The 115,343-nt window shown below is 42.4% G+C and carries 92 protein-coding genes and 1 pseudogene (2 of these 93 only partly in view); 52 read left to right on the plus strand and 41 right to left on the minus strand.

From position 1 onward, the window contains the following. On the minus strand, positions 1-67 hold the 5' portion of the coding sequence (locus tag QE417_RS02420; protein ID WP_311947296.1) for a hypothetical protein. The gene continues 407 nt to the left of window position 1, outside the view; 67 of the gene's 474 nt are visible here — the first part of the coding sequence; the start codon lies at positions 65-67; its stop codon lies off the left edge, out of view. A gap of 96 nt (positions 68-163) precedes the next feature. On the opposite strand from QE417_RS02420, the gene QE417_RS02425 reads away from it, so the two are divergent. The 4 genes from QE417_RS02425 (at position 164) to QE417_RS02440 (ending at position 4,257) form a co-directional block, all read left to right on the plus strand. Next, positions 164-592: an OsmC family protein gene (locus tag QE417_RS02425; protein ID WP_311947297.1), complete on the plus strand. Its 429-nt coding sequence runs from the start codon at positions 164-166 to the stop codon at positions 590-592. A gap of 25 nt (positions 593-617) precedes the next feature. Next, positions 618-1,802, plus strand: coding sequence for a trans-sulfuration enzyme family protein (locus QE417_RS02430; RefSeq protein WP_311947299.1), 1,185 nt, complete (start codon positions 618-620; stop codon positions 1,800-1,802). 10 nt (positions 1,803-1,812) lie between these two features. Continuing rightward, a complete protein-coding gene (locus QE417_RS02435) occupies positions 1,813-2,655 on the plus strand; it encodes a maleylpyruvate isomerase N-terminal domain-containing protein (RefSeq protein ID WP_311947300.1) in 843 nt (280 codons plus the stop codon). Between the two features lie 267 nt (positions 2,656-2,922). Beyond that, positions 2,923-4,257, plus strand: coding sequence for an OmpA family protein (locus tag QE417_RS02440; protein ID WP_311947301.1), 1,335 nt, complete (start codon positions 2,923-2,925; stop codon positions 4,255-4,257). A gap of 190 nt (positions 4,258-4,447) precedes the next feature. Here the strand turns inward: QE417_RS02440 and QE417_RS02445 are convergent, their stop codons facing one another. Beyond that, positions 4,448-4,831 (minus strand): SRPBCC domain-containing protein, encoded by a 384-nt coding sequence (locus QE417_RS02445; protein WP_311947303.1) that lies wholly within the window; start codon positions 4,829-4,831, stop codon positions 4,448-4,450. A 26-nt stretch (positions 4,832-4,857) separates the two neighbouring features. Further along, positions 4,858-5,451, minus strand: a complete 594-nt coding sequence (locus QE417_RS02450) for an acetate uptake transporter (RefSeq protein ID WP_311947304.1) — start codon at positions 5,449-5,451, stop codon at positions 4,858-4,860. Between the two features lie 106 nt (positions 5,452-5,557). Here QE417_RS02450 and QE417_RS02455 point away from each other — a divergent pair, with 106 nt between their 5' ends. From QE417_RS02455 to QE417_RS02465, 3 genes are all read left to right on the plus strand, one after another. Further along, positions 5,558-5,977: a 2,3-bisphosphoglycerate-dependent phosphoglycerate mutase gene (locus QE417_RS02455; protein WP_311947305.1), complete on the plus strand. Its 420-nt coding sequence runs from the start codon at positions 5,558-5,560 to the stop codon at positions 5,975-5,977. Next, a complete protein-coding gene (locus QE417_RS02460) occupies positions 5,967-6,248 on the plus strand; it encodes a 2,3-bisphosphoglycerate-dependent phosphoglycerate mutase (protein WP_311947306.1) in 282 nt (93 codons plus the stop codon). The genes QE417_RS02455 and QE417_RS02460 overlap by 11 nt, the downstream gene beginning before the upstream one ends. A 337-nt stretch (positions 6,249-6,585) precedes the next feature. After that, the gene (locus QE417_RS02465; RefSeq protein WP_311954570.1) at positions 6,586-9,420 is read left to right on the plus strand and encodes a bifunctional fucokinase/fucose-1-phosphate guanylyltransferase; all 2,835 of its coding nucleotides are present in this window, start codon (positions 6,586-6,588) and stop codon (positions 9,418-9,420) included. Between the two features lie 207 nt (positions 9,421-9,627). On the opposite strand, the gene QE417_RS02470 is transcribed toward QE417_RS02465, so the two are convergent. From QE417_RS02470 to QE417_RS02480, 3 genes are all read right to left on the minus strand, one after another. Then, positions 9,628-10,641 (minus strand): mechanosensitive ion channel family protein, encoded by a 1,014-nt coding sequence (locus QE417_RS02470; RefSeq protein WP_311947307.1) that lies wholly within the window; start codon positions 10,639-10,641, stop codon positions 9,628-9,630. A 138-nt stretch (positions 10,642-10,779) separates the two neighbouring features. Next, on the minus strand, positions 10,780-11,418 hold the full coding sequence (locus QE417_RS02475) for a flavin reductase family protein (RefSeq protein WP_311947308.1): 639 nt from the start codon (positions 11,416-11,418) through the stop codon (positions 10,780-10,782). Then, positions 11,419-12,135, minus strand: coding sequence for an SDR family NAD(P)-dependent oxidoreductase (locus QE417_RS02480; RefSeq protein ID WP_311947309.1), 717 nt, complete (start codon positions 12,133-12,135; stop codon positions 11,419-11,421). It lies immediately after the preceding gene. A 442-nt stretch (positions 12,136-12,577) separates the two neighbouring features. On the opposite strand from QE417_RS02480, the gene QE417_RS02485 reads away from it, so the two are divergent. The 6 genes from QE417_RS02485 to QE417_RS02510 all read left to right on the plus strand — a co-directional run bounded on the left by QE417_RS02485 (position 12,578) and on the right by QE417_RS02510 (position 22,119). Beyond that, positions 12,578-13,714: a hypothetical protein gene (locus QE417_RS02485; protein ID WP_311947310.1), complete on the plus strand. Its 1,137-nt coding sequence runs from the start codon at positions 12,578-12,580 to the stop codon at positions 13,712-13,714. A 172-nt stretch (positions 13,715-13,886) separates the two neighbouring features. After that, positions 13,887-14,477 (plus strand): RNA polymerase sigma factor, encoded by a 591-nt coding sequence (locus QE417_RS02490; protein WP_311947312.1) that lies wholly within the window; start codon positions 13,887-13,889, stop codon positions 14,475-14,477. 82 nt (positions 14,478-14,559) lie between these two features. Further along, on the plus strand, positions 14,560-15,744 hold the full coding sequence (locus tag QE417_RS02495; protein ID WP_311947313.1) for a FecR family protein: 1,185 nt from the start codon (positions 14,560-14,562) through the stop codon (positions 15,742-15,744). Positions 15,745-15,960: 216 nt separating this feature from the next. Next, complete coding sequence (locus QE417_RS02500; RefSeq protein ID WP_311947314.1) at positions 15,961-19,326, plus strand: TonB-dependent receptor; 3,366 nt, start codon at positions 15,961-15,963, stop codon at positions 19,324-19,326. Positions 19,327-19,335: 9 nt separating this feature from the next. Further along, positions 19,336-20,838 (plus strand): RagB/SusD family nutrient uptake outer membrane protein, encoded by a 1,503-nt coding sequence (locus tag QE417_RS02505; RefSeq protein WP_311947315.1) that lies wholly within the window; start codon positions 19,336-19,338, stop codon positions 20,836-20,838. 21 nt (positions 20,839-20,859) lie between these two features. After that, a complete protein-coding gene (locus QE417_RS02510) occupies positions 20,860-22,119 on the plus strand; it encodes a M14 family metallopeptidase (protein WP_311947316.1) in 1,260 nt (419 codons plus the stop codon). An 82-nt stretch (positions 22,120-22,201) separates the two neighbouring features. Here the strand turns inward: QE417_RS02510 and pelA are convergent, their stop codons facing one another. From pelA to QE417_RS02530, 4 genes are all read right to left on the minus strand, one after another. Next, the gene (gene pelA / locus QE417_RS02515) at positions 22,202-23,230 is read right to left on the minus strand and encodes a pectate lyase (RefSeq protein ID WP_311947317.1); all 1,029 of its coding nucleotides are present in this window, start codon (positions 23,228-23,230) and stop codon (positions 22,202-22,204) included. A 132-nt stretch (positions 23,231-23,362) separates the two neighbouring features. Continuing rightward, complete coding sequence (locus QE417_RS02520) at positions 23,363-25,036, minus strand: hypothetical protein (RefSeq protein WP_311947319.1); 1,674 nt, start codon at positions 25,034-25,036, stop codon at positions 23,363-23,365. Between the two features lie 20 nt (positions 25,037-25,056). After that, positions 25,057-26,859, minus strand: coding sequence for a RagB/SusD family nutrient uptake outer membrane protein (locus tag QE417_RS02525; RefSeq protein WP_311947320.1), 1,803 nt, complete (start codon positions 26,857-26,859; stop codon positions 25,057-25,059). A 20-nt stretch (positions 26,860-26,879) separates the two neighbouring features. Then, entirely contained in the window at positions 26,880-30,125 is a 3,246-nt protein-coding gene (locus QE417_RS02530) for a SusC/RagA family TonB-linked outer membrane protein (protein ID WP_311947321.1), read from the minus strand. A 468-nt stretch (positions 30,126-30,593) separates the two neighbouring features. On the opposite strand from QE417_RS02530, the gene QE417_RS02535 reads away from it, so the two are divergent. From QE417_RS02535 to QE417_RS02545, 3 genes are all read left to right on the plus strand, one after another. Then, a complete protein-coding gene (locus QE417_RS02535; protein ID WP_311947322.1) occupies positions 30,594-31,787 on the plus strand; it encodes an anhydro-N-acetylmuramic acid kinase in 1,194 nt (397 codons plus the stop codon). A 39-nt stretch (positions 31,788-31,826) separates the two neighbouring features. Next, on the plus strand, positions 31,827-33,659 hold the full coding sequence (locus QE417_RS02540) for a SusC/RagA family TonB-linked outer membrane protein (protein ID WP_311947323.1): 1,833 nt from the start codon (positions 31,827-31,829) through the stop codon (positions 33,657-33,659). 101 nt (positions 33,660-33,760) lie between these two features. Further along, positions 33,761-34,003: a hypothetical protein gene (locus tag QE417_RS02545; protein ID WP_311947324.1), complete on the plus strand. Its 243-nt coding sequence runs from the start codon at positions 33,761-33,763 to the stop codon at positions 34,001-34,003. Positions 34,004-34,077: 74 nt separating this feature from the next. Here QE417_RS02545 and QE417_RS02550 read toward each other — a convergent pair whose 3' ends face one another. Both QE417_RS02550 and QE417_RS02555 read right to left on the minus strand, forming a co-directional pair. Continuing rightward, positions 34,078-34,209: a DUF2256 domain-containing protein gene (locus QE417_RS02550; protein ID WP_311947325.1), complete on the minus strand. Its 132-nt coding sequence runs from the start codon at positions 34,207-34,209 to the stop codon at positions 34,078-34,080. After that, the gene (locus QE417_RS02555; protein ID WP_311947326.1) at positions 34,196-34,633 is read right to left on the minus strand and encodes a DUF4385 domain-containing protein; all 438 of its coding nucleotides are present in this window, start codon (positions 34,631-34,633) and stop codon (positions 34,196-34,198) included. The genes QE417_RS02550 and QE417_RS02555 overlap by 14 nt, the downstream gene beginning before the upstream one ends. A gap of 353 nt (positions 34,634-34,986) precedes the next feature. Here QE417_RS02555 and QE417_RS02560 point away from each other — a divergent pair, with 353 nt between their 5' ends. Genes QE417_RS02560 through QE417_RS02575 form a run of 4 tightly spaced genes read left to right on the plus strand, consistent with a single transcriptional unit; the run spans position 34,987 to position 38,460 of the window. After that, positions 34,987-35,535 (plus strand): YciE/YciF ferroxidase family protein, encoded by a 549-nt coding sequence (locus QE417_RS02560; protein ID WP_311947328.1) that lies wholly within the window; start codon positions 34,987-34,989, stop codon positions 35,533-35,535. 3 nt (positions 35,536-35,538) lie between these two features. After that, complete coding sequence (locus QE417_RS02565; protein WP_311947329.1) at positions 35,539-37,752, plus strand: catalase; 2,214 nt, start codon at positions 35,539-35,541, stop codon at positions 37,750-37,752. 1 nt (position 37,753) lies between these two features. Then, positions 37,754-38,233, plus strand: coding sequence for an ankyrin repeat domain-containing protein (locus QE417_RS02570; RefSeq protein ID WP_311947330.1), 480 nt, complete (start codon positions 37,754-37,756; stop codon positions 38,231-38,233). 11 nt (positions 38,234-38,244) lie between these two features. Beyond that, a complete protein-coding gene (locus tag QE417_RS02575; protein ID WP_311947331.1) occupies positions 38,245-38,460 on the plus strand; it encodes a hypothetical protein in 216 nt (71 codons plus the stop codon). Between the two features lie 348 nt (positions 38,461-38,808). Here QE417_RS02575 and QE417_RS02580 read toward each other — a convergent pair whose 3' ends face one another. The 6 genes from QE417_RS02580 to QE417_RS02605 all read right to left on the minus strand — a co-directional run bounded on the left by QE417_RS02580 (position 38,809) and on the right by QE417_RS02605 (position 43,962). Further along, positions 38,809-39,849: an alpha/beta hydrolase family protein gene (locus tag QE417_RS02580; protein ID WP_311947333.1), complete on the minus strand. Its 1,041-nt coding sequence runs from the start codon at positions 39,847-39,849 to the stop codon at positions 38,809-38,811. A gap of 89 nt (positions 39,850-39,938) precedes the next feature. Beyond that, on the minus strand, positions 39,939-41,003 hold the full coding sequence (locus QE417_RS02585) for a serine hydrolase domain-containing protein (protein ID WP_311947334.1): 1,065 nt from the start codon (positions 41,001-41,003) through the stop codon (positions 39,939-39,941). 36 nt (positions 41,004-41,039) lie between these two features. Further along, a complete protein-coding gene (locus QE417_RS02590; protein ID WP_311947335.1) occupies positions 41,040-41,456 on the minus strand; it encodes a hypothetical protein in 417 nt (138 codons plus the stop codon). Between the two features lie 200 nt (positions 41,457-41,656). Beyond that, a complete protein-coding gene (locus QE417_RS02595) occupies positions 41,657-41,902 on the minus strand; it encodes a hypothetical protein (protein ID WP_311947336.1) in 246 nt (81 codons plus the stop codon). 274 nt (positions 41,903-42,176) lie between these two features. Continuing rightward, complete coding sequence (locus QE417_RS02600; protein WP_311947337.1) at positions 42,177-42,956, minus strand: LytR/AlgR family response regulator transcription factor; 780 nt, start codon at positions 42,954-42,956, stop codon at positions 42,177-42,179. Beyond that, the gene (locus QE417_RS02605) at positions 42,949-43,962 is read right to left on the minus strand and encodes a sensor histidine kinase (RefSeq protein WP_311947338.1); all 1,014 of its coding nucleotides are present in this window, start codon (positions 43,960-43,962) and stop codon (positions 42,949-42,951) included. Before QE417_RS02605 ends, QE417_RS02600 begins: the two co-directional genes overlap by 8 nt. 669 nt (positions 43,963-44,631) lie before the next feature. Between QE417_RS02605 and QE417_RS02610 the strand changes: the two genes are divergently transcribed. The 7 genes from QE417_RS02610 (at position 44,632) to QE417_RS02640 (ending at position 55,405) form a co-directional block, all read left to right on the plus strand. Continuing rightward, positions 44,632-45,855, plus strand: a complete 1,224-nt coding sequence (locus QE417_RS02610) for a glycoside hydrolase family 2 TIM barrel-domain containing protein (RefSeq protein WP_311947339.1) — start codon at positions 44,632-44,634, stop codon at positions 45,853-45,855. After that, positions 45,852-49,592 (plus strand): glycosyltransferase, encoded by a 3,741-nt coding sequence (locus QE417_RS02615; RefSeq protein WP_311947340.1) that lies wholly within the window; start codon positions 45,852-45,854, stop codon positions 49,590-49,592. The genes QE417_RS02610 and QE417_RS02615 overlap by 4 nt, the downstream gene beginning before the upstream one ends. Then, positions 49,589-51,295 carry a hypothetical protein gene (locus QE417_RS02620; RefSeq protein ID WP_311947342.1) on the plus strand — a complete coding sequence of 569 codons (1,707 nt, stop codon included), beginning with the start codon at positions 49,589-49,591 and terminating at the stop codon, positions 51,293-51,295. Before QE417_RS02615 ends, QE417_RS02620 begins: the two co-directional genes overlap by 4 nt. Before the next feature lie 172 nt (positions 51,296-51,467). After that, positions 51,468-51,665 (plus strand): hypothetical protein, encoded by a 198-nt coding sequence (locus tag QE417_RS02625; protein ID WP_311947343.1) that lies wholly within the window; start codon positions 51,468-51,470, stop codon positions 51,663-51,665. Between the two features lie 93 nt (positions 51,666-51,758). Next, entirely contained in the window at positions 51,759-53,060 is a 1,302-nt protein-coding gene (locus tag QE417_RS02630) for a glycoside hydrolase 5 family protein (RefSeq protein WP_311947344.1), read from the plus strand. A gap of 128 nt (positions 53,061-53,188) precedes the next feature. Further along, positions 53,189-53,542, plus strand: a complete 354-nt coding sequence (locus tag QE417_RS02635; RefSeq protein WP_311947345.1) for a hypothetical protein — start codon at positions 53,189-53,191, stop codon at positions 53,540-53,542. 72 nt (positions 53,543-53,614) lie between these two features. After that, positions 53,615-55,405, plus strand: coding sequence for a hypothetical protein (locus QE417_RS02640; protein WP_311947347.1), 1,791 nt, complete (start codon positions 53,615-53,617; stop codon positions 55,403-55,405). 107 nt (positions 55,406-55,512) lie between these two features. Here the strand turns inward: QE417_RS02640 and hemN are convergent, their stop codons facing one another. From hemN to QE417_RS02670, 6 genes are all read right to left on the minus strand, one after another. Continuing rightward, entirely contained in the window at positions 55,513-56,880 is a 1,368-nt protein-coding gene (hemN, locus tag QE417_RS02645; RefSeq protein WP_311947348.1) for an oxygen-independent coproporphyrinogen III oxidase, read from the minus strand. A 4-nt stretch (positions 56,881-56,884) separates the two neighbouring features. Then, complete coding sequence (locus tag QE417_RS02650; protein WP_311947349.1) at positions 56,885-57,349, minus strand: lactate dehydrogenase; 465 nt, start codon at positions 57,347-57,349, stop codon at positions 56,885-56,887. Between the two features lie 84 nt (positions 57,350-57,433). Beyond that, positions 57,434-58,483, minus strand: a complete 1,050-nt coding sequence (locus QE417_RS02655; RefSeq protein ID WP_311947350.1) for a response regulator — start codon at positions 58,481-58,483, stop codon at positions 57,434-57,436. 1 nt (position 58,484) lies between these two features. After that, positions 58,485-59,669, minus strand: coding sequence for a PAS domain-containing sensor histidine kinase (locus QE417_RS02660; protein ID WP_311947351.1), 1,185 nt, complete (start codon positions 59,667-59,669; stop codon positions 58,485-58,487). A 107-nt stretch (positions 59,670-59,776) separates the two neighbouring features. Continuing rightward, positions 59,777-60,817 (minus strand): arabinan endo-1,5-alpha-L-arabinosidase, encoded by a 1,041-nt coding sequence (locus QE417_RS02665; protein WP_311947352.1) that lies wholly within the window; start codon positions 60,815-60,817, stop codon positions 59,777-59,779. Between the two features lie 22 nt (positions 60,818-60,839). Then, the gene (locus QE417_RS02670; RefSeq protein ID WP_311947353.1) at positions 60,840-62,531 is read right to left on the minus strand and encodes a GH39 family glycosyl hydrolase; all 1,692 of its coding nucleotides are present in this window, start codon (positions 62,529-62,531) and stop codon (positions 60,840-60,842) included. A 209-nt stretch (positions 62,532-62,740) separates the two neighbouring features. Between QE417_RS02670 and QE417_RS02675 the strand changes: the two genes are divergently transcribed. Next, on the plus strand, positions 62,741-63,772 hold the full coding sequence (locus tag QE417_RS02675) for an aldo/keto reductase (RefSeq protein ID WP_311947354.1): 1,032 nt from the start codon (positions 62,741-62,743) through the stop codon (positions 63,770-63,772). Positions 63,773-63,797: 25 nt separating this feature from the next. Continuing rightward, positions 63,798-64,652: a fumarylacetoacetate hydrolase family protein gene (locus QE417_RS02680; protein WP_311947355.1), complete on the plus strand. Its 855-nt coding sequence runs from the start codon at positions 63,798-63,800 to the stop codon at positions 64,650-64,652. A gap of 70 nt (positions 64,653-64,722) precedes the next feature. Here the strand turns inward: QE417_RS02680 and QE417_RS02685 are convergent, their stop codons facing one another. Beyond that, the gene (locus QE417_RS02685; RefSeq protein ID WP_311947356.1) at positions 64,723-65,136 is read right to left on the minus strand and encodes an organic hydroperoxide resistance protein; all 414 of its coding nucleotides are present in this window, start codon (positions 65,134-65,136) and stop codon (positions 64,723-64,725) included. 98 nt (positions 65,137-65,234) lie between these two features. On the opposite strand from QE417_RS02685, the gene QE417_RS02690 reads away from it, so the two are divergent. The 5 genes from QE417_RS02690 to QE417_RS02710 all read left to right on the plus strand — a co-directional run bounded on the left by QE417_RS02690 (position 65,235) and on the right by QE417_RS02710 (position 70,912). Continuing rightward, positions 65,235-66,491 (plus strand): putative DNA modification/repair radical SAM protein, encoded by a 1,257-nt coding sequence (locus QE417_RS02690; RefSeq protein ID WP_311947357.1) that lies wholly within the window; start codon positions 65,235-65,237, stop codon positions 66,489-66,491. A gap of 359 nt (positions 66,492-66,850) precedes the next feature. Beyond that, positions 66,851-67,606 carry a TIGR03915 family putative DNA repair protein gene (locus QE417_RS02695; RefSeq protein WP_311947358.1) on the plus strand — a complete coding sequence of 252 codons (756 nt, stop codon included), beginning with the start codon at positions 66,851-66,853 and terminating at the stop codon, positions 67,604-67,606. A gap of 293 nt (positions 67,607-67,899) precedes the next feature. Continuing rightward, on the plus strand, positions 67,900-68,325 hold the full coding sequence (locus QE417_RS02700; RefSeq protein ID WP_311947359.1) for a hypothetical protein: 426 nt from the start codon (positions 67,900-67,902) through the stop codon (positions 68,323-68,325). 96 nt (positions 68,326-68,421) lie between these two features. After that, positions 68,422-69,711, plus strand: coding sequence for an AAA family ATPase (locus QE417_RS02705; protein WP_311947360.1), 1,290 nt, complete (start codon positions 68,422-68,424; stop codon positions 69,709-69,711). A 1-nt stretch (position 69,712) separates the two neighbouring features. Continuing rightward, positions 69,713-70,912 (plus strand): tetratricopeptide repeat protein, encoded by a 1,200-nt coding sequence (locus QE417_RS02710; protein ID WP_311947362.1) that lies wholly within the window; start codon positions 69,713-69,715, stop codon positions 70,910-70,912. 624 nt (positions 70,913-71,536) lie between these two features. Here QE417_RS02710 and QE417_RS02715 read toward each other — a convergent pair. Continuing rightward, positions 71,537-71,899 carry a ribonuclease E inhibitor RraB gene (locus QE417_RS02715; protein ID WP_311947363.1) on the minus strand — a complete coding sequence of 121 codons (363 nt, stop codon included), beginning with the start codon at positions 71,897-71,899 and terminating at the stop codon, positions 71,537-71,539. Between the two features lie 57 nt (positions 71,900-71,956). Here QE417_RS02715 and QE417_RS02720 point away from each other — a divergent pair, with 57 nt between their 5' ends. Then, a complete protein-coding gene (locus QE417_RS02720; protein ID WP_311947364.1) occupies positions 71,957-73,312 on the plus strand; it encodes a PhoH family protein in 1,356 nt (451 codons plus the stop codon). Here QE417_RS02720 and QE417_RS02725 read toward each other — a convergent pair. Next, positions 73,304-75,493, minus strand: a complete 2,190-nt coding sequence (locus QE417_RS02725) for an FUSC family membrane protein (RefSeq protein WP_311947365.1) — start codon at positions 75,491-75,493, stop codon at positions 73,304-73,306. The genes QE417_RS02720 and QE417_RS02725 overlap by 9 nt on opposite strands. A 190-nt stretch (positions 75,494-75,683) precedes the next feature. Here QE417_RS02725 and QE417_RS02730 point away from each other — a divergent pair, with 190 nt between their 5' ends. Both QE417_RS02730 and QE417_RS02735 read left to right on the plus strand, forming a co-directional pair. Continuing rightward, the gene (locus QE417_RS02730) at positions 75,684-78,281 is read left to right on the plus strand and encodes a phosphoenolpyruvate carboxylase (protein ID WP_311947366.1); all 2,598 of its coding nucleotides are present in this window, start codon (positions 75,684-75,686) and stop codon (positions 78,279-78,281) included. 106 nt (positions 78,282-78,387) lie between these two features. Beyond that, a complete protein-coding gene (locus tag QE417_RS02735) occupies positions 78,388-78,927 on the plus strand; it encodes a DUF4142 domain-containing protein (protein ID WP_311947367.1) in 540 nt (179 codons plus the stop codon). A gap of 131 nt (positions 78,928-79,058) precedes the next feature. Here the strand turns inward: QE417_RS02735 and QE417_RS02740 are convergent, their stop codons facing one another. From QE417_RS02740 to QE417_RS02770, 7 genes and pseudogenes are all read right to left on the minus strand, one after another. Next, entirely contained in the window at positions 79,059-80,315 is a 1,257-nt protein-coding gene (locus tag QE417_RS02740; protein ID WP_311947368.1) for a tetratricopeptide repeat protein, read from the minus strand. 13 nt (positions 80,316-80,328) lie between these two features. Further along, on the minus strand, positions 80,329-81,444 hold the full coding sequence (locus QE417_RS02745) for a tetratricopeptide repeat protein (RefSeq protein WP_311947369.1): 1,116 nt from the start codon (positions 81,442-81,444) through the stop codon (positions 80,329-80,331). A gap of 7 nt (positions 81,445-81,451) precedes the next feature. Further along, positions 81,452-84,025: a DNA gyrase subunit A gene (gyrA, locus tag QE417_RS02750; protein WP_311947370.1), complete on the minus strand. Its 2,574-nt coding sequence runs from the start codon at positions 84,023-84,025 to the stop codon at positions 81,452-81,454. Between the two features lie 297 nt (positions 84,026-84,322). Beyond that, positions 84,323-84,721 carry a hypothetical protein gene (locus tag QE417_RS02755; RefSeq protein ID WP_311947371.1) on the minus strand — a complete coding sequence of 133 codons (399 nt, stop codon included), beginning with the start codon at positions 84,719-84,721 and terminating at the stop codon, positions 84,323-84,325. 112 nt (positions 84,722-84,833) lie between these two features. Then, positions 84,834-85,746: pseudogene (hemF, locus tag QE417_RS02760) on the minus strand (oxygen-dependent coproporphyrinogen oxidase). A 29-nt stretch (positions 85,747-85,775) separates the two neighbouring features. Beyond that, positions 85,776-87,056, minus strand: coding sequence for an MFS transporter (locus tag QE417_RS02765; protein ID WP_311947372.1), 1,281 nt, complete (start codon positions 87,054-87,056; stop codon positions 85,776-85,778). A 111-nt stretch (positions 87,057-87,167) separates the two neighbouring features. Further along, a complete protein-coding gene (locus QE417_RS02770) occupies positions 87,168-87,365 on the minus strand; it encodes a cold-shock protein (RefSeq protein WP_311947373.1) in 198 nt (65 codons plus the stop codon). A 307-nt stretch (positions 87,366-87,672) separates the two neighbouring features. On the opposite strand from QE417_RS02770, the gene QE417_RS02775 reads away from it, so the two are divergent. The 7 genes from QE417_RS02775 to QE417_RS02805 all read left to right on the plus strand — a co-directional run bounded on the left by QE417_RS02775 (position 87,673) and on the right by QE417_RS02805 (position 100,562). Then, positions 87,673-89,451, plus strand: coding sequence for a glycoside hydrolase family 15 protein (locus QE417_RS02775; protein WP_311947374.1), 1,779 nt, complete (start codon positions 87,673-87,675; stop codon positions 89,449-89,451). 183 nt (positions 89,452-89,634) lie between these two features. Further along, positions 89,635-95,838, plus strand: coding sequence for an alpha-2-macroglobulin family protein (locus tag QE417_RS02780; RefSeq protein WP_311947375.1), 6,204 nt, complete (start codon positions 89,635-89,637; stop codon positions 95,836-95,838). Positions 95,839-96,016: 178 nt separating this feature from the next. Continuing rightward, positions 96,017-97,060 (plus strand): DNA polymerase Y family protein, encoded by a 1,044-nt coding sequence (locus QE417_RS02785; RefSeq protein WP_311947376.1) that lies wholly within the window; start codon positions 96,017-96,019, stop codon positions 97,058-97,060. A gap of 17 nt (positions 97,061-97,077) precedes the next feature. Further along, positions 97,078-97,305 carry a hypothetical protein gene (locus tag QE417_RS02790; protein WP_311947377.1) on the plus strand — a complete coding sequence of 76 codons (228 nt, stop codon included), beginning with the start codon at positions 97,078-97,080 and terminating at the stop codon, positions 97,303-97,305. Between the two features lie 105 nt (positions 97,306-97,410). After that, complete coding sequence (locus QE417_RS02795; protein WP_311947378.1) at positions 97,411-97,854, plus strand: hypothetical protein; 444 nt, start codon at positions 97,411-97,413, stop codon at positions 97,852-97,854. Beyond that, on the plus strand, positions 97,854-99,137 hold the full coding sequence (locus tag QE417_RS02800; RefSeq protein ID WP_311947379.1) for a hypothetical protein: 1,284 nt from the start codon (positions 97,854-97,856) through the stop codon (positions 99,135-99,137). The genes QE417_RS02795 and QE417_RS02800 overlap by 1 nt, the downstream gene beginning before the upstream one ends. 375 nt (positions 99,138-99,512) lie before the next feature. Further along, the gene (locus QE417_RS02805) at positions 99,513-100,562 is read left to right on the plus strand and encodes a glycoside hydrolase family 53 protein (RefSeq protein ID WP_311947381.1); all 1,050 of its coding nucleotides are present in this window, start codon (positions 99,513-99,515) and stop codon (positions 100,560-100,562) included. A gap of 67 nt (positions 100,563-100,629) precedes the next feature. Here the strand turns inward: QE417_RS02805 and cysM are convergent, their stop codons facing one another. The 3 genes from cysM to QE417_RS02820 all read right to left on the minus strand — a co-directional run bounded on the left by cysM (position 100,630) and on the right by QE417_RS02820 (position 103,476). Next, on the minus strand, positions 100,630-101,502 hold the full coding sequence (cysM, locus tag QE417_RS02810; protein WP_311947382.1) for a cysteine synthase CysM: 873 nt from the start codon (positions 101,500-101,502) through the stop codon (positions 100,630-100,632). 27 nt (positions 101,503-101,529) lie between these two features. Further along, positions 101,530-102,324: a serine O-acetyltransferase gene (locus QE417_RS02815; protein ID WP_311947383.1), complete on the minus strand. Its 795-nt coding sequence runs from the start codon at positions 102,322-102,324 to the stop codon at positions 101,530-101,532. Positions 102,325-102,810: 486 nt separating this feature from the next. Next, positions 102,811-103,476: a DUF92 domain-containing protein gene (locus QE417_RS02820; protein WP_311947384.1), complete on the minus strand. Its 666-nt coding sequence runs from the start codon at positions 103,474-103,476 to the stop codon at positions 102,811-102,813. Positions 103,477-103,601: 125 nt separating this feature from the next. Here QE417_RS02820 and QE417_RS02825 point away from each other — a divergent pair, with 125 nt between their 5' ends. The 3 genes from QE417_RS02825 (at position 103,602) to QE417_RS02835 (ending at position 106,870) form a co-directional block, all read left to right on the plus strand. Continuing rightward, the gene (locus QE417_RS02825) at positions 103,602-104,291 is read left to right on the plus strand and encodes a class I SAM-dependent methyltransferase (protein WP_311947385.1); all 690 of its coding nucleotides are present in this window, start codon (positions 103,602-103,604) and stop codon (positions 104,289-104,291) included. A 130-nt stretch (positions 104,292-104,421) separates the two neighbouring features. Continuing rightward, the gene (locus QE417_RS02830; RefSeq protein WP_311947386.1) at positions 104,422-105,957 is read left to right on the plus strand and encodes a hypothetical protein; all 1,536 of its coding nucleotides are present in this window, start codon (positions 104,422-104,424) and stop codon (positions 105,955-105,957) included. Next, complete coding sequence (locus QE417_RS02835) at positions 105,902-106,870, plus strand: alpha/beta hydrolase family protein (protein ID WP_311947387.1); 969 nt, start codon at positions 105,902-105,904, stop codon at positions 106,868-106,870. The genes QE417_RS02830 and QE417_RS02835 overlap by 56 nt, the downstream gene beginning before the upstream one ends. A gap of 37 nt (positions 106,871-106,907) precedes the next feature. Here the strand turns inward: QE417_RS02835 and QE417_RS02840 are convergent, their stop codons facing one another. Continuing rightward, positions 106,908-107,888 (minus strand): SMP-30/gluconolactonase/LRE family protein, encoded by a 981-nt coding sequence (locus QE417_RS02840; RefSeq protein WP_311947388.1) that lies wholly within the window; start codon positions 107,886-107,888, stop codon positions 106,908-106,910. 77 nt (positions 107,889-107,965) lie between these two features. Here QE417_RS02840 and QE417_RS02845 point away from each other — a divergent pair, with 77 nt between their 5' ends. Both QE417_RS02845 and QE417_RS02850 read left to right on the plus strand, forming a co-directional pair. Then, positions 107,966-108,427 (plus strand): DUF4268 domain-containing protein, encoded by a 462-nt coding sequence (locus QE417_RS02845; protein ID WP_311947389.1) that lies wholly within the window; start codon positions 107,966-107,968, stop codon positions 108,425-108,427. Between the two features lie 63 nt (positions 108,428-108,490). After that, on the plus strand, positions 108,491-109,462 hold the full coding sequence (locus QE417_RS02850) for a glycosyltransferase family 2 protein (protein ID WP_311947390.1): 972 nt from the start codon (positions 108,491-108,493) through the stop codon (positions 109,460-109,462). Between the two features lie 73 nt (positions 109,463-109,535). Here the strand turns inward: QE417_RS02850 and QE417_RS02855 are convergent, their stop codons facing one another. Continuing rightward, positions 109,536-109,739: a hypothetical protein gene (locus tag QE417_RS02855; protein ID WP_311947391.1), complete on the minus strand. Its 204-nt coding sequence runs from the start codon at positions 109,737-109,739 to the stop codon at positions 109,536-109,538. Positions 109,740-109,926: 187 nt separating this feature from the next. On the opposite strand from QE417_RS02855, the gene QE417_RS02860 reads away from it, so the two are divergent. Genes QE417_RS02860 through QE417_RS02870 form a run of 3 tightly spaced genes read left to right on the plus strand, consistent with a single transcriptional unit; the run spans position 109,927 to position 112,456 of the window. Then, positions 109,927-110,400, plus strand: coding sequence for a GNAT family N-acetyltransferase (locus QE417_RS02860; RefSeq protein WP_311947392.1), 474 nt, complete (start codon positions 109,927-109,929; stop codon positions 110,398-110,400). Between the two features lies 1 nt (position 110,401). Beyond that, entirely contained in the window at positions 110,402-111,025 is a 624-nt protein-coding gene (locus QE417_RS02865; protein WP_311947393.1) for an RNA-binding domain-containing protein, read from the plus strand. A gap of 48 nt (positions 111,026-111,073) precedes the next feature. After that, positions 111,074-112,456 carry an MATE family efflux transporter gene (locus QE417_RS02870; protein ID WP_311947394.1) on the plus strand — a complete coding sequence of 461 codons (1,383 nt, stop codon included), beginning with the start codon at positions 111,074-111,076 and terminating at the stop codon, positions 112,454-112,456. 118 nt (positions 112,457-112,574) lie between these two features. On the opposite strand, the gene QE417_RS02875 is transcribed toward QE417_RS02870, so the two are convergent. Together QE417_RS02875 and QE417_RS02880 are read right to left on the minus strand one after the other, a co-directional pair. After that, complete coding sequence (locus QE417_RS02875) at positions 112,575-114,566, minus strand: S9 family peptidase (protein ID WP_311947395.1); 1,992 nt, start codon at positions 114,564-114,566, stop codon at positions 112,575-112,577. 164 nt (positions 114,567-114,730) lie between these two features. After that, on the minus strand, positions 114,731-115,343 hold the end of the coding sequence (locus QE417_RS02880) for an FAD-dependent oxidoreductase (protein WP_311947396.1). Its footprint extends 1,046 nt past the window's final position; the window shows 613 of its 1,659 coding nt (coding positions 1,047-1,659); its start codon lies beyond the right edge, outside the window; it ends in the stop codon at positions 114,731-114,733.

Genomic DNA, 115,343 nt, shown 5'->3' on the forward strand with positions numbered 1-115,343 from the left:
GGTTTTGCTGGGCTTGGCACAATAAGGAGGATATACAAAGTGTAAAAGCTAACAATATTTTCTTCATGCAGTAAAACGCGGACATAAATCTATCATTTTTATATACTGTAAACAAAACTTTCAACTCAAAATAATAAATTAGCCTTTTTAGAATTATATAAATATGCCTCAAATAGATTTAGTACGCGTAAGCGGCGATTATGGCTTTGAAGCCAGCGACGAATACGGACATAACGTAAAAATGGATAGCAGCCCCGAAAGCGGCGGTGAAAATTATGGTGTACGCCCTATGCAAATGCTGTTAATGGGTTTGGGCGGATGCTCGGCCATTGATGTGATCAGCATTTTAAAGAAGCAACGCCAGGAGGTGTTGGATTACCGCATGAAAATTAACGGGGACCGAGAGCCGGGCGTTGAGCCTTCGTTATGGAAAAATATTACCATCGAATTTCATTTAAAAGGGGATATTGATGAGGATAAAGCCAAACGTGCCGTCGAACTATCGGTAAACAAATACTGCTCGGTAGCTGCCACGCTCGAGAGATCGGGTTCTGAAATATCATGGAAGGTGTTTATACATCCTGCCAACTAATCTTTTATTTATTTAAACATTTAAAATGTCAACAGATCATTTGCATCCTTTAAGCAAGGCCATCCGCATACGCGCACCTAAAACCTTGCAGCAGGAGCACTCTACACCTATATATTTAACCAGCAGTTTTACTTTTGACGAGGCCGAGGCCATGCGCGCCGCCTTTGCCGATGAAACTGATGCCAACATTTACAGCCGTTTTAGCAACCCAACGGTTGATGAATTTATTGCCAAAATGTGCGCGTTAGAAGGTGCCGATTCGGGCTTTGCTACATCAAGCGGTATGAGTGCGGTGTTTTCATCAATGTTTGCCCTGTTGCAACAAGGTGATCATCTGATTTGCTGCAGTTCGGTATTTGGCAGCACTTTTACGGTGGTAACTAAGTATTTGCCTAAATATGGCATCACTTGCACCCTTGTTCCGGCTAATGACAATGCCGCCTGGGAAGCTGCCGTGCAGCCAAACACCAAGATGGTGTATTTGGAAACACCAACAAACCCTCAGCTTGAGATATTAGACCTGGAATGGGTAGGGCAATTCACCAAAAAGCATAACTTAATTTTTAACGTAGATAACTGCTTTGCCACCCCGTTACTACAACGCCCCATTGATTTTGGTGCCGACCTGGTAGTACACTCGGCCACCAAATGGATTGATGGCCAAGGTAGGGTAATGGGCGGTATTATAGTTGGCCGCGAAGATTTAATTAAAGAGATATACCTGTTTTGCCGCAACACCGGCCCGTCGTTATCACCATTTAACGCCTGGGTACTCAGCAAAAGTTTAGAAACGCTGGATGTGCGCATGCAGCGTCATTGCGAAAATGCACTTAAAGTGGCCGAAACCTTGCAAAATCATCCGCAGGTTAGCTGGGTTAAATATCCTTTCCTGCCATCGCACCCGCAGTATGAAATTGCCCAAAAGCAAATGGCTGCCGGTGGGGGAGTTTTATGCTTTGAAATTAAAGGCGGTTTGGATGCCGGACGCAAGTTTTTGGATAGTCTTGAAATGATTTCGGTAACCGCAAATTTAGGCGATAGCCGTAGTATTGCCTCACACCCGGCCAGTACAACGCACTCTAAGCTCACCGACGCACAACGTGCGGATGTAGGAATTACCCCGGGATTGATAAGAATTTCGACAGGTTTAGAAAAAGTTGACGATATAATTGCCGATATTAGTCAGGCGCTTGAGATAAGTGCCCAATAATTTTTGTGTTATGAGTCAGGTAGTGCCAATTCAAACCCTGCATCTGTTTTCGAAGCTTGATCAATTGCTTCTTGAAGTGCTGAGACCTTTGTCATATGATGCATGGGATTCAACAACTATTTCGCCGCAGTGGACTATTAAGGACATTGCAGCGCATTTGCTTGACGGTAATTTACGTACACTTTCGATAATTAGAGATGGTTTTAAAGGTGATCCGCCCATAAACATAAATTCTTACCGCGATTTGGTAAACTACCTAAACGATCTTAACACCATATGGGTGTTGGCTTACAAGCGTGTTAGTCCAAACTTGTTGTTGCAAATGCTCGAATCTACAGGTAAAGAATACATACAGTGTCTTGAAAAACTCGAGCCATTTGATGAAGCTCTTTTTTCTGTGGCGTGGGCAGGCGAGGAGCAATCAGAAAACTGGTTCCACATAGCTCGTGAATATACCGAAAAGTGGCATCATCAGCAGCAAATACGCGAAGCCTTAGGCTTACAACAAGATCTCATGACTGCCGAATTTTTTAACCCGGTTATTGAGACCTTCATGAAGGCTGTACCACATGTTTATTCAAAAACCGAGGCTAATGTGGGAGATATTATCAGGATAGAAATAACCGGTGAAGGGGGCAATATTTGGTTCGTAGAGAAAACGTTGGGAGGCTGGCGTTTTATCAATAATATGGCCGGTGTACCTCCCATAGCTTCGGTATCAATGCCCGGTAGCGTTGCCTGGAAACTTTTCACCAAAGGCATAAAGGCCCATGAAGCAGAAAACCACATCAAAACCGAAGGTGATGATGCTTTGGTTAAGCCTCTGTTAAGTATGATTGCTGTAATGGCTTAAATGCAGATGTATATTTAAGTAAACACTATAGTTGAATTTAAGGCCGGATAGTTATTATCCGGCTTTTTTATGTTTACAACTCTTGGGTTTAAATCATAGATTGCTGTTAAACGTCTCATTTACAGTTTTATTATATATGATTTTAATCATTTTTTAATAAGTTATTGCATTACACAGCTAACCTATGTGTAGGTATTGGCATTAATGTTGAAATGTAGCAACTCAACAGAGCAACACAAAGGCTCTTGAAAAACCAACATTGTATATATGAAGCTACATTTAAGAAAAGCAGGACTATTACTCACAGGAGTGGTAGTAAGCAGCAAATTATTTGCACAAACTCCCGATTCGACTAAAAATTACGTACAGCCGTTTTCAGGCGAACAAAATTTCAGAACATGGTCAATAGGTGCACATGGCGGCATGATGTCTACTTACACTATTTTCAGAGGAAGTGAAGATTATAAAACACCAAACGAAAGATGGGGGTACGGCGGTTATGTAAAAAAACAAATACTACATTCTTTTGGCTTACAGGCCAACTTTTTCAGAGGCCACGTACAGGGAACTAATCCTGATGGTATTAACCCATTCCAGCGCTTCGAAACCAAAATTAAATATGCAGTTGACATTAGTGCCAACATTACACTTGCTAATATTAACTGGAAAAATCACAAAAGCCTTATGCAACCTTACCTGAGTGTGGGTGGTGGTAGCATGAACTACAGCACATCATTGTACGCCGCAGGTGCAACATCACCAACTACCCGTACCGATGATTACCAACAATTTTACATACCGGTAGGTGCTGGTTTGAAAGTTAACTTAGCTCCGGGTATTAACCTTGATTTAGGTTACCAGGTTAATTTTGTACAAAGCGATAACTTAGACGGTTATAACTTCGGTGGCCGTAACGATAAATTCTCATATGCTCACGCGGGTTTAGAGTTTTCTTTAGGCAAAAAATCAAAACCACAATTAGCTACCCACAACCCGGTTAACTCTATGCGTACCGAGTATTTAATGGCCGAACGTGCATTACAAATACAGGTAGATCAGCAAAAAGCTGAAAACCAGAGACTGCGCGAAGATTTAAATACTACCAACCAAAACTTAGCACGCTTAACAGTTGATACCGATGGTGACGGTGTATTAGACATCAATGATAAATGCCCTAACACGCCTAAGGGCACCAAGGTTGATGGTTCTGGCTGTCCGTTAGCTGCTCCGGTTACCAAAGTTTACGTAACTGAAGAAGATAAACGTGTAGTTAAAGATGCCATTGCAAACCTTGAGTTTGACTTAGGTAAAGCAACCATCCGCGAAAAATCGTTCCCAAGCTTAGATAGAGTAGCCGAGTTATTGGTTAACAAAAACTTCAGCTTAAAATTAGCAGGCCACACTGATAATACCGGTTCGGATGCTTTGAACTTAAAATTGTCTAAAGACAGGGCAGAATCAATTAAAGCTTATTTGGTAGGCAAAGGTGCTAATGCATCACGTATTGAGGCTACCGGTTACGGTAAAACTCAGCCAATTGCTACCAATGCTACTGCAGCTGGTCGTCAGCAAAACCGTAGGGTTGAATTTACTTTATATTAATTAATTCAGCGTTACGTAACAAAAAAACGCCAGCTCAATTGAGCTGGCGTTTTTTTGTTTGTAGTTGATTGAGCGTCATTGCGAGGAACGAAGCAATCTCTGCATATACAAATCCATCTGGTAGGACTCAGAAATTGCTTCGTTCCTCGCAATGACGTACTTTTAAGCTTTTTCCCCTCGGATAGTCAGGTTAAAAGCTTTCGTAAAACTCGGCAATACCACCAAAGTAAACTCCGTTCCAGCCATCTACAATATCGTCGTAGGCTTCGTCGGGTATGTTGGTGTGCCTTAACTCACATGATGTTCCGCTTTTATCGGCATGCAGTTTAATGGTTACAATGGATAGTTCATCCTGTCCGTCAAAATACCATTGCTGCACAATTTTTTTGTCTTCCTCAAACTCCATGTTTTTGCCAACAATGCTGCCATCCCACATGCTAAACTCGCTGCCTGGTTCGGTACTCATTTCGGCGGGTTCGCCGGTCCACAATTGTATAGTAAGCGGGTTGGTTATAGCCGCGTATATTTCCTGTGGCGTGGCCCCGATCATGTAATATTTTTTAAAATCCTTCACAAAGGCAAACTTAACAATAATACAGCTTACTTTGCATCAACCGGGCCAATTGGCAGCACGGTTTTGCCGTAAACCTCATTAAGTACACCTGCAATGCCCGTGTAAATGGCCGATGCACCGCAAATAATACCCTCGTAACCGGCCAAATGCTTAATATCTGCATTGCCGCTGGCATCGCCCCAAACCAATAAGCCAAACAATATGACCAAAGAACCAAATACGAACTGTAAGGCACGGTTTAACCTAAGCGTTCCAAAAAATAGGCAAAGTGTAAATATGCCCCACATACTAAGGTAAGCCACCATGCTGCCATTACTGGCCGGATCGGCCCAGCCCAGTTTAGGCATCACAATTAATGCTACCAATGATAGCCAGAAGAAACCGTAAGAAGTAAAGGCTGTTAAGCCAAAAGTGTTGTTCTTTTTAGCTTCAATTACTCCGGCGATAACCTGTGCAAGGCCGCCATAAAATATACCCATGGCCAAAATCATCGAGCTTAGTTCGGTAAAACCGGCGTTATGAATATTAAGTAATACGGTTGTAAGGCCAAAGGCGCATAGGCCAAGCGGGGCCGGATTGGCAATGCCATCCTTAACCACCACAGGGGTTGTTGGAATCATAATAAGAATTAGTTTATAAATGGTTAGTGGCTGCAATATAAAGTATTCACCATCATTTCACAAAAAAATGACAAACTGCTTGTACACATAAGCGTTATATTTCGATATGGCTTTACAACTTTTACTATTACGACACGGAGAGAGTGAATGGAATAAAGAGAACCGCTTTACCGGTTGGACAGATGTAGATCTCTCGGAAGAGGGCAAAAAGCAGGCTCAACACGCAGGGCAGCTTTTAAAAGCTAATGGTTTTACTTTTGATGTAGGCTTTACCTCGGTATTAAAACGCTCGATAAAAACCCTGCATATCGTGTTGGAAGAATTAGACCATCTATGGATTCCGGTACAAAAATCATGGCGTTTAAATGAACGTTTTTATGGTGCCTTGCAAGGCCTTAATAAGCAGGAAACCATTGAAAAATATGGTGAAGAACAGGTACATAAGTGGCGCCGCGACCCCGGCCGAGCATCCACCAGCTATAACCGAGGAAGACGAACGTTTTCCGGGCCATTATTTGAGGTATAATGATTTAACTTACCGCGAGTTGCCGTTAACCGAAAACCTGAGCGAAACTATGACCCGTGCCTTACCTTTTTGGCACGAGAGTATTGTACCTGCACTTCGACAAAACCAAAAAGTAATTATATGCGCCCACGGTAACAGCCTGCGAGCTTTGGTACAATACATAGATAACTTAACCGACGAACAAGTAACTGACCTGGACATACCCACAGCCACGCCTTGGGTATATGAACTGGATGACCGGCTGAACCAGATCAGGCATTATTATTTGTAGATGTGCAGATATGCTGATGAGTAGATGTGCAAATGATTGTCAGGCGGCCGTTTTTTATTTCCACCACGTCATTGCGAGATGGAAAGGGTAAAGTGCATGGTGTACCGAAGCAATCCCTGCGTAGGCAAGGCGTTTATATATAGTTCAGAGATTGCTTCGACGACCACGCTCTCCCCACCTCTGTCTCGCAATGACGTGTTATAGGGTAGGACATCTGCACATTTACTAATTTGCACATCTGCACATCAATCCCCTATGCTAATATCCGCCTACAATCAAGCTAATATTACATATATAATTTAACAGGTATAGTTTATATCTTGCGGCACAACTACACATACAAAACAACTGCGTTGCAATGTTAAAAAAGCTGCTTACTATACCTCCTTCGTTCAAAAAATTTGGCGATGAATACTTCGCCCATGAAAACTATTTCTTTTGTACCGATCCCCCCTCGGGCAAAATAGGTTCAGGAGGTGGAACTGTCAACTTACTTTACGAAGCATTTAAAAACGAAAGCAGCGAAGACAAGATAGACAATTGGCTGCAAAAAGATAACCGCCTGATCATACATGCCGGTGGACAAAGTCGCCGCGCTCCGGCTTATGCAGCCGTGGGTAAAGTGTTTACGCCTATGCCTATTTTCCGGTGGAAGCGTGGTCAGCAAATAGATCAGTCGCTGATTGACTTGCAGATACCTCTTTTTGAAGACATCTTAAACAATGCACCCGAGGGCTTGAACCATTTGGTGGCCAGCGGCGATGTACTGATACGTACCGAAGGCGCACTGCCCGAAATACCCGATGCCGATGTGGTATGCTTTGGCTTATGGGAACAGGCCGAAAAAGCCTCAAACTTTGGAGTATTCTTCTCTCAAAAAAGTGCACCTAAAGAACTGGCTTTTACCCTGCAAAAACCATCGGCCGAAAGGTTACAGGAGTTACAGCCCGACCATTTGTTTTATATCGATATAGGTATATGGCTGTTTAAACCTAAAGCGCTTAAATTAATATTTGACCGTTGCGGTTGGGACGAAGCTACCCAAAGCTTCCCTAACGGCGCACCGTCGTTTTATGATATGTACACCACCTTTGGGCAGGCATTGGGCAACAATCCTACCTTAAAGGATGAGGCCATTAATGAGCTTAAAGTTGCGGTAGTACCGCTGCCAAAGGGAGAGTTCTATCATTTTGGCAACAGTGCCGAGTTAATTGAATCGACCAGTAAACTGCAGGGATTGGTTAAAAATCAGGAAGAGATTTGGCAAAACAAAATTAAACCGACCCCTGATTTATTTACCTTGAATGCCGTAACCAAGGTTGAACTTACCAGCAAAAATAGCCATATCTGGGTAGAGAACAGTTGGATCGGTCCGCAATGGCAATTGGATAACAAACACATTATAACCGGCGCGCCTGAGAATAACTGGCAACTAACCCTGCCGGCCCAAACCTGTATTGATTTTATTCCGGTAGGCGAGGGCAATGAATACTGTGTACGGATTTATGATTTTTATAATCCGCAATTACCTAAAAGAGGTATGAATGCCGATCATATATTTAATGCCGGAGACTGGTTTTATGAGCCTGTTTACGAGGTGTTTAAAACTGATGAGCTGAATGAAGACGTTGTTCAAAATCTCATATATAATCCGTTTAGCTATGTAGGCAGCCAACGCAGGTTAATAAGCGCTGCTAACCTGGCCAATGAGGTTAATCTGTTTCGCCAATACGCGCAGCGCAATGCTTACCTTAAACTAAATATGGCTGGTATAGCCAGCAACTGGAAACGGTCGGTTTTTTACCAGCTCGATTTAAAACACGCAGCAGGTGTATACAATAAGTCGGGTTTGGAATTACCTGCCGAACTACCTGCCGATGCACCGTTACTTACCCGCCTGCACGACCAGATGTTCAGAAGTGAAGTACTGGTAAAAACTGGCAATGAGGGTAAAATAATCGAAGCCAAGGTTTACGAGGGCAGGGCCTTTAGTTTACTGGGGCAAACCATTATTGAAACCGCCAAAACCGAATTGGTTGAACCGCAATTGAACGTAATGAGCGACCAGATTGTGTGGGGACGCAGCCCTATAAGGCTTGATTTGGCCGGCGGCTGGACAGATACCCCGCCCAATTGCCTCATTAACGGCGGTAAGGTACTTAACCTGGCCGTTGAGTTAAACGGTCAGCCACCTTTACAGGTGTTCATTAAACCGTCGGAAGAATTTGCCATTACGCTGCGGTCAATTGATTTAGGTGTAAAGGAAGACGTTACTACATACGAACAGTTAAATGATTACAATGGTGCCATTGGGTCGGCATTTAGTATACCCAAGGCGGCTTTATGTTTAGCCGGGTTTAACCCCGAGTTTTCTGAAGTGCGTTACAGCTCTTTACGGGAGCAGTTAGAAGCATTTGGTTCGGGCATCGAAATATCGTTGCTGGCGGCTATTCCTAAAGGTTCGGGCTTGGGCACCAGTTCAATACTGGCCAGCACCGTACTGGGCACCCTGAGCGATTTTTGTAACCTTAAGTGGGATAAATACATGATATGCTCGCGCACCCTGGTGTTAGAGCAAATGCTTACCACCGGCGGCGGCTGGCAAGACCAGTACGGCGGCGTGTTTGGCGGTATTAAGCTGCTGGAGAGCAAGCCCGGTATTATACAACAACCCACCGTGCGCTGGGCACCCGATCATATTTTTACCGATGCCACCAACGCCTCAAGCGTACTTTTATACTATACCGGCATAACTCGTATGGCCAAAAACATACTGGCCGAAATTGTAAAAGGCATGTTTTTGAACGGAAACCAATACTTGCGCATACTGGAAGAAATGAACCACCATGCGCTGAAAACCTACGAGGCATTTCAGTACGGTAATATGGACGATGTGGCGCACGCCGTGGGCAAAAGCTGGAAGCTAAACCAACGCCTCGACAGCGGCACTAACACCCCCGAAACCCAAGCCATCATTGACCGCATTGCCGATTACATGGTAAGCTGCAAACTACTGGGTGCAGGCGGCGGAGGCTACATGCTCATTTTTGCCAAAGATGCCGCAGCCGCAGCCCGCATACGCGCCACACTCAACGCCAACCCAACCAACAAAAGGGCCCGTTTTGTGGATTGGTCGATTTCTAAGGATGGGTTTAAGGTATCGAGGAGTTAGGTAAAAAACACATAAAAAAAATGCCACTAATATTTTAGTGGCATTTTTTTTATGTGTTTTTACTATAAGTATACCTTGTGATGGGAGGAAAGATTTAAATTTTGGCTTTATACCATATTAGATTGATAAATGCATCTTTGCTTGTCTTTCGATATAATTTCATTTTTAACTATCAATAAAATACGCACCATTTTTTGCGCAATTATATTAACTTCCTTCGCTCACAAAGGCTACCTTTTCGGGTTCTTTAAGTAACTCTGCTATTACGGCTTTAACAATTTTACTCCGCATGTATGAGGAGTGCTTTGGGTTAACAATATAGATCAGCAATACTTCTACCCAATTATTTTCATGTATTCTGAAATTCACGAACGGAAACTCCTCAATATCAATATCATCTACCGGGGTTGCTGATATTTCGTTACGCATATCCTGTACATGTGCCTTGGTTTCGGCATCCAACTGTTGCATGGTAATAGCTTTCACTTTTCGTTCTACCCAATCCAAATCACTTTTGTAGGTGATGTAAAAAGAAATTTCATTCCACACCAGAGGGTATTTTTGCCAGGAGTAATTGTAGACCTGGTTCTGAAATACCAAACTATTAGGAAAACGTATAAGGCGCCCACTTGGGAGATCGCTGGTCATGAGGTTGCCGGCAAATTCCCAAAGTGTAGTATCTAAAAAGTTAATTTCCACCACGTCACCATTAAAACTGCCTACCTGTATGCGGTCGCCAACCTTAAATGGTCCGCGCATTACGATATAAAACCAACCTATGAGAGACGAAATAGGTGTTTGTAAGGCAAAACCCAGTAATAGGGAAATTAAGCCTAAAGAAACAGCGGCGGTATACCAATTGGCATTAAGAAATGAGATGAAGATAAATATAATGATGACAAACGTAACCAAGCGTGTGAACTGTACAAGGTTGTATAAAAGCCCTTTCTCTAAAGAACCCTTAGCAATTTGACTTTGAACAAAACGAGAAAGCACCAAAATACCAAAACTAAAAGTTCCGGCTAATAAAATGTTATTCAATAGGTCATGATACGCCCCTATAAAAGCAAACGCTTTTAAACGAAGAACGAAAGTTGTGCAAAAGCATAACACGCCGCCAAAAATGTAAGCACTGATCTTTGCCTTTCTGACCCCATCATTATGAAGTTTCTTTATGGTTTCCCTTTGCTCCTGCGTAGGTTGTTGTTCTTTAATTTCCATTAGTATTGAAGAGTATCAGCTATGAACAGGTAAGATAGAGATTTGCAAATGAGTTTTACAGTAATTAGCGCTATTAAGAATATGATTGCCAAAATTTTTACGGCATAATCTTATTTTTATATTAAAAAGGTACCCTGTTTATGGGTTGATACTGGCCGGAACATTTCCGGGTTTGGCATAAGTTAGTTTGTCTATAAATTCAGGTTGGTAATAACTGTCTAATCCTGACCCTGCCACTGTACCTGCAGTAACATGGTCTACCGTACCATCGGCAAGTATTATACTTTCATTGGCAATAATAAGTTTTATTTGACCAATTACAATTGTGGTATCATTCAACTCCACTGGTCTGATTTCAACGACATCTAACCCGATTTTCAGTGTCGACTCGGCAACGAACGGGGGTTTAAAACTTTCGTGATAAAATTCATCAAATCCACATTCATCAAACTCCGAAATGCCTGAAGCATAACTTGCACTGGTTTGGTGAGCATTACGGTAATGATTAGCACAAACATTATTAAGTGTATACTGCTTTACCGTTTTAATATTATTTAAGCTGTCGTTATGCGGTCTTAACGGGCGGATTACCATACCCAGTAAAGGCGGGTTAGAACCCAGGTGAAAAACTGAACTTACGATGCACAGGTTAGTTTTGCCTTCATTACTAATAGTTCCTAAAAGGTTTAACGGCTTGTAGCCGCTAATGCTGTTCATTAACGCGGTGCGATAGGGTTTATCCAGTTCCGCAATAGTTTCGTGATTTATTATCTTCATTTAAAACATTTTTAATTTACCCATTCCACCATCAACCGGCAAAACCTGTCCTGTAACCCAGCCCGAGTTTTCAGATAACAAAAATTCAATGGCATTGCTGATATCTCCCGGCTGCCCGTAACGGCCCAGCGGATGTCGTTTATTAGATGCCTCTTTCTTTTCATCAGAACTGAGCAGGGCAGAGGCTAATGGCGTATCGGTTAGGGAGGGGGCAACCACATTTACCCTGATTTGCTGGTTAGCTACTTCGGCTGCTAAAGCAAGTGCAAAACCTTCCAGTGCCCCTTTTGCAGTACTGATGCTGGTATGGTAAGCCATCCCCGTTTGCGCAGCTACCGAACTGATAAGTACTACCGAGGCATTACCCGATGCTTTTAGCTTTGGCAAAGCCTGCCTAATTACCCTGATGGCACCTAAAGTATTGATCAGGTAATCGTTCATAAAGTCGTCATCAGTAAGCCGGGCAAAGGGCTTCAAATTGATGCTGCCTGCACAGTAAACAAGTCCGTGCAACTGTTGAGGCAAAAACGCTGCTAAACCATCAACAGGCTTAGATACATCGGCTGGCATGTAATGTATATCATCAGGCCATTCCGTTGAGTCTTGTCTGGACATGGCATAAATGTTAGCGCCTTTGGCGCTGAGTGATTTTAATAGGATTGTACCAATAGCAGAAGCAGCGCCGGCTATCAGATAGTTTTTACCTTTAAAGTTCATTGTTTATAGTTGATCATTTGATTTTCCGCAATATCATTTGATTAAATATGAATTGCGGGGGAGATTATCAATAATGCTTACCATCGTAATTTGTTTTAAATGTTTTAAACTACACTGAAGTTTACACACATGATTGAATGTTGAAAATTGATGTTGCAAAACGTGAATATGCGAAAGCAATAAGTCGTCAAATTGAGATTAAAATAACATTTTAAATCAAAGTTAACAAGGGCCTCATCATGTGGCCTTTTTAGTTTATAGTGTTGTAGATGTTGAATTCGAAAACAGTAATTTAAAGAGGCAATACAATTTTCAATAGAGCGTATATTACCTCATTAAACTTTCCAACTGTATTGCTTTTCACTTGTTAAAAAAAATGCTTTCAAACCGGTCCTTATTTACTTATTGGTACTCTATACAGTAAATAGCTAAAGCACTGTAAATGAAAACCAACCTTAAAGTATTACTTACCATTTGCTGCCTGGGGCAATTAATGGCTTTTGCATCTTGTAAAAAAAATAGTGTAACCATTGATAATGAGGAAGAAACAGTTGTATCTAAAACTACGCCAACTTCAGTAACTTTTAAAGGGGTTACCTATAATGTAGGCGATACAGTTTATGGCTATAAAAATTACATCAAATTGGTGGTAGGTGATAACAATGCTCCATTAATTTTAGGAGTGCCACATGATGGACTTAACACAGGCAGTCCTGTAATACCCGAAACCGGCGATACCGGTCGCGACCTCAACACAAAGCTACTGGCTAAATCAATTGCGAGTGCTTTTAAGAATGATACCGGCATGCAACCCTGGATGATCATCAACGAGATTGGCCGTAAAAGGGTTGACCCTAACACTTACCCCAGCGACGTGCCCTCACGCTATACCGATCCGGAAGCGGTTAATACCTATAACAGCTATCACGAATTGCTGCTTTTTGCACGTACTACTGTTGCTGCAGGTACAGCCGGAACCCAGGGTGCATTGTTTTTAGATATACATGGGCATGCACACCAATATGATGGCAGCCATACCGAACAATACACCTCAACCACAACTGGCAACACGCTGCAAAGTGCGTTTATTGATCAAACTGAGGTTGGTTATGGCCTCAGTAACTTTTCACTCGAGAAAGACAACACCTACCTGAACGCACTTGCCGATTCATCAAGCATCCGCAATATTGCTCTTGCACATCCTTCAACTTCGTTCTCGCAGCTAATACGCGGTACCTACAGCTTTGGTGCACTGTTGGAAGGGCAGAGTGTGCATGCAGTACCAGGCAACATTATGCAAATACTCGAACGCAATGCAACACTTTTTGGCACAGTATCGGGTAAACCTGATCGTAGGCCATATTTTAATGGGGGATATTGCACTCGTAAGTACGGCACTATCAATAAAGGTTCAACCACAGGGTTTAACGATAATATTGCCGCTATACAAATTGAAACACCTGGTATAACGGTCCGTAATAATGCTTCTATTATTGCAATTTCGGGTCCACGCATTAAAAAAGCTGTTATTAACTACCTAAATTACTGGTACGGTTACACTTTTACTAACACTTATTAAACTAAAACTTATCCATTTCAAAAAAAGGCCGATTTTTCGGCCTTTTTTTCATTTATATTTATTAATTATATTTCTTATTTATTATATTGCATTGTGAAATTACACTACTGATAATGATATTATAATCATAAAGTGTTTTTTGTATTAAATTTTCAATTTTAATAAGATCATAATGGCTACTTATGACCTGATAGGCGAAAAAGTATTACTCGAGCAGATAGCTAAGGGTAGCGAAATTGCGTTCAGGCGGGTTTTTGATCTTTATAAAACCAAAGTTTATACATTTATTGTTGGTTTTACTCATTCGAGGGCTGATGCTGAAGAAATTTTACAAGATACTTTTCTTACCCTTTGGCAAAACAGAAATACTCTTACCAACATTGAGCATCCGCGTAATTACATTTACACAGTGGTTCGCAATAAAACCTTCCATTATTTAAAGCAAGTTTCAAAAAGCGAAAAAATGATGCGCGAGGTGTGGGCAAATCTTAAACAAGACTGTAATTCAACCGACGATATTGTGCATCTGCGCGACAGTAATCGCCTTATTCAGGAAGCGCTGGGTATGCTGTCAGAACAAAAGCAACGTATATTTAATATGAGCCGTTACCAGGGGCTTAGTCATGAGCAAATAGCTGCGCAAACAGGTTTGTCAAAAAGCCGTGTTAAAAATGTTATAGTTGAAGTGCTCAAATTCATTAAAACTTACCTCGAACAATGCGCAGGTATGCTGGGCATTATTGCCTGGTTTATGGAGAATTAAAAAAATAATTCTTTTCCGGCGGTCCTTCCATCATTCTTTTTACTCTATACTTTAACAGCACTTAATTAGTGCGTGCCTTTGAATGGAACTGAACAACGAAAGGTTTAATTACCTGCTTAACCGGTATATAAATAAAGAATGTTCTGCAGACGAGTTTGCAGAGTTTTTTACCTATATCGAAAATCCTGCTTACGATGAGTTGATGCAGGAACGCATGAAAGAAAGCCTTAAAACGCTTACGCCCGGTGCCGATGTTCACCAGGTTGACTGGGATAGTATTTATAGCAACATAATTAATCATGATAATGGCAGCAGCCGCATACGCCGCATGTTTAGCCGTAAATTGGCGGCAGCTGCGGCCGTAGTAATACTATGTACCGCAGGTTTGTCATGGTGGCTGGTTAATCGCGGGCAGCCTGTACAACATGTGGCTAAGGTTACTAAGGTAAAAGATGTGCAGCCCGGTACCGATAAGGCCGTACTGCAACTGGCCGATGGCAGGCGCATTGTTTTAAACAATACAGGCAATGGTGTACTGGCTAAACAAGGCAGTACCTCTGTAAAACAACAAAACGGAGGAGTGCTGGCTTACGATGCCGGCAACCAGGAAGAAGGTGCTAACCCTTCGCTCACAAATACGTTAAGCGTTCCTGCCGGGGGCAAGTATATGATTATTTTGCCCGATGAAAGCAAGGTTTGGCTTAATTCTAATTCGTCATTAACCTATGCGGCAGCTTTTACAGGTGCAAAGCGGGAGGTGGTTTTAAAGGGCGAAGCCTATTTTGAAATTGCTAAAGACGCCCGGCATCCGTTTATTGTAAAAAGCGGCCGTTCTACAGTGCAGGTATTAGGTACACATTTCAATATTTCGGCATACCCCGATGAAAGCCTGAGCGAGGTTACACTTTGCGAAGGATCGGTAAGGCTTAGCGTGGGCAACCAGTTTGCCTTGCTTAAACCCGGCGACCAGGCCTCATTTAACCGGCACGATGACATGATTGCGCTGAAAGAGGTAGACGTAGAGGAAGCGATTGACTGGAAAAACGGCTATTTCCAGTTTGATAATGCTGGTATTGAAAAGGTAATGAACAAAATAAAACGCTGGTATAATATCGATGTTGCTTTTCAGGGAGCAAAACCTGATGTGAAGTTTACCGGCATGATATCGCGTAACAATAAGCTTTCTAAAATTCTTAACCTCCTCCAGTCGACGGGAGGGGTTGATTTTGAGATAACAGATAATAAAGTGATTGTTAAAAATAAATAAACTGTTTTATGAAAAACCATTACTAAAAATTTACAACCGTACTGACGGGAGTACCGGTGCGCCCGGCAGTGCAGTTGTAGCCCCATGTTAAAACGCTATTAATTAACTCCAAATGCTCTTCTGATGATTAATTGTTTACCCTTTAAAAGAAGGGCCACAGACTCTTATTGCCCAAAAAAAAGCAGGGCGTGGCATTCAGCCCGTAAGGTTGTACGTGTGGCCAGGTTTATTACAGCCATTATTTTAGTGCTCACGCTGCAGGCTAATGCAGTTACCTATGCACAAAAAATTAACATTACCACTCAAAACGCCACTCTTAAAGATGTTTTTAAGGAACTGCGTAAACAAAGCGGTCAGGATTTCATCTACAACAATGAGGTGCTCAACCGCTCTAAACCGGTTACCATCAACGTGCATAACGAAACGCTTGAAGGTACACTAAAACAGATTTTTTCAAACCAGCCGCTCAGTTACGAAATAAGCGGACAAACTATCATTGTTAAAGTAAAGCAAGCTGTACGTAACCAGCCCGATAGGGCAATTACAGGTAGTGTTACTTCATCAGTTGATAATGAGCCGCTTATTGGGGTGTCTGTTTCTGTAAAAGGCCAGTTAACAGGCGTTACCACCGATATTACCGGCCATTATTCTATTAATTTACCGGGTGGCAGCAACGTGTTGGTTTTTAAATATATTGGATTTATTGCCCGCGAAATTGAAGTTGGAGATAACAGTAAGCTGGATATAAAAATGGTACCCGGCAACCAGCAGTTAGAGGAGGTTGTAGTACAGGCTTATGGTACAACTAAGCGCGGTGCCCTTACCAACTCGGTTGCAACCATTAATGCTAAAGAATTAGAGAAACGCCCAATTACCAGTTTAACCACCGCTCTGGCAGGTGCGGCTCCGGGTATACAAACTACCACCGGAAGCGGCCAGCCTGGTTCGGGGGTAGGGGTTAGTATACGTGGTTTTGGTTCGGTAAATGCCGGTACCGAAATTTTGTACGTGGTTGATGGCGCGCCCTACGGCGGTGTGATAAGCAACCTTAACCCTAACGATATTGAAAGCATTTCGGTACTTAAGGATGCATCGGCGAGCGCGCTTTATGGTTCGCGGGCAGCTAATGGGGTGGTACTCATTACCACCAAATCCGGCGTTAAAAATAAGGATGTTATTGAAGTTAAGGCTACCGGTGGCATTACCTCTCGCGGTTTAGCCAACTATGAAAAGGTTGATGCCTTTCAATATTATCCGCTTATATGGGAGTCAATGCGTAACCAATACGTGGCAAATGGCCAGGCATTGGCAACGGCCAATCAATCGGCAACTGATAATGTAAAAAGCCAGTTGGTTTATAACCCGTTTAACGTGCCCGATAATCAAATTGTACGTAGCGATGGTACCATAAATCCGGCGGCCTCATTCCTATACCCCGATGATTTGAGCTTCAGGAAAGCCATGCAGCAAACCGGCGTTAGGCAAAACTACTCGCTGGGCCTACGCGGTGGTGCAGAAAAATCGAGCTATTATGCGTCTGTTGATTATCTTAATGATAAGGGTTACAGCAAAGGCAGCGATTACAATCGTATAACTGGCAGGGCTAAAATTGATTTGAGTCCCAAAAAATGGTTGAAGGCGGGTGTAAATATGTCGGGCACTATAGCTAAAACACTTTTGGCTAATGAGGATGCGGGCATCAACGAAAACCCTTTTTACGTTGATTTGCTGATGGCGCCTATTTACCCGGTTTATAAACACGATGCACAGGGTAATTATGTGTATGATGCCGCCGGCGAAAAAGAGTATGACAATGGTGAGTTACGTCCTATATTTCAGGGGCGCAACATATTGGCCGAAACTATGCTTAACCAGCTTTACAACAAGCGCAATGCGCTGGGCGGTCGTACTTATTTAGAAGCTACTTTGTTACGAGGCTTAAAAGCAACTGCCAACCTTGCGGTTGACGTTAATAATTACGAGTACCTGTTTTACCGTAACCCCGATATTGGCGATGGTGTTAGTGTAAACGGCCGTACCTCGCGTACAAGCAGCAAAACCCAAACGCTTACCATTAACCAGTTATTAAACTACAACCGCACGTTTGGCAAACATAGCATTGATGCGTTGTTAGGTCATGAGTATTACTTTGAAAAGTACACCTACCTTACTGCCCGCCGCGACAACCAGGTGGTTGACGGACCGGTTGAGTTAGACAATTATGCCAACCCGGCTGTGGTAGATTCGTACGTTACTGAAGACAAAATTGAGAGCTTTTTATCAAGGTTTCAGTACAATTATGATAACCGTTATTTCTTGACAGGTTCGGTCCGTTCTGACGGTTCATCAAGGTTTCACCCGTATTCGCGCTGGAGCACGTTTTGGTCTTTAGGGGCCGGTTGGCAATTGCAAAATGAGGCCTTCATGAAACGCTATCAATGGCTTGACTTACTTAAGTTGCGCGCATCATACGGTGAAGTAGGCTCAAATCAAATAGGTTTATATCCTTACCAATCCTTCTATAACATCGGTAACAATAACAACTCCGAGCCGGGCATGACGCAAAGCCGTACCGTAGGTGGCGGTGAGGATTTGCAGTGGGAAATTAACCAAACTTATGATGTGGCCTTAGAGTTTGGCTTATTTAAAAATCGCATTAATGGTACGTTGGAGTATTTCCGTCGTGGTTCAAAAGAATTGTTGTTTTACGTTCCGCTACCACTATCGAGCGGCCGTAGCAGCCAGCCCCAAAACATAGGTGCTTTATATAACAACGGTTTCGAGATACAATTAAGCGGAGACCCGATCCGCAGCAAAAACTTTGTTTGGAATGTATTGGTAAACTGGACTAAGTTTAAAAACAATATCACCAGAATGCCAGATAATCCTCCTTATATTGTTGATGGTACTAAGAGACGCGAGGCCGGATACTCTATTTACGATTACTGGCTACGCGATTGGTACGGTGTTGACCCTGCCACTGGTGTAGAGCTTTACTATGCCGACCCTGCTGTAACCACTGATGCGGCTGCCTTTACCAACGCTAATGGCGACAGGGTAACCAGTAACGCTAACTCGGCATTATATAACTATGTAGGTTCGGCCATACCTGATTTTTACGGTAGTTTAGGAAATACATTTACCTACAAAAGTTTTTCACTTAATTTTTTATTGATGTATCAGGTTGGCGGTAAGGCGTTTGATCGTGATTATCAATCATTAATGTACAATGGTTCATACGGTAGGGCATTACACGTTGATGCGCTCAAGCGCTGGCAAAAACCGGGCGATATTACCGATGTGCCTATCCGCAATACGGGTACAACCATGTATGATAGCGATCGCTGGTTAATTGATGCCTCGGCATTAAGCCTGCGTACAGCATCGCTTACCTATACGCTGCCTGCAAAACTGGCAACCAAAATAGGGGCGAGCCGCGCACAATGCTTCTTTACGGGCGAAAACCTCTTTATCCTGTCAAAGCGTAAAGGTTTAGATCCTACCCAATCGTTTACAGGCGTATCATCATACACCTACGCTCCAACCCGCATAGTAACATTAGGCGTTAATATAGTTTTATAAAAACCGGCTATGAAACATTTAAAAATATTTGCAGCACTCTTAATATCTGCACTTTTGTTTTCGTGCAGTAAGGAAGCTCTAAACACCAATCCAACGAGCGGAATATCCGACGAAACAGCTTTCGCTTCGGTAGACAATGCCCAAAAAGCCCTCAATGGTATTTACCGTATTTTGTATACGCAATACACCAACCAGCATCGCGATGGGCATGGTGCCATAATGATCAACCTCGATGCCATGGGCGAAGATTATGTGCGTACCAATGCCTCATATGTGTACCATTATCAATCATACCGCTGGTTGGCGCACCGCAACTCGGCCGATGATAATGTAAACGCCTTTACTTATACGTTTTACTATATCGTTATTTCAAACGCTAACCAAATTATCGAGCGTATTGATGGAGTAGAGGGTGAGGCGGCTACCAAAGCAGTTATAAAGGGCGAGGCGCTGGCGCTGCGCGCCTGGGCGCATTTTCAACTGGTGCAATTGTATGGTAAACGTTATGATGCAACCACCATGCCCAATAGCCAGCTTGGTATACCTATTGTAATTACCTCAAGTACCGAGGGGCAGCCGCGTGCTACTGTTGAAGCCGTTTACACTCAAATTAACAAAGATTTAGACGAGGCTATCAGCAACCTGGCGGCAACTCCGGCGTCGCGCACCGGCAGCGCCAAAACGCATATCAACATCAATGTGGCTAAAGGCTTTAAAGCCCGTGTTGCCTTGGTAATGCAAAACTGGCCGGTTGCTATTAAGTTTGCACAGGAAGCCCGCGCAGGTATTGATAACCTGATGACCAATGCCCAATACACAGCCGGCTTTACCGATATTAATAACACCGAGTGGATGTGGGGCATTATTCAACCTGCCGATCAAGTACCAACCTATGGCTCATTTTATGCTTACATGTCGGCTAACTTTAACTCGGCATTTACAAGAGTTAATCCTAAACTTATAAACTCGTTGCTTTACGCAAAAATACCTACAACCGATATTCGTAAAAAATTGTGGTGGGATGGCACAACGGCCGACAGGGCGAATTTTCCTACTATTGCCAGCCAAACTAAAGTGATCTATATGCACCGCAAATACCAGGTGCCTGATGTGGCCACCCGAGCCGGTGATATTCCGTACATGCGTATAGCCGAAATGTATCTTATTGAAGCCGAAGCGCAGGCACGTGCCGGAAACAGTACGGCTGCGGCTCAAGCACTATTGCCGCTGGCTAAAAACCGCGATGCAGCTTATGTATTATCAACCAAAACGGGAGCTGCCTTAGTTGATGATATTATGGTGCAAAGGCGTGTTGAGCTTTGGGGTGAAGGTTTTCGTTTCCTGGACTTAAAGCGCACCAATGCCGACTTAGATCGCAGGGGTACGAATCACAAGCTCGATGTAGCTAACATTATGTACGTGCCGGCCGGAGATCCGTCATGGCAATGGCTTATTCCGCAAGATGAAATTAACTCAAACCCGGCAATTGGTCCGGCTAATCAAAATCCATAAATTTTCCTTGTGTTTTATTCAATGTTAGTAAATGTTAGAGGGCTGCCCGGTGGGCAGTCCTTTAAGTTTTTGATAGTTTTACTGGCCCTTACAGGCTTAGCTGCTTGTCGCACCAACAAGTTAAATACAACAGCGGCGGTATTGAAAGTCGATTCATCAAAAGCAAAAATAACGTGGCAACAGCGTCGCGAATATATTTTTAATAACCGCCAGCTAATTTTTAGCAACAAGTTTGCATCGGCTCGTTTTAGTGCTATTACCCAGCAAAATGATAGCACTTTTAAAATTGATGTACTACCCGAAAACGAGCCGGTAAACCCAAGCCCGTGGTATGCATTTAAGGTATGGTCGGCCATTGGTCGGAATGTTTATATAACGCTTAACTATCCTACCACCAAGCATCGCTATAACCCTAAAGTGAGCGTTAATGGCAAACAGTGGCAGGATGTATTGCCCGTAAGTATTGCAAAAGATGAGCGGCAGGCATCGTTTAAAATAAAAGCGGGAACCGATACTTTGACTGTATCCGCTCAAGAAATCATCAGCTCGGCCGATAGTTACCGCTGGATGGATAGTATAGCCGAATCCGGTAATTTAAATAAACAGGTAACAGGGCATAGTTTAATGGGTAAGCCAATAACGATGTTAACCAGCAAGGGCAGTAATGGCAAAAAGCTGGTGGTGGTATTAAGCAGGCAGCATCCGCCCGAAGTTACTGGCTACATGGCCATGCAGGAGTTTGTGCGAACAGTAACCGCTAATACGACAATGGCAATAAAATTCAGAGAGCAGTACCAATTGTTGCTTTGGCCTATGCTAAACCCCGACGGAGTTGATGAGGGTAATTGGAGGCATAGCGCCGCAGGTGTTGACCTGAACCGCGATTGGGAAAACTTTGTACAGCCCGAAACTAAAGCGGTGCAACAGGCCGTATTAAATATAGTGAAACAGCAAAATGCCAAAGTTTACTTTACGCTCGATTTTCATTCAACTTACTACGATATATTTTACATTAACCAATTGCAAAATCCATCGGCCTCCAATTTACCAGGTTTTACGGTTGAATGGTTAGATGCTATGAAAAAGTCTATTCCGGGCTTTAGCCCTCAAATAAAACCATCGGGTAATGGTGGTAATGTATCAAAAAGTTGGTTCAGCCGGAAATTGGGTGCCGAAGCATTAACATACGAAGTAGGGGATAATACCTCACGTAACCTATTAAAGTTAAAAGGCCGGATAGCAGCAGAAGAAATGATGAAAAAACTAATGGCAGATAATTAAAAAGGCTTTAAGCGAAATGTTTTAAATAAGCGTAAGAGCTCGAATTTATTTAAACGGCTTTATGTTATTATAATAAATGTTGTTATTTATCACCTGTCTTTTTCATCCACGCAGCGTATTGTTTATCCAATATCTTTTGAGGCCAATTACCATACCACGCGTAACCTGTACGGCGCTCTTTTTCTATTTCGGCAATGTTGTATTTCTTTTGACTATCTCTGCCCGAAAAGAATGGCTTGTTTGTTCCTATCTCATAAAAACGTGCCCAAATAGTTGAACCGGCATCTGCAACAAGTTGTCCATCGTTGGAGCGTTCAAAACGATAGCCTTCAATTTTGACTTTGGCAAACCACTCTACAGCGCTTTTAATAGCTGCTTTAACATCGGTAGTAGGATAGAGTTGACGCATTAAAAACTCAACAATTGCCGCCGATTCGGATGCGCTTAAACCTACCAGCTCAAATTTGCGGGCGGCTACCGGTTGTAAGGTTTTTTTATCGTATTGTTGTGTCCATGCGGTTAACTTGCCATTAACCTTTACCTGTGTTTTTATAATACAATCTATACCTTTTTTCACGGCTTGTTTGCATGGGGCTACCAATGCTTTATTAACCACATCAAAACCTTTGGTGCCATTGGCTATGTTGTACATTATGTCTAATGTATTGATCATGGCATTGTCGTTGTAGGTAATCTGGGCACGGTATAAGCTGATATCGGGGTAATACTGTGGCCAGCCGCCATTAGGATATTGTGCTTTTAACAGATACCTGATACCTTTTTCGGCTGCTTTAAGGTAAACCGAATTTTGAGTTTGCTTATAGGCGATTACCAGGTAGGTGATCTCTTTATGAGTTGCGCCATTATCAATAGTTGCGTCAATACGATTTGAATCGGCACGGGTTAATTGCTTTTGGTCATCAGTCAGGTTTTTGTTGTAATCAACTTTAACCTCATTTACTGCTTTAGGCCAGCCGCCTACGCTACGCTGATAAAGCAGCATGTTTTCGGCAACAGGGTCAGTTTTAACTTGAGCCTCAACTTTAGTCCAAAGCAAGCCTATAAAGCAAGAGACAGTAAGTATAAAAGTTCTCTTAGTAATTATTGCCATAAAATAATTTGTGGTTTGACTATATCTGCCGCTATAAGTTAAGTGCCGGGAGTAAATTTTAATCAGATAAGTTATCATCCCCCAAAAACAGCACACCGGTAGTTGATACCGGTGTGCTGCAAATAAAGGGTTTTATTTTGCCCAACGTGGGTCGCCAATAGCTCCGCCTGTTGTGCTGGCCGTACGCAGAGCCGAACCTGCAGGTAAAGCAAAGTTAGTGGTAGCTTGTACCCAACCTAAATCGGTATTGGTAATAGCGGCAGTGGTTACAGTTGTGGCCGAGTTACTCAAAGGTAATGGGCTGCCGACTGTGGTTTGTGTGAGTAATGCAAACGTGTTGTTGTTTGTAAACGTAAACGAACTTCCAACCCCTGTACCTCTAAACAGGCCAGATATAATTGTTGCCGCCCTGGGGCTGTTTGCAATAATTGAATTAGTAACTGCGACTTTAATAGCATTAGCATTTGCATCTGCAAAAACAAATGTATTGGTACCGCCCCCAAACGAGTTAAATGTACATTTATCAATTGTTATACTTGGAATAGGTGTACCTGTATTAAGGACTGTTGTTGCTACTATAAAATTACGTCCAAATTCATAAAATGTTGAATTAGTAATGTTCAACTGTGCAAATTGAACTTTGCTTAATTCAATGGTGTTAAATCCGGCAGTGGCAGATTTATTGATATTAAACGCAAGCGTGTTGTTGATATTAATATTACCAATAACAAAACCGTTAGTGTTGGTAGCACGGTTTCCGCGTAAAAATGCATTTACTACATTACTTACCACACAGCCATCAATATTAATGTTTGTAAATGTTGCATTTTCTGCATCCGACGCGTTACCTATTAAGTTAAGGAAGTATTGAGCAGCTCCTGCAGTACCATCAAAGGTGATGTCTTTAGCCGAGAAGCCTGCACCTGTACCCTTAATGTCAATTTGCTTAAAATTGATTATTACTTTGCTGGCATCGCCCGACTTACCCTGTAAACCAATATTCTTTTGTTGAATAGTAATATTGGCATAAGCGGCAGTAATGTCCTTAACATCGTAAGTTCCATCAGCCAAGCCAATAATATCGCCATTTGAAGCATTGTTAATCACGTCGATCAAGTTATCTGCTGATGTGATCTCTTTTGTAAATAGCGGTGTTTTAAATGTGGTAAAACCTTTAATGCGTGTACCTGAATATATATCAGCACGGTAGCTGGCATCACCTGTAAGTCCGGTTACTAATTTGTTAGTGGCTGTAACATCGGCAGGAGAAAGGGCTACATCAAATGCAGCACCACCAGCCAGTGGCGTGATGGTTATTTTGGTTACATCAGGTGTAGTGAGCCAGCGTAATGTAACCGTTTTTGATGTTAGATCGGCACTGGTAACGGTTTGCAATATGCCGGGCATGGTAAAACTACTGCTGGTTACCACATATCCATTAGAGCCTGGTAAAGTTGCTGTTGAATTGGCTTTTACGCGGGCGTAGTAGGGTTGTCCCACCTGTATGTTATCATCCGTTAAGGTAAGTGTTACAGCATCAGTGGTTTTGATATAATCAATGGTGGTGAATGCAGCATTTTTTGATACTTCTAAAGTATAATTTACACCTGTTCCTCCTGAAAATAGAGATGCTTTCCAATCAATTTTTACAGTTGTACCGGCTGTTGTAGTATTTAACCCGGTGGGAATAAATGCCCGTGACGGTTGTAATGAGCCAACCGCATTATCTTTTTTACATGCGCCAAACAGCGAGGCAAATAGTACCAGCCCCGGCAGCCATGTTTTATTTATATTAATGAATTTCATGTTAATCTGAATTAAGATTATTAATAGCCGGGGTTTTGTTTAAGATTTGGATTGGCATCAATTTGGTTTTGCGGAAACGGCAATAACTCACTTTTAAATTGTGTAAAGTTTACTGCAAAATACGTAAGTATTGTTGTGTTGATACCCGTGCCTACCCATGATACCGCTGTGTAACCTGCCGGAGCCGGTGTAACCGTAGCATCATAATATGAGGTAGGAGAGAAAAATGTTAACGGTGCCGGTTGATTTGGTTTGTAGTACAACGTAGTTGGGAGCTTTGAATAATCTACCGGTGTAGTTTCGCCATTATAAGTTTGTGATTGATACATGGCTTTCATGCGATCTTTGGCTTCGTCCAGTTTAGCTTTAAGCAGGTTCCAGCGTATCAGGTCGTACTTGCGTATGCCTTCGCCGCCAAGTTCCCAGGCGCGTTCGTTTACAAGGGCAGTAAAAAAGCCGTTTTTGGTAGTTGGTGTAGTACCAATAGATGAACTGCCGAAAGCTCGTTTGCGTACCCTTTCAAAAGCGGTAATTGCAGCAGCAGTTGGGCCGTTGTTGAGCTCGTTTTCGGCTTCGGCAAACATTAGCAACACATCTGAGTAGCGCATCATTGGCCAGTTGGTGCCAAAGTACTGGGCGGCTGAGGTTAGCGAACCTGTCCAGTCTCTGCGGAATTTGCCATCAACCATACTTTGTAAAGTACGGGCAACCAAAACCGGGCCTGTGGTAATATCATATGGCGCACACATTACATCGCGGCGGGTATCATTACGGTCGAACGAATAGAAGTAGGTAGGCAATACGGTTAAAGCACCATTACCTGTTCCGTTATAACGAGGTCCGTTATAATAACCCAGTTTACTATCGCCCACGGCACTCGAACCGCCCGACATGCCCACTTCAAACAATACTTCGCCGTTAGGCTCTGGTTTGTGCTGGCATATAAAATCTTTCCAAACGGCCTGGTAGCTGCTGTTGAGGTTATGGTCGGCTGTGCGCTGAATAATAGCATTGCACTCGTCGCGGACTATCTGGTAGTATTTTTTGTAGTTCGCCTCATCACGTTTTATAGTTTTGTCCGCGCGAAGCGAATACCCACCTCTGAACAAGGCTATGCGGGCACGCAAAGCGCGTATAGCACCTTGAGATAATCTTTCATTATTGAATTGAGTAGCCTCAGTACGCCATGGCACTATGGTTTCGGCCTGTGCCAAATCATTTAAAACCCGGTCGTAAATGGTGTCGCGGTCGGTCTTTGGTTTAAATAAATCGCTCTCAAAGGCTGATGGGGTCCATTGCGCAGGTACATCGCCCCAGTTTTTAATCAACTCAAAATAAAACTGTGCACGTAAGGCTAATGCCTCACCATAAAAGCGCTTAAGCTGGGCTTGCTCAGATATAGTACCTCCCGTGTATTGCGCCATTTTGGGAATATAGTAAATGGCTAAGTTGGCACGTTCAACACCCACGTATAGCTGTGAGTAAGGGTTGGCTAATTGCGTATTGCTGGGTTGTACATTGTAGTGTGCAATATCACGGCGCTCATTATCAGGGTACGGAGTAGCGCCTTGTCCCATCATTTCGTCATTATCAAGCGGGTAATACATGCTCAGGCGTATACCATAACCGGCATCGCCGCCTAACTGTGCGTAAGCCGATATTAAAGCCTTTTCGGCATTAGCCGGGCTGCTGAAAACATAATCGGGCCCGAAGGATGAAATAGGTTCAACCTCAAGGTATTTTTTACAAGATGAAAATGCAAAAGCTATGCCTGCTATTGCCAGTACACCTGCGGTATATTTTACTATTTTATGAGTAGTCATTTTCTTCAATTAAAATTTAGTTATAAACTCAGGTTTACACCCATAATAAAGGCCCTGCTGCGCGGATAAGCTGCGTAATCAACACCGGGAGTTACCGGGCTGTTGCGGCGGGTATTAACCTCGGGGTCGTAACCACTGTAGCCGGTAATTACAGCCAGATTATTTACGGTTCCGTAAACACGAAGGCGGCTAACATGTATTTTGCTCAGGAGCTTAGGTGATAGTGTATAACCCAAGGTTAGATTATTTATACGTAAAAACGAACCACTTTCAACTGCCCATGAATGTACATAGAACGAACTTGCAGTTGTTAAAGGCGACCAGATGGTTGCATTTGTATTTAGTGCTGTTAGAGCTGCCGGATCGGTTACGCGTTGTCCCTGATCGTTTACGTTACGCCAGCGGCCGTTCATAATTGATAGCAAATTTGAGTTAGGTGTGTACCCGCTGGTAAACTCTAACTTATTGGCGTTCAATATGTCGTTGCCTAACTGGTAATTTAAGAAAATGCTTAGGTCGAAGTTTTTATAAGTAAATTGTTGATTAAAGCCACCAAAAAACTTAGGCTGTGCATCACCAATAATGGTACGGTCTTTATCGTCAATAATGTTATTACCGTCTAAATCTTTAAATTTAATTACACCTGGTTGCGGTGCTGTTGAGGTTACCGACTGGTTGTTAGGAATACCTGCCTTGAGTGTGTAAACACCATTGGCGTAATTAAAATCATCTACTTTGTAATATCCGTCGGTTTCTAATCCCCAAATGGTACCTACCGATTGTCCAACCTTGGTTATATAATCAGATGGTTGGTTTGAACCTGCCCAGCCCGATGAATATAAGCGTGAAGTGGTTATGCCACCCAAGCTAAGAATTTTGTTTTTGTTGTAAGAGATGTTGTAGTTAATTGTCCAGCTAAAGTTTTTATTGGAGATGGGGGTAGCGTTTAACTGAAGTTCCACCCCTTTATTTTGTGTAGAGCCAATATTACGTATTTGCTCCTGATAACCAGTTTGTGCGGGTAATTGCAGCGGGAACAGAAGGTTGGTGATTTTGTTGCTGTAAACATCGGCAGTTACCTGCAAGCGATTGTTAAAAACGCTAAAATCTAAACCGAGTCCTTTAGCTGTAGTTGTTTCCCAGGTTAGGCTGTTGTAAGCCAGGGCCGATGGACCAAAGCCAACTACCAGTTGGTCATTTATACTGTATGTGTTATTGGTTGGCGTGCCAACAAATTGGGTTAAGTATAAAAAGTTAGGTACCCGGTTATTAGCCGATTGGCCATAATTAACCCTTAATTTTACGTCGTTGAAGGTGTTTTTAAGTTTTGAGAAGAATTTTTCATCCGAAACTCGCCATGCAAAAGATCCAGCCGGGAAGTATCCCCATTTGTAACCCTGTGCAAATTTAGATGAACCATCGCCCCGCATTGATAAATTTAAAAGGTATTTTTTATCGAACGAATAGCTGATACGGCCAAAGAAAGAGAATACCCTGTTAGGAATTTCGGACGAAACGGGCAGTGGCTGGGTCAAACCCACACTACCTGCCGGAACCACACCTAAGCTAAAGTTACCTAAAGCACGATCGGCACTTATGCCAACCGGAAAGAAGCGGCTTTCGATGGTATAACTTTTCAAGTTATCATCATATAACTCCTGACCCAACAAAACATTTAAACTATTGCGCTTGCTAAATCCCCAACCCGATTTATCAAAGTTTAAGGTAAAAACATTGGAGTTATTTATAGTACCGCGTGTAGTGGTGGCTATTGATGCGGTAGGCATGTTCGCATTTTGCCGGGCAATGCTGGTAATGGTATCATTAAAAGCATTGGCGCGGGTGCTGCTGTAATCATACCCGAAGGTGGTTTTAAATGAAACTATCTTGTTAATGTTATAAGTAACACTGCCGCTAAAGTTAGCTGTATTTTGATAGTTACGACGGTACTCGGCCTGGTTCAATAAAATAGGGTTAACCAGCGAAAGACTGTTGGCATTTGTTTGCGAAGCATAATCGGGATCATAATCATCAAGGTCGCGGCCACCTGTTAGTAGTGGGCGGTATTTTACGGTTTGCCTTAAACGGTTATTTGATGATGAACCCGGATCGGAAGTACCCGCACCGTTAACAATAGTATTATTATAACGAACCGTGAAATTAGCCGACAGCTTATCGTTTATTTTTTGATCGAACTTAAAGTTGATGATCTTACGGTTAAAATCAGAAATAAGTTGTACGCCTTCTTCACCATTTGAAGTAACGCTCAATGCGTAGCGGGTATTCTCGTTACCGCCGGTTAAGCTCAGGTTGTGGGTTTGCATAAGGGCATTGCGGCCAAACATTTGCTTTTGCCAGTCAACAAAGGGTGCTTCTTTATATAACTCAAGATCATTATAAAAGCCGTAAGCCCCGGTAAAGGTGTTTAATTCCTGAGCACCGTTAAGTAATGCACGTTCGTATTGGTACTTTACAAAATCATAAGGGTTCATCACATCCAGCTTATTATTAAGCTTGCGGAAACCCACCAAGCCGTTATAGCTGATAGTTGGTTTTTGAGAGCGTGAGCCACCTTTTGTGGTAATTAAAACTACACCGTTACCGCCGCGTGCACCGTAAATGGCAGTTGAGGCCGCATCTTTCAATACATCAATCGATTCAATATCCTGTGGTGCCAATACCGATAAGGCATTTTCAACCTGTACACCGTCGACTACGTAAAGGGGGGTGTTTTCGAGAGTTATGGAACCACCACCACGTACTTTTACCGAAGCTGTAGTATTGGGCGAACCTTCAGACTGGGTAATTTGCACACCCGCTAAACGACCGGCCAATGCCTCAGCAGTAGAGTTAATAGGGATATCCTTCAACTGCTTAGCATTAACCGATGATACCGAGCCTGTTAGAGCATTTTTTGATACCGTTCCGTAGCCAATGTTTACCACCTGTACCTCATTTAAGTTTGTGGCTGCATTCTGCTGCAAGGTAATATTGAGCTGGGTTTGGCTGCCTACAGCAACTTCCTGGTTTTCAAAGCCTATGTAGCGTAATACCAGCACAGGGTTCCCGGTTGTGGGTACATTTATTTTAAATATACCCGCTACATCGGTACTGACACCCTGACTGGTGCCTTTAAGCATTACTGTGACACCAACCAGAGGCTCGCCACTTTTGTCGGTCACCTTGCCTGTAATACTGCGTGTTTGGGCCCATGCGGTACTGCAAAGCAGGGTGAACATGAAAATTTGAAGTAAAAGTTTATTCATAATTTATTTGGTTTCAATATAATTGGTTGCACTTGAGCCTAAACATTACTCGAAATGTTTGGGCAGCAAAATGCCTAAAAAATGAAGTAAGAATTTTATTAAACTGGTTTAACGGAGCAAAAAAAGCAATTAAGTATTGGTTAACCTTAATTACTTGTTATTGAGACAAGAATAAACATTTTACGAATACAAAAAAAGAAATTTTGCTAAAAATTAAATAAAATTCATAATGCTGAAGAACATGCCCGGCATGTTTTCATGTGCTGTTTAAATCGAACAAAATTGTTCGGTTTAAATTAATGCGAAAGTTGCTTTGCTTATATGAAAGCATTGCTAAATTCCCTTCTTTAAAAATAAAATTGGCTGCGTATGGTAATAATCCTAATTTAACAAAGTATTAAATAAGTTTTTTAATTTGCTTTTGAGTTTATGTGTGCTTTTATAATTTGAAATTGCAATTGACATTATATGAATAAAAATATACTAAAACTTCACCAAATAGCTTCACAGTCAACAAGAAAGATCATTGGGTTAATGTCGGGTACCTCTTTTGATGGTTTGGATATTGCCTTGTGTGAATTTGAGGGGAGCGGTACAGACACTACTGTTAGCGTTACGAATTTTATAACCAAAGAATATACGCCTGAATTTAAAGAAGAGATTAAATCCATATTTGCCAAGCGTAAGGTTGATTTAGAAAAGCTCACCTTGCTCAATGCTTTTATAGGGAGTTATTATGCTAAACTTATTCAGGAATGCCTTGACACCTGGAACGTGCCGAATACAGATGTTGATTTAATAGCCAGTCACGGTCAAACCATATTTCATGCACCCAAACATCATCACCCTTATGATAATTATGGCAATGCCACGCTACAAATAGGTGATGCCGATCATTTAGCTGTAAAAACAGGTATTATAACCCTAAGCGATTTCAGGCAAAAGCATATTGCCGCCGGAGGCGAGGGAGCACCACTTGCAGTTTATGGCGACTACCTGGTATTCTCGGATTCGGTTGAGAACCGCATTATGCTCAACGTTGGAGGAATAGCCAACTTTACATATTTACCAGCAGGCAAACCCGATAAGTTTTTTTCGACCGATGTAGGGCCCGGTAATACGCTGATGGATCAGTATGTACAGGCTAACTTCCCGGGTATGTATTATGATAAAGATTCGGAACTTGCTTTGAAGGGCAACGTAGATAAGGCGCTTCTTAAAGCTTTATTAAACGATCCGTTCTTTGATTCGCCTTTCCCAAAAACAACCGGGCCCGAATTGTTTGATCTTGCTTATTTAGAGCATGCAGTTCAAGTTGCCGGGTGTGAAAATCTTTCACATTACGATGTTTTGGCAACCCTGGCTCTGTTTTCTGCACAAGGTATTATTAAGGCAATCGAAACTACGGTTACAGCATCCCAATCGTTTGAAATTTATATAAGCGGTGGCGGCATGCATAACCCCTTATTGCTCTCACATCTTGAAAGGTATTATTCCAGAAAGATAAGATCAACAGCTGATTTAGGCATTGATCCTGATGCAAAAGAGGCCGTATTGTTTGCCTTACTGGCTAACGAAGCTGTTGCCGGTAATGCCGATACTTTGCAAAGTACTGCCGGTGTACCAAAAGTAACTATGGGAAAAGTAAGCTTTCCGTTATAAACTGTATTATCACTATGCAATAATTTAATTAATCCTGATATGAAACAAATTCTACTATGTTTAAAAACAGCAAGAGCCTTACTGGTTCTACTCATTGCGCTGTGTTTGGGACAAAACGCCATGGCCCAAAACAGGCAAGTTATTAAAGGCGTAATTAAAGACGCACGTAATAAGGAACCCATTATTGGTGCGGTAATCAGGCTGACTGGTACTACGGTAGGTACCGCCACCGATGTTAACGGCGCGTATACTTTAAACGCAAGCGTGCCAAATGGCAACTATACCATTGCTATAACTTATACAGGTTATAAGCCTGTTAATAAATTGGTTACATTAGATCAAAGCCCGGTTACAGTAGACCTTGAACTTTCGGAAGATGCATTAAGTTTGAACGAGGTTGTGGTTACCGGTACCGGAGCCGCTACCAGTAAAAAGCAGCTGGGTAATGCCATATCAACGGTATCAGCTAAAGACATGGAAAACAGCACAGCTACATCTATCGACCAAGCTTTAGCCGGTAAAGTTGCCGGTGCGCAAATATCACAAAACTCGGGTAACCCGGCCGGTGGTATTAGCGTGCGTTTAAGGGGTAATAGCACTATTGCCGGTTCGAGCGACCCGTTGTATATTGTAGACGGTGTGATTGTAAACAATAGTTCGAGCGAACTGATAGACCTGGGTGGCTACTCGCAGAACAGGTTGGTTGACATTAACCCTGCAGATATTGACCATATTGAGATTATTAAAGGTGCTGCCGGAGCTGCAATTTACGGTTCGCGGGCCAGCAACGGCGTGGTGCAAATATTTACTAAAAGGGGCAAGGCCGGCAAGCCTGTGGTTAGCGTCTCTACACAATTCAGGTCAAATTCGCTTCGCAAAAAATTGGAGTATAATAAATATCCGTTTCGTTTTACCAACACCGGTACGACTGCCGCTGCTAATGCTGATCTAACTCAAGTTCCGGTTGAACGTTATGATTTGCAGGACCGTATTTTCAGGGATGCTTATGGTAACGAAACTAACTTATCGGTTTCGGGTGGTAACGATAACACTACTTACTTTATGAGTGGCAGTTATTTGGGCAATCAGGGTATTATAGATAAAACAAACTTTCAGAGAGGTACAGCCCGTTTAAGGGTCGATCAGCGTTTCAATAATTGGATCAAAGTATCGTTAGGTTTAAATTATAGTTTAAGCGGTAGTAAAGAAATACCAAATGGCGGTATAAATGAGGCTTACGGTGCGTTAACGGGTTTCATCTTTGGTAATAACTTTATCAACCCCGATCCAAACCCTGTTACTGGCATCTATCCAACATTAGCTCCAACAGGCTTGTTGCGTACCAATCCATTAGAAGCCATAAACAGGTTCGATTTTAACCAAAAAACCAGTAGATTGATTGGTGATATCCAGGTTAATATGACTCCGGTTAAAAACCTGACTATCAATTATACATTAGGTTATGATAACTCTACTCAATTAGCCACAGGTTATATTCCAATTGGTAATACCTCGCCATCATTCAGCACAGGTTTTGCTCGCCGCGCCGATAGGATTGCATTGTTGTTAAACAATGACCTTAACGTTAGTTACAAAGGCAAACTTGGCGATTTTGAGTTTACCACAGCTGCAGGTGCTACCGCTCAAACCGAACGCGTTAGCACAGCCGGCGTTACGGGTACACAGCTCAGCCCGTTTAGCCAGGTTGCATCAAGTGGTACCAATTTAATTGTTACCGATGCCCGCTCCACACTAAACATCCTTGGTTTTTATGCTCAGGAAACAATAGGTTTTAAAAATAAGCTATATGTAACAGGTGCCATACGTAACGATGTGGCTTCGTCTTTTGGTAAAGAAAACCGCTGGCAGTAATACAATATATCACACCAACTAACATTAATAAGTACGGTGGTAAATTTGTGTTAGTTACAGGGCACCTTTGCAGTTTTATTAAACAAAAAAATTTAGTAATTATGACCATGGGTGATAATTATGAACAAAAGCCATTACTCAAAGTAATACTTGAAGGCAGGGCCTTAGAGCGGGCAGTAAAGGATCATTATGAGTTTAGCCGTATCGATTCTATGGTAAAATCTCCGCTTGGAAATACTTTTACAGCGGTGGGTTTGTTAAAAATGTCAAACGCTCCTTACATGAAAATCACCAATCCGCAAAATATTATGATCGGGCCATTTGCACGGTTAGAAAAGCCATAAATTTGTAATAGTAATATTTTTAATATCAAAAATGGTTGCCACACAGTTTTTTTATCAATTAAAGTATGCTTGCCTCAATTTCGGCATCTGTCTGAACAATACTTTACTTCTTCCCAAACCTTTTCCCATTTTTTTCGCCAGGTAAACGGTCGTCCGCAGGTAACGCAAACTTTGGCTGGCAGGTGTTGTTTTTTAACCCCTTTCATGTTTCCATTTCTTTTTCATGTTAGCATACATTTCGTTTGCTTCGGCTTCCTTCCATTTTTGATAAAACATCTTTGCGGCCTCCGCCTTTTCCTGGTCGCCTGTACCACGTTCCAATTGCCGGTAATTATTTTGCTCGTCATATTTTTTACCGCCTTTATAATTGGCGTAGCGCCTCGCCCTTGTATAACCCATTTGTAAATACTTACGAGCCATATCGGCACCTACAAACTCATGAGCTGCAAGGTATGTCGCAAATAGGGCATATATTTTATTACTGCTTTCCAAGGCTATTTCAGAAGTTTTAAACCGCCAGTACTGACCAATTTCCGATTTATAAGGCTCGCAAATTAATACGCCTTGTTCCCCTTTACCAACTCTATACTGTTCGGTGTGTACGGTAGTTGATGCCGGGTTTCCATGCATAGGCTTCTTTATCAAAATTCAGGTAGCTGGGTTTATCCATAAATTAAAATGCACAGCCAATACGTTACCTCGTGCAGCAGTTCGATGTATTGAACATTTAATAGGTTATAGATGGCCTTTTCGTGAAACATGAATAAATAACAGCTACCCCTGTAGCCTGTTTTGAGCATTTGCACAATAATCTGAGCATTATTAATATTTTATTGTGACCAGATGATTTAGAATGGGAACAAATATTTAAAGGTCCATAATGGAACAATAATACATCCCTGGTGTTTAAACTTTGTCTATTGCCCATCCACTACGCTTTATAGCCGTTCCCGATACCTATCATACCTTCTAAAAAACAAACAATGAAGAAAGAAACAGGGGAACCTACATTCACTACTAAAACATCACCTAAAGCCGAGCCGGCTTTATTAGAGCTTTTTACCGATGGCATTAAGGATATTTACTGGGCTGAGAACCATTTGGTAAAAACCTTACCTAAAATGATCAAGGCGGCCACTTCTAAAGCGTTGGCTTCCGGTATTGAAAAACATCTCGAAGAAACCAAAACCCACGTGTTGCGCCTCGAACAAGCATTTGAATTGCTGGAAGAAAAAGTACAGGCTCAAAAATGCGATGCCATGGAAGGGTTGGCCAAAGAAGGCGAAAGCATTATCGAAAGCACGGAAGCCGGTACCGCAACACGCGATGTAGGTATCATTCTGGCTTCGCAAAAAGTAGAGCATTATGAGATTGCCACTTACGGCGGATTGCATCAATTAGCAGTAACGCTCGGTTTAAACGAGGTGGCTGAGCTATTAGCGCAAACATTGGCCGAAGAAAAGGCTGCTGATAAGCAACTTACAGATGTTGCCGAAAATGACATTAATTACCAAGCAGCCGCGGAAGCATAAATTATGAGCAACAAGAAACCATCACCTAAAATGGGTACAGAACCGGCTATTGATAAAAAGCTGGCACCACAACCCGAAAATGATAAAACTACGCAACTGGCAGCACACACATTAGATGCCGCCGGAGAACAAATGCGTACAAACACCGGCCTGTTTATTAATGATGATCAAAATTCACTAAAAGCAGGTGACCGCGGCCCTACACTATTAGAAGATTTTATCCTTAGGGAGAAAATAACGCACTTTGATCATGAACGCATACCCGAACGGGTTGTACATGCGCGTGGTTCGGGCGCACATGGTGTATTTAAACTATATGATTCGCTTTCGCCGGTAACTAAAGCTGCGTTTTTGAACGAGGTGGAACGCGAAACACCGGTATTTGTCCGTTTTTCAACCGTAGCCGGTTCGCGTGGGTCAACAGACCTGGCACGCGACGTACGCGGCTTTGCTGTGCGTTTTTACACGCCCGAAGGCAATTTTGACCTGGTGGGCAATAACATGCCGGTATTTTTTATACAGGATGCCATTAAGTTTCCTGACCTGGTTCATGCGGTAAAACCCGAACCTGATAATGAAATACCACAGGCAGCTTCGGCACATGATACATTTTGGGATTTTATCTCGCTCACGCCAGAATCTGCCCATATGATCATGTGGGCTATGAGTGACCGTGCCATCCCCCGAAGCTACCGTATGATGGAAGGTTTTGGTGTGCATACGTTCCGTCTTATTAATGCCGAGGGCAAAGCCAGTTTTGTTAAGTTTCACTGGAAGCCGTTATTGGGCGTGCATGCTGTTGCCTGGGATGAGGCACAAAACATTTCGGGTAAAGACCCTGACTTTCACCGCCGCGACCTTTGGGATGCCATTGAAAGCGGTGCATTTCCGGAATATGAATTGGGTTTGCAAATCATTCCAGAGGAAGATGAATTTAAGTTTGAATTTGACCTGTTAGACCCAACGAAGATAGTCCCGGAAGAATTAGTGCCGGTACAGCGCGTGGGTAAACTTACCCTTAACCGTAACCCTGATAACTTTTTTGCAGAAACAGAGCAGGTTGCTTTTCACCTCGGGCACATTGTGCCGGGTATCGATTTTACGAATGATCCGCTTTTACAAGGTCGTTTATTCTCTTATACCGATACACAGTTAACCCGCCTCGGTGGGCCAAATTTCCAGGAGATTCCAATAAACCGTCCTATTGTTCCGGTACACAATAATCAACGTGACGGTTTCATGCGTCAAATCATCAATAAAGGTAAAACCAGTTACGGCCCCAATGGCATTGCTGCTAACGACCCGCAGCAGGTTAAAGAAGCCGACGGTGGTTTTGTAAGTTATCAGGAGCGTATTGAAGCACGCAAGATAAGGGCACGCAGCAAAAGCTTTTTTGACCATTTTAGCCAGGCACGCTTATTTTTCAATAGCCAGTCTGACCCGGAAAAAAATCATATTGTAGATGCTTTGACCTTTGAATTAGGTAAGGTGAAACTGGTTGAAATACGCGAACGTATGCTGGGTGTACTGGTGCAAATTGATAAAGGTTTGGCCACGCAGGTAGCTTATGGCTTAGGTTTACACTTACCGGAAACATTACCTGCTAACGGACATGTTCCGGCCGATGGCAATCCTGAAGATTTTGCTTCGATACAGGTTGAAGGTTCAATTACAGTATCGCCTGCTTTAAGTATGGCTAATACAGTGAAAGATACCATTAAGAGCCGCAAGATTGCTATACTGGCAGCTGATGGCGCTGATTCAGCTTCTATAAATCAAATTAAAGCAGCACTGGAAGCGGAAGGTGCGGTGGTAGAGGTTATTGCCCCTAAACTCGGCTTTATAACCGCTGCCGACGATACGCAGATTGAAGTAGATCAAAGTTTCCTGACCGCAGCATCAGTGTTGTTTGACTCGGTATATGTAGCCGGTGGCATGAATGCTGTAGCCACGCTGGAAGCAGAGGCCAATGCCGTACACTTCCTGAACGAGGCTTTTAAGCATTGTAAACCCATTGCGGCACACGAAGATGCAATGCAGGTGCTTGATGCTACTTATTTCAGTAAAAAGTTACCGCCTGATTTTACTGAGGATACGGTGCTTAGCGAAGGCATACTTGTGGGTAAGACAGACAAAAACTTTGCTGAACTGTTTATAAAGATGATTGCGCAGCACCGTTTTTGGGAAAGGGAGAAGCCGAGGTTGATACCCGCATAACATGGAAGAGATCACCAATCAATTGACAGGCGCCGCAAGAGTCGGCGATCTGTCAACCTTGACCTTATTACTGGATCAAGGTGCAGACATCAATTCCCGAGACAGTAAAGGTTATACGCCATTAATTATTGCTGCTTATAACCACCAGTTGGATGCTGTAAAACTTTTATTGAATGCCGGTGCTGATGTGAATGCCGCCGACTACGGAGGCAATACAGCACTGATGGGCGTTTGTTTTAAAGGCTATCCTGACATTGCAGAATTGCTGATCGAGAAAGGGGCAGATTTGAATTTGCAGCATGGAAATGGAGGTACGGCACTAATGTTTGCAGCCATGTTTGGACGTAATGACCTGGTAAAGCTATTAGTAAAAAAAGGAGCCGACCGGTATATACTGGATGTTCGTGGCCTATCGGTTTTTGACCTGGCGGCCCAGCAGGGAAATGAGGAGGGCATTGCCATATTAGAAGCTCAGTATTAAATTAATATATCATGAAAAATCTATTTAAGAGAGACAAAAACAATGGCTTGCTCATTGCCGGAATAATCGGCGGGGCAATAGCTGCCGGCATTGTAACCGTATTGCTCACTCGCCACAAAAGCGAGCTGAGATCTTTAGCCCGAGCGGCGGAGGAAAAAGCAACCGATTATCTCGAAAAAAAAACGCATCGGCTTAAAAAACAAAGAACAGATTTAAGCAAATTGTAATAAATAATTAAAGCACTTAATAAAAGTGAAAAGTTAAGAAGGTAAAGCTGGTATTCAGTGCAAATTTTTTTAATATCATCTATAATCTTGCAATTATATGATTGCGAGATTACAGATGATATCACTATTGCGAGGCACCATCATAAACACAAGCTATTGCAGAGCAACAAGTAAGATACAAGAATTTTGATGCGATTTTTGTATGTATAAAGCTTATGATTGCAACATATTTAAAACTTCTGAAAAGTGCAGCCACTCGTGAGTAAGTATCATTTTTATACTTATTTAGTTTACATCTTGCATTAGTCATACCACCGCAGATTTGTTAATTGGAGTGGGACTAAACATCTACTCACAATTTCCTATTCTCGGGTTCTCAGGGCTTGCGCAAGGAAACATGTATTTGCTTTGTGAATACAGTGGCGAAGGATTGTCCGTTACAATCAGCGAAGCCATTGATTGCCCGTTGAAACCCGGCATAGTTATCTGTGCTGGCGAACCGTTTCCAAGCGCGACTGATTTAGCTGCCTGGTTATAGTTAAAACTATAATCTATCATTGCATCCAGCAAACGGTAAACACCGTAATAGTCCAGCGCATCAAAAGCACTTCGGCTGTTAGGCAGCACGTGATCAGTGCGATAGGTATAACCTGCAACTGTTGATGGTTTAATATAGATGAAATCTTTCTCGTTGTCGGCGATATTGATGTGTTTGAAAATATCGATAGCCATACGGTGGTCGTTGTAATTATCCTCATCATATATCTGGGTAATCATCTTTACGTTTGATGGAAAACTTTGTAGTTGCTGAGGGCTGATCTGGTAGTTGTACCATGGGGCCATAGTAAACAAAAAGCGGCCGTCCTGTCCCCAGCCATTTTCTGTAAAAGCTTTATAGCTTAAGGCAATGGAAGCGCCGCCGCCAAAGGAATGCCCCATAAAGCCTACTTTTTTAGTGTCGATAAGATTGGTATAATCCGCTGCGGCTTTGGTGAAACCGGCCCACAAAGTACTGTATCGCTCATCTACGCTAACGCCAGAGGTTGGATAGGGTACAAATACTACGACATAGCCTTTTTTTGCAATAAATTCAAACAAGCCCCGGTTATACTCCTTGTTTTCACCACCATAGGGATGGGAGTAAAAGATGGTGGGGCGTGGAGAATTCAGATCTAACGGATAAAAAATCGTCACCTTGGTACCGGTGTATTGTGGATTGGCAAAACTGGTTTCTCCAACCTGATGGGTACCGTCTGCACCGTAGCCGGAGGCTGGTGGCTGGATAGGTCCCTGTAACTTAGTTAGCGGTGTGGTATCTTGATCGTTATGTTTGCCGCAGGCACTGACCAGCAAACACACCGCCATAATTTTTAAAATAATGTTTTTCATAGTTGTACTATTAGTAGTTTTAATGACCCGTAAGCTAATATTACAGGCCTATATGTTTGTATTTAGCTAATTGATACAAGCGGATACTATTACCGAAGTACTTCATTAACCAGTGTTCTCAGTTTCTTGTAGCGCTCCTGTCTTCCGTTGTTTTTAATATAAAAGGTCAATAAAAAGGCCGCATACTTTCGCTCGTTGTCTACCCAGGGGAAACTACCAAAAAGACCAGGACTACTTACGGCAGTCGTTAGTCCCGTGGTAGTGCTTTTTTCTACTATCCATTCCCCGAAACCGTAACCCAGCCCACCTGCTTCCGCGGGCGAATATGCCACGTTGACCTCCGGTGTTATCCGGTTGATCTGCATCTGTTCTGCGCTGCCTTCGCTTAGTATGCGTTTACCGCTGAAAGTACCCTTGTTCAGAATCATGATCAGGAAGTTAATATAATCCTCGGCTGTGCTTCGGCCACCGCCCGCTGGCAAGGCCACCTTGCCTTTACCAAAGTCGGTGTTCTTCATAGAGAGTGGTGTGGCGATCCGCTCGGCAAACATTGCTTCAAAACTCTTGCCGCTGATCTTTTCGATCACTGCCCCGGCAATCTGTAAGCCGGCATTGCTGTAATGAAAAACGGTTCCGGGTTTGCCTTCCATCGGCAAGACGGCGATCTGGGCGATGGCTTCGTCCATACTGCCGACGCTCTTCCAATCTTGTAAGCTTTCCTTTAAATCTGTAGCTTTAATACCCGTAGTATGCGACAGGCATTGGGCGATGGTAATATTGCCTTTATCATGCTTCGACAGGATGGACAAGTATTTACCCACCGTATCTGTCAACTTAAGTTTTCCTTCGTCAACAAAGGTCATCACCAGGGCTGCGCTATACCATTTGCTGCAACTGGCAATCATCTGCTGGGTGGTTGCTGTAAAATCTTCGGTAGTAGCCGCCTTGCCCTGCCTGCGGGCGATGATCTTGCCGACCATTTTTTGCCGCCTGGTTAATTCGTTAACCGATTTTGTGTAAACGATCTTACCGTCTTTGTAGATCATCAATACCGAACGGCCACCCATGTCAGGCGTGTTTTCTTCCAGCCAGTTGTCTACCTTACTAAAGTTGTACTGCGCTGAGGCTGTTGTGATGCAAGCGAATACGATCACGATTAGCGAAAGGAAATATTTTTTCATAAAGGTTATTTAAGGATTCTTATTTTGCATAAAGGCTTCCTTAGCCGCATTCATCTTTTCCTTAACGTCCTGCAGGTAAGCCTCGAATTGTTCTTTGGTCAATAGTTGCTTTAGTTTGCCCTCTTTTTCTTTCATCAATGCCTTCGCTTTTTTTCCTCGCGAAAACCGGTTGCCATCACCCGTTATAATGGGTTGCATTTTACGCGCGTATTCCAGGTTAAGGCTGCTGATATGCTCATACTGAGTATCTGTGAGCTTCAGCTTTTCCTTCATTAGTTTATTTTGCCATTCGGCCCTTTGCTCGGGTGTTGACTTTTTCAGGTCTTTCATATCAGGCGTCTGCGCCAGGGCACCGGTGATAGTGGAAACTAATAGCAGGACAGCAGGTATCAACGCTCTCCGGAATGAAATGATCTTGTTTTTCATAGTATAATTTATTTTTGAATGAACATACTTTGGTGGTACTATGTCCAAAAGTGTTTGCTTTTTGTTAATGTAAATTACCTGCATTTATACTTCTTTTAAAAACCCTTTTAGGGTATGGCTGTCAAACTGCCGGGTGAAATGCCGTAAACCGAATGTTGAGTATTATGCTTATATCTCCCGGGCATTACCTAAACGCCGTATCAGGGTATTACCACAATGCGCCTGCGGACAACCGGGCGTACTACGATAGGACGCACCACGGCAACACGGGCGGGTTGTACGATCACTTGTCTCACCACTGCCGGTCTCACCACTGCCGGTCTTACAGCTACGATCGGACGGGCAACTACCACTGGACGCAAGGGCATGCGTGCAACTACCCTTAATTGTGCCTCAGCTGCTGTGGCCAAAAGGGCGATAACAAAACTTAAAATCATTTTTTTCATGTTAGTCGTTTTTTTAATGAATAATGTGGGTTGGAGTGAAATGCAAGACTGAAGTTGTGCACTTACCGGTGAAGCTGACAAAACAGGGGGTGAACTGTCGGCTGGTACATCTTCCGGCTCCGGATGATCTTGGCCTGAACGAATAAGAGGGAAGAGCTCAAGCCATTTTTTGTATAATAATGCAATTTTCATTACGCTAAATTGCGGATATCCTCAGTTAGCTTATAGTATCAAATGGGTAGCACTGTCAAAATCAGCGGGAAAGTTTATCACATTATGTGTTCATCCAGCTTTTAAATTCGGAAACCCGGGCTTTACTGATCAGTATTTTCTCCGGCGGTTCCGGGCTAACTTTTATGGATAACCGGCCATTGAAATAAAAATTGACTTCCTGGATAGCCGTTCGGTTGACGATGAACTGCCTGTTCGCCCTGAAAAACATTTCCGTATCCAGCTCTTTATACAATTGCTCCATTGTCATATCGATTACATATTGCCGGTTATCGGCCACATGTGCGTACACGATCTCATTAGCGGTATAAAACCAGTATATCTTCGCGGTTTCTACAGGAACGAGCCGGTCCCGGTAGTGCACCAGGAAAGATCTTCTGTAGAGTTTGGTCAACTGCCGAAGCTGATCGGCCAGCCCCTCCAGCGGCAACTTGTCATGGGCAGGGTAAACCGCTCCGGTTAAACGCCTGTACTTTTGAATAGCTTTACCGATTTCCTGCTGGTCAAACGGTTTAAGGATATAGTCTATGCCGTTATTCTTAAACGCATCGAGAGCATGATCGTTATAAGCAGTAACAAAAATGACCGGCTGATCGATCACTGCCTTGTTGAAGATATCGAACGATAGGCCATCGGCCAGCCGGATGTCCATAAAGATCAGGTCAAACGCACCCTTATGTGCTTTGAACCAGTCCACAGCTTCCAACACCGAAGTGAGTTTTGCTTTTACCAGGATGTGCTCATCAGTATCTTCGAGCATACGAACAAGGTTACGGGCAGTTGCCGGTTCATCCTCAACAATTACAACACGTAATTCATTCATAATGCAGCGGAAGTTTTACAGTAAAAGTATTAGTAGTTCGCTCAATAACGATCTCTTTTTTGACCAGTATCCTGAAACGCTCGTTCAGGTTGGCCAGTCCGATGCCGTTGCTATCGGCATTAACTGGCTGCATGTTGTTGCTGATGACTACATATTGATCTTCCAAATAAACCTTAACCATCAATGGCTTTGCCATAGTGGCGGCATTGTGCTTAGCAGCATTTTCCAGCAATGGTTGTAAAGAAAGGTGAGGCAATTTGCGTTTCATGGATGCCTCGTTGATCATAATATCCATTGTAAAAGATTTTTCCAGTCGCATATCCAATAGGCGGGCAAATGAGCGTAGCATAGTCAGTTCTTCCTCCAAGGTAACCATGATGCCCGCAGGTTTGGCCAGCGTGTACCGAAATACCTGCGAAAGATGTTTGATGTATTGCTGCGCCAGTATCGGGTCTTCAGCCACTACACCCGAAAGACTGCTGAGCGAATTGAATAAAAAGTGCGGGTTCAGCTGTTCTTTCAGCAATTCCAGTTCTGCAGTAGTGTAGGCGTTCTTGAGCTGTTCATTTTCACGTGCCTGTTTCCTCGAGGCGCGCAGCAGGTAAATGATCTTGAGCAGAATGCCCGTTAACACTGCCGATAAGGCAAAACGGGCGGTGTACGCTGACCAGTATAAACGCCTGGGTTGCGTGTGGTCAAAAATACGTCTTTGCAGAAATCCGGCAATAAACAAAATGGTTAAGATCAACACGCCATTAACGGTAAAATAAATCGCTCTGTTGGAGGTTCGTAGTGTATCAAGCGAATTGTTACGGAGGTTCAGTTGGAATAAAATATAGCAAAACAGAAATTGCGCAACGAACCGGAACAAAAATTCCAGCGGTTCAAAATGCACGTAACGCGCCATAATGCCATCCTCCCGCAAGGCTAATAACCTGCCTGAATTAAGTAGCAAGGCAATTAGCAGGGAGCCATAAAAGCTAATTTTACTTTCGGTTTTGTCCACAATAGATAAATGTAGAAAGAAGATATGTTAAAATGATCTGATACCCGGATGAAACTGTAGAATTGGCGGTTGAAATGTCATTTTTGTATTCCTTATTTGTTCTGCGTGGGTAACACGGGTAATAAAGCAATTGGCTTCTCCAAATCGCCATGTTTCCTTATCAAAGTTACAGGAGAATTGCACGAACTAAGCTAAATCTTTTAACGTTTTACTCTAATGCCGTCGTGCAATTTGGTGACCTGATTTTAGCGAAATCTGAATAGACTTGATGATGTCATTTTTTAATAATTTATAAAAGGGCTGTCAATGAAATTTTTTTCCGGGTGCGGAGAAATCATTTTGCCCAATCCTGAAAAAGATGGATGATTAGATATTAATAATATGAACAATAAGCCTGATATATTTAATAATTGGGCCTGTTTTTTTTAATTGTATTAACCGATAATACAAAATCTTTACTATAATTCATTATTTGTAAAAAAGGTATCACAAGAATTTGTTTTTTAACAATACTTAAGTAGGCTTATTTATTTTTAAGGTTAGATAGGTTGTAACACTTTTTAACCTGATTGGTCAATTTTGAAATACTATTTGCTACACAGAATATTATTATTTGCAGTTCCACTTATTTTTACTGCTTGCACATTTAAAAAATCACCGGGCAAGCGTTTGGTTTACATCGAATGCGAAGAGGGGAGGTATCGCCTGATAAAGAATGGCCGTCCCTTCTTAGTAAAAGGGGCAGCCGGTTTAAGCCAGTTAACCACACTAAAGCAAGTTGGCGGTAACACCATTCGTACCTGGGATACCCTGGGCCTTGACGGTATTCTTAAAGACGCAGCTCAAAATGATCTTTCGGTTATTGTGGGTTTGTATATGCCCGATAACCAGCGTATGGATGAGTTTTATAATAACCGTAAGGCAGTACAAACTCAGTTCAAAGCCTATAAAAAATTGATCAGTCGTTATAAAAATCATCCTGCATTATTGTGTTGGTGCCTGGGTAACGAACTTCCGTTCCCGCTAAAGCCATCATATAATGGTTTCTACGCTACCTTTAATAGTTTAGTTGACATGATTCACACGGTTGACCCAAGCCACCCGGTTACTACCACCATGGTTAACTTTCAGCCTCAAAATATTTTCAACATCAAGCACCGTACCAACGTTGATTTTATATCCATCAACACTTTTGGTGAACTTAAAAACCTTGAACAATCTTTAGATAAATATGAATGGCTTTGGGATGGCCCATTTTTGGTTACCGAATGGGGTATTGACGGGCCATGGCTGGAGCATAAGCAAACGGCATGGCGGGCCTATATTGAAGAAACCAGTACCAAAAAGGCTGATCAGTATTTAGCTAAATATCAAAATTATATGCCCGTTGATAATGGTCGTTTTTTGGGTTCGCTGGTATTTTACTGGGGGCAAAAACAGGAAACCACTCCAACATGGTTCAGCATGTTCGATCAGCAAGGCAACCGCTCAGAAGCGATAAACGCCATGCAATATTTATGGACCGCCAAAAAAAGCGAAATTAAAACGCCTCAGCTTAATTACATGCTGCTTAATGAAAAAGGCGCACATGATAATGTATTTATAAAACCGGGCAGCACGGTTAAGGCCAGGGTTTTGCTCAATGATGCCGATTCATTAAAGTACGACTATGAATGGCAGGTGCAGCCCGAAGACTGGTATAAAATTAACAATCAAAACAACAGCAAACCGCTCAAGCCTGTTACCCCGGCACAAACAGGCTTAGGTAAAACCGGCATAACATTTACAGCACCGCTTAAAGAGGGCGCATACCGTGTTTATGTTTATGTGCGTGGCAAAAACCAAACGTTTGCCACCAGTAATACACCGTTTTACGTTTTGCCTAATCCATGAAGATACCCGAAAGCATAAAGCAACCAACACACGGACAGCGATTGGTCTTAAGGATAATGATCGTGATCGGTCTGTTCAGCGTTTTCTTTTTGCTGCAAGCCCTGTTCAGGGCCGGGGCTAAGGGCGAGCCTCACCTATACTGGACTTTAATGGCGGCATTTGCTTTTACGTGTTTTAAAGTATTGTACGAGTGGTACCACTATTGGTCTATCACGGTGCCCGATGAGGTGCCCGAAAAGCGAAAATATACGGTAGACATATTTACCACATTTTGTGCGGGCGAACCATACGAAATGATCGTTGAAACGCTTACGGCTATCCAAAATATTACCTACCCGCATGAAGCCTATTTGTGCGATGAGGCCAACGATTCTTACCTGCGCCAGGTTTGTGAGCAACTTGGCATTCATCATCTAACTCGAACCCTGAAAATAAACGCCAAGGCAGGCAATATCAACAATGCGCTCGGTCTTTCTAAAAGCGAGTTGTGTGTTGTGCTCGACCCCGACCATGTGCCCAAACCCGATTTTTTAAACCATGTGGTTAATCATTTCAATGATGAAAGTATAGGTTTTGTGCAGGTGGTTCAGGCTTACAGTAACTACCATTTGGGGTGGGTGGCCAAGGGTGCAGCCCAGCAAACCTACCAGTTTTATGGCCCCATGATGATGACCATGAATGTCTACGGAACTGTACAAGCCATCGGGGCTAACTGTACTTTCAGGCGCACGGCTCTGGAATCAATTGGTGGGCATGCCGCCGGGCTGGCCGAGGATATGCATACCGCTATGCAATTGCATGCTAAAGGTTGGCAATCTGTTTATGTGCCTGTTGTGGTTACCGAGGGTTTGGTACCTGCCACACTATCGGCTTATTATAAGCAACAATTAAAATGGTCGCGCGGGGTGTTCGAATTGCTGTTTACATCCTACATAAAACTCTTTTTTAAATTCACCTGGCGGCAAAAACTGCATTACGGCCTGTTGCCATTGTTTTATCTATCGGGCTTTGTCTTCCTCATCAACTTCATTGTTCCTATAGTTTCTTTATTTACCGGCACCTACCCGCTTCGTATCGATTTTTCAGACTTTTTATTGGTGAGTGTGCCGTTTGCCGCCTCAATGATATGCATCAGGCATTACGTGCAGCGCTGGGTAATGCAGGATAATGAACGCGGTTTTCATATGGTAGGTGGCTTTTTGCTTATCATCACCTGGTGGGTATTTATTGTAGGCTTTGTGTACACGCTCATCCGCAAAAAGGTTCCTTACATTCCAACTCCTAAAGATATTTCAGAGGAAAAGAACCTGCTGATCCTGCTTCCCAATATTGCTGTATATATATTTTCGGTAGCGGCTATTTTTTATGGTTTGTATACCGATCTAAATCCTTACAACCTGATCATGGCCGGCATGGCCATGGTAAACTGCTGGTTTATGGTTTTCAGCTGGATGTGCAGCCAGCAATTTGTATTCAGGGAGTACAGGCAAACTCGCCCTAAGCTTAACGCGGTTGTTAATCAAATTGGTGCTTTAAAAACATGGTTCTGGTTTTTAAGGCGGCGTTTATATTCCGGGGTGCGCAGTATTGCATTTATGCTGGTGGTTATTACCGCATGCGTTTGCTCATTCGAGCTTAAAAAACTACCCGTTTATGATAATGTCGGTATTCAGGCGGTAAGGCAAAAACCGGTATTTCTCACCGGTATTTTTGCACCTGATGGCACCAATGGCATAACTTCGGTAAGCAAGGTCAATCAATTGCAATCGGCAGCTAAAGTACATTTCAACCTTATATCCATGTATGTTGCTTGGGGCGATAGCAGCCGTTGTTTACCTTCCCGGCAGGCTATGGATTCTATATACAGTAACCGATCAATACCCATAATAACCTGGGAACCCTGGCAGGTTTTATTTAGTAATAAGGTTAATAAAAAAAAGGATACCAAAGTATTTGCTAACATTACCAGCGGCGGTTACGACGCTTACCTTACTAAGTTTGCATTAAGTCTTAAAGCCACCCGGCAGCCGGTTTTTTTGCGGTTTGCTCATGAGGCTGATAATCCGTTCTATCCATGGTCGGCCAGGGGAGAAAACACGCCTGCGGAATTTAAGGCTGCGTGGAAATACGTGCACCAGTACTTTGACCGGTTAGGTGTATACAACGTGTTTTGGGTTTGGAACCCATGGAAAGCGCAAAATGCACAGCGTTATTTTCCGGGCAATGATTTTGTGGACTGGGTAGGCATAACCGGACTCAATTTTGGTAGCTTTAACGATGATAAAAAATCGTACAGTTTTGCGCAGCTCTACAGCCCTTTTCACAAGCTCGGTTTAATGAAATATAAACTACCGGTAATTATAGCCGAATTTGGCTCATTGCAGCAAAATGGTAGTCAGCGCCAATGGTTAACACAAGCCCGGCGGGATATAAAAACTCAATTCAAAGAGGTGCAGGGATTGGTGCTGTTTAACACTGCCTTTGATAAGAATACACCTGATGGCTCGCCCGTTACGCTAAACTGGCAGGTAAAGGATGCAGGAGGAATAAAGCAGGCTTTTCAAAACAATACAAATTTACCGGTAACTCCCACGGCTGCCTCATTACCGGCACCTGTAGCTAACAAACCTTTGGGTGATATTAAAGGCGTTATTTATGCCAAGCGAAAGTATTGGTATAAAAACCCGTTTCCGCTTACCAAAAAAGTTATTGAAGATGATTTTAAAGGAATGGCTGATATTGGTGTAAATACCATTAAGGTGCTGGGGCCCAATCCGTATTATGACCGTTCTACATTTGAAGTGGCCGAGGAAACCAGGATGAGCATCATGTACAGTTTTTGGCTGCCAGATGCCAATGAATTTATTGCCGATAGCACGGTGTTAGATGAGCTAAAGAAAACCATTATTGCCTGTATTCATAAAAATAAAAGCAAGCATGTTATAAAATCATGGAATTTGGCCAACACGCCTTTGCAGCAGTTAAAAGCATTTTATGTTCAACCGCAACTGTTTATTAAACAGGGAAAACACATACAGTGGCTAAGTGGATTGGTAGAAGCCATTAAAAAGGAAGACCCCTCACGCCCGGTAACTATTGATGTAGCTGCCGACCGCGCACTACTGCCATTAACTATACGCCTGCATGAGCTTGTGCCTCAAATTGACGGTTTTGGTTTGCGCGTTAATAATGAAATTGATATAGCCGCGATAAGCCGCTTGCAGGTGCCATACTATTTTAGCTACATAAGGCCGCAGCAATATTTAAAAGCCATTAAGCTAAATAAAGGAGCCATAGTAGGCAAATGGCAAGACCAGCAAACCGAAACCGGTATTGATTTTGATGGACTTAACGACATGTGGGGCCGTCATAAGCCTGAATTGGTTACGCTTAGCCAGTTATGGCATGGGCGCTTTAAACCGGTAAATATGCCCCCAATTAAAATATTACGCCCTGCGGCAACAACCCATGCAGGTGCCGTATTGCCTTACCGTGCTTTGATTTACCAAGATAGTAATTGGCTACTGGCGGGGCGCAACTTTACCAGCATAAGTTTTGAATGGCGCCTGCTAAAAATTGATACCAATGGTAAAGTTATAGATATGACCACCGTAGGAAATGGCTCTACCCTTAAATTAATTATACCTGCTGAAGCTAAAAATTACCGGCTTTCACTTACTGCCGTTAAAGGCAATAACGAGGTGGTGGCTTTTTCAACACTCAATTTACCGCTATGAAATTATCAACTGGAAAGAAAATAATACTCCTAACAGGCGCTTTTATAGTACTTGTTGCGGCAGCATTATTTTACTTTAAAGGTCCGCTAAAGGCACGATATTTTAATGAGTGCGTGCCTCGGTATAATGAACCCTTTTTGGGCATATTTAACAGGAATGCATCTGATAGCACTCTATCAACCATAAAACTGAAACACATTACCCTGGTATGGCGCAATACTGCCATGTGGAATGATGATGATTTGTTAAAGGCTTCGGTTGCCGATAGCGATGTGCTGGTAACTATCGAAACATGGTCTAACGGTACATGGGGAAGCACGGGGGTAGCTAACAATGTACTTACCGAAACACTAAAGGGCGATTTTGACCCGCAGATTGAACGCCTGACACAATTAGCAAAGCAATCGGGGCACCAGGTTTTGGTTAGGTGGAACCCTGATATGGAAGTTCCGGTAGTAAATTATCCCTGGCAGTTGCAATCGCCCAAACTTTACACCGCAGCCATTAATTATGTGGCGGCTAAACTTAAAAAACTTGCAGCCAACATAAAACTGGTGTGGGGACCGTTTGGCTACCCCGGAGATAGCGAGTACTGGCCCGATGCCAGCAATGTGGACATCATAAGTATTACCATGACCAGTAATTCTGAGAAAATGTTGGCCGAAAACCCGATGGCCCATTTATCAGCATCAGATCTGCTACAAGCCAAGCTGCACCACATGCGGTTTATGAATAAACCCGTTTTGATATTAGGGGGTGACCGGATTAATGCCAGGCAATTTAACAAACGCTGGATTGCCGACTTTACCGATACGGTTAAAAAATATGGTTCGACCATTTACTCGCCCGAAAACTTTATAAAAGGTGATGCCATTAAGCCAATAAGAAAGCAATTAACCGTTGGTGTATTTGATTTCGAAAAACGACTCACCGGCATGGCCGGCATCAGCGCTGAGCATATTTTTACCGATTGGGGCGAAATACAAGCAGGTGCATTTAAACTCAAGTTCGATAGCATTATAGCTCGCCGGCATAATGCCATAGTAACTGTTGAACCCTGGAAAGATACTACCAATAAGCCCGACCCGGCAGTGCTCACTCATATAATAAGCGGACGTTATGATAATGAGATCAGAAAGGTCTTTGCTACCATATCAAATACTGGCCAAACCGTGTATCTGCGCTTTGCACACGAAATGGAAATCCCCATTCACCGTTATGCCTGGCAAAGTGCATCGCCAATTACTTACATTAATGCTTATCGCCACTTTATGAACTTTGCACAAGCTGGCAACATTAAAAAAGTATGGGGCCCTGCCGGAGACAGGGGTTCGGCCGATTGGTGGCCCGGCAATGATATGGTAGACTACATTAGCATTGCCATTTACGGCCTACCCGATAAAAACATAACCTATTATAACAGGCAGGAATCTTTTGCCACTATATTTGACCGTAAAAATTACCGAATGCGCTTTTTTAAAAAGCCCTTGTTCATTACCGAATTTGGCATTAAAGGACCCGAGAGCTATCAGCGTAAATGGTTAAATGGCGCAGCCCAAGTTATTAATAACAAGAAAGATGTTTTTGGCATTTGCTATTTTAACCTGTACGATAATCCTAAAGCCTGGGGTGATATTAAAGCACCTGATTGGAGTATATCACCGGCTACAATGGGGTATTTTCAACGGAATCTTACCCGCTGATTTGTAAGCTAATTCGATATGAATGCTAAATATTGAAGCTCTACCGGCGTTGTGTCAGTAAGCTTTGTATTTAACGCCTTATATAAAATGCGAAGAGTAGCTAAGCCGATATGTTGCGATGTGGGTGCGTCCCATTTTGAGGAATGTATAGCAATACACAAACCCGGAAATATTGGTAAATTTGACCTACATCATCATTGATATTTCTTACGCCTTTGAAAAAGAAGCCGAGGGAAACTATGATGAAATAGAAGCGCATATTATTGCCAATGTTGATGCCGCTACCTTTGAAGCCGAATGGCAAAACGTAAATTACCTTTATGTAATTGGTAATGAAGCGCCCAAATTCAAAGTATCAGCTGTAGAATAATTTTGAGGGAGAAAATGTACGGGCATTGCATACAAGTTTTACATTTATATCGCTACCAGGATAATCCATCTTTTTAGCACAAAAATTATACTCATGAAGCTCAATGCCTTTATACTATTTTCTTTTTTATGTATTGGTTGTACGCTATGCTCATTAAATACCAATGCTCAGTTTGTAAAAGTTAATAATGGACGTTTTACGGTACAAAACAAACCATACTATTACATTGGCGCAAATTATTGGTATGGTGGTTTGTTAACCTTATCGGCTGATTCGGTAAAAGGAAAAGAGCGCCTGCGCCAAGAACTCGATTTTTTAAAAGCCCATGGAGTTACCAATCTTAGAATACTGGCCGGTGCCGAAGGAAAGGGAATAATTAATGGTGTTGACAGGGTAAAACCCGCTCTCCAGCCTGAGCATAATATTTTTGATCCTAATGTGCTCAAGGGTCTTGATTACCTGCTGTATGAGATGGGCAAGCGTAAAATGTATGCCATATTATACCTGAGCAATAACTGGGAATGGAGCGGCGGCTTTCTACAATATTTAAATTGGAATGGCCAAATTGAAGATTCGGCATTAAAAGATAAACCAACATGGGATAATTTGCGCGATATGACCAGCAAGTTTTATACCTGCAAGCCATGTGTTCAGGATTATAAAAAACAACTCAATTATATCTTGCACCGCGTAAACACGTACAGTAAAAAAGCTTACATAAATGAACCAGCCATTATGGCCTGGGAACTGGCCAACGAACCGCGCCCTATGCGCCCGGCATCAATTGAGGCCTATAAAACCTGGATAGAAGATATTACCCAAACGATAAAATCAATTGACAAAAACCACCTCGTAACCATAGGAACCGAAGGCTATATAGGAACCGAAGAATCGGACCAGTTGTACGAAGAAATACATGCACCTGCACAGATTAATTACCTCACCATACACATCTGGCCAAAAAACTGGAGCTGGTTTAGCGATACCAGTATTGTAAAAGGCATGCCCACAGTAATTCAAAACACACAAAATTTCATTAAACGCAATGTTGCCATAGCAACCAAACTTAAAAAGCCACTGGTTATTGAAGAATTTGGTTTGCCAAGAGATTTGCATTCATTCGACTATAAAGCCGCCACAACATCGCGTGATAAATACTATACGCTGATGTTTGACCAATTGCTTATCAGTAAACGCACAGGTGGTGTAATAGCCGGGTGCAATTTTTGGGCATTTGGCGGTACAGCACGGCCAATTCCAGGACAGCTTTTTTGGAAAGATGGTGACGATTACATGGGCGATCCACCACAGGAAGAACAAGGACTCAACACTGTTTTTGATAGTGATGAAAGCACCTGGAAGATTATCAAAAAGTATTCTCTACTTTTAAAATAAGCCGTATTGCAGTAAACTTCCCTACGAAGTTAAAAAATGTGTCGAAAGTCATTTTTTGTGCTGACAGGCGTCATGGGGCAGGGGTTTAAACCTTGGCATATTTGTGTATAACATTTAAACACAAAATCATGGCAACTCTTAAAACAACAGCCCCCGCAACCTGGAATGTTGCAACTGATTATACAGCACAAAACAATATAACCCTTTGGGCAAAATTTACCCAATTTGCCGATAGCCAAAAGGGCAAACATGTACAGTGGTTCTTTATTGTACTCATGGTTCACGGCGTTTTCTTTTTACCATTGCCTGCCGTATTAATGTATTATTACAATGCCCCGGCTATTGTGTTGGCAGTAACCATGGTAAGCTTTTTTGCTAACTTAATTGCCACCATGGGCGGTGCAGGTATCCGTACAGCACTATTATTTTTTGCTGCAAGCATTGCTATACATATATTCATGACGCTGGTATTTGTTCTGTAAATATTATACTCAAACACAAAAGCGGTTGCAAGGCCGCTTTTTTTATGTCCCAACTTTTTATTCTATTTTTTTATGAGCCATACTTTTCATATCCCGGTTTTAGGGCTTGGTTTTTCTGTTGATACGCCTTTAAAGTTAGCCCGCTATGGTATTTCATCAACAGTTTCTATTGTTGATGATGAACTGGTAGAGCGCATGCGCAAGCATCATTCGGCTAAACTTAACCTGCCTTACACGCCTATTTACAAAAACGAAACCGATTGTCGTGCCCGTCGTATCACAGCCTATCTTAATTTACTAAATGATGAGGTAACCCGCCAGTTTGAAGAACTGAAGCAATTACCTTTTAACCAAAATTCCGATCTCGACAGGTATTTTGATCTGCTTCCGCCACAGTCAAACCTAAAGCAAGGTTACGATTTAATGCAGGAGTACCCGTACGAAAACCGGAGACATATTTTTGAGAACATACTGCGCAATAATATGAAGAAGGGCGCTATTGATGTTAACATCATGTCAAAAGTGGATAAGCTGAATTTTGATACCGATGGCCAATACACCGGCGACGAAAATACCGATGCCCTGGCATCTCTGCGTGGCTTTGCCCAAAGTAACCTCGAATCATCGCTAATATTATCGGCCGGAATGAACCCCAGGCTTTACAGTTATCTAGAAAGGTTTAAAGATTTTTATCCTGATGAAAAAGGCCATCTGCGTAAAAAAATCATTCTGAAAGTTAGTGATTTTCGCTCGGCATTAATACAGGCTAAATTTTTGGCCAAAAAGGGCTTATGGGTATCTGAGTTCAGGGTCGAATCGGGCTTAAATTGCGGAGGCCATGCTTTTGCAACCGAAGGCTTGTTATTAGGGCCGATACTGGAAGAATTTAAGCAGAAACGGCAAGCCATGCTCACCGAGTTAAGCACTATGTATAATGCCGCGCTTGCCGATAAAGGAATTACACTGGCAACTTCACCACAACAACGTATTTCAGTTCAGGGTGGGATTGGGACATCGCTGGAGGATAACTTTTTGATGAAGCATTACCAATTGGATGGTACCGGCTGGGGAAGCCCGTTTTTACTGGTACCCGAAGCCACCAATGTTGATGATGAAACCCTGCATCAACTGGCTGATTCGCATGAGGATGATTACTACGTAAGTGCAGCGTCACCACTGGGCATACTGTTTAACAACTTTAAAGGCAGCACTATGGAAAAGCAACGTATTGAACGTATAAAAAAGGGTAGGCCCGGCAGTCCATGTGTTAAAAAGTACTTATGCACCAATACCGAGTTTACTGAGCAGCCTATCTGTACCGCATCGCGTGAGTATCAACACCTTAAAATTAAGCAGTTAGATACATTAGCCTTACCCGTTGCTGAATATCAGGAACAACTGGAAACCATCACCGAAAAGGTTTGTCTTTGCGAGGGTTTGTGCGCATCGGCCTATATCAAAAACAATATGCTCAAACCGCGCGAAAGTAATGCTGTTGCCGTATGCCCCGGCCCAAACCTGGCTTATTTTTCAGGGGTGTATACTTTGGATGAAATGGTGGGCCACATTTACGGCAAAATAAATGTGCTACAAAATATTGAGCGCCCTAACCTCTTTATCAAAGAACTTAACCTCTACATCGAACATCTGCGTAAAGATATGAACATACAGGTACGGGAGTGGAGCGATAAAAAAGAAAAACTCATCCTCAAATTTAAAGATCAGGTGCAGGCGGGTATTAACTATTATAAACAATTGCTGCCCCAAATTAACAATCAAACACAGGATTACCTTAACAAAATGTACCAGGACCTTATTATCTCCGAGACACATTTAAAGGCATTAACCCAAGCTATGGTTTAACCCATAGCTAATTTACCATTCAGCAAAAAAGGCGGTTCAAAATTTGAACCGCCTTTGCCGTTTCCGGCCCATTTAAACACTAAATAAACAACAACTAAAAAACTTATTTATCCGGCCATGCTAAATAGCTGTGTTGCCGGTTTATCGGCCCAAAGGCGGGCATCAAGCGCCATACAAATGTTGCGCAAAAAGCGTTTGCCCGTTGGAGTTACGGTAAGGCACCACGAGTTTAATTCAATCAAGCCGTCCTCAGCAAGCTCTTCCAAACGTGCAATGCCGTCTACAAGGGCTATGCAGGGTTCGGCATAAAAGTTCCAGCAGGTTTTGCCTGTACACATGATCTCCAGTATATGCCGGCGGATGATCAAATCTTCGCGGGTTAAAATGTGTCCCTTGGTAACTGGTAAGGTGCCGTTGTTAACCAGTTTAAGGTACTCCTCAACCGTTTTTACGTTTTGAGCAAAGGCATACCAACTATCGCTGATGGCCGACACGCCAAGGCCAATACTCAGTTTGGTGTATTGATGGGTATAACCCATAAAATTGCGGTGCAGCTTTTGGCTTTGCTGTGCGTGGTACAAACTATCTGTGTGCAGGGCAAAGTGGTCCATACCAATTTCATGATAGCCTAACTTAGTTAACATGTGGCGGCCTAACTCGTGCAGCTGTTTTTTGGTTTCAGGATTGGGCAGGTGTTCTTCGGTAAACTTACGCTGACCGGGTTTTACCCAGGGCACGTGTGCATAGCTATAAAAGGCAATACGGTCGGGCATAAGCTGTGCCACCTGCATAATGGTTTCGTTAATACTGTCAACGGTTTGCAGGGGCAGCCCGTAAATAAGGTCGAAATTCACAGAGGTATAGCCAACTTTGCGTGCCTTATCGGTAACGGTTTTAACTTGTTCAAAGCTTTGCAGCCGGTTGATAATTAACTGAACCTTTGGATCAAAATCCTGAATACCTAAACTCAATCTACGGAACCCGAGATTGTAAAGCGCCTGTAAATGTTCTTCGGTTGTATTGGCCGGGTGTGCTTCAAAACTAAATTCGGCACCGGGTTTAACAATAGCACCTTCAAGCAACCCATTTATGAGTATTTGCAAGTTATCAGCACTAAAAAAAGTAGGGGTACCACCGCCCAAATGTATTTCGCTTATAACGGGCCTGTTTTTAAACAAGCGCTTACACATGCTCCATTCTTTTAGCACCGCATGTATGTAGGGGAGTTCAACTGCGTGGTTTTTAGTGATATGGGTGTTGCAGCCACAGTAAGTACACAGGCTTTCGCAGTAAGGCAAATGCACGTACAAACTTATACCATCTTCTTGGTTGCTTTCTTCAAACGCAAAGGCAGCTGTGCGCATCCACCCCTTGGTGGTAAAGGCTTCGGTATCCCAATAAGGCACGGTAGGGTAGCTGGTATAACGCGGAACGGCTACCTGATATTTTTGCAAAAGTTGAGCTGATGCTTCCATAGCGTTAGTTTTTAATAACGTTTAACGGTGTATGCACCTCCGTAGCTTTACAGTTTTTAGCACACACGCAAGCTTGCCCAACACATTTATTTTGTTGCCAGGCATCAAGGTTTTTAATGGTTTGCTCGGCTACGTGCTGCAGGTAAGCTATATTTTGATGGGTAAATTGCGTGTTAATAGGCACGTTGGCCAGCTTTATACCATACATAAGTGCAGCCTGCTTATCAATATGATCTGTACCGGCCGACCATGTGGTGATATATTTTACGCCCTTACCGGCCAGCAGTTCAATTAATTGTGCCGATACCTCATCGTAAGTAAAAACTATTACGGCATCCTTACCATCGGCAAACTGTATGGTATCGAGGCTTAGCGGGTTTGATATGAGGGTTATATCGTGCCTTTTTTGATTGGCCTTGGCCAAAAATTCTTTTTCGAAAGGTTTTATACTGTATGCAACCACTTTCATGAGTTAACGCGTTTAATTCATACAAAGCTATTGGTAAGGCCATTGCTAATGAATGAGGTGCGTCAGCCATAAAAGTGATTGGTGTCAGTTTTTCATTTTGCCCAGGCGGGTAATATCAATAATTTCTATGTTGCTGCCTTTCTTTTCAATTAGGCCTTCGTCTTTAAAGTCGGTTAACGTACGGCTAACGGTTTCGGTGGCTATGCCGGCCAGCGATGCCAGTTCATCTCGCGATATTTTAAAGTTTGCCGGAGTTGCCGATTGCTTGCTCAACCTTAATAAAGTTTGCGCCATACGTTTGCGCACCGAGTGGTAAGCCAGTTCCATCAGTTGGTTTTCTTTTTCACGAATGTCATTAGCCAGTATCTTAAAAAACTTTTGATTTACATCGGGGTAGCGGTTCAGTATATCCAAAATAGCATCCTTTCCCAGCATACAAACCGCCGAATCTTCAATTGCCTCAGCAGTCTCGGTAAAAGGCTCGTTAAGCAGGAGGGCATTGATGCCTAAAAAATCGTCGGTTTTGTAAAGGCCGGTGGTTAGTTCGCGACCATCTTCGGCAAGTTTAAAAGTTTTAACGTTGCCGGCCAGTACAATGTATAAGCCCTGCGGATCATCTCCATCGTAAAACAGCACCTGTTTCTTTTTAATTTGCCTAACCTTGCGGCTGTTAATCAAGGCTTTGAGTTCTTCAATACCTTTGCCGGCATTGGCTGCCAGCTTTTCGAGGCCGCTTAGGGTTTTGCTGTAATAAGATTCCTGTTTTTGTTGTTTGCTTAAACGGCTTTCAATGGCGTTCAGCAATTCAACATCATCAAATGGTTTGGTGAGGTAATCATCGGCACCCATTTCCATGCCTTTTCTAAAGTCAACCCGTTCGGCCTTGGCGGTTAAAAATATAAATGGAATAGCGTACGTTGCCGGGTTTTTGCTCAGCATGTATAATACGCCGTAGCCATCTAATTCGGGCATCATAATATCACAAAGTATTAAATCGGGTATTTGCTGTATGGCTACATCTACACCAATTTTGCCATGCGCCGCCTGCAATACCTTAAAGCCCGATAGCTCAAGTATTTCGGCTGTACTTTCACGTATGTCGTTGTTGTCTTCGATGATTAAAATGGTCTTCATTTTATAAATTAAATGATAAGGTAAATGCCGTGCCCTCGTTTACCTGACTCCTGAACTGAATTTGTCCGTTCATTAAGCCCACGTATCTGGTAACAATGTTTAAGCCCAAACCCGTTCCCGGAATATTGCCTGTATTGTGCGCCCTGAAAAATGCCTCGAACAAGTGTTTTTGGTCGGTTTCAGGAATTCCTATGCCATTGTCTTTTATGATGATGCTGAGTTTGGTTTCAGTAACCTCGGTGTTGAACTCGATAAAGCTGTTTTCGCCCGAGTATTTAATGGCGTTACCAATGAGGTTGATGATACAATTTTTAAGCAACGATTGGTCGAGATTTACGATGTTGCCCGTACCGCTGTGCTCATAAATAATCATTTGGTTTTGCTTGGCTATAAGCTGCATTTCCTCGGTAATTTCTTCGGCAAACTTTACAATATCAAAGGTGGTATACAACGGCTCAACTTTACCCGCTTCCAGTTTTTCGAGCGATAGGAAATCGTTCAGTATTCCGGTTAAATTACCTACCGAATTTTTGATTTTACCCACATGTTTGGTAATATTCGGGTTATCAAATTGCTGCGCGTATTTTTCAATAAGTGAAGCCGATAACTGTATGGAACTTAACGGTGTACGGAACTCATGTGAAGCCATAGATACAAAACGGCTTTTGAGCTGGCTTAGCTCTTTTTCCTTCTCGAGCGACTGGCTTACTTCTTCCTTGGCCGTTTGTAATGCTTTCAGGCTTTCTTTGAGTGACAGGGTGCGTTCTTCTACCTCATCCTCCAGGTGGGTGGCGTATTCCTTAAGGCGCTCTTCGGCTTCTTTTTCGCGGCTTAGATCATGTATAAAGCCGGTATATATTTTACGCCCCGAATATTGCACCTCGCTTACACCCAGCCTGAACGGAAACACAGTGCCATCTTTGCGCAAGCCTTTCACCTCGCGACCTATGCCTATGATATGTGCCCTGCCCGTTTGCTGATAGCGATTTATATATTCATCGTGGTGCTGCTTATCGGGCGGGGGCATTAAGCTGGATACATTTTTACCAACCACCTCATCGGGGGCATAGCCAAACAGTTTACAAGCCGATGGATTAATGCTCTCAATATTACCGCGTTCATCAATGGTAATTATACCATCAATGGCGTTATCAATTATAGCGGTTAGCAGGGCGGCATTTTCCATGTAGGGATATGAATGTGACACAAATCAAATATCCAAACCTAAAAAATTATACCGAATGATAGCCATCAAAGTAAAATATGACCGGCATCACTTTTTTATTTAGTTGTTTAATTAGCAGCCGCCAGGTTTTTAGCATCGTTACTGATAACCGGCCACCCGTTTTGCCAGTCAATTTTATTGATGATGAGTTTGGATTTGCCTTTATCGGCTGCATCGTAACCATGATATACAAGGTAATCGTTTCCATCGGCACTGCACACACCGTTATGGCCTACGCCGTACCAATCTTTATTTCCCTTGCGCACAACGGTACCGCCGCCTCTGTCCATGCGTTGGCCGTTATTATCCAAATAGGGGCCTCGCACGTTTTTACACCGGGCAACGATCATTTTATAGGTGCTTTTGGGGCCTTTGCAGCAATAGTCGATTGAGGCAAACAAGTAGTAGTAGTTATCCTTCTTAAATATAAAAGGTGCTTCAATGGCATTGCCCCCGGCATCGCGCGGGTTATCATCAATAGCCGGCGCATTAAACCGTGAGCCATCATCCTTTACACGGGTAGCCACGGTTCTTAACTTGTCTGAATGTTTAGCCACCGATAGACGGTCTTTATTGAGCTTTACAATTTTCAATCCGCCCCAAAAAGAACCGAACGTAAGATAAGGCGTTTCGTTTTTCCCTTCGGCGAGGTTAGGGTCTATGGCGTTCCAATTGGTTTTGCCGGGAATGGATTGGATGAGTTTACCATGGTCGGTCCATTTAAAAGCAGGGCTTTCGGTGTTTAAGGTTGGATTAGTAGCCACACCAATGCAAGACGTGTTTTTGCCAAAGGCCGATACCGAATAATAGAGGTAGTATAAGCCGTTATGGTACGAAATATCAGGTGCCCAAATGTGACCTTTAAATCCGGGCACGGCCTCAACAGCCCATTGCTGCGGGGTGGCAAATACCGGCTTTTCCTGTTTCCAATGCACCATATCTGCCGACGACCAGGAGGCTATGCCCATGCCTGTGCAAAACAGATAAAATACCGAATCCTGCTTGATCATCACAGGATCGTGTACACTAATATTGGTACGTAGTTGTGTTTGTGCAAAGATTGATATTGAAGTAAATAACAAGGTAACAATCAATAATATATTTTTCATAATAAGATGGTTAAGCTAAAACTTACCAGTCCAGTTTTAGTAACGAAACACCCTGACGCGGAAGCTCAATATTCACATCAATTTTATTGTTTGTACCAACACTTAGCTTCTTAGGGGCACCCATTGTAGCCAATTGGCCAGCCTTTTCGAGTTGAGCTATTTGTGCAGCGGTAGGCTTTTGCGGTGAACCCATTTTTTTCCAAACCTCGTACGAGTTGCTGTGCTTATCATCAATGCGGTAATGGGTTAAAGTAACCGTTTTAGCAGGTATATTATTAATGGTAACAGCAACCGGTTCGGCCGGTCCTTGCTTATCATCATCGTGATAGTTCCAAATCATTACCCCTGCAGAACGCTCATTTTTGGAGGCCAATACACCAATATCGGTTTGTGGTCCGCGTATGCTCGAATCCATTACGGTTTTAAGCGGGTACATGCGGTTGCTGGTAGCTTCTACACGGTTGCCACCCATTTTGCCAAACATCCTGAATACGTTAAGTACCGGCTTATCTACACCATTGGTAGCCAAATCACGAAATCCATAAAACCAGGGCTGGTTTTCAAACTCAAATGACCATGACACCGCTCCTTTAAAATTTATAGCATATTGATCTTCAAGCTCATATTTGCGCGCAAATGTAGCCGCGGTATAGCTCGAATACATGGTACCGTTACGGTAAGCGTTAGACGGGTTAGTAGCCATGCCGCAAGCTGCACAGCCTTCCGGGTCCGATTCGCCTATGATTAAAGGGATGTTTTTAGTTTGAGGGTATGATGCTGCAATTTTAAACCCGGTAGCAATATCGCGCAGTTGCGGCGACGCATTCATCTGCACCATGTTGCCCACCAACTTAGGATTTCCCTTGGCGTGAAAAGCAAGTAAATCAAGCGGAGAACCAATTTTACTGGTGGCGTAATTTGTATCGGTAAGGCAATGCTTAATAAAAGCATTAGTCCATTGCTGTGCACCACGGCTTGATGTGCCTGCTATATTAATGCCGCCAATTTTTGCGGTTGGCAGTGCGCGTTTAACACCATCGGCAGCATAGTCGTACAATTTAAAAAACTCCTGTTGGGTGCCTTTCCAGTAGTGGCCGTTGGGTTCGTTCCAAACCTCCCAGTACCAGCTTTCTACTTCTTTTTTGCCATAGCGTGCAATACTGTGTTTTACCCACTCGTAAGCCAAATTACCCCACTTTTTATAATCTTTAGGTGGGTAGGCCCAGCCGGTAATTATGTCGGTATATGGGTCGCCGGGTTTCCAGTAATGGCGGTAAGGTTCGGGGTGGGTTGACAGGGCCTGGGGCATAAATCCAATTTGTGCAAAGGGTTTCATACCTCGTTTTACATAGGTATCAAATATGCTGTCAACCAAACGCCAGTTGTAAACCGGATTGCCGTTGGCATCTTCTGTATATGCATTGGTCGATCCCCATTTCAGGGCAGCCTCACCATCGCCAGTTACCAATAAACTATGCGTGCGAACATAAACCGGCACCGGGCTCAATTTTGCAATTTCGGAGAGCAGCTTTTTACCGTCTTTCATATAAGTATAATTAGGCTCATCGTACCCAAACCAGGCCCAAACTGGTTTCATTGGGGCTTTAGTTTTAGCCAGATTTACCTCAATACGTGCCGGAGTTTGCGCAAAACTGGTGGTAGCCCAAAGTAAAGCGCCTATAAACAGCTTTGCTGCCTTAGTTAGTTTAAGCATAGGTTATTACAGGTTTATTTAGTGTCAGAATGACGATTAAAGGTAGGTAATTATATCAGTATACAAAATATTGCTGGCTAATATTATATCAAACCTTGCTTATATACTATAAAGGCCCAACACCATTAAAAACCATTTTTACATTTCAATATTTAACGGATAGTAATAGCTTTGCTTCATTAGCAAACTAACCTTCCTAAAATAAATAAATGTCTGAGCAAGATCAATTACAACTTCCCCCGGTAATATTAGGCACCAGTGGCCTTGGTAACTTATATATAGCACTACCTTACGAGGTAAAGCTTGATATTGTGCGCCAGTTTGTGCTGCATAGTGCCAAACCTGCCGTGTTAGATTCGGCCGGTAAATACGGTGCCGGTTTGGCACTTGAGTCGATAGGGCAGTGCCTTAAAGATTTAAACGTTAATCCCGATGATATCATTATCAGTAATAAACTGGGCTGGTTACGCACCCCGTTAACCACACCCGAGCCAACTTTTGAGCCCGGCGTTTGGGTTGACCTTGAGTACGATGCTGTTCAAAATATAAGCTATAAAGGAATTTTAGAATGCTACAACCAGGGCAATGAGTTGCTGGGCAATTACGAAGCTCAATTTGTTTCGGTGCATGACCCGGATGAGTATCTTAGCGCAGCAACCAATGGAGAGGATAAAACCAAACGCTACCAGGATATATTAGATGCTTACCGGGCGCTACTTGAGTTGAAAGCAGAAGGTAAGGTAAAATCGGTAGGTGTGGGCGCTAAGGATTGGCACAGCATTAAGCAAATTACTAATGATGTAAAGCTGGACTGGGTAATGATAGCCAACAGCATGACCGTGCATAGCCATCCTGAAGATTTACTGGTGTTTATGCAGGAGCTTGAGCAAAAAGGCGTTCTCATTATTAATTCTGCCGTGTTTAACGGCGGCTTTTTAACCGGCGGCGATTACTATAATTATCACTTAATTGATAAAGAAAGTACAGAGGGCACAGCCTTATATAACTGGAGAGACCGTTTTTATGAACTATGCAAAAAACACAGCATTGAGCCAGCCGCCGCATGCGTTCAATTTGGCTTGGCAGCACCCGGCGTAAAAAGTGTAGCACTAAGCACCAGTAGCGCAAAGAGGGTAGAATCAAACCTGCAATTGTCTAAAACCAGCGTTCCTGCTGAGTTTTGGGATATTATGCATGGCGAAGGATTAATAACCGACGAAGGTTTGAGTTTAGTTAAATAATCAATTCTACATATAATTACTACAAATGAAACTGATAAGATTTGGTAATGAGGGCCAGGAAAAACCCGGCGTTTTAATTTATGATAAACGTTATGATGTTTCGGGCTTTATTCCTGATTATAATGAAACGTTTTTTGAAACCGGCGGCCTGGAAAAGTTAAAAGCCATTGTTGAAGAACATGGTACCAATTTGCCGGTTGTAGCCGATGATGAGCGCTTAGGCAGCCCCGTTGCCCGTCCATCTAAAATATTATGTATTGGTCTGAACTACGCCGATCACGCTAAAGAAACCAATGCACCTATACCGCCGGAGCCGGTTATTTTCATGAAAAGCACTACCGCTTTAACCGGTCCTAATGATAATGTAGTTATCCCTAAAAATTCTGTAAAAACCGATTGGGAAGTGGAACTGGCTTTTGTAATTGGCAAAAAAGCCAGTTATGTAGATGAAGCTGATGCAGCAAGCTACGTAGCAGGTTATGTATTGCATAATGATGTATCGGAACGCGAGTTTCAGTTGGAGCGTAACGGCACTTGGGACAAAGGTAAAGGTTGCGATACCTTTGCACCGCTTGGTCCGTTTTTAGCTACAGCCGATGAAATTGCCGACGATAATAACCTTAACCTTTGGTTAGATGTAAATGGCAAACGTATGCAAACTGGTAATACCCAAACGTTTATCTTTAAAATACCGTTCCTAATTTCATATGTAAGCCAGTTTATGACTCTGTTACCAGGCGATGTAATTTCGACAGGTACGCCTGCTGGTGTGGGCCTTGGCTTTAACCCGCCGGTATACCTTAAACCAGGCGATGTTATCGACTTAGGCATTGATGGTTTAGGTACTCAAAGACAAGTGGTAAAAGCTTACGGAGAGTAATTTTTGCTATATAACAACAAAGGCTGTTTCTATATAATAAACAGCCTTTGTTGTTTAAATGAATGGCCTATTAAACCGCCAGCACCTTCACCTCAATATTTCCCCTAACGGCTTTACTATACGGGCATGCACGGTGTGCTTTATCAGCCAGTTGTTGTGTTTCATCCAAACTCATACCGGGTATGTGTACATGTAATTCGGCCGATAGCGCATAAGCGTTATCATCTTTATTAAAGCTTACATGCACTTCGGCCGTTGCTTCACTTACATCAATATTATCTTTTTTGGCTACACTGCCTAAGGCTCCTAAATAGCACGCACCGTATGCACCGGCAAATAATTGCTCGGGGTTAGTGTAAGCACCACTTTCGCCGCCCATTTCCTTGGGTTTGCGCAGGTCGAGATCAATAACTCCGTCTGACGATTTGATATGGCCGTCGCGGCCACCTTTGGCTGTTACTACAGCCGTGTATACTTTCTCCATGGTATATGCTCTTTTTAAAAAACTAACCAATTACAGGTGGTAAAGTTTTATTTGTAATTAAAACAAAATACTAAAATTATTAGTATTTTTGATTTGATATGAATGAGGAAAGGATAACCGAAAAGTTGAATATACTGGCCGATGCCGCCAAATACGATGTATCTTGTGCATCGAGCGGGAGCAAACGCAAGAATGAAAATAAAGGTTTAGGTAATGCCAGCAACGGTATTTGTCATACTTATACAGAGGATGGGCGGTGTGTGTCATTACTTAAAATATTGCTAACCAATCATTGCATTTTCGATTGCGCTTATTGTGTGTCGCGCAGCAGTAATGATATTAAGCGGGCTGCTTTCACCGTGCAGGAAGTGGTTGATTTGACCATCAATTTTTACCGCCGCAACTATATTGAGGGTTTATTTTTGAGTTCGGGTATTTTTAAGGATGCCGATTTTACCATGGAACGGCTGGTACGGGTGGCTAAAAAATTACGCACCGAACATAAGTTCAATGGCTATATCCATTTAAAAACCATACCTGGTGCAAGCGATGAGTTAATGCGTGAAGCCGGACTTTATGCCGATCGCTTGAGCGTAAACCTCGAAATGCCAACAGAAGAAGGCTTAAAACTGCTTGCCCCCGAAAAGAACCGGAAAGACATGATCCAGCCCATGGGGTTCCTCAAAAACGAAATTATACTACGTAAAGAGGAAAAAGCTTTATTTAAAAAAGCGCCAACGTTTGCCCCGGCCGGGCAAAGTACGCAGGTTATTATAGGTGCCACGCCCGAAACCGACGCACAGGTTTTACAAACGGCCAATCACTTTTATAAAAACTTTAATATGAAGCGGGTTTATTATTCGGGCTATGTACCGGTAATGAGTGATAAACGCTTGCCCGCTTTGCATACCAGCGTACCCATGGTGCGCGAAAACCGCCTTTATCAGGCCGATTGGCTGATGCGTTTTTATGGTTTTAAAGTAAACGAAATAGTTGACGGGCAAAACCCGCATCTGGATCTGGACATTGATCCTAAACTGAGCTGGGGTTTGCGTAACCTGCATGTTTTTCCTATTGATATTAATAAGGCCGACCTGCAATTAATTTTAAGAGTGCCGGGCATTGGGCTGCAATCGGCACAAAAAATTGTGAGCGCGCGGCAATACGGTAAACTCAACTGGGATCAGTTGCAAAAAATTGGGGTGGCATTAAATAGGGCCAAGTATTTTATTACCTGCAATAGTCCAAAGTTTGAGCAGCGCGATTTAACAGGTACGGCTATTAAGCAATATATATTGTCGCAATCGCAAAGTAAATATTTAAAGAGTTCGGTAACGCAGTTGAATTTATTTTGATGCGCACCTCGGTCCCTTAAAGAGCAGTAGCTGTAAATTGGGGGTTAGTATTGTTACCAGCGGCAGTGCAGTTTGCGTTAGGGATAGTAGCGTAAAGCCCGGAACGCAGCATAGCGGAGTGAGGACTTGCAGCGGATAGCCCGGGCCGGAGGTAACGCCCAAGGTGGTTAATAGTGAGTAGTTGATTTGGTTGGATAGTTAACAATCATCCTCTTATTTCTAAAAGAGTCAATCATATACTCTCAGAAAAGCCAACTGCTGTGAAAAAATTCGGGAGCACTTGAAATTACTGGAGTGAGACAGATTAAAAGGATAAGAGAAACAAAGTATGGGCTTTGCAAATAGAAAAGATAAATAAGATGACCACGCTGGTGTACGACGGAACGTTTGAGGGGTTGCTTACGGCCGTGTTCGAGATTTACGAACGCAGGCTGCTGCATGTTAAAATTCAAAAAGGAGAGTGGTTAAGCACGGCTCTGTTTGAAGATGTAATAAAGGTAATTACCGATAATAAACGTGCAGGGCGGGTGTTGCAGGGTTTGCAGCAAAAGCTATCGGCAGGAGCAATGCAACGCTTGTATGCTGCCCATATGGCCGGTATAGAAAATGAGGATATTATGCTGGTAGGCTATATCAGGTATGTATTTGATTCGAAGCAGAATGTGGAAGAAGATTATGGGAATAAGTACGTGCTGCGCCTTTCGGAAATGATAAGAATGGTACGGCGCGAGAAGCACCGGATGGAGGCATTTGTACGTTTTCAAAAACTGCAGGATGGCATATTTTACGCGGCCATTGAACCCGATTTTAATGTATTGCCGCTGCTGGGCAAGCATTTTAAAAACCGTTATGCCGATCAGAAATGGATTATATATGACATGCGCCGCAATTATGGCTTGTATTATGATTTACACAACCTCGAATTTATATCGCTCGATTTTGCCACCGGCCGGCCCGATAATGTGATCTCAACCTATACCGAGGATGAAGGGTTGTACCAAAACCTTTGGAAGAACTATTTTAAAAGCGCAAATATTCCGGCGCGTAAAAACACTAAGCTTCACATGCGGCATGTGCCGAAACGTTACTGGCGTTTTTTAACAGAGAAGATTTAATCAAACATTAAAAAATAAATGTCATTATGGAAAACATGTATCAATCATTAATAATTCTGGATTACTTTTCATGGATTTTAATACGTAAAGCTGAGATTATTTATACTAAATCCTTCACTATTTATGATAAACATAAGAAGATTTGGGATGATGACAATTATCACATGCTTTCGCACTCATGTATACTTAATACTTGCTCATTTTTAGAAGAATACAATAATAATTTCGGGGTAAAATCAGAGTCGCAATATCATGATAGAATTCTCTTAGCTAAAAAAATTTCCTCTCCATAAGTGAAAGCTATTAAAATGTGGCCTGGCTTTAACAGTAATAGAAACTTAATAGCACATACGCTAAGAGACAGAGCTGGACAATATGCTTACCTTGATCCTGATCATGAAAAAAGATATATGACTCCCAATGGTGGGATGCAATGGTTATTCATAAGGGATTGCATGATTGGTATAAAAAATATTTTAAATGGTGAGTTTAAACCTGAATTAGAGCAAGCTGTTAAAGAAATTGCAACAAAAATAGATTATAAAGCAAAAGAACCTGAAGTGGTAAGTGGAAATGATTTTGTGAAAACTTTTGCAATGATTGCCAATCAATCTGCAAAAATTGCCCGTGATCATGGGAAAATTTATAATTTAAACATTCCTGATTTTTATGATAACAACAAACCCGCTGTACATTTTGGAATGATGGATAGCTATTAATTATACAAATTTCCATGCCGTGTACGCTTAAATAAATATCTTAGCATGTTTAGTATTAATTCTTCTATCAATTGATACCAACCAAACTACTGATACATGAACAGAGAACTGTTAACCGAGCTTGAAAAAGCTCTTGAAATAACTCCTGATAATATTATTTTGCGTAAACAGGTTGCTAAAGGCTACTTTGCTATTAATGATTTTGAGAGGGCCAAAGAGCACCTCAATCTTGTGCTTAACTATGAGCCAACCGATGAGAATAAGCTGCTTTTAGCTAAGTGCTACCTAAAGTTAAAACATTATACTCCTGGTATTATTATTTGCGAAGAATTGCTGCCCAACAATGACAATGCCGAATTATTAACCGTATACCTACAATTGTTAATTGATTCGGGGCATACCGAGGATGCCATAGCGCAATATCAGGCCTTTATGGTTAAATACCCCAATTGGCACGATACTGATATTGAACGCCAGTTGAAAATACCATCGTTTGAAATGCCCGACGATGACGATTACAATGCTTTTATTGAAAAGCCCGACATCAATTTTAGTCACATAGGTGGTATGGATGAGATCAAAGACGATATTCGTATCAAGATCATCGAACCTTTGGCTAACCCCGAACTGTTTAAGGCCTTTGGTAAAAAAGCTGGCGGCGGTATATTGATGTATGGTCCGCCGGGATGTGGTAAAACTTACTTATCAAGGGCTACTGCGGGCGAAATATCGTCGAAGTTTATGAACATAGGCATTGAAGAAGTGCTGGATATGTGGGTAGGTAACAGCGAAAAAAACCTGCACGAAAAGTTTGAGATAGCCCGGCAGAACAATCCATGTGTAATGTTTTTTGATGAGATTGATGCCTTGGGCAGTAAGCGCAGCGACTTGCGCCAATCGGCCGGGCGAAACCTTATCAACCAGTTTTTACAAGAGATGGACGGCATTGACAGTAAGAATGAAGGCGTACTGATACTGGGTGCAACTAATTCGCCCTGGCATATCGATTCGGCTTTTTTGAGACCGGGCCGCTTTGACCGTATCATATTTGTACCACCGCCCGATTTGAGTGCCCGTACTTCCATAGTTGAAATGATGCTGCGCGATAAACCTGCCGAAAGCATGGATTACGGTAAAATAGCCTCTAAAACTGATGGCTTTAGCGGTGCAGATTTGAAGCTATTAATTGATCTGGCTACCGAAGAGAAACTGCGTCAATCGATGCGGTCGGGTAAAATTGAAAAGATTACCCAAAGCGATGTGCTGAATGCGGTTAAAAAAGTACGCCCATCTACCAAAGAGTGGTTTAATACCGCGCGTAATTACGCTTTATATTCAAATACATCGGGCATGTACGATGATATTAAGGCATACCTGAATTTATAAGATGGACTACCAGTTATTTCAGCAAATTCAGAACCTTATTAACAGGGACAAGATAGACATGGCCCTGAAAATGATCTCGGCTGCGCTAACCGATTATCCTGATTCGGATGAGTTATACAGCCTGCAGGCATCAGCCTATTTAAAGGTAAAAGATTTTAAGCATGCCCAGCAGTCTATTAATACAGGTATCGGCCTTAACCCCGAGAACGATTTTCTGTTTTACCTGAGCGCCCACGTGGCGCTGGAGTATGATAACTATAAGCAAGCCGAAGAGCAAATTGACCAGGCTATCGGGCTAAATCCGTATTCGGCAACATTTTTTGGTACCAAATCGATGATCTTCATCAACCAAAAAAAGTATACCGAAGCCATTGAAGCCGCACTTAGCGGGCTTGACCTGGACCCCGACGACCCGATGTGTAACAACATGCTGTCGATGGCGCAAACGCGGGCAGGCTTGTCGGGAGAGGCATTTAACAGGCTGGAGAATATGCTGGCCGACGACCCCGAGAATGAGCTTACACAAGCCAACACCGGTTATTATTACCTGCGCCAGGGTGATGCGCGTAAGGCCAAAGAGCATTTTGCAGCTGCGCTGAATGCTGATCCTGAATATGATTTTGCACGCACCGGTATGCTGCAAGCTATTAAATCAACCAATTGGTTTTACCGTAAACTGTTGCAGTTTTCATACTGGTTAGACGAAATTAACAGCAAATATCGCTGGGGCTTTATTATAGGTTTGGTACTCATCGTTAAGGTTGTACCTATACTATCTATCCCATACCTCATCTTCGTTTTTTGGACGTGGTTTACCGGGCCGCTTAGCGATATGATCATTTATTTTGACAAGTACGGCCGCTACCTCATGAAGCCGCGCACCATCATGCTCACCCGCATTAATATTGCTGTTTTTACTTTAGGTTTATTATCGCTTGCGGCAGGATTGATGCTGCATGGCAGTTTTTTATTAATGGCATTTGCTTTTTTACTCACTACTATACCTGTATACATATCAGGCGGAATAACCAAGCCGCTCAATCGGTTAGCTTTAGGTGCTTTTGCTCTGGCCTATATTGCTTCTGGTTTATGGGGTGTTTACTTGGGGTATTTTATGAACAAGTCAGTTGAACTTGCGATAACCGCGCTCATTATTTCGGCCGTAATTTTTTCATGGACATTGGCATTTATTAAAAAATAAGCATTTAACATTTTACAAAAATCGCTCAAACAGGTAAAAATGTTAATAACCTGATTGTTAATAATGTATTTTGTTTTACAATAAAAATACCTCCATTTGCTTTAAATGAAATATTTGCAGGTTAATAACCTGCAAGCACTTGTTAATAAAGTGTTTATAATAAATATCACAATGGTATTGACACGAATAGGGTAGCAAGCTATCTTAGTATTATTAAGAACGACGTACTTTGACAGCCTCGGGAAACGGAAAATGAATCGGGCGAATCTTCGGAAGAGCTAAAGATCATGGGAAATTCTCTCAATTATAACAGGAAGAGCGGTGCAGGAGCGAAAGCAAATGTAATGGTTACCGGTTGAAAAAGTTGAACAAGGGGTATCATTAAAATTATCATGAATCTCTACGGAGAGGAGTGAAGATTAAACGGTGATGATTGGAAGGAGTAAGCGCCGGTGTTTTATTGACGAGAGTTAATTAAGCAGGGTGGAAACAGAGAGCCGGTCGGTTAAAATACACAAATCGTACTTAATGCTTTTAGCGGTGGCTACGGCTAATGTTAGGAGTTAAGAAAACGGAAGAAGAAACGTAACTGTGGGCACTTCCGTTTTCGTTTTTTATAGGGGGTTATGAACTTTGGACCTGCCAGCCATCTAATCGGCAATCAAATTGGTAACCCAAATCCCACATTTCAATATTCCAGATATTTATTGTATTCAAATTCATTTCAATTGGTATTGATACTCCACGTATTTCGATATCTCCGTCATAATTTAATATTTCCAAATCTGAATAGTCAGGATAATTTTGCAGGAAGCACTCTTTTAGTTCCAAAGCTTTTTCTTCAGTATCTGTCAAAAAGAAAAACTCAACAGGTAACATGTCTGTGTTCGTAATTCCGTCGCTATAAATCCGGCTCAACACATCTTCATTTACTTCCAGAGCTATTTCCGTTTCATAAGTTTCCTGATCAAAGTAGGTATTTTGCATGCCACAAAATACGTTTTTGGCTCCATTTAAAACTTCAAAATACCTACATTTACTAAAATGAGTAAAGAGGGTAGAAGCAGGCCGGCAAACGGCGCTAAGAAAATATTTGTTCTCGACACTTCTGTTATTTTGTACGACCACAATGCTTTTGAAAACTTTCAGGAGCATGATGTGGCTATTCCCATTCAGGTGCTCGAAGAACTGGATAACATGAAAACGGGGAATGATACCCGCAACTTTGAGGCACGCGGCTTTATCCGCTTAATGGATGAGTATTCGCAAAATGCCTTACTAAACGACTGGCAACCGCTCAACGGTAAAACCAAGGGCAGTTTTAAGGTAATCATGGATAATGCCAGCATTAGCAATGATGCCGAAAAGGTTTTTGGAAGTAATAAGATCGATCACCGAATATTAAATGCCGCTTTAGGCTTACAGCAGGATCATCCTGATAAAAAAGTGATCCTGGTATCAAAAGATATTTGCCTGCGGTTAAAAGCCAAATCACTCAACCTGTATGCCGAAGATTACGAAACCGGCAAGGTAAAAAACCTTGAAGAACTTTATACAGGGCGTACGCATGTGAGCAAGGTTACCGAAAAGGCCCTTGCCTCATTTGGAAAATACCTTACCGTACCCCTCGAAACTTTTAATATACCCGCGCCTCCGGGCAACCTGTTCTACTCGCTCGAGGGGAAAAAATCGACGGCCTATGGATTTTACAACCAACAAACCGGCTTCATACAAAAGATAGATGAACCAACAGCTTTTAGCATCAAGCCCAAAAGTATAGAGCAATCTTACGCATTACATGCCTTGCTGAATGATGATATTAAGTTGGTAACCATACAGGGCAATGCCGGTACCGGTAAAACTTTGTTAGCGCTGGCTGCTGCTTTAGAATTGCGCAAAAACTACCGCCAAATATATGTTACCCGGCCAACCATCCCGTTAGGGAATAAGGAAATTGGCTACCTGCCCGGCGACGCTAAATCAAAGATTGATCCTTACATGGCCCCAATATGGGATAACCTGCGATTTTTAAAAGACCAGTTTGCTGGTGATGAAAAGACACAGCACAAAATAGACGAACTGGTAACCACCGATAAAATTTCTATCACACCGCTGGCTTTCATACGTGGGCGTACTTTGACCAAGATATTCTTTATTGTGGATGAGGCGCAAAATCTTACCCCGCATGAGGTGAAAACCATTATATCCCGCGCAGGTGAAAATAGCAAAGTGGTTTTTACAGGAGATATTTACCAAATTGATACTCCATACCTTGATGCCGAGAGTAACGGGCTATCATACCTGATAGATAAGGCCAAAAATCACCCTTTATACGCACACATCACCCTGCACAAAGGCGAACGTAGCGAACTGGCTAACCTTGCTAACGAGTTATTGTAGCAGCAAATTATCGGTGGTCTTGGCAATGTCGGCACTTATTTTTTGCACAAAACCTAATTGCTCTTTCAACAGATTTTCGTCAGCATTAAGGTCTTTTAATTCCGGGGTTTCGGCAGTGTTTTTCTCGCCGGTAAAATCCATTATTTTGCCACCCAGTTTCTTAGAGCTTTCGTTGAGTACGGTGATGCTTCTCCGCATTAGCTTTAAGATGTCGGCCTTGGTGCGGTGTACATCCTTACCCGCAACGGTTGAAGCCATAGTAGCTATATAAGATGATAAGATGTGGTTAAGCACCACAAATTTATGCAGATCTTTTACCTTTTGCTGCCTGCTTTTCGGTTCCGAGGTCATGCGTTCAAAAGCCGCCGCCAAGTTTGCCGATTTAATGTAAACCTCTTTACGCGCCAGTTTATACTCGGTAGTACTAACAGGTACTCCGCTTATGGTTTCGGCAATTTTTAGGAGATACCCTGTATTGGCTGTCAGCATTTCGTGCGAAACCTCTTTCAGTTGCTCCGACTCCCATGATGGGAACAAAAAATAATTAGCACCTAATGCAATTGCCGAACCAATAATGGTATCAATAATACGTTCTTCAAAAATATTGAGATGCCCAACACCTAAAAACTTGAATAAAATGAGCACATAGGGTGTCATTAAAGTAACGGCAACTACGTAATTTGTACGCATAAAACTATAGGCTCCTACCATGAGCACAGCCAATATTAAAAACTGGGCAGTATCATTATGTATGAATGTTAAAATGGCAACACCAACCAAACCGCCGCCTATGGTGCCAAATAAACGCTGGTAATTACGCTGTTTTGATAAGCTGAAAGCCGGTTTAACAATTACAATAATGGTTAATATTACCCAGTAACTATGCTGACCAAAGCTTATTTTACGCCCGCTTACTGTATTTATAAAATGCAGCAGCATGGGGCTTTTGGTAATTAAAAAACCCACCAGGCATACTAAAGACACCCTTAGCGCAAACCTGAATGTTGATGATTCAAATGTTAAGTTATCAAGCAGTACCCGGGGCGAATAATCCTGATGTTCTACAAACTTGTTGTACTCTACCTGGTGCGGATTTTTAATAAGCTTTTTAGCTGTACGTGTTTTATGGTAACGGTAAATATTGATGATTTTCTGATTCAGGTCGCGCAGGTTAATGAGCACTTTTTTGAGTGCCATGTTGCTGCCCGAACTTCCCTCGCTGCCAATGGCATCTATCCGCGTTTTGAGTTCTTCAAGTTGTGGCAAAAAACGCACGCTGGTATGGTACGATGTATTTGATAATACGGCATACCCAATGTTATCCAGTTCATCGCCCATTCGGTGCAGCATCTTGCCAATATCTTCCAGTATTCCGGTATCGGCATATTGCTCACGCATGTGATTGTAATCGTAATGCGTGGCCATAATTTGTTCAAACAGGTCAACCAAATCAACAAAGGTAAGCACCAGCATACGGCTGTAGTTGGTTGATTCGCGCACTACGAGCCTGCTTTTAAATAGCATTTCCCGCACGGCATCCTGGTGCTGGCTAACCTGAATTTGCTTTAAAACCAGTTTTTTGTAATTCTCGTCTATATCAGTTTCGGGCAAATAAAAATCGGCTTTAATGCGCAGGTAGCTTACTATGTCACTTATGTTTTCGCCCAAGGCCTGTTGTGCAGCGCGGTAGGGGCGTATACCAAAAAATATCAGGCTCCAAAGCATGTACCATATCCCGCCTGAGGATACCGTTAAACTGTATGAAAGTATATCCTGCGGTTTAAGTGCCTTGTCCATCACAAATATCATGGCCAGTAGCCCGGCAGTTCCAATAGCCGCGGCCCGGTTACCGTATACCACCAAAAATGAGCATATAAACGTTAAGAGTGTAACCTCAATACCCAGGCACCATAAATTAAAGCGTGCAAAACCGGTGAGCATAGCCACTAAAAACACCAAAGCATTGCCAATAAGCATGGCATTACGCTTATGCATAACCGGCCCCGGCGTATCTAACACACTCATGCAAGCTGCGCCTAATGATATGGTAAGGCCGGTTTGCAGCATATCAAACTGCGCAAAAATTACCGCAGGCAGGAGCAATCCGGCGCTAATGCGCAGTCCGTCAGAGAAATACTGGCTAAAAAAGAAGGTCTTTATTTCGCGGCTTTGGATAGACATCAGGTTTAACAGAGAGTGCTGAATATACGCCACAAAAGTAGAAAAGTATGGTGCATGTTGTATAATTAATATAAAGTCTACTAAATAACTATAAATTATACGGTTGGTTTCATGTTTTACCGTTAAGATGTGTATTTTAACGCCGTAATTACAAGTTCGTGTACCTTGTAAAATATCTATTTACGCATATATGTCTTCATCAAAACATTCGGCTCAGCGCTTAGCATTATTCAACCAGGAGGTAGTAACCAGGTTTGAGTTGTATAATAGTTTGTTTTTAACTTTACCCTTTTACCAGGTAAAAGACACCGGTATTTTATTGCCGTTTTTTAGTTCGCACTGCGAAAAGGGGGTAGCTCAGTTAAAATCTCCAACTGAAATTATCGATTCATTTTTTGAAGAGCGTGTACCCGGAGTTGACGAGCGTGAGCAGGTAAACCGTCTTTTCAGGTTTATTCAATACATAGAGCGGCAGGTAGTTTTATTTGATGCGGTTGAGGATGCCTCATTTGGCAAAATACCTCGTACTGATGATAGCGGAACTTTAAATGGGTTACTGCAACAGGTTGCAAGTGATGATGATATGCGTGAGAAAATTGCCGAGAAGCTGCGCAATTTCTCACTACGCCTTGTATTAACTGCGCATCCAACGCAGTTTTATCCGGGTACGGTGCTCACCATCATGACCGATTTGATAGAGGCATTAAAAGCTAATGATATTTCGACAGTGAACCTGTTATTGCAACAGTTAGGCAAAACACCATTCTTTAATAAAACCTCGCCAACACCGGTTGATGAAGCTATAAGCCTGATATGGTTTTTGGAGCATGTATTTTACTATGCACTGGCCGATATACAAACCAAACTCAACGAAGAATTTGGTACGGGCGAATTATTGCATCAAATATTTGAATTAGGCTTTTGGCCGGGTGGCGACCGCGATGGCAACCCGAACGTGAAAACGGATTCAACCCGTAAGGTGGCTTATACCTTACGCCAGATCATATTCAGATGTTACTACCGCGATTACCGTAACCTTAAACGGCGCATAACTTTCCGTGGGGTTGAAGAAGCTATGGGTAAACTTGGTGATATACTTTATGTGAACGCCTTTAACCCGCAGCCTGATGCCAGCGACCTGCAGCAGGAAATGATAGATTTACTGGAAAGTATTAAAAACACACTGGTTGAAGACCACGACAGCATATTTGTTGAGATCATAGATGATTTTGCACTCAAGATAAAATTATACGGTTGTTACTTTGCCTCGTTAGATATAAGGCAGGACAGCCGTGTGCTGCGAAGTGTATTTCAGTTTGGTCTCAACCAAAAAGAGCTAAACAACGGCTTACCAACCGACAAATGGGAAGAGTTAAGCGAAGATGAAAAGTTGAAACTCATTAGCTTTAATGAGTTTGATTTTCCATGTGATGAGGAACCCGCCAAAGGTGCCGACCCGATGATCAATGATACGCTGTGTACCATACGCCTGATGCACCAAATTCAACGGCAAAACGGCGAAAAAGCATGCCATCGATACATCATCAGCAACTGCCAGCAAGCTTCGGATATTTTACAGTTGATGAATCTGTTTTTATGGTGCGGCTGGACAAAAGATGATCTGACCATCGACTTTATGCCATTGTTTGAAACCGTGAATGACCTTAAACATGCGGCCGATGTAATGGAAAAACTTTACTCGCACCCGGTTTACAAGGAACATTTGAAAAGACGCGGTAACCGCCAGATGATCATGTTGGGCTTTTCGGACAGTACCAAGGATGGTGGCTACCTGATGGCCAACTGGTCTATTTACCAGGCTAAAGTTGAACTGACTGCTATCACCAAAAAGTACGACATTGAACTGGCGTTTTTTGATGGGAGAGGGGGGCCACCGGCACGCGGAGGCGGTAAAACACACCGTTTTTATGCAGCCATGGGTAAAGAGATCGCCAATGATCATATACAACTAACCATTCAAGGCCAAACAGTAAGTTCGCAATATGGCTCGATCGAAACGGCTAAATACAACATCGAGCAGTTGGTAAACGCCGGCGTAACTTCGGCATTACATCCAAACCATCGCGATCTACTGGATGATAACCACAAAAGCCTCATCAGTACTATGGCTAACGAAAGCTTTGAGAAGTTCATGGCTTTACGCAAGCATCCGGTATTTACACAGTACTTGGAAAACATGAGTCCGCTAAAACTATTGTCGAATATTAATATCAGCAGCAGGCCAACAAAGCGTAATGCTGGTGCGCCGTTAAAACTGGAAGATTTGCGTGCCATTAGTTTTGTAACCTCATGGAGCCAGATGAAGCAAAACGTCCCAGGCTTTTTTGGTGTGGGTTCGGCCTTGCAAAAAGCTAAAGACTCGGGCAAATGGCAGGAAGCGGTTGACCTATACAAATCATCAGGTTTCTTTAAAACCATGATTGATAACAGCATGATGTCGATGTCGAAATCAGATTTCCGTATTACCGCACACTTAGAGCATCATGAGCAGTATGGCGAGTTTTGGAAGATTTTGAAAAGCGAGTATGATCTTACCAAAGCAAACGTGCTTGAGCTAACCGGAACAGAAGAATTGATGCAGGAATCACCGATCGATAAACGTTCAATTGCCATGCGTGAGCGTATTGTGTTACCATTGGTTGTGGTGCAGCATTATGCTTTGGAAAAAATGAAAAACACACAAGACGAGGAGTTGAAAAGTGCTTATAGCAAGTTAGTTATACGTACCGTTTATGGCATTGTAAATGCGGGCCGTAATTTGGCTTAAATAATTAAATATAGTAAAATCTAAAGCGCTTAAATATTGTTATTATTTTAATTAGTTATCAAAAAACTGCCCACCCGTAGTTATATAAACCGTTAACTGTTTTAAAATGAGAAGAACACTTTATTTAAGCGCTTTTGCTTTACTTGCTTTGTCGGTTGCAACATCATGTAACGACAACAAAAGAGCGAAAAATTACAACGAGCAAACTACTGTCGATGACCAGGCGCTTGATTTTATCAAGAGTACTTACAAAACTGGTTTAGCTGAAATAAAAGCAGCCAAAATTGCCCAGGCAAATTCTAAAAATCCACGGGTTTTGGGTTTTGCCAAAATGATAATCGTTGATCATTCTACAGCCGACAGTGAGTTGAAAAAACTGGCTGATAAAAAGTATATAACCTTTAGTGACACTATTATTGAGCTAAGCCATCAAAACATGCTCGATAGCATAGCAGAATTACAGGGACAAGCATTTGATGTAGCATATATAAATATGATGGTTAATGACAATGACACTACTATAAGAATGTTTGAAGATGCTACAGGCAATCATACTAAAGCTGTAAGAAATTTTGCAAAGAAAACATTACCTGTTTTAAAAATGCATCAAGATTCGGCTCAAGCTATTGCTAAATCAATTAAGTAAAATCCAAAAGTTACTAAAGGAACATAACAAATAATTGTACCTTTTTCTTTAAATAAATTATTCCAATAATATTTATTATGTTAAGTAATTGCAACAATAAGAAAGGCTCCTTTTGAGAGCCTTTCTTATTGTTATTTTAATGCATCAATTTTCTTTTTCAGCTCAGTCATTTTAGCTGTATCTTTTTTGATGATATAATAGTTGCGTAAGTTACCTAAAGCACTTGCGTCATCTGGTTTAAGTTGTACTGCTTTCTCCAAATATGGTTTAGCTCTATCTGCAGCGGCAGTAACCTTAGCCATCATGGCATTAAATTCTTTCTGTTTGGTCATAGGTAATTTGTTGGCAGTGTTGTAATCGTCAACTGCCGGGCTCATTAAAATATAACCCATGTTCAAGTTAGCCTCAAAGTAATTAGGATCAAGCTCAACAGCTTTAGCGTATGCAGCAGCAGCTTTCTCAAATGCTTCGTTTTTTGCTTTAATGGCAGCAGCTTTAGCGGCCGGGTCTTTAGCAGCTTTGGCTTCTTTTTCTTTAGCTTCACCTATTTTACCGTAAGCAATACCCGAGTAAAAATGCAAATTTTTATCAGTTGGTTTGTTATTAATTGCAGCCTGAATTTTTTCAACAAATTCTGTTGCTTTACCTTGTTGTAAAGCAATTTCTACTTCACGACCACGTAATGTTGCATTGTCAGGAAACTTAGTAACACCTTCGCTAACCGTGTTTAATGCAGCAGTAGTATCCTTTGTCATTAAATACAGGTTCGATAGATCTGAATAAATATCGGCTCTGCGGCTATAATTAGTAGTAACCAATTTTTTATAATTGCTAATTGCAACCGGAATGTTTTTAGCATTGATAGCTGCTAAACCAGTGTAATAAATAGCTGTGGTATCTTCAGGATATTGAGTACGATATGAATCAAATGCTTTATACGCTTCTTCAAAGTTTTTAGCCTGAAAATCTTTTACACCTTTATTAAGCGAATAGTAGGCAATATATTGGTTACCTGCGTCAGTTAACCGTTTGTACTCACCTTTTGTATCTGTTTCTTTTGCTTTTTTCAGTGCCTCAACTGCAGTTGTATACAACGGCAATGAAGTTGTAGCAACGGTATCATTATAAGCTAATGCACCATAAATAGCCCCCTTTAAAGCGTATGTTTGAGGCAAAGTAGCTGTTTTTTCATTTACAGCAGCTTTATCAATTGATGTTTTTGCGGTATTGATGCTGGTGCGTGCCAGTGCGGCCATGGCTTTGTTTTGACGCATGGTTTCATATTTGTCATACTCACTTTGCGCGGTGCTCACCTCTCCTTTTTGAGCAAACACCATCGATGCCGAAAACAGGCTTAAGGTACCTGCTATCAAAAATTTAATTTTCATAGATCTGTCTTGGTTAATTTAACTGTTGCAATTTGTTGTTTATGTTGTTCAATTGAACGTCGTTACCACTTTTTGCATATATAAGTTGCAAAAGCTTTAATGTATTAACGTTTTTTGGAGCCATTTCATATGCCTTTTTAAGCCACTGCGCCGAACGATCAAGACTTGTGCTTGCCTCCTCCCCTTTTTTATTTGCAGCTTGTTTTAAATACAGTAGCCCCAAATTAAACACAGGATCATAAGCGCTGCTGTTTAAGTCAATTGCCCTAAGGTACATTGATTCGGCCCTGTTGTAATCTTTTAAATGGTCGTAACAGGTACCTGCTATAAAAAATACATCAGCATTAGTGTTGTAAGCATCTAAAAGATCTTTTAATAAAGGCTCTAATTCCTTGTAATTTTTTTGGTTATTATAAATATTAGCTTCTTCCAGTAAAAAGCTTTTTTCGGACGGAAGTAGTTTTTTACCTTTCTGCAACACCTCGAGGGCTTTTGCAGTATCGCCCATGGTTTTGTAGATGTTTTCAGCGGCAACTACATACTCAGTTTTAACACTATCAGGCGTAAGCAGTGTGTTGTAAAACTTTACCGCCTCGTTAAGGTTACCGGCACGGGTATTGGCATAAGCTATATAAGCATTAATTTGCCCGAACTTAGGCGAATACACCTGCGCATTTTTAAAAGACTGCACAGCCGAATTAAAATCCAGACGTTTTATTTGGTCAAAACCGTTACGAATGTAAACGTTAGCTAAACATCGCTTAGAAAAATCGAGCTCAGTTTGGTATTTATAAATTCTTTTATTTTCTGAAAGGCGATTTACAAGGGAAACCGTTTTGTTAAAAAAATCGGCCGGGGTACCTAATTTATTAGTCGAATCGATGTAGGCAATGCTGGAGTAGACAATGGCCTTATAAATATTCTTATCAAGATTAGCCGAGTCTGACTTAGTCTTGATCAAGCTATCAACAGATTTTTTAGCGTTAGAAAGATACTTGATCTCTCCTTTTTGGCGGTAATAAGCCAGATTGTTTACCACCACCTTCAGGGCTTCGGATTGCCCAAAGGCTAAAGGTGCGGTAAACAACGCTAATAAAACCAGGACTATGATTTTACGGCTTAATATCATAATTTAATTATTCGTTTTCTGTGTCGTCGGGTGCTTCGGCCGAAGGTTTTTCAACATCTTCGCTCCCTACATCCGTTCCATTACTTTCTAAACTGCTTTCAATTGCTTGTTCCAACTCTTCCTCTTCGCTGTGCTCAATTTTAGCTACCGAAGCAATTTCATCATCACCTTTTAAGGTAATTAACCTAACCCCCTGTGTTGCACGGCCCATTACACGTAATTCGCTCATGGCAATACGTATAATAATACCCGAACGGTTGATGATCATCAGGTCGTCAGTATCAGTAACATCTTTTATGGCAACAAGTTTGCCGGTTTTTTCAGTTACGTTAAGTGTTTTAACACCTTTACCACCGCGGTTAGTAACGCGGTAGTCTTCAATATCGGTACGTTTGCCATAACCTTTTTCCGATACCACCAGTACGGTAGTCTCAGGATCGTTAATGGCAATCATGCCTACAACTTCATCTTTTTCACCATCAAGCGTTACACCACGCACACCGGTAGCGGTACGACCCATTGGACGTACAGTTGCCTCATTAAAGCGGATAGCACGACCAGATTTAAGCGCCATAACTATTTCGCTGGTGCCTGTTGTTAAGGTTGCTTCAAGTAAAGTATCACCTTCGTTAATATTAATAGCATTAATACCATTCGAACGCGGACGAGAGTATGCCTCCAACGAGGTTTTCTTAATAGTACCTTTACGGGTACACATAATAATGAAGTTGTTTTCCAGGTATTCCTGGTCTTTCAGGTTCTTCACTTTTATGTAGGCCTTAATTTTCTCTTCCTTCGGAATATTAATGATATTCTGAATAGCACGACCTTTTGAAGTACGGGTACCTTCCGGTATTTCGAACACGCGTAACCAGAAACAACGACCGGCCTCAGTAAAGAACAGCATGTAGTTATGGTTCGATGCAATTAATAAGTGCTCAATGAAGTCTTCATCGCGGCTGTTGCTGCCCAACGCACCTTTACCCCCCCTGCCCTGGCGGCGATACTCGGTTAAAGCTGTACGTTTTATATACCCTTCGTGCGAGATAGTGATCACCACTTCTTCATCTTCAATGAAGTCTTCGGTCATCATTTCGGCGCTTGAGTGTACCATTTCGGTTCTGCGCTCATCGCCGTATTTATCTCTTATTTCGATTAATTCATCCTTAATGATCTGCATTTGTAATGCAGGATCTGCCAGTATCGATTTTAAGTACTCGATGGTTTTCATTAATTCCGCATACTCATCTTTGATTTTGTCGCGCTCCAGTCCGGTTAAACGGCGCAGAGTCATATCAAGTATAGCACGTGCCTGAATTTCGCTCAAACCAAATTGGGTCATTAAGCCATCGCGGGCTTCTTCAGGAGTTGATGATGCACGAATTAAACGTATTACTTCATCTAAATGATCTAATGCGATCAGCAAACCTTCCAAAATGTGGGCGCGTTTTTCGGCCTCAGCCAACTCGTACCGGGTACGGCGTACAACTACCTCTTGCCTATGCTCCACAAAGTGATGAATCATATCTTTAAGGTTAAGCAGCATTGGGCGGCCTTTTACCAGCGCAATGTTGTTAACACTAAAAGATGTTTGCAGGGAGGTGTATTTATAAAGGTTGTTTAATACAATGTTAGCATTGGCATCGCGCTTAACTTCGTAAACCACGCGTATACCTTCACGGCTCGATTCATCGCGGATGGTTGATATACCTTCCAGCTTTTTCTCGTTAACCAGTTCGGCAGTACGCTCGATCATGTTGGCCTTGTTTACCTGGTAAGGTATTTCGGTAACAACAATACGTTCGCGGTCATTATTAAAGGTTTCTATTTCGGCACGCGCACGTAACACAATACGGCCACGACCGGTTTCAAAAGCATCTTTAGCACCTTCGTAACCATATATAATACCGGCTGTAGGGAAATCGGGGCCTTTAATGTGTTCCATTAAACCGGCCACTTCAATATCACGGTTGTCAATTAAGGCAACGGTAGCATTAATAACCTCGGTAAGGTTGTGTGGGGCCATATTGGTAGCCATGCCCACTGCAATACCCGATGCGCCGTTAACCAGCAGGTTAGGTATTTTAGCAGGAAGAACACTTGGTTCCTCTAACGAGTCGTCAAAGTTTAACTGGTAATCGATGGTGTCCTTGTTAATATCGGCCATCATTTCCTCGGCAATCCTTTGCAGGCGTGCCTCGGTGTAACGCATTGCCGCAGGGCTGTCACCATCTATCGAACCGTAGTTGCCCTGGCCGTCTACCAGTGGATAACGTAAGCTCCAATCCTGAGCCATACGTACCATGGTATCGTATACAGACGAGTCACCATGCGGGTGATATTTACCCAGTACTTCGCCCACAATACGGGCCGATTTTTTGAAGGGTTTACCGGCCGATAAGCCTAAATCGAGCATACCAAACAATACACGCCTGTGAACCGGCTTTAAGCCGTCGCGCACATCGGGTAATGCCCTCGATACGATAACCGACATTGAATAATCAATGTAGGCTGCCCGCATTTCTTCATCAATATTTATTGGAATGATTCTGTCTTCGTTCTGTGAATTCTCTTCAGCCATTTGGAAATTAGTGTAAGAAAAATTTGCTCAATATTTTCAGGTTGATGCGAAATATTTGACCTGCGAAGATACGAATTTTAAGCTATTATGAAGCGATAGTTACCAACATACTTAGTGTTGATTAGTGAGTAATTAAGTGGCTGATTTTGTGATGAAAGGCTTATGCCTGATTTGAGCTTTACTCATAGTTTGCTGTATTTTATACAAACGAGTCGTCATTAAAAAACGTTCTTTATAGCTTCTTTTAAGCGTTCGATCTCAAAATCACTAAGTGTTTGTGCTACTTCACGCAGCGCACTATTTTTCCTTTACCCAATACTCTTCTACCTGCATGCCTGTTGGCAATTTTCCGCGCAGAATAAGACTATCGTTTTTGAACTTGTAACTGTAGTGAACGGCAACGCCGGTAAGGGTTGATGGTTGTGTGCTGAATGTTTCGGTTTCAATACAGCTATCGCCTGATAGTTTATAATCACCGGCCTGATATTTTTGAGGTGCGCCTCCTTCTTCAATCATAAAGGCTTCAAAATCTTTATCAGTATATGTGCGTTTGAGCTGATAGCCTTGAGTGCCTCCCTCCTTTTTACCATTGTATATTCCGCCCGCATAATCCCATTTACCTTTTAGCGAGATAGAATTATTACAGGCCGATAAAATGGTAATTGCACTTGCAGTGAGGGCGATTAGCTTCTTCATATAATTTAATGTGAGTCAGTTATTATAAGTGATGCAATTTATAAATCTCGCGCTCAAATTAAATACCAAACCAGCACTTACAACTTATTAGTTTAAACTTTGTAATAATTACCTATACCCAGTCAATTCCCTTTTTCAAAAGCGATAGTGTTCTCTCTTCCTCGCTTCCTGGCTGGGGCTCAAAGTTGTTAAAACCACTTAGCGGTTGGCGGCAAACTCATTAATATAGATTCGATACGCCCATTGGTTTCCAGCCCAAATTTGGTGCCTGCATCATACACGAGGTTAAATTCGGCATAACGGCTGCGGCGCTGGTATTGCCACTCTTGTTGTTGAGGGGTAAATTCTTTGTGGCGGTTACGGTTAACCAACTCGGTATAAACAGGTGCAAAGGTACGGCCTAATGATTTAGAGAAATTGAAAATATCTTCCCAGCTTACATCTTCAGTGGCGGTTAAACGGTCGTAAAATACGCCGCCAATGCCACGGGTTTCGTTGCGGTGTTTAATGAAGAAGTAATCATCGGCCCAGGTTTTGAAGCGCGGGTAAAAACCGGTGTTGTATTGGTCGCACACGTTTTTAAGGCTTTGATGAAAGTGACGGGCATCTTCATCAATAACATAATGCGGGGTTAAGTCGATACCGCCGCCAAACCAACGCAACGGCTGCCCATCCTCAATGGATGGCGGCATTTCAAAATACCTGATGTTCATGTGGATGATGGGCACCAGCGGATGATTAGGATGGATAACGATAGATACACCTGTGGCGAAAAAATCATCATGCTCTACCTTGAGTGCCCTTTTTACCGTATCGGGCAATTTACCATGCACGGCCGAAAAATTAACTCCGCCTTTTTCGAGGATGTTTCCGTTTTGAATTACACGGGTACGGCCACCGCCGCCGCCATCGCGTTCCCAAGCTTCTTCTTCAAATTTGGCCGAGCCATCAAGCAGTTCGAGGCTTTGGCAAATTTCGTCCTGTATTTGTTTGTAATCTTCGGCTATGCTTTCTTTGGTCATCATCGGCACAAAAATGCAAAATTTGCCGTAGGTTATGCTACTTTAATATCACTTACAGTATCGTGTTCTTCAATATAATTCAGGTCTTTGCTAAAGCTCTCTTTTAGCTGGCTTAAAGCAAGCAGGGCAATTACAGTTACAATACCCATCATTACATAGGCACTTATAATTAAACTATCGGCATAGCCTTGCGCTTTAAAATGCTTAACTAACAACTCAAAGCCCCAGGTTATTGGAATTAATGAACCACGCACAAAGTTGGGCACCGTGGTAGTAACGGTGGCCCTTATGTTGGTGCCAAACTGCTCGGAAGCTATGGTGACAAAAGTAGCCCAGTACCCAATAAAGAAGCCGATAAACAAACAAATACCGATGAACTGCGAATGAGTAATACCATGTGAGTTTAAATAAAACACCACACTTACTACCGACATTAACTGAAATACCAGCATGGTTAACTTGCGCGATTTGGTTAATTGTGCAAACAGCCCGGCAAACATATCGCCAAACGACAGTCCGATATAAGTATACATCACCCCTGTACCGGCACTTAAAGGTTCGACAGCGCCAAGCTCCTTGCCAATTTCGGGCGACTGGGTAATGAGAATGCCCACCACAAACCACAGCGGCATGCCTATTAAAATACAGTTGAGATACTTAAAAAAGCGTTTGCGATTAGTAAAAAGCATGGCAAAATTGCCGCGTGATACATCGCTGTTTTCGGCGTGTTTAAACATGCCCGATTCAAACGTGCCTACACGTAGCAGTAATAATAACATGCCCAGTCCGCCGCCAATAAAATAGGCATTTTGCCAGCCGTAACCAGCAACCAGGTTTGCGGCCGCTGCACCAAACAAGCCTACCACAGCAACTATCATGGTGCCGTAGCCGCGCTTATCTTTACTCATGGTTTCGCTAACCAGTGTAATTCCTGCGCCCAACTCACCTGCCAAACCTATACCCGCAATAAAGCGTACGGCTGCATAAGTGTAATAATCAGTAGCTAAACCGTTGGCAAAGTTGGCCAGCGAGTACAGCAGTATCGACCCGAATAACACTTTGATACGGCCAAATTTATCGCCAATAACTCCCCACAATATACCGCCCAGCAACAGGCCAAACATTTGCATGTTGATGATAAACTCGCCTTTGGTGCGCATTTCAATATCGCTAACACCAATATCGTGCAGGCTTTTTACGCGTACAATTGAAAATATGAGTAGATCATATATATCAACAAAATAACCCAGTGAGGCTACTATAACCAGGAATACTACGCTTTTGGTGCTTTTTTGAATAGCGTTATCAGACATTGTTTAAAGATCGATCAAAATGAAATATTAATTTTCAGGACGGCTAATATAAAGTTTCAACCATAAAAAAGCCCCCGAAAATTCAGGGGCTATGTATAATTTTTAGGCTGCTTATATCTTTTTTACTTTTACTGCTTGTAATCCCTTCCGTCCGTCTTCCACATCATACTCCACACTATCGTTGTCTTTAATAGCGTTTACGCCGCCTTCAACATCTTTAAAGTGAACAAAAAGGTCTTTTCCCTCATCGGTAATAATAAAGCCGTAGCCTTTTTGAGTGTTAAACCATTTAACTTTCCCAGTTTTCATAATTTTAATAATATAGGTTTATAATTTTGATACACAGAGCCAAACTGAAACTTAAATTGGTTATATTCAGAGAGGTATAAGTAACTATTTATCCCAAATATATAAATTTTGCAATAACCTAATAATATTTTAATTTTTTTTGAAACAGCTAATTTAGAGTTCTTTATATGAGCTTATGTTTAACCCAATGTTAAACAAACAATAAGTGTTTAAACTTTTAATCCATTAATCGCTTCTATTTTATTACAACATTAGCTACAAAACGTTGTTAAGTAGTTTTGCTCATACTATTTCAACTAAACTCTGAATGAAGCATACGTATAACACCGGCATTATTGGCAACTGCGCTTTTTTAGCGCACATAAATAAAAATACTAATGTTGACTGGCTTTGCTGGCCACGTTTTGACAGTACGTTTATTTTTGGCGGATTATTGGACAAAAATAAAGGCGGCGAGTTTTCGATACTACCCGAAGGTGAATATACCTCGCATCAGTATTACCTCGAAAACACCAATGTACTTATTACCGAAATAACCCCGGCATCGGGCGGCCGTTACCGTATTACCGACTTTGCACCCCGTTTTCAGGAACACCAGCGTTATTATAAACCGTTGATGTTTATACGCAAAATTGAGGTGTTAGAAGGTTCGCCGCGTGTGAGGGTAAAATGTAAGCCCGTATCAGAATATGGTGCTAAAAAACTGGAGGTTAACCGCGGCAGTAACCATATACAATACCTTGGTGGCGAAGAAAAAATAAGACTTACCACCAACATACCCATCAGCTATATTTTTGATGAACATGCCTTTGTATTAAATGATTGTAAATACCTGGTACTAACCTATGGCGAACCGCTGGAAGCACCTTTGGTACCCACAGCCGAACGCTTTTTGCGCGAAACCAGGCAATACTGGCGCACCTGGATCAAGCATTCATCTATTGCCGGGTTTTACCAACCATATGTTATACGCTCGGCGCTGGCTTTAAAAATACATCAGTATGAAGATACCGGGGCTATAATTGCCGCAAGTACCACCAGTTTGCCCGAATCGCCGGGAAGCGGCCGCAACTGGGATTACCGCTATTGCTGGCTTCGTGATACGTATTACGTGATCAACTCGCTCAACCACATCGGGCATTTTGAGGAGATGGAAAAATACTTTGCTTACGTTACGGATATTTCTTTTTCTGAGGACTTTCGTTACCAGCCTTTGTATGGCATTACCGGTAAAAAGGATTTGGAGGAATACGTAGCCGATTTAGAAGGTTATGAAGGCAATAAACCTGTACGTATTGGCAACCAGGCATCAGAGCACGTTCAAAATGATATTTACGGGCAGGTGCTGGTATCCGTACTTCCTTTGTATACCGATCATCGCTTTATCATCGACGAGCGTAAAGATTCGACCAAGTGGGTGGATTACCTGCTGAGCAAAATTGAGCGCACCATTGATGAAAAAGATGCCGGTATTTGGGAGTTCCGCAATATGGCTAACATTCATTGTTACAGTAACCTGTTTCAATGGGCCGGAGCGTGTGCCGCCGAAAAAATGGCCCGTACCATTGGCAACCAAAGCTTAATTGACCGTGCCGTTGCCATGAAGAACCGCGCATCAGAACATATAGAAAATTGTTATGACCCAGTTCGCAAGGTTTATACCAATGCCGTAGGCAGCACCCATTTAGATGCCAGTACCTTACAGCTCATCATGATGAACTATCTCGACCCGGCGTCAGACCGTGCTAAAGATCATCTGAAAGCACTGGAGGCGGAACTAAAAACCGAGAAAGGACTGTTTTACCGATACCTGCACGCCGATGATTTTGGCAAACCCAAAACCACCTTCTTGATTTGTGCATTTTGGTACGTTGAGGCACTGGCCTGTGTAGGCCGTGTTGATGATGCTATCCGCGAGTTTGAAAACATCATCAAGTACTCTAACCACCTCCTGCTCTTTAGCGAAGACGTGGCCGAAGAAGACGGAAGCCAATGGGGGAATTTCCCGCAAGCATATAGCCATGTTGGGCTCATGAATGCTGCATATCGCATAGCTATGAAGCTGGACAGGCCAATATTCTTATAAACACGAAATTTGCATGTCATTAGCGAATTGTATCGAATTACACAAATCTTGCTGGTTTAAGTACCTCAATTAGTGTAATTCGCTGCAATTCGTATCCATTACGTTAATTTAGTGTTTATTAAATTCTAATAGTATGATTGCTTATAAGTTGGTTATATTTAAACGCCAACTTATAACATCACCATGTGTCGCTTCCTTATCACATCTACCCTGCTGTTTATTTTAAGCTGTTCAGTTTGTATTGCTCAGCGCATTTCGCAAGAGCAATGGGGCAAACTGGAATCTCAGTTAAACGAAAAGCTTTTTTTGCAAGACAACCAAAAGCTTTTGCAACAGTGGAGAGATGAGGCCAGACAAAAGGGAAATGATATTGACTATGCGCGTGCACTGTGTAATCTCATTATTATACGTGACCTTAAAACCGAAGACTCACTTTACTTCTACAACAGTTCTGTTATTGACTCGGTAATTTCTGGTCGCCACTCATCAAACCGGCTCCAGGCAATTGTACATATTATGCAGGCACAACGCCTGGGGGCATTTGCATCAAGATACCATAGGTTTAATATTAAAAGCTACCACACATCTGGCTTAAAAGTAAATTATGCTGATCTATCGTTGGCACAAACAGATAGCTTGGTGAACAGCCACTTACAAAAAGCATTTGGCTTGTCAGGCTTTGCCTTTACTTTTACCCAATATAAATGGCTGTCCACTAATCCAGGATTATTTCTTTTTGAGCCCTCTTTTAAAGATTTTGTTTTGGCCGAACGGGTTAACCTGACAAGTGTTATATTTAATCATAATGGTGGCCTTTATAGCAATGATGTAAAATCACTGCTGAGTCTTCAGTCTGATGAGTTCAGACAAACAATTGGCGAGTGGGGTAAAAATAAAACACCCGGTGCCGATGTTTTAAAAGCTTACTATGATTGGATGGCTTTAAATAAAGCAGATGCCGGTAAAGCAGCTTTCATAGAATCACTGGCAAGAAAAGCGATATGGACCCGATCGGCACAAGATTCGGTATTAAGAAAACAATACATTAATTACTTACAATTGGCAGCCAAATCGCCATATAATGAATTATGTGCACATGCTGTTTACCAGCTTTGTATGTTTTGGGTAGAGGAAGGTCGCAAATATGGTAGTTACGCAAGTGGATCTTATTACAATTATGAATTTCCTTTCTTTGATGCCAAGTATAAAGACTATTTGCGAAATGCTGCAAACCTGTATAATAAAAATAGCAACCTGTTAAAAAAATATCCTGGTTTCAACAACGTGCTTCAGAGTACATTTGATCAGCAAAAATCGAGCGGATTACAAATTAAAATCAATCAGGATCACGTACTGCCTGATACTCCAATTTTACTAACGGCAATCTACCGTAACATCGACACTATTTATTGTCGCTTAATTGAAATAGGCGCATTGGAGGACCATCAGAATAACAGCAATTTACTGGTTGCTTCTTACCTGCAACGTAAGCCGGTTACAGAAAAACACTTTGTATTGCCGCCAGCGAGTGATTACAACCTTCATGCTGCTTATTTAAAGCTCGATGCTTTGCCAAAAGGGCATTACCGCTTACTGTTCTCAAATAAACCACTAAAGAATGCCGCTGCAGATATACTGAACAGTGTAGCATTTGAAGTTGGGAATATAGCTGCTATTAATACCGATGATCATGTTTTTGTGTTAGATCGTAAAACCGGTATTCCGTTGAAAGACGCAACTTTAAAAGCTTATGTAAGTGATAAAAATAGGAATTATACCCCGATCAACACATTTGTTAAACCCGTGAACAAAATGGGTTACACCATCATTCCCAAAAACACAACTAAAATTGTGGTTAGTTACAATGGAGATACAACATCAACCATAACAAGTGTGAATAAATACGAGTTAAGAGATAAGATTTATACTCCTGATGAACACGCTAAGGATACCGACGAAGACCTGCTCGACTACATTGACGATAACCTGATAGCTCATATTTTTACTGACCGTAGTATTTACCGACCGGGGCAAACGGTGCATTATAAAATGCTGTTCATTACCAAGAACCCAAAAACGGGTGAGTCTGTCCCTTTTTGTGCAGGTAATTTTAAAAACGGTGAAAAACTGGTACAAAAGTGGCTCAAAGATAACAACGAGCCTGTGGAGTTTATAGATGCCTTTAATAAAGTGATCGATACGGCAAAAATTAGTATTAATGAGTTTGGAAGTTTTTCAGGATCATTTGTAATACCCAAAAATGCGGCCACTGGTGAATGGAAAATTGAACCCGGTTTAATAGATACCCGGTACGGAAACCGCGGCTACTTTAAAGTTGAAGAATACAAACGCCCGACCTTTGAACTGGTGGCCGAAAAACCTAAGAAGAGCATACGTCCGGGTAAGCCGTTTACGGTGTATTTTAAATTGCGCTCTTTTAGCGGGGCCACTTTGAACAACGTGCCTGTTAAATACGAAGTGCTGCGTAATGGCAAAATACCTGATGAAACAAATCCGTATTCATACATAACCATTGCTGATACTACCATGTATGCCGATGCCAGCGGTAAAATTGACATTCAAATAAACGATACACTTTTAAAGAAATACAATTTTGTTGATTCCATTGAATGGCGTTTAACCTACACCATCAAATTAAAAGCAACCGATGCCACCGGCGAAACTGCTGAAGTTAGCCAATCGGTAACGGTACTAAACAGGCCGGTGGGTATCAGCATCCCCATGCTTAACATCTACAATAAAAAAGAAATGGTGCCTTTTAAGGTGACTACCGCGACTCTATACGAAGGAACGGTTGGCCGCAATGTAAATATTAAGCTTTACCGAACAGGCCCGGCTCGCTCATCTGATATTACCTATCCGTCGGTTGATGAGTGGATTTATAGTAAAACCGATCTGAAAAAATGGTTCCCGTTTTTATTCCCTGAAAATGATGCACCGCCCGTAAAAGAACTTGTTTACCAAACCACGGTTAACACTGCAAAAAACGAAAAGCTCATCCTCCCGGCCGATAAGGTTAACGCAGGCCATTATCAAGTAGTAGCCTCCGTTACCGATAGCGGTAAATTAAGCGGTTTAATTACTTACTACTTTAAGGTATTTGACAGCGAAACCGGCGATATGCCATCCAAAAAAGAGACTTTAAGCTATCTCACTTCCACCAATGCCCAGCCGGGCGACAAGATAACCTGGTACACCTGGGCGGCCGGCAAAACCTATAGTATTTACCAGGTTAATTACGTGGGTAAAAATAAAAAGGAAGAGATCATCAACACTTACACTACCATTTATGAACCAGCAGGTTTACGCAAATGGACCTATCAAATACCTAAAAATATAAGCCAGGGTAAATTGTGGCTCAACCGTATTTATGTTGCCGATAATAAGATACAGGTAGAGCAAAAAACCATTGCAATCATCCAACCAGCTAAACAAGCAGAACCCGAAATCATCATCGAAAAATATCGCAGGGTGATGGCTCCGGGAGCTACGGAAACCTTCTCGGTATCAGTTAAAACCAATAACAATAAGCTTGCTGCCGAATTGATGACCACCCTGTACGATGCATCTTTAGATAAATTGGAACCGCATACCTGGGATATTTATCCGCTAATGGTACGCCGTAACGACACTTATATTTATACCAGATGGCCAAACTATATTACACAAAGCACCCGTGCTGGTAACTACCAGCCCAAGCCTATTAATACCAGTATAACTTTAAGAGAGCAAACTGCCCGGGTAGATATGCCCTTGCAAGGACGGCTTGCCGGGTTAGCGGCATCTACCTCCAGTGTAACCGAAAGCAATCCAAATGAAATATATACGGCACGATCCCTTAACAGCTTAACAAGCATTACCATCCGGGGTAACAACAGTCTTACTAATTTTAACCAGCCACTCGTTGTTTTAAACGGTGTAGTTTTTGAAGGGAATTTGAAAGATATTGACCCGTCACTTGTTTCACAAGCAATGGTACTTAAAGGCGCCGAGGCATCGGCCTTATACGGTTCGCGCGCTTCACAAGGTGTGCTCATCATTAGTACGCAAGGGCCTATTGTACTGCCCGAACCCGAAAAACCAGTAGCTAAAGTGCGTAAGAATTTTAATGAAACCGCGTTTTTCTTTCCACAAGTACATGCCGGCACCGATGGGTATTACACCTTTACGTTTACCATGCCCGAAAGCGCCACCGAGTGGAACTGGAAAATGCTGGCCCATACCAAAGATGCCCGTTTTGCCTACCTGGAACGTAAGCTGCAAACCCAGCTCAACCTTATGGTGCAGCCCAATATGCCCCGGCTGCTTTACCAGGGCGACCGTATTAACCTGCAAAGCCGCATAAGCAACCTTGCGCAGGAGGCCGTGGATGGTACCGTATCCTGCAAAATTGAAGACGCTGTAACCGGTCAGGACATTACCGCACAACTGGTTACCTCGGGCACCCGGCCGTTTAAACTCAACGGCAAAAGCTCGGATGGTGCAGGGTTTATGTTACAGGTTCCTGATGGTCAGCAAAATCCGCTTAAAATAGTGATCAGCGTACAAACCCAAGGCGCTGCCGATGCCGAGGAACATATCATCCCGGTATCAACTACCCGTGTATTTGTGCGCCAAAGCGTACCCCTCCATTTTGGAAATGAAGCTCAATTGATTATTCCCCGCGTTAAAATGGCTCCCGGTTCGGTGTTGTATGGCTTGGGCTTATCTATCAATGCCAAACCACAGGCCGCTGTAATTAACGCACTGCCCTGGCTGGCTAATTACTCGTACAACTGTGCCGAGCAAACGTTTAATAAACTCAAAGCCAATGTAACCGCCCTGCTGCTCATGCGTACCGATACTGCCGCGCAACAAGCCTATAAGCGTGCCTTTGCATCAACCGCTACACAACAAACTGCTGCCGACAGCCAACTCCCCGACGAGCTTGCCCAACAAACGATGCCATGGCTAAACCTGGGTAACCAAACCGCAAAGCAACAGCAGCAATTGTTAAAATTATTAGATACCGTAAAAGCTAAACAAACCATTACCACCCACATTGAACGTTTGTACGATTTACAACAAACCGGCGGCGGATTATCATGGTTTGATAATGGTAAAAGCGACAGGTATATTTCGGCATATGTGCTGGCTGGCATACGCGGGCTGCAAAAACAAGGGTGGACACGGTTGAACTTCGCCACCCAGCAAAATGTATTTGAAAACTCCATCAATAATCTTGCAAAGTACAACCTCAGCGAGCTTTCAAAAATTCCGCTAACCGAGGCTGCTGCTCCCCTAACCCAGTATATGCTTTATGCTGCTGCCAATATTCAGGATAAAGCCGCTAAAGGCCGGGCTATTGCTATTATTGATGCCGCATGGAAAAACGCTGTACCTTCATCATTAGATGCCGGGGCGTTACTCATTATTAATACCCTCAACCACACACAGCCAACAGAGCCGCTTTATAAAAAAGCAGTTCAACTGCTCGGTAACATCAGGCAGCAAGCCATTGTTGACGAGCAAAACGGCATGCGCTGGAAAGATATATCTGATGCTGATGAGCTGAGCAGCAGTGGCGAAGAAACTCTTGCCCTGCTGGCCGAAGCCTTTGAACTGGCCGGTAAAAATACATCAACACAAAACGGCATGGTTAAATGGCTGCTTATCGCCCGGCAGGATGAGCACTGGCAAACCACCAAAGGTACATCGGCCGCTATTGATCTGCTTAAAAATCAAAAAGGCGGCGCGTTTGGCACACCGCAAGGTATTGAGGCCGCTTTAACGGCAAGCCAAAAGCTACAGGTAAGTAACGGGTTATTAAGCGGCGCTCCGGCTGCGTTTGTAAAACTGGATGAGTTACCTGTCGCCGTTAATGTAAGCAAACAAGGTACTAATGTGAATGGAGCCCTCAGCTGGTATTATTTTGCCCAACCCGACGGGCTCGACACCCTGAACAAAGGGCTCAGCATAAACCGTAAATTGTTTTTGCAGGCACCTGATAATACCTGGAAACCCATAACCCCTACCACCCGCCTAAAGCCCGGCAATAAGGTACGTGTGCAACTGACCATAGAAGCTGGCACCCGCCTCAAGTACGTGTATATTAACGACCCGCGTGCAGCCGCTTTTGAGCCGCAGGGCCTCACCAGCGATTTTCATTACAACAGCAGCGGACTATCGTACTACCAATCGGTAAGGGATGCGGGCATGCAGTTTTTTGCCGATATATTGCCCCGCGGAACATCAACCATAAGCTACGAATTAACCGTGGTACACGAGGGCGAATTTGCCACCGGGGCAGCAACGTTGCAGTGTATGTATAAGCCCAACGTAACAGCTTACAGCAATACAGGCAAAGTGGTTGTTAGCAGTAATTGAGTTAATGCGAATTTTGCTGATAGAACAAATTACACGAATCTTGTTTAACTTACCAAAACATCATTCGTGTAATTCGGTATAATTCGTATTCATCACGCTCATTTCGTGTTCAATTAACTCCTGCTAACTCTAAATAAAATTTGTTAATACTAAAAATATTAGCAATTTTTGTATTGTTATGAATCAAAACTCGTTGCAGGCACGTACCCAGGCTCGTGTGCTTTTTGTGGATATGGATAGCTTTTTTGCCCGTTGCGAGCAGCAGGTAAATTACTGGCTGCGTGGCCGTCCGGTTGGGGTTTGCGTGTACACGGGGCAGTTTGGCTGCGTTATATCGCTCTCTAAAGAGGCCAAGGCACGCGGCTTAAAAGCCGGTATGCGCCTTAACGATGCCATCAAGGTTTGTCCCGATCTGGTGCCCGTGGAAAGTAATCCTGCGCGTTACCGCGAGTTTCATAAAAAAATTATTGGTGTGCTTAAAGAGTACTGCCAGGACGTGGTGCCCAAGAGTATTGACGAAGCCATTATTAACCTCACTAATTATGAGCACATACACCCCGACCCGGTTGTTGTTGCCCGTCGCATTAAGCAGGACATTTTAAGCCGCGTGGGCGATTTTTTAACCTGCTCGGTAGGTATTGCGCCTAACGCCTTTTTGGCTAAGTTAGGTTCGGGTTTGGGTAAAAAGCCGCCGTATGATGGATTGCTGGTGATTGATCCGCAAAATATTGATAGTATACTGCGGCCACTTAAACTGGGCGATTTACCCGGCATTGGCAGCAATATGGCTTACCGGCTGGAACGTGGCGGCATACACACCCCGCTCGAAATGCGCTACGCCCCTGCCCACCGCCTTAAAGCCATTTTTAAAAGTATAGAGGGCATGTACTGGCATTACCGGCTCAATTTTATTGAAACCAATATAGCATCACATGATTATAAGGGCATGCAGGCCCAGCGCCAAATCTCGGCCGAAAAGCGGCAGAGCATGGCCTATATTGAACAGCTGTTTATGACCTTGTGCCTCACCCTCGAAAAACGCATGGTGCGCCACAAGTTTTACTGCAAGGCTATTGCCTTTACCGCCCGTTATAAAGATGAAAACCGCTGGGACGATGCCTTTACCATAACCACGCCCGTGCAGGATGCCGTGAGCCTGATGCGGATGATACGCCTCCGCATGGAAAGTTTGAAGAACTCACCAACTCCGCCTCTATTTTAAACACCCAAATTACCAGCATGCGCGTAGCAGTAACCAACTTTGTTGACAATGGCGACATGCTGTACAACCTGTTTGAAGACATGGACCAAAAGAAAACCGCCCTCAAAACCATGCACGAAATAAAAGACAAATTTGGCTCCGACAAGCTCATCCGCGCCATGGAAATGCACGACACCCCCGTGGTAAAAGATGTAATAGGCTTTGGTTCGGTGAAGGATTTGAGCGAGTTGGATTATCAGGTATGAGGGGGAAATGATAAATAGTTGTGTTTTGATTTCAATAATATTTAACAAAATAAATATTATTTACTAAATAGCAGGAGTTTACTAAAAGACAACCTGAACAATTGCATGAACTTCAACAAAATTGCTAATAATACCAACTGTAACTGCTTCTTAGATGCCCAAGAAAATCTAAATGATACTTTCGTTAGAAAAGTTAGAAAATCTGACAATTTAAATGATGCTGATTTTAGAAATCATATTGAGAGAAATAAAACTGCAACAAATGAGAATGATTGTCAAGAGGTTTGTGGTTTATATGGAGTTTCTGTGGAAATTTGGAATGACAGTAGTAGGCAACGCTTACTTGACAGGTATTTAACCACGTTATCAATTAGTCCAAAAACGAAAAATAACTTATGTGTAATTCAGTTCAGAAACAACAATGGCTTAGTTAAATACACCCCTGACCAAGTTGAATATAATGAATTCCATTATGACTTTTTCAAAGAGGATTCTTTCACTGTAAGTGAATTGAACTTAGTTGAGATGATTCCTTTAAGTATTACATAATGTTTGAAATTAGCACTCATTTCCAAGTTAATTCATTATTGCCTGTGATTACAAGCAATTATAATGTATTACACTTTGATGAACATCCTATACTTTTTTCTGGCACAAACAAGTATAACAATAAGATAATCGGCTCATTAGCTTATGAAGATTATGATGAAGATTATTTTAGATATTTTATAATCATAATCGACGATAAGCAATATTATAATTTCTTTAATAGGAAAATCTCTTATCTTGATTTAATAAAGGAAAACCAAGATTTATTTGTAGTTGATAAAGACATTAACGGCCACATTTTAACAACCTTTTACGTTACTTTAGATATTGTACCAGCTGACTTTTTACCACTTGAAAATTCTTTCATTCCAGAACAGAAAGCTTTAAATAATTCATTAAACTTTGCGTTTAGTTTAAAAGGGAAGTTAGCAGACTTTCACAAAGCTTTAGTATCCGATGTTAATAGCATCAACCAAAGGATTTTTAGCTATTTGCAAGAAAGTATAGAGTCTTTACGAAGCTTAAACTTAGAACCTGTTATTTACTCTCAACCTTCTGCAATCGGAAGTTATAGATTGAATTTCGATATTGAGTTTAAAACTCAAGGACAGGCTCAAACTCAAATGTTTCAAGTTGACTATAACAAGGTAAGCGAGTTTATTAACTTGTATTTAGATTATGTAGCTAATATATTACCGAATGAAGAGGATGCATTTTTAAGCCACATGCCAGAAACATCCAAAAACTTTCAAATTTTAGAAACCGCCTTAATTGATGTTTATGAAAGTGGAAACATTTCTCCAACCAAAACAGTTACTGAACGTCTTATAAATAACATAAATGAGTCCGCTAACAAACTCTCAGACGTAACAGAGTATCTAAAGTTGAGTGAAAGTTTCAATATAGTTGAAATTGGAAAGTTTAAAGAAGATAAAAGTTTTATTGGAATAGGTTTAATAGACGAACATTATAAATCATTGGTAATTAATAAATTGCTATCTGAACTTGATATAAGTGAAGGCAGAGATATCACTTCTGACTCAGAACCATTGAGTTATAGGATATTAGTATATAGCTTGAATACAGAAACAGGTAGTGGCTGGGCAAGACTATATTATCATGACGAAGAATTTGTCAGAGTTAGACTTAAAATTGAGAAAGGTGAAAAAGAACTATCTAATTCGGTTTTTACAAAAAGTTTAAATGGAGAAATAGTTGTTGACATAGCTGGAATTGCGATTAAGGAAAATGGGATTTATAAAAGATTAACTTGTTATTTGTAATGCGCTCCGCTTCCGCGGTGTCCCGCTTGTGTTTTAGGACAATAACATAACATCATTACAGCCCGGCCACATGAGCCGGGCTGTTCTATTTGCCCACCTTCACCAATTGCAAACTTGCGGCAGCACCAAAAAAGCAACTCCCACAATTCTATAAATTTCGGCCTATTCCAGTTTAGCCAACTGACATAATCGTGTCGGTGTTCAAGGTGTTCAACTCGTTCAACCGTGCTCAATGCGTTTTATGAAACACTTGATGAAACATCGGATAAAATCGGGCAATATCGGGGTTTTCAGAAAAGAAAATGTGTAATGCTGGTCACCGGAAAAACATTCGCAAAATCTGCTATATTTACCCCTACCAATACAAACCACCCAGTGAAAACCAATTTTATTAAAGCCATTGCTTGCATGGTAACCTTATTGGTTATGGCGGCATGTTCGGCAAACAAATACGCTATTACCAACCACACCAACGCATTTTCGAAAGGAGCCGATATAAGCTGGCTACCCCAAATGGAAGCCACCGGGTTTAAATTCCGTAATGCACAAGGCATTGAGGAAGACTTCTTTAAAATACTGAAAGACAAAGGCATAAATACCATCAGGCTGCGTACTTGGGTAAACCCGTCGGCCGATAAAGCCAGCGGCCATTGCAGTAAAGAAGAAACCGTTGCTATGGCCCTAAGGGCTAAAAAATGGGGTATGCGCATCATGATCGATTTCCATTACAGCGATACCTGGGCCGACCCCGGCAAACAAAAAAAGCCCAAAGCCTGGGAAGGGCACGACTTTTCAACCCTGCTTAACGATGTATATACCTACACCTTCGGCGTAATGACCGCCCTCCAAAAAGCCGGCATAAACCCGGAATGGGTACAGGTAGGCAACGAAACCCCGGGCGGCATGATCTACCCCGAGGGCAGCATCAACAACTGGCCGCAACTGGCTCAACTGATTAATAAGGGCTACGACGCAATAAAGGCTGTTAGTCCGCAAAGCAAGGTTATCCTTCACCTCGATCAGGGCAATAATAATGAACGCTTCCGCTGGTGGTTTGACAAGGCCACGACACAAAAGGCTAAGTATGATGTGATCGGCCTCTCCTATTACCCTTACTGGTTAAAAGGCAGTCCCGATTACACCTTATCTATCAATGATTTGGCGAAAAACCTTAATGACATGGCCGCACGGTACAACAAAGAAGTAATGGTGGTTGAAGTAGGCGGTGAATCAGCTAAACCGCAAAATACCTATGATATGCTGGTAGCAGTTCAGCAAAAAGTAAAGCTGGTGCCTAATAATAAAGGTCTTGGGGTATTATACTGGGAACCCCAAGGTGCAAATTCATGGAGTCACTACGCCTTGAGCGCCTGGGGCGATGATGGAAAACCTACCAAGGCTATGGATGCGTTTTTAGTGAAGTGATACATCAAACTTTATAAACCACAAAAGCCTGCAATTAGCAGGCTTTTGTGGTTTATAAGTGTAAATATTATCCAAATAATTCACTGCTCAGGTAACGGTCGCCCCTGTCGCAACATATAAATACAATAATGCCCTGCTCTAATTCCTGCGCCAGTTTTATAGCCGCCGAACATGCCCCGCCGCTACTCATACCGGCAAATATGCCTTCGGTACGGGCCAGTTTGCGCGACATATGTATAGCCTCTACTTCGTCAATATCCATCACCCGGTCAACACGGCTTGGGTCGAATATTTTAGGCAAATAAGCCTCGGGCCAACGGCGTATGCCAGGTATAGATGATCCTTCGGTTGGCTGGCAGCCTACAATTTGTATACCGGGGTTCTTTTCTTTTAAAAACTTAGAGCAGCCCATAATAGTGCCTGTAGTACCCATCGAACTTACAAAGTGGGTGATCTCGCCTCCGGTATCGCGCCATAACTCGGGGCCGGTAGTTTTGTAATGAGCCATATAATTATCCTCATTAGCAAACTGGTTAAGCAGGAAATACCCGTCGGATGCACCTTTTTCTTCGGCATAATCGCGGCAAACCTCAATACTTTCCAGCAGCGTAACCTTTGCGCCAAATGCTTCCATGGTAAGGGTACGCTCACGGGTAGAGTTTGCCGGCATCACCAGTTCAATTTCCAGGTTGTATAACCCAGCTATCATGGCCAAAGCTATACCCGTGTTACCGCTGGTGGCCTCAACCAGTTTGGTACCAGGTTTAATTTCGCCACGCTCCAGTGCGCTACGTATCATATTGAGCGATGCACGGTCTTTTACGCTGCCACCAGGGTTGTTCCCTTCGAGCTTGGCATAAATTTTTACATTGGGATTGGAGTTGAGTTTTTGGAGTTCAACTATGGGCGTATTGCCAATAATATCAATAATGCCTGCCATAAGTAGTTAGCTTTTAAATGTTTTCGGTTATGTTTGCACGGTAGTCATGGGCGTATGGTACACGGTAGAATGTGGCGCTACGCTTTTGGTAAGCCACACATTGCCACCAATAATGCTATCGTGCCCAATCACGGTTTCGCCGCCCAAAATGGTGGCACCCGAGTAAATGATCACGCGGTCTTCAACTGTTGGATGCCGTTTGGTACCGGCCATGTTTTTGTGTACGCTCAATGCACCCAAGGTTACGCCTTGGTACATTTTTACGTATTGTCCTATCAAGCACGACTCTCCTATTACCAGCCCCGTACCATGGTCAATATGAAAATACTCTCCAATAACTGCTGCAGGGTGTATATCGATGCCTGTTTTGGAGTGTGCATGCTCGGTAAGTATGCGCGGAATAAGCGGCACGTTTAACTTGTGCAAAAGGTGGGCAATACGATAATAACATATGGCATAAAATCCCGGGTAAGTACGTATCACCTCAAACTCGCTGCGAGCTGCCGGGTCACCGTTGTAAATGGCTTGTATATCTGTATTTAAAATGCGGTAAAGCTCGGGTACTTCATCGAAAAAATGCTGTGCAATTTGTTTACTGTTATTGCACTCATCATCACATCCATCAATAATACCGCATAACTCATGTTGCAGTTGGCGGGTATAAAGTTCCAGTTCTTCAATACTGTTAAACTTATCTTTTGATTGCTCAGGGTACAGTAAATGCACTACGCTCAATGCCCAATTGGCTATTGCTTTATTTGATGGAATAGCTTTGGCGCGATGCGGTTTTTCAAACAGGTGCTTATAAAACTCTTGGTTCATAACTGTTGCAAAGTAACAGTTTGTTTAAGCTGTTTGTGCCATAATAATTCAATAAATTCTACAAAACACATATACCAAGTATAACACAGGGTATTATAGAAATCTAAACCTTAATTATCAGTATATTACAAACAGTTTAATGTAGCAGGAGAAATTGAGACGGAGTAAATAGAGAATAAAAACTCACAGGTTTGAACCTTCGCCATTGCCACACTTTGACCCAAGCAGCAAAGCAAAAGTCCACACCCTGTGAGTGAACAACCCTTGGCGGCCATTACTGGGTAGAATGGCCGGCCAAAGGCGCTCAATGCGGATAAGGTTTAGGTGTGTTAAATCTTTAACAGTGTGGTAAGTACTGTTATCCCCAAAAAACAATGCATAATTACATTGCGCTGAAACATGTTCCTAAAATACGCCGGATAAGTATGGAAAAAAACAGGTAAAAACACCCGTTTTTTATTACAAGTATAAATACCTGAATGATGATTATAAATACCACATTAACGCGGCGGAAGCAGCCGCAAATAAGGTATTCAAAAAGTTTACAGCATCGTTTTTGATGATGCCTTTACGCTCGAGCCATGCGCCTAAAAATGAATCGGTTAAATTACCCATGGTACCGCTTATAACTACTATAATAAAACTCGTGTTAAAGCTAAACCCAATAGCGTAAATATAGGCAATAAGCGCACTACCCATTAATCCTATCAGGGTACCTTCAATGCTTATTACACCATCCAAGCCTCTTAAATCGGGCTTAAAGGTTAAAATATTACAAAAACGTTTGCCGTAAACCGTACCCAGCTCCGAGGCTAAAGTATCGGCCGTGGCCGCAGAAAAGGCTGCGGCTATGAGTACCGGCCATAGGGTTTGGCCTGTTTCGAATATTAAACTCATTAAGCCGGCAATAGCCGCTACGCCGGCATTAGCTAACACCTGGCTTGTTTTGCGCTGGCCTTTGTTTTCTTCAGCTACCTTTAAACTGCGTTTTAAGTCAACTTTCCATGATGTAGCCAGGGTTCCTGTTATAAAAAATGTTGTCATTAGTGCAATACCTGTAAATCCGGCCCCTGCGTAAACCAATAAAGCACATAAAACTCCGTTTAGGGCTGCTACTACCGTAAGTTTTTTAAAATAAACGCTAAGTGCCATACCGGTTAATAAAAACACAGCTAACACAAGGAATTTTATTTGCATCTGCATAAATAAACAGCATCAAATATAGCTATTTAACCGGCCGTGATTTTTTACCGTTTATTACTTTTAGCTTTGTTGTTATGAACGATGTACTTGGCAGGGCGCTGCATGATTATCACTACAACAATACCCCATCGGAGTTATGGATACATAACCTTTACGGTCCTAAGGAACAAATGCCTATCGAAGCATATTTTAGGGAAGAAGAAGACATGCCCGATTTGGAATGGGTAGCCTTGAACGAGTGCCGTGGGTTTGTATTGGATATTGGTGCAGGTGCGGGTAGCCATGCCATCGAACTGCAAAAACGTGGCTATGAAGTTGCCGCCATGGATATTTCGCCGTTGTCGGTAGAAGTAATGAGGGCCCGTGGGGTTAACGATGCTTTTGTGGCTGATATATTCCAGTACAACCATAAAAAGTTTGACACCCTGCTTTTACTCATGAACGGCATTGGTTTGGCGGGTAATATCGAAATGCTGAAAAAACTGCTTGGGCATCTGAAAACCTTATTAGCCGATGGCGGACAAGTATTGTTCGATTCATCAGATGTGGCTTATTTATACGAGGGCAAGTTACCAGAGAGTGGCTATCATGGTGAAATTAAATATCAGTACGAATATAAAAATCAAAAAGGTGAATGGTTTACCTGGCTGTATGTTGATGAGCAAACTTTAACCACAATTGCCGGGGAATGTGGTTTTGATATGGAGGTTTTATATGAGGATGAACATGGGCAATATTTAAGCCGGTTAATAACTAAAAAGTAACCATGCTTATTGCATAAAGGCATAATTTAAATTGTAAAAAAGCTGATGCAATATTGAGGTTAGGGCTTTTTACCAATTGGTTTATATAACTTTCAAAACTGTTAAACATCACTTGATTAAACTTAACTTTATGAAAAAGGTATTCTTATGTGCTATGTTGCTCTCAACAGGCGTTTGGGTTAAAGCCCAGGACGCGGTGGGGTACCAAAGGCCGCCTCAGGCCATGACCGAGTTGTTACTGGCCAAACCCACCCCTACTGTAAGCATCGAATCCAAAGCCGAATGGATGATTTTGAGCGAGCGTAACGCACTGCCCTCGGTTGAGGAGCTTGCCCGCCCCGAAATGCGTATTGCGGGTATGCGCATTAATCCCAATAATTTTGCCCCAAGCCGCCAGGTTATAACCTACAGCGGACTAAGCTTAAAAAATATCAAAACAGGCAAAGTATATCCTATTACAGGCTTACCCGCTGGTTTAACCGCTGGCGGCATGAGTTGGAACCCCGACCAAAGCAAGGTTGCCTTTACCCAAACCAATGCCAAAAGTGTAGACCTTTATGTAGTAAATATTGCAACGCAAAAAGCAAGTAAGGTTAATAAATTGCCCTTAAACGCAGTGATTGGCGGTGGTTTTGGTGCCGGAGTTACCTGGTTAAATAACAACACCATGATGTACAAGGTAATTGTTAAACCTGCCGCCATGGCTCCTGCTAAGCCTTTATCGCCAACAGGTCCGGTAGTGCAACAAAACCTGGGTAAATCAGCCCCCGCTGTAACTTACCAGGATATGATCAAATCGCCTTATGATGAAAAGTTGTTTGAGTTTTACGCTACCTCGCAATTGGTAGTAAATAAAAACGGTATAGAAACGCCGATAGGTAAGCCCGCTATTTATGCTTCAACATCATTATCGCCCGATAAAAAATACATGCTGGTGCGCACCCTGCATAAACCATTTTCATATTTGGTGCCGGCACAGAGCTTCCCCTCAACCGTTACCATTACCGATTTAACCGGCAAAACGCTTAAAACTGTAGCCAGTCTCCCATCAGGTGAGGTAAGGCCGTCGGGTTATGATAATACGCAAAACGTTCCGCGTAGCTTTGACTGGCGCGACGATGAAGCAGCCACCGTTACCTGGGCTATGCCTTTAGATAGTGGTTTGATACGCAAAAAGGTTGATTTTCATGATGCGGTTTACGCTTTGAGCGCTCCTTTTACCGGCGAGGCTAAAGAGCTATTTAAAACCGAGCAACGTTTCCGTAATGTACAATGGGGCACTGCCGATTTGGCTTTAGTTAGTGAAGGACTCCGGTCAAAACAAAGCACCCGTGTTAGCCGCTATTACCCAACCACTGGTAAACTTGAAAAACTTTGGGACCGCAACCAAACCGACGTGTATGGTAACTTAGGCGAGCCTGTAACTGATAAAAACAAATTTGGCCGTCAGGTAATTATGCCTATCGAAAATGGCACCAAACTGTTAATGAACAACACGGTAGGTTCATCTCCAAAAGGCGATCTTCCGTTTTTAGCTACGTTTGATTTAGCTACCAAAAAGAGCGACATTTTATGGCGTTGCGAGCCTGGCCATTTTGAATACGTATACGATGTGCTCGAACCCGGCAAAATTGGTATTGGTTACCCGCCGCGAGGCTCAAAATGAGGTACCAAACTTCTTTATTAAAAACTTAAAATTAAGAATTGCCGATCAGCAGATCACAAACTTTACTAATCCTTATCCGCAAATGGCGGGTGTTACCAAAACCAAACTGCAATATAAACGTGCGGATGGTATTGATATGACCGGCGATTTGTATTTGCCTAAAGGTTACAATAAAGAAAAAGATGGCCCCTTACCGGTGTTGATATGGGCTTACCCTGCCGAGTTTAATTCTGCCGATGATGCTGCTCAAATTAAAGGTTCCCCTGATAAGTTTATCACCATTAACCCAGGTGGACCGGTGTTTTTTGTAACTCAAGGTTATGCAGTGTTGGATAATGCATCGATGCCAATTGTTGCTAAAGATGGTAAAAAACCCAACGATAACTTTGTTGAGCAGCTAACGCTTAATGCCGAGGCCGCTATCAAAAAATTATCAGACCTGGGCGTGGGTGACCGCAACCGTGTTGCCGTTGGTGGTCACAGCTATGGCGCATTTATGACCGCTAACTTGTTAGCTCATACCAAACTGTTTAAAGCCGGATTGGCCGAAAGTGGTGCTTATAACCGTACTCTCACTCCTTTTGGTTTTCAAAATGAGGAGCGCACTTATTGGGACGATCCTAAACTGTACTATGATATGAGCCCGTTTAGCTTTGCTAATCAAATTAAAACCCCGCTGCTGCTAATTCATGGTGATGCCGATGATAATACTGGTACTTATCCTATCAACAGCGAGCGTTTGTTTGCGGCCATTAAAGGGTTTGGAGGTACCGTTCGTTTTGTGTTTTTACCATACGAGGCACACGGCTACCGCGGTCGCGAAAACCTGATGCACAAACTTTGGGAGCAATTAGAGTGGATGAACACTTACGTTAAAAACCCTAAGTCGGCACCAACGGCTCAGGCTAAATAATTAAAAAATACTTTTATCATCAAAACGCCTCAAGCAGTTAACGCTGCTTTGAGGCGTTTTTTGTTGAGCCCTTTACCTTCATTTGCATAATGTACACTGCTTTTGATGCGGTAATAAATAATAAGTTTTTGTCTTTTCCGCCAAAGCATACGTTCGCCGTCCAAGGCTCGGGTATAGCTACCACGCCAATTTTTTCGCCTTCGGGATCATATATGGTAATACCATTACCTCCGGTTAAGTACACATTCCCTTTCTCGTCAAGCGTAATGCCGTCTGAGCCTTTTTCAGTAAACAAATGTTGGTTGCTTAAACTCGCGTCTTGCTCTATATTGAACTTGTAAGTTTTGTTAGCTTTAATATCGGCAACATACAACAGCTTACCATCTATGGTACCGGCTATGCCATTGGGTTTTTGCAGCTTATCACATACTACAATGGCTTGTGTTTTACCTTTAGCAAGATAGTATACTTTTTCACCGTCGAGTTCTGATTGCTTGTGCGTCCAGTAATCGCGTTGGTAATAAGGATCGGTGAAGTATATGCCACCTTTGGCATCCACCCATAAGTCATTAGGGCCGTTAAATTTGTGCCCGTTCAAATCATTTAGTATCACCTCGCTTTTTTTACCATCAGCACTAAAACGCCAAAGCTGGTTTTCTTTATCGGCACAGGTGAGCAGGTTGCCCTTTTTATCAAAATACATTCCGTTAGAGCGGCCTGTATTGTTACTGAATAGAGTCAGTTTACCATCTGTGCCGTATTTCCAAATGGCATTATTGGGCTGATCTGTAAAGTATATGTTGCCTTTATTATCGGCGGCCGGACCTTCAGTAAATGAAAATTGTTTGCTAATGAGTACAGGGCGTTCGTTGGCATCAAACAGGCCGGTAGCACTGTAAGTACTATCTTTTTGAAACGATGTAATACTTACATTTGCAGGCTTATTGCTAATTGAAGCAGCGGTGAATACCACTAATGGAATTAAAGCGGCTATACCGCCTTTAAATATCGCATTCATATAGGTAAAATTGAGCTTTAAACATCGCAATAACAATTGTATAAAACAACAAGGGCACCCGCGTGCTTAAAACATTCATGTATTCAAAAGAACAGGCTTCTCAACTTCGTCAAACTTTTTGGACCACCTTTGGGCAGTACATTGCCCCACAACCATCTGCCGAAGGCTTAAAAATAAATTGGGTAAATTATAAAACCGGTATTAAATATCTCAACTTTCGTATGCAGGCCGAGAACCGTTCAGCAAGTATCGGCATCGAAATATCACACCCCGACGCTGGTATACAGGAGTTGTTTTTTGAACAGTTTAAGGAATTAAGATTGGTACTTGCCGATGCACTTAACGAAGACTGGGAATGGGTGTTGCATACAAACGATGAGTACGGCAAAACCATAAGCCGCATTTACACGCAAATAAACGGTGTGAGTATTTTTAATAGAGATGATTGGCCCACACTTATTTCTTTTTTTAAGCCGCGTATTATTGCACTTGATGAGTTTTGGGACACTGCTAAGTATAGCTTTGATGCGTTAAAGTAGCAACCCGCTTCTAAAACCATTAAAATCCCTATCTTTGTGCGCTTTAAACAAAACAGTACACATATGCCGGAACTATCAGTTGTTATAACTGTAATGAACGAAGAGGAAAACATTAAACCTCTTATTGCTGAAATACGAAAAGCTTTACCGGCAATTGATTACGAGGTGATTTTTGTTGACGACGGCTCGGAAGACCGCACCCGCGAAGAAATTGTTGCCAATGCTGATGAGCGCATAAAACTGGTAGATCTCCGCAAAAATTACGGCCAAAGCACTGCCATGACCGCTGGTATTGATCATACCACGGGCGAATACGTAGCCCTGTTAGACGGCGACCTGCAAAACGACCCGAACGATATTCCATCGATGTTGCAAAAACTAAAAGATGAGGATTGGGATGTGGTGGCAGGTAACCGCGCCAACCGTAAGGACGGTATGTTTTTACGTAAAATTCCGAGCAAAATTGCTAATGCCATGATTCGCCGTTTAACAGGCGTTTATATAAAAGATTACGGTTGTACGCTTAAAATTTTCCGTAAAGAAATTGCAGATGATTTGGGCTTGTACGGTGAATTGCACCGCTTTATACCGGTGTTAGCTAAATTGCAGGGCGCACGCATCACACAGGTTGATGTAAGGCATCATGCCCGTATTCATGGTCAATCAAAATATGGCATTAACCGTACCTTTAAGGTAATTGCCGATCTAATACTGATGGTATTTTTTCGCAAGTACATTCAAAAACCTATGCACCTGTTTGGCAGCATTGGTTTTATGGCCTTCTTTTTAGGAGCACTTATTAACTTATACTTACTAATACTTAAAATACTGGGTCATGATATATGGGGCAAACCTTTATTAATATTAGGCTTAATATTGCTTTTGGGCGGCGTGCAGTTGATTACACTTGGTATTTTGGCCGAGGTTAACGTGCGTACCTATTTCGAATCGCAAAACAAGAAAACTTATCAGGTACGCCGTATTTTTAACGGCAAAGAATTTATTAAACCCCAAACCAATGGCGGCTTAGTATAAACACTAAAATTTTACGAATAAAAAAAAGCGGGGAGCAACGCCAGTTACTCCCCGCTTTTATGTTTACCCACTATTATTGCGGCGGATTAGTTCTTGTTGTATCCGGCTTAGTGGTGTCTCTTGCGGTAGTATCAGTAGTCGGTGTTGACATGGTACCGGTTGAATCTGCTACCGCTGTGCTATCGCTTCCACTGGCTGCACGTTCTGAACTGCAGCCTACTGCCGTCGCTGCTACTAAAGCAAGTGCGCAGGCAAAACTCAAAAATTGCTTCTTCATAGGATTGATTTTATTTGTGTTCTTAATTAGTTGAACAACTATACAATTGATATTGTTTACTTTATATAGAAAAATCAGCTAAAATATTGTATACATACTTACCTATGTTAATAAATAATGACAGTAAAAATGCCATAAAACAATACCGATTACGTTATATTAGCATCATTGGGGTGAGAAAATTACCATGGAAAAAAATTCAATCACTGATGCCGAATTTGCCAGTAAAGGCTACATCATATCTACCGATAAGCAATTGCTTGATTTTGAAGTAATCTATAATTTTCTTAATAATGAATCTTACTGGAGCAAAGGCATTCCGCCCGAAAGACTGCAGCGGGCTATAGAAAATTCTATCTGCTTTGGCATTTACAAGGAAAGTAAATTATGTGTCTTTGCACGCGTAGTGACCGATATGGCCACGTTTGCTTATATATGCGATGTGTTTGTATTAAGCAATTACCGCGGTGAAGGGTTATCAAAATGGTTAATACAAAATATTTTTGAACACCCAGACCTGCAGGGGTTGAGACGCTGGTCGTTAGCCACGGCCGATGCACATGGATTGTATGAGCAGTACGGCTTTACAGTTATAAATAAACCCGAACGCTGGATGGAGATCTTCACCCCTTATTTAACTACTACTGAAACGCTGAATTAATATGAACATCAAGAGGCTTATTATGGAGGGAGAAGGCGTTTCGCTGGATTTTAAAAAAACCATTACCAGTTGCGAAAAAATAGCCAAAACCATGGTTTCGTTTGCTAACAACAAGGGCGGAAAACTACTGATCGGCGTGCTTGACGATGGAGGCATTAAGGGTGTAAAATCGGAAGACGAAGAACGTTACATGATTACTAAAGCGGCTCACTTTTATGCCAAACCGGCCCTCGACCCCATATTTGAAGAGATTTATATTGACGATAAGGTTGTGCTGGTAGTTGAAATTGAACCCAGTGATACCAAACCCCACTATGCCCTGGGCGATGATGGCAAGTGGTGGGTTTACATTCGCGTAAAAGACAAAAGCGTACTGGCCAGTAAAATAGTGGTGGATGTGCTCAAACGATCTGATAAGAACGAAGGTGTACTCATCGAGTATTCATCCAAAGAAAAAGCCTTGCTGGAGTACCTGGATCAAAATGAGCGCATAACCGTTAGGCAATACTGCGAACTACTGAACATGAGCCGACGACGCGCCCAACGCATTATGGTTAACCTGGTGCTCTCGGGCGTAATACGCGTTCATACCACCGAAAAGGAAGAATTCTATACAGCAGCTTAGGGTGCGTCCCTCCTGCTTGTCATCGATCTGTTCCTTTAAATATGTTTTATGCCTTTTTCTTTTCAGCCCTATAAACAACATTACCGTGATAACCTTAAACTGGCTATACCGGTTGTAATATCACAGTTAGGGCACACACTGGTGCATCTGAGCGATAGTATTATTGTGGGCCATTTTGCCGGCACCATATCGCTTGCGGCGGTATCATTGGTAAATAGTGTGTTTGTGGTTGCCATGGTAATGGGTTTAGGAATTGCTTATGGCATTACTCCGCTCATAGCTCAAAACAACGGACAAAAAAACTATGCCGATTGTGGCCGGTTACTATCCAACAGTATTTTCATCAATCTCCTATTCAGCATTGTGTTATTTATAGCTATTTACTTTGGCGCGGGCAATGTACTTGCCCTGCTAAAACAATCGCCCGAGGTTTTAAAACAGGCTAAACCTTTCCTACTGCTACTATCGGTTTCTATCATTCCGCTCATGCTGTTTACTACGTTTAAACAGTTTGCCGAAGGTTTGGGTTTTACCCGCCAGGCCATGATGATTTCCATATGGGGCAATGTAATTAATATTTGCCTCGGGATAATTTTTGTTAAGGGCCTATTTGGTATAAAACCAATGGGTATTAGTGGTGTGGGTTACAGCACATTGATAGACCGTACCATTATGGCCATAGTAATGGGCATATACGTTTTCAGGTCGAAGAATTTCAAGGCGTATTTAAAAGACTTTTCTATAAGCTATATCAGCTTAAAACGCTGTAAACAACTCATTGGTATAGGTGCGCCGGTATCATTACAGTACACTTTTGAAGTGAGCGCATTTAGTGCGGCGGCTATTATTGTAGGCCAGATTGGCGCAGTAGAACAGGCCGCACACCAGGTAGCCATTAACCTTGCTTCATTAACTTACATGATGGCCAGCGGTGTATCATCGGCAGCGGCAATTAAATCGGGCAACTACTTTGGAGCCAGAAGCTTTGGAGAGCTCAAAGCATCGGCCATTGCCAGCTACCATATTGTACTGGCATTTATGACCATAACGGCACTCATATTTGTTGTAGCCAACAAATGGCTGCCCTGGATAGTGACAACCGATGTTAGTGTGATCGCCATTGCCTCCAAATTGTTAATTATTGCGGCCATCTTTCAACTGTTTGATGGTGCACAGGTAATTGGCTTAGGCATACTACGCGGCATGGGCGATGTAAACATGCCAACACTTATTACACTGCTGGCTTACTGGGTAATTGGTTTGCCGCTGGGATATATACTGGGTATCAACCTCCATATGGGAGCCGAAGGCGTTTGGTATGGGCTGGTAGCCGGTTTAGGTATAGCATCTGTACTACTTTACCTCCGCTTTAACGTAACTACTAAAAAGCATTTAGAAGATTACATTTTTGATGATACGTTAAAAATATAGATCATAATCATATGATTTGAAAATTAAGGATGTACAGAACCCATTTTAAACTTTCTGAATACAATTAAATATATTTTAAGAAACTGGTTTTAGGAAATTAAAGCTATTAAATTTTTCATTAGTTTTTATTTTTCCCTAATAAGTATTTGCCATACCAATCTAAATAACGTTGTACCCTGTCAACCTGGTAAGTGGGTACACTTAAACCGTGAAACTGATTTGGATAAACAATTAGTTCTGTCGGAACATTGAGTGTACGCAAAGCCTGGTACATTTGCTCGCTACCGGCGGCCGGCACGTTAAAATCGCGCTGACCAACCATAAACAGGGTTGGCGTTTTTATGCGGTCGGCATGCAGGAATGGGTACGATAGTTTGAGATATTTATCTACGTTTTTCCATGGCACCCCCAATTCATTATCATATTGCAAAATGTATTGGTCAATACCATACATACCCAGTAATGATGCGGTACCTGCACCGCTGCAAGCCGCTTTAAAGCGTGTTGTGGTGGCAATAGTGTAGTCGGTAAGTATACCGCCATAACTCCAGCCGCCTATGCCTAAACGGTTAGGGTCGGCAATTTTTTGTTTCACCAATTCATCTACCGTACCCAAAATATCCAGCACTTCTTTATTGCCCCAATCTCCTGAAATTACCTTGGTGTAGTTTATGCCCCTACCCAAACTGCCACGATAGTTAATGCTTACCACGGCATAACCATTACTGGCTAAGGTTTGCTGTATTAACGCAAAACTGTAATCATCTTGAGAGGTTGGACCGCCATGAATAAAAGCAATCAACGGTAAATTTTTACGCTTGGAGCTATCAGGCAAATATAATACGCTTGATACCTTGTTGCCATCCTTGCTTACTGCTTGGAATGGTTCTACATGCGCCAGTTTAACTCCACTCAACCATTGCTTTTGATGAAAAGTTAACTGGCGAAGTTTCCCATTTTCCAATGCGAACAACTCAGGCGGAAGGTATGGATTACTCGTACGCACTACCCAGTTATCGGGACTGTGATATTTAACATCGCTAAAGCTATACATGCCCTTATTAATAGTTGTAATAGCTTTAGTTGCTAAATTATATTGAGCCATGTAAACCAAGCGGTCGTCGCCAACTAAAAAGGCAATATTCTGACTGTCCTTTGTCCATGTAACGCTACTTACTCCGCGATCTAACTGTTCGGTTACGATAATATTATTTTTACCATCGGCATCCATCATAAAAAGTACACTTTGATCATACATAATGTAATTGGCGTTGCTTGTTGAACGCAGGTATGATATGTGTTTACCATCGGGGCTCCAGTGCGGTTGACGTTCGGTGCCGGTCCAGATGGTGAGCTGTTGCATTTTAGCACCGGGCTTGGCATCTATCACATAAATATCGTCGTTGGCATTATAGTCTGGATCGGCGGTGCGGTTACTGGTGAATACAATTTGTTTGCCATCAGGGCTCCACTCTGCTGCCTCTTCATCTTTGTCGCCACGGGTAAGAGTATCAAGTTTTTTCTTCTCTATATCATAAATATACAAGTGCGAGTGCTCTTTAGTCGACAAATAGCCTTGCCCATCCTGTTTAAAATGGTAACGGTCTATTTGAATGGGGTTAGGTGTTTTTGGTGCCTCTTTACCATTAAATTCGGGATCGGTTATTACCATAAGCAGTTTGGTAGCATCCGGACTCCAGGCATAGCTGTTAATATTACCTTTAATATTTGTGAGCTTACGTCCTTCTCCTCCCCGGCGGTCAATTACCCAAACCTGGGAGTTCTTGCTATCCGCTCTTGAGGACATGAATGACAGATATTTTCCATCAGGACTCCACCGCGCTGTACTTGCAGCATCATCGCCATGCGTTAACTGTACCGACTCTTTGCCATCCCAACTTTGCATCCACAGGTGGGTGGTACGCTTATTTTTGGCCGTATCAACATCCGAAAGACTGTACGAAACCCATTTGCCATCGGGAGATAATTGCGGGTCGCTCAGCGCCGAAATTTTATAGGCATCATTAGGTTTGAGCATCTGTTTGGTTTGAGCCAATGCAGGAGTGCCCAATATGGTAAAGGCTAATAAAAAAAGTAAAGATTGTTTCATCGGGTACAATTTCAGTTAACAGTTTGTGGCATTAATATCCGAAAATATAGTAATATTTTACTTCCTGGCTTTTGCAATTATCCTGAAACAACTTATACCAAAAAAGCCATCTGCAATGCAAATGGCTAATGTTAAACTATACGTTGTAAGCAGTTTAATTCGCATTAAACCTCTGCCAAATACTTATGTACAAAGCTAATAGCCATTGAGCCCTCTCCAACAGCCGATGCCACCCGGTTCATAGCCCCGGCACGTACATCACCTGCGGCAAAAATTCCTGGGCAACTGGTTTCCAGCAAAAACGGATCGCGTTTAAGCTTCCATTGTTTATTAAATTCATCGTAGCCTGTAAGGTCGCGCCCGGTTTCAATAAAGCCTTTGCTTTTGATGATGCCCATTTGCACCCACTCGGTGTAGGGTTTAGCCCCAATAAATATATATAGAGCGCTGGCCTCCACGTCTTTGGTTTCTTTGGTATTTACGTTAATTATAGTTAATTCTTTTAAACTGTTTTCACCACGGGCTTCAATTACTTCGGTAAATGCTAATACCTCGATATTTGGTGTACCGGCAATCTGCTCAATTAAATAAGCCGACATGGTAGCCGTTAAATCTTCGCGGCGGATAACAATATTTACCTTTTGGGCAAATTTTGACAGGTACATAGCCGCCTGACCGGCCGAGTTACCACCGCCAATAATGTATACCTGCTTGTCTTTACAAGCCGAAGCCTCGGTAATTGCAGCACCGTAATATACACCGGCACCCGTAAATTGG

This window comes from Mucilaginibacter terrae (genome assembly GCF_031951985.1).
GTDB classification, from domain to species: domain Bacteria; phylum Bacteroidota; class Bacteroidia; order Sphingobacteriales; family Sphingobacteriaceae; genus Mucilaginibacter; species Mucilaginibacter terrae_A.

Excerpts from the sequence above, each read along its gene's own strand:
- QE417_RS02425 (WP_311947297.1), top strand. The coding sequence starts at position 164 with ATGCCTCAAATAGATTTAGTACGCGTAAGCGGCGATTATGGCTTTGAA.
- QE417_RS02430 (WP_311947299.1), top strand. The coding sequence starts at position 618 with ATGTCAACAGATCATTTGCATCCTTTAAGCAAGGCCATCCGCATACGC.
- QE417_RS02435 (WP_311947300.1), top strand. The coding sequence starts at position 1,813 with ATGAGTCAGGTAGTGCCAATTCAAACCCTGCATCTGTTTTCGAAGCTT.
- QE417_RS02440 (WP_311947301.1), top strand. The coding sequence starts at position 2,923 with ATGAAGCTACATTTAAGAAAAGCAGGACTATTACTCACAGGAGTGGTA.
- QE417_RS02450 (WP_311947304.1), bottom strand. The coding sequence starts at position 5,451 with ATGATTCCAACAACCCCTGTGGTGGTTAAGGATGGCATTGCCAATCCG.
- QE417_RS02455 (WP_311947305.1), top strand. The coding sequence starts at position 5,558 with ATGGCTTTACAACTTTTACTATTACGACACGGAGAGAGTGAATGGAAT.
- QE417_RS02470 (WP_311947307.1), bottom strand. The coding sequence starts at position 10,641 with ATGGAAATTAAAGAACAACAACCTACGCAGGAGCAAAGGGAAACCATA.
- QE417_RS02475 (WP_311947308.1), bottom strand. The coding sequence starts at position 11,418 with ATGAAGATAATAAATCACGAAACTATTGCGGAACTGGATAAACCCTAT.
- QE417_RS02480 (WP_311947309.1), bottom strand. The coding sequence starts at position 12,135 with ATGAACTTTAAAGGTAAAAACTATCTGATAGCCGGCGCTGCTTCTGCT.
- QE417_RS02485 (WP_311947310.1), top strand. The coding sequence starts at position 12,578 with ATGAAAACCAACCTTAAAGTATTACTTACCATTTGCTGCCTGGGGCAA.
- QE417_RS02490 (WP_311947312.1), top strand. The coding sequence starts at position 13,887 with ATGGCTACTTATGACCTGATAGGCGAAAAAGTATTACTCGAGCAGATA.
- QE417_RS02495 (WP_311947313.1), top strand. The coding sequence starts at position 14,560 with ATGGAACTGAACAACGAAAGGTTTAATTACCTGCTTAACCGGTATATA.
- QE417_RS02505 (WP_311947315.1), top strand. The coding sequence starts at position 19,336 with ATGAAACATTTAAAAATATTTGCAGCACTCTTAATATCTGCACTTTTG.
- QE417_RS02510 (WP_311947316.1), top strand. The coding sequence starts at position 20,860 with ATGTTAGTAAATGTTAGAGGGCTGCCCGGTGGGCAGTCCTTTAAGTTT.
- pelA (WP_311947317.1), bottom strand. The coding sequence starts at position 23,230 with ATGGCAATAATTACTAAGAGAACTTTTATACTTACTGTCTCTTGCTTT.
- QE417_RS02520 (WP_311947319.1), bottom strand. The coding sequence starts at position 25,036 with ATGAAATTCATTAATATAAATAAAACATGGCTGCCGGGGCTGGTACTA.
- QE417_RS02525 (WP_311947320.1), bottom strand. The coding sequence starts at position 26,859 with ATGACTACTCATAAAATAGTAAAATATACCGCAGGTGTACTGGCAATA.
- QE417_RS02530 (WP_311947321.1), bottom strand. The coding sequence starts at position 30,125 with ATGAATAAACTTTTACTTCAAATTTTCATGTTCACCCTGCTTTGCAGT.
- QE417_RS02535 (WP_311947322.1), top strand. The coding sequence starts at position 30,594 with ATGAATAAAAATATACTAAAACTTCACCAAATAGCTTCACAGTCAACA.
- QE417_RS02540 (WP_311947323.1), top strand. The coding sequence starts at position 31,827 with ATGAAACAAATTCTACTATGTTTAAAAACAGCAAGAGCCTTACTGGTT.
- QE417_RS02545 (WP_311947324.1), top strand. The coding sequence starts at position 33,761 with ATGACCATGGGTGATAATTATGAACAAAAGCCATTACTCAAAGTAATA.
- QE417_RS02550 (WP_311947325.1), bottom strand. The coding sequence starts at position 34,209 with ATGAAAGGGGTTAAAAAACAACACCTGCCAGCCAAAGTTTGCGTTACC.
- QE417_RS02555 (WP_311947326.1), bottom strand. The coding sequence starts at position 34,633 with ATGCATGGAAACCCGGCATCAACTACCGTACACACCGAACAGTATAGA.
- QE417_RS02560 (WP_311947328.1), top strand. The coding sequence starts at position 34,987 with ATGAAGAAAGAAACAGGGGAACCTACATTCACTACTAAAACATCACCT.
- QE417_RS02565 (WP_311947329.1), top strand. The coding sequence starts at position 35,539 with ATGAGCAACAAGAAACCATCACCTAAAATGGGTACAGAACCGGCTATT.
- QE417_RS02570 (WP_311947330.1), top strand. The coding sequence starts at position 37,754 with ATGGAAGAGATCACCAATCAATTGACAGGCGCCGCAAGAGTCGGCGAT.
- QE417_RS02575 (WP_311947331.1), top strand. The coding sequence starts at position 38,245 with ATGAAAAATCTATTTAAGAGAGACAAAAACAATGGCTTGCTCATTGCC.
- QE417_RS02580 (WP_311947333.1), bottom strand. The coding sequence starts at position 39,849 with ATGAAAAACATTATTTTAAAAATTATGGCGGTGTGTTTGCTGGTCAGT.
- QE417_RS02590 (WP_311947335.1), bottom strand. The coding sequence starts at position 41,456 with ATGAAAAACAAGATCATTTCATTCCGGAGAGCGTTGATACCTGCTGTC.
- QE417_RS02595 (WP_311947336.1), bottom strand. The coding sequence starts at position 41,902 with ATGAAAAAAATGATTTTAAGTTTTGTTATCGCCCTTTTGGCCACAGCA.
- QE417_RS02600 (WP_311947337.1), bottom strand. The coding sequence starts at position 42,956 with ATGAATGAATTACGTGTTGTAATTGTTGAGGATGAACCGGCAACTGCC.
- QE417_RS02615 (WP_311947340.1), top strand. The coding sequence starts at position 45,852 with ATGAAGATACCCGAAAGCATAAAGCAACCAACACACGGACAGCGATTG.
- QE417_RS02620 (WP_311947342.1), top strand. The coding sequence starts at position 49,589 with ATGAAATTATCAACTGGAAAGAAAATAATACTCCTAACAGGCGCTTTT.
- QE417_RS02630 (WP_311947344.1), top strand. The coding sequence starts at position 51,759 with ATGAAGCTCAATGCCTTTATACTATTTTCTTTTTTATGTATTGGTTGT.
- QE417_RS02635 (WP_311947345.1), top strand. The coding sequence starts at position 53,189 with ATGGCAACTCTTAAAACAACAGCCCCCGCAACCTGGAATGTTGCAACT.
- QE417_RS02640 (WP_311947347.1), top strand. The coding sequence starts at position 53,615 with ATGAGCCATACTTTTCATATCCCGGTTTTAGGGCTTGGTTTTTCTGTT.
- hemN (WP_311947348.1), bottom strand. The coding sequence starts at position 56,880 with ATGGAAGCATCAGCTCAACTTTTGCAAAAATATCAGGTAGCCGTTCCG.
- QE417_RS02650 (WP_311947349.1), bottom strand. The coding sequence starts at position 57,349 with ATGAAAGTGGTTGCATACAGTATAAAACCTTTCGAAAAAGAATTTTTG.
- QE417_RS02655 (WP_311947350.1), bottom strand. The coding sequence starts at position 58,483 with ATGAAGACCATTTTAATCATCGAAGACAACAACGACATACGTGAAAGT.
- QE417_RS02660 (WP_311947351.1), bottom strand. The coding sequence starts at position 59,669 with ATGGAAAATGCCGCCCTGCTAACCGCTATAATTGATAACGCCATTGAT.
- QE417_RS02665 (WP_311947352.1), bottom strand. The coding sequence starts at position 60,817 with ATGAAAAATATATTATTGATTGTTACCTTGTTATTTACTTCAATATCA.
- QE417_RS02670 (WP_311947353.1), bottom strand. The coding sequence starts at position 62,531 with ATGCTTAAACTAACTAAGGCAGCAAAGCTGTTTATAGGCGCTTTACTT.
- QE417_RS02675 (WP_311947354.1), top strand. The coding sequence starts at position 62,741 with ATGTCTGAGCAAGATCAATTACAACTTCCCCCGGTAATATTAGGCACC.
- QE417_RS02680 (WP_311947355.1), top strand. The coding sequence starts at position 63,798 with ATGAAACTGATAAGATTTGGTAATGAGGGCCAGGAAAAACCCGGCGTT.
- QE417_RS02685 (WP_311947356.1), bottom strand. The coding sequence starts at position 65,136 with ATGGAGAAAGTATACACGGCTGTAGTAACAGCCAAAGGTGGCCGCGAC.
- QE417_RS02690 (WP_311947357.1), top strand. The coding sequence starts at position 65,235 with ATGAATGAGGAAAGGATAACCGAAAAGTTGAATATACTGGCCGATGCC.
- QE417_RS02695 (WP_311947358.1), top strand. The coding sequence starts at position 66,851 with ATGACCACGCTGGTGTACGACGGAACGTTTGAGGGGTTGCTTACGGCC.
- QE417_RS02705 (WP_311947360.1), top strand. The coding sequence starts at position 68,422 with ATGAACAGAGAACTGTTAACCGAGCTTGAAAAAGCTCTTGAAATAACT.
- QE417_RS02710 (WP_311947362.1), top strand. The coding sequence starts at position 69,713 with ATGGACTACCAGTTATTTCAGCAAATTCAGAACCTTATTAACAGGGAC.
- QE417_RS02715 (WP_311947363.1), bottom strand. The coding sequence starts at position 71,899 with ATGCAAAATACCTACTTTGATCAGGAAACTTATGAAACGGAAATAGCT.
- QE417_RS02720 (WP_311947364.1), top strand. The coding sequence starts at position 71,957 with ATGAGTAAAGAGGGTAGAAGCAGGCCGGCAAACGGCGCTAAGAAAATA.
- QE417_RS02725 (WP_311947365.1), bottom strand. The coding sequence starts at position 75,493 with ATGTCTATCCAAAGCCGCGAAATAAAGACCTTCTTTTTTAGCCAGTAT.
- QE417_RS02730 (WP_311947366.1), top strand. The coding sequence starts at position 75,684 with ATGTCTTCATCAAAACATTCGGCTCAGCGCTTAGCATTATTCAACCAG.
- QE417_RS02735 (WP_311947367.1), top strand. The coding sequence starts at position 78,388 with ATGAGAAGAACACTTTATTTAAGCGCTTTTGCTTTACTTGCTTTGTCG.
- QE417_RS02740 (WP_311947368.1), bottom strand. The coding sequence starts at position 80,315 with ATGAAAATTAAATTTTTGATAGCAGGTACCTTAAGCCTGTTTTCGGCA.
- QE417_RS02745 (WP_311947369.1), bottom strand. The coding sequence starts at position 81,444 with ATGATATTAAGCCGTAAAATCATAGTCCTGGTTTTATTAGCGTTGTTT.
- gyrA (WP_311947370.1), bottom strand. The coding sequence starts at position 84,025 with ATGGCTGAAGAGAATTCACAGAACGAAGACAGAATCATTCCAATAAAT.
- QE417_RS02755 (WP_311947371.1), bottom strand. The coding sequence starts at position 84,721 with ATGAAGAAGCTAATCGCCCTCACTGCAAGTGCAATTACCATTTTATCG.
- QE417_RS02765 (WP_311947372.1), bottom strand. The coding sequence starts at position 87,056 with ATGTCTGATAACGCTATTCAAAAAAGCACCAAAAGCGTAGTATTCCTG.
- QE417_RS02770 (WP_311947373.1), bottom strand. The coding sequence starts at position 87,365 with ATGAAAACTGGGAAAGTTAAATGGTTTAACACTCAAAAAGGCTACGGC.
- QE417_RS02775 (WP_311947374.1), top strand. The coding sequence starts at position 87,673 with ATGAAGCATACGTATAACACCGGCATTATTGGCAACTGCGCTTTTTTA.
- QE417_RS02780 (WP_311947375.1), top strand. The coding sequence starts at position 89,635 with ATGTGTCGCTTCCTTATCACATCTACCCTGCTGTTTATTTTAAGCTGT.
- QE417_RS02785 (WP_311947376.1), top strand. The coding sequence starts at position 96,017 with ATGAATCAAAACTCGTTGCAGGCACGTACCCAGGCTCGTGTGCTTTTT.
- QE417_RS02790 (WP_311947377.1), top strand. The coding sequence starts at position 97,078 with ATGCGCGTAGCAGTAACCAACTTTGTTGACAATGGCGACATGCTGTAC.
- QE417_RS02795 (WP_311947378.1), top strand. The coding sequence starts at position 97,411 with ATGAACTTCAACAAAATTGCTAATAATACCAACTGTAACTGCTTCTTA.
- QE417_RS02800 (WP_311947379.1), top strand. The coding sequence starts at position 97,854 with ATGTTTGAAATTAGCACTCATTTCCAAGTTAATTCATTATTGCCTGTG.
- cysM (WP_311947382.1), bottom strand. The coding sequence starts at position 101,502 with ATGGCAGGCATTATTGATATTATTGGCAATACGCCCATAGTTGAACTC.
- QE417_RS02815 (WP_311947383.1), bottom strand. The coding sequence starts at position 102,324 with ATGAACCAAGAGTTTTATAAGCACCTGTTTGAAAAACCGCATCGCGCC.
- QE417_RS02820 (WP_311947384.1), bottom strand. The coding sequence starts at position 103,476 with ATGGCACTTAGCGTTTATTTTAAAAAACTTACGGTAGTAGCAGCCCTA.
- QE417_RS02825 (WP_311947385.1), top strand. The coding sequence starts at position 103,602 with ATGAACGATGTACTTGGCAGGGCGCTGCATGATTATCACTACAACAAT.
- QE417_RS02830 (WP_311947386.1), top strand. The coding sequence starts at position 104,422 with ATGAAAAAGGTATTCTTATGTGCTATGTTGCTCTCAACAGGCGTTTGG.
- QE417_RS02835 (WP_311947387.1), top strand. The coding sequence starts at position 105,902 with ATGTGCTCGAACCCGGCAAAATTGGTATTGGTTACCCGCCGCGAGGCT.
- QE417_RS02840 (WP_311947388.1), bottom strand. The coding sequence starts at position 107,888 with ATGAATGCGATATTTAAAGGCGGTATAGCCGCTTTAATTCCATTAGTG.
- QE417_RS02845 (WP_311947389.1), top strand. The coding sequence starts at position 107,966 with ATGTATTCAAAAGAACAGGCTTCTCAACTTCGTCAAACTTTTTGGACC.
- QE417_RS02850 (WP_311947390.1), top strand. The coding sequence starts at position 108,491 with ATGCCGGAACTATCAGTTGTTATAACTGTAATGAACGAAGAGGAAAAC.
- QE417_RS02855 (WP_311947391.1), bottom strand. The coding sequence starts at position 109,739 with ATGAAGAAGCAATTTTTGAGTTTTGCCTGCGCACTTGCTTTAGTAGCA.
- QE417_RS02860 (WP_311947392.1), top strand. The coding sequence starts at position 109,927 with ATGGAAAAAAATTCAATCACTGATGCCGAATTTGCCAGTAAAGGCTAC.
- QE417_RS02865 (WP_311947393.1), top strand. The coding sequence starts at position 110,402 with ATGAACATCAAGAGGCTTATTATGGAGGGAGAAGGCGTTTCGCTGGAT.
- QE417_RS02870 (WP_311947394.1), top strand. The coding sequence starts at position 111,074 with ATGCCTTTTTCTTTTCAGCCCTATAAACAACATTACCGTGATAACCTT.
- QE417_RS02875 (WP_311947395.1), bottom strand. The coding sequence starts at position 114,566 with ATGAAACAATCTTTACTTTTTTTATTAGCCTTTACCATATTGGGCACT.